Origin of the sequence: Amycolatopsis sp. (assembly GCF_036008905.1) — a bacterium.
Taxonomy (GTDB): domain Bacteria; phylum Actinomycetota; class Actinomycetes; order Mycobacteriales; family Pseudonocardiaceae; genus Amycolatopsis.
In genome coordinates this window covers 1-111,447 of the sequence record NZ_DASYMU010000045.1, presented here as the reverse complement: position 1 = coordinate 111,447, position 111,447 = coordinate 1, and the positions used below count along the sequence as shown (strand labels likewise).

The 111,447-nt window shown below is 67.9% G+C and carries 112 protein-coding genes and 3 pseudogenes (1 of these 115 only partly in view); 49 read left to right on the top strand and 66 right to left on the bottom strand.

The genetic code is table 11. The features are described from left to right. The 3 genes in view from VGP60_RS09265 to VGP60_RS09255 are tightly spaced (each overlapping or abutting the next) and all read left to right on the top strand, a layout consistent with a single transcriptional unit that may run on beyond the window. Nucleotides 1-346 carry the 3' portion of a YciI family protein gene (locus VGP60_RS09265; RefSeq protein WP_327547492.1) on the top strand. It extends 71 nt beyond the left edge of the window, so 346 of the gene's 417 nt are visible here — the last part of the coding sequence; its start codon lies off the left edge, out of view; the stop codon is at nucleotides 344-346. Further along, nucleotides 346-1,563, top strand: coding sequence for an RNA polymerase sigma factor (locus VGP60_RS09260; RefSeq protein ID WP_327547491.1), 1,218 nt, complete (start codon nucleotides 346-348; stop codon nucleotides 1,561-1,563). The genes VGP60_RS09265 and VGP60_RS09260 overlap by 1 nt, the downstream gene beginning before the upstream one ends. Beyond that, the gene (locus VGP60_RS09255; RefSeq protein WP_327547532.1) at nucleotides 1,496-1,996 is read left to right on the top strand and encodes a transposase; all 501 of its coding nucleotides are present in this window, start codon (nucleotides 1,496-1,498) and stop codon (nucleotides 1,994-1,996) included. Before VGP60_RS09260 ends, VGP60_RS09255 begins: the two co-directional genes overlap by 68 nt. Before the next feature lie 22 nt (nucleotides 1,997-2,018). On the opposite strand, the gene VGP60_RS09250 is transcribed toward VGP60_RS09255, so the two are convergent. Then, entirely contained in the window at nucleotides 2,019-3,092 is a 1,074-nt protein-coding gene (locus VGP60_RS09250) for an MBL fold metallo-hydrolase (RefSeq protein WP_327547490.1), read from the bottom strand. A 64-nt stretch (nucleotides 3,093-3,156) separates the two neighbouring features. Here VGP60_RS09250 and VGP60_RS09245 point away from each other — a divergent pair, with 64 nt between their 5' ends. Then, nucleotides 3,157-3,768 (top strand): TetR family transcriptional regulator, encoded by a 612-nt coding sequence (locus VGP60_RS09245; RefSeq protein WP_327547489.1) that lies wholly within the window; start codon nucleotides 3,157-3,159, stop codon nucleotides 3,766-3,768. A gap of 110 nt (nucleotides 3,769-3,878) precedes the next feature. Here the strand turns inward: VGP60_RS09245 and VGP60_RS09240 are convergent, their stop codons facing one another. Together VGP60_RS09240 and VGP60_RS09235 are read right to left on the bottom strand one after the other, a co-directional pair. Beyond that, complete coding sequence (locus VGP60_RS09240) at nucleotides 3,879-5,585, bottom strand: hypothetical protein (protein ID WP_327547488.1); 1,707 nt, start codon at nucleotides 5,583-5,585, stop codon at nucleotides 3,879-3,881. Continuing rightward, the gene (locus VGP60_RS09235) at nucleotides 5,582-6,562 is read right to left on the bottom strand and encodes a hypothetical protein (RefSeq protein ID WP_327547487.1); all 981 of its coding nucleotides are present in this window, start codon (nucleotides 6,560-6,562) and stop codon (nucleotides 5,582-5,584) included. Before VGP60_RS09235 ends, VGP60_RS09240 begins: the two co-directional genes overlap by 4 nt. A gap of 123 nt (nucleotides 6,563-6,685) precedes the next feature. Between VGP60_RS09235 and VGP60_RS09230 the strand changes: the two genes are divergently transcribed. The 4 genes from VGP60_RS09230 (at nucleotide 6,686) to VGP60_RS09215 (ending at nucleotide 10,533) form a co-directional block, all read left to right on the top strand. Further along, nucleotides 6,686-7,681 (top strand): XRE family transcriptional regulator, encoded by a 996-nt coding sequence (locus tag VGP60_RS09230; protein WP_327547486.1) that lies wholly within the window; start codon nucleotides 6,686-6,688, stop codon nucleotides 7,679-7,681. Nucleotides 7,682-7,888: 207 nt separating this feature from the next. After that, on the top strand, nucleotides 7,889-8,794 hold the full coding sequence (locus VGP60_RS09225; protein ID WP_327547485.1) for an ADP-ribosylglycohydrolase family protein: 906 nt from the start codon (nucleotides 7,889-7,891) through the stop codon (nucleotides 8,792-8,794). A gap of 216 nt (nucleotides 8,795-9,010) precedes the next feature. Further along, nucleotides 9,011-9,385 (top strand): hypothetical protein, encoded by a 375-nt coding sequence (locus VGP60_RS09220; protein WP_327547484.1) that lies wholly within the window; start codon nucleotides 9,011-9,013, stop codon nucleotides 9,383-9,385. Nucleotides 9,386-9,759: 374 nt separating this feature from the next. Further along, nucleotides 9,760-10,533 carry a hypothetical protein gene (locus VGP60_RS09215; RefSeq protein ID WP_327547483.1) on the top strand — a complete coding sequence of 258 codons (774 nt, stop codon included), beginning with the start codon at nucleotides 9,760-9,762 and terminating at the stop codon, nucleotides 10,531-10,533. Here VGP60_RS09215 and VGP60_RS09210 read toward each other — a convergent pair. Then, on the bottom strand, nucleotides 10,524-11,354 hold the full coding sequence (locus VGP60_RS09210; RefSeq protein WP_327547482.1) for a FadR/GntR family transcriptional regulator: 831 nt from the start codon (nucleotides 11,352-11,354) through the stop codon (nucleotides 10,524-10,526). The two genes, VGP60_RS09215 and VGP60_RS09210, sit on opposite strands and share 10 nt — an antisense overlap. A gap of 178 nt (nucleotides 11,355-11,532) precedes the next feature. On the opposite strand from VGP60_RS09210, the gene VGP60_RS09205 reads away from it, so the two are divergent. Further along, a complete protein-coding gene (locus VGP60_RS09205) occupies nucleotides 11,533-12,408 on the top strand; it encodes a hypothetical protein (RefSeq protein WP_327547481.1) in 876 nt (291 codons plus the stop codon). A 174-nt stretch (nucleotides 12,409-12,582) separates the two neighbouring features. Continuing rightward, entirely contained in the window at nucleotides 12,583-12,756 is a 174-nt protein-coding gene (locus tag VGP60_RS09200) for a heme-binding protein (RefSeq protein WP_327547480.1), read from the top strand. Here VGP60_RS09200 and VGP60_RS09195 read toward each other — a convergent pair. The 4 genes from VGP60_RS09195 to VGP60_RS09180 form a co-directional block, all read right to left on the bottom strand. Continuing rightward, a complete protein-coding gene (locus VGP60_RS09195) occupies nucleotides 12,727-14,220 on the bottom strand; it encodes a CocE/NonD family hydrolase (RefSeq protein ID WP_327547479.1) in 1,494 nt (497 codons plus the stop codon). The two genes, VGP60_RS09200 and VGP60_RS09195, sit on opposite strands and share 30 nt — an antisense overlap. After that, complete coding sequence (locus tag VGP60_RS41895; protein WP_422653001.1) at nucleotides 14,108-14,560, bottom strand: AtuA-related protein; 453 nt, start codon at nucleotides 14,558-14,560, stop codon at nucleotides 14,108-14,110. Before VGP60_RS41895 ends, VGP60_RS09195 begins: the two co-directional genes overlap by 113 nt. A gap of 160 nt (nucleotides 14,561-14,720) precedes the next feature. Next, entirely contained in the window at nucleotides 14,721-15,116 is a 396-nt protein-coding gene (locus VGP60_RS09185; RefSeq protein WP_327547477.1) for a tautomerase family protein, read from the bottom strand. A 154-nt stretch (nucleotides 15,117-15,270) separates the two neighbouring features. Beyond that, the gene (locus tag VGP60_RS09180; RefSeq protein WP_327547476.1) at nucleotides 15,271-16,188 is read right to left on the bottom strand and encodes a LysR family transcriptional regulator; all 918 of its coding nucleotides are present in this window, start codon (nucleotides 16,186-16,188) and stop codon (nucleotides 15,271-15,273) included. Between the two features lie 143 nt (nucleotides 16,189-16,331). Between VGP60_RS09180 and VGP60_RS09175 the strand changes: the two genes are divergently transcribed. Beyond that, on the top strand, nucleotides 16,332-17,237 hold the full coding sequence (locus VGP60_RS09175; RefSeq protein WP_327547475.1) for an SDR family oxidoreductase: 906 nt from the start codon (nucleotides 16,332-16,334) through the stop codon (nucleotides 17,235-17,237). Nucleotides 17,238-17,378: 141 nt separating this feature from the next. Here the strand turns inward: VGP60_RS09175 and VGP60_RS09170 are convergent, their stop codons facing one another. The 16 genes and pseudogenes from VGP60_RS09170 to VGP60_RS09100 form a co-directional block, all read right to left on the bottom strand. Next, a complete protein-coding gene (locus VGP60_RS09170) occupies nucleotides 17,379-18,311 on the bottom strand; it encodes an alpha/beta hydrolase (RefSeq protein WP_327547474.1) in 933 nt (310 codons plus the stop codon). 55 nt (nucleotides 18,312-18,366) lie between these two features. Then, a pseudogene (locus VGP60_RS41890) lies at nucleotides 18,367-18,543 on the bottom strand (IS1380 family transposase); the annotation flags it as partial. Between the two features lie 6 nt (nucleotides 18,544-18,549). After that, nucleotides 18,550-19,305, bottom strand: coding sequence for an SDR family NAD(P)-dependent oxidoreductase (locus VGP60_RS09165; protein WP_327547473.1), 756 nt, complete (start codon nucleotides 19,303-19,305; stop codon nucleotides 18,550-18,552). Next, nucleotides 19,302-20,063: an SDR family oxidoreductase gene (locus tag VGP60_RS09160; protein WP_327547472.1), complete on the bottom strand. Its 762-nt coding sequence runs from the start codon at nucleotides 20,061-20,063 to the stop codon at nucleotides 19,302-19,304. The genes VGP60_RS09165 and VGP60_RS09160 overlap by 4 nt, the downstream gene beginning before the upstream one ends. 21 nt (nucleotides 20,064-20,084) lie before the next feature. Then, nucleotides 20,085-21,470, bottom strand: coding sequence for an amidohydrolase family protein (locus VGP60_RS09155; protein WP_327547471.1), 1,386 nt, complete (start codon nucleotides 21,468-21,470; stop codon nucleotides 20,085-20,087). Continuing rightward, nucleotides 21,467-22,447, bottom strand: coding sequence for a dipeptide ABC transporter ATP-binding protein (locus tag VGP60_RS09150; protein WP_327547470.1), 981 nt, complete (start codon nucleotides 22,445-22,447; stop codon nucleotides 21,467-21,469). The genes VGP60_RS09155 and VGP60_RS09150 overlap by 4 nt, the downstream gene beginning before the upstream one ends. Nucleotides 22,448-22,475: 28 nt before the next feature. Further along, nucleotides 22,476-23,477: an ABC transporter ATP-binding protein gene (locus VGP60_RS09145; RefSeq protein WP_327547469.1), complete on the bottom strand. Its 1,002-nt coding sequence runs from the start codon at nucleotides 23,475-23,477 to the stop codon at nucleotides 22,476-22,478. Further along, nucleotides 23,474-24,532: a 2-dehydropantoate 2-reductase gene (locus VGP60_RS09140; RefSeq protein WP_327547468.1), complete on the bottom strand. Its 1,059-nt coding sequence runs from the start codon at nucleotides 24,530-24,532 to the stop codon at nucleotides 23,474-23,476. Before VGP60_RS09140 ends, VGP60_RS09145 begins: the two co-directional genes overlap by 4 nt. Beyond that, nucleotides 24,529-25,767 carry an amidohydrolase family protein gene (locus VGP60_RS09135; RefSeq protein ID WP_327547467.1) on the bottom strand — a complete coding sequence of 413 codons (1,239 nt, stop codon included), beginning with the start codon at nucleotides 25,765-25,767 and terminating at the stop codon, nucleotides 24,529-24,531. Before VGP60_RS09135 ends, VGP60_RS09140 begins: the two co-directional genes overlap by 4 nt. 49 nt (nucleotides 25,768-25,816) lie before the next feature. Beyond that, nucleotides 25,817-27,427 (bottom strand): ABC transporter substrate-binding protein, encoded by a 1,611-nt coding sequence (locus VGP60_RS09130; protein WP_327547466.1) that lies wholly within the window; start codon nucleotides 27,425-27,427, stop codon nucleotides 25,817-25,819. 52 nt (nucleotides 27,428-27,479) lie between these two features. Continuing rightward, nucleotides 27,480-28,400, bottom strand: coding sequence for an ABC transporter permease (locus VGP60_RS09125; protein ID WP_327547465.1), 921 nt, complete (start codon nucleotides 28,398-28,400; stop codon nucleotides 27,480-27,482). A gap of 15 nt (nucleotides 28,401-28,415) precedes the next feature. Further along, nucleotides 28,416-29,339, bottom strand: a complete 924-nt coding sequence (locus VGP60_RS09120; RefSeq protein WP_327547464.1) for an ABC transporter permease — start codon at nucleotides 29,337-29,339, stop codon at nucleotides 28,416-28,418. Continuing rightward, a complete protein-coding gene (locus VGP60_RS09115; RefSeq protein WP_327547463.1) occupies nucleotides 29,336-30,769 on the bottom strand; it encodes an amidase in 1,434 nt (477 codons plus the stop codon). Before VGP60_RS09115 ends, VGP60_RS09120 begins: the two co-directional genes overlap by 4 nt. Further along, complete coding sequence (locus tag VGP60_RS09110) at nucleotides 30,766-31,020, bottom strand: hypothetical protein (RefSeq protein WP_327547462.1); 255 nt, start codon at nucleotides 31,018-31,020, stop codon at nucleotides 30,766-30,768. Before VGP60_RS09110 ends, VGP60_RS09115 begins: the two co-directional genes overlap by 4 nt. A gap of 315 nt (nucleotides 31,021-31,335) precedes the next feature. Continuing rightward, a complete protein-coding gene (locus tag VGP60_RS09105) occupies nucleotides 31,336-32,409 on the bottom strand; it encodes a LacI family DNA-binding transcriptional regulator (RefSeq protein WP_327547531.1) in 1,074 nt (357 codons plus the stop codon). Between the two features lie 152 nt (nucleotides 32,410-32,561). Continuing rightward, nucleotides 32,562-34,700, bottom strand: a complete 2,139-nt coding sequence (locus VGP60_RS09100; RefSeq protein ID WP_327547461.1) for an amidase family protein — start codon at nucleotides 34,698-34,700, stop codon at nucleotides 32,562-32,564. A gap of 251 nt (nucleotides 34,701-34,951) precedes the next feature. Between VGP60_RS09100 and VGP60_RS09095 the strand changes: the two genes are divergently transcribed. From VGP60_RS09095 to VGP60_RS09060, 8 genes are read left to right on the top strand one after another with little or no spacing between them, the layout of a single operon-like run. After that, the gene (locus tag VGP60_RS09095) at nucleotides 34,952-36,571 is read left to right on the top strand and encodes an ABC transporter substrate-binding protein (RefSeq protein ID WP_327547460.1); all 1,620 of its coding nucleotides are present in this window, start codon (nucleotides 34,952-34,954) and stop codon (nucleotides 36,569-36,571) included. A 34-nt stretch (nucleotides 36,572-36,605) separates the two neighbouring features. Further along, on the top strand, nucleotides 36,606-37,547 hold the full coding sequence (locus VGP60_RS09090) for an ABC transporter permease (protein ID WP_327547459.1): 942 nt from the start codon (nucleotides 36,606-36,608) through the stop codon (nucleotides 37,545-37,547). Beyond that, complete coding sequence (locus VGP60_RS09085) at nucleotides 37,544-38,407, top strand: ABC transporter permease (protein WP_327547458.1); 864 nt, start codon at nucleotides 37,544-37,546, stop codon at nucleotides 38,405-38,407. Before VGP60_RS09090 ends, VGP60_RS09085 begins: the two co-directional genes overlap by 4 nt. Further along, on the top strand, nucleotides 38,404-39,417 hold the full coding sequence (locus VGP60_RS09080; protein WP_327547457.1) for an ABC transporter ATP-binding protein: 1,014 nt from the start codon (nucleotides 38,404-38,406) through the stop codon (nucleotides 39,415-39,417). The genes VGP60_RS09085 and VGP60_RS09080 overlap by 4 nt, the downstream gene beginning before the upstream one ends. Continuing rightward, nucleotides 39,417-40,451 (top strand): oligopeptide/dipeptide ABC transporter ATP-binding protein, encoded by a 1,035-nt coding sequence (locus VGP60_RS09075; RefSeq protein WP_327547456.1) that lies wholly within the window; start codon nucleotides 39,417-39,419, stop codon nucleotides 40,449-40,451. Before VGP60_RS09080 ends, VGP60_RS09075 begins: the two co-directional genes overlap by 1 nt. Further along, nucleotides 40,448-41,395, top strand: a complete 948-nt coding sequence (locus VGP60_RS09070; protein WP_327547455.1) for a N(4)-(beta-N-acetylglucosaminyl)-L-asparaginase — start codon at nucleotides 40,448-40,450, stop codon at nucleotides 41,393-41,395. Before VGP60_RS09075 ends, VGP60_RS09070 begins: the two co-directional genes overlap by 4 nt. Next, entirely contained in the window at nucleotides 41,392-42,216 is an 825-nt protein-coding gene (locus VGP60_RS09065) for a M55 family metallopeptidase (RefSeq protein WP_327547454.1), read from the top strand. The genes VGP60_RS09070 and VGP60_RS09065 overlap by 4 nt, the downstream gene beginning before the upstream one ends. Further along, a complete protein-coding gene (locus VGP60_RS09060) occupies nucleotides 42,213-43,457 on the top strand; it encodes a methylaspartate ammonia-lyase (RefSeq protein ID WP_327547453.1) in 1,245 nt (414 codons plus the stop codon). Before VGP60_RS09065 ends, VGP60_RS09060 begins: the two co-directional genes overlap by 4 nt. A 5-nt stretch (nucleotides 43,458-43,462) precedes the next feature. Here the strand turns inward: VGP60_RS09060 and VGP60_RS09055 are convergent, their stop codons facing one another. Next, on the bottom strand, nucleotides 43,463-44,050 hold the full coding sequence (locus VGP60_RS09055) for an Lrp/AsnC family transcriptional regulator (RefSeq protein WP_327547452.1): 588 nt from the start codon (nucleotides 44,048-44,050) through the stop codon (nucleotides 43,463-43,465). Between the two features lie 84 nt (nucleotides 44,051-44,134). Here VGP60_RS09055 and VGP60_RS09050 point away from each other — a divergent pair, with 84 nt between their 5' ends. Genes VGP60_RS09050 through VGP60_RS09035 form a run of 4 tightly spaced genes read left to right on the top strand, consistent with a single transcriptional unit; the run spans nucleotide 44,135 to nucleotide 48,054 of the window. Continuing rightward, on the top strand, nucleotides 44,135-44,848 hold the full coding sequence (locus tag VGP60_RS09050) for a creatininase family protein (RefSeq protein WP_327547451.1): 714 nt from the start codon (nucleotides 44,135-44,137) through the stop codon (nucleotides 44,846-44,848). Then, nucleotides 44,845-45,537, top strand: a complete 693-nt coding sequence (locus VGP60_RS09045) for an SDR family NAD(P)-dependent oxidoreductase (protein WP_327547450.1) — start codon at nucleotides 44,845-44,847, stop codon at nucleotides 45,535-45,537. The genes VGP60_RS09050 and VGP60_RS09045 overlap by 4 nt, the downstream gene beginning before the upstream one ends. Then, nucleotides 45,524-46,879, top strand: coding sequence for a dipeptidase (locus tag VGP60_RS09040; protein WP_327547449.1), 1,356 nt, complete (start codon nucleotides 45,524-45,526; stop codon nucleotides 46,877-46,879). The genes VGP60_RS09045 and VGP60_RS09040 overlap by 14 nt, the downstream gene beginning before the upstream one ends. Then, nucleotides 46,876-48,054 (top strand): dipeptidase, encoded by a 1,179-nt coding sequence (locus VGP60_RS09035; protein ID WP_327547448.1) that lies wholly within the window; start codon nucleotides 46,876-46,878, stop codon nucleotides 48,052-48,054. The genes VGP60_RS09040 and VGP60_RS09035 overlap by 4 nt, the downstream gene beginning before the upstream one ends. A gap of 354 nt (nucleotides 48,055-48,408) precedes the next feature. Here VGP60_RS09035 and VGP60_RS09030 read toward each other — a convergent pair whose 3' ends face one another. The 5 genes from VGP60_RS09030 to VGP60_RS09010 form a co-directional block, all read right to left on the bottom strand. Continuing rightward, a complete protein-coding gene (locus tag VGP60_RS09030; RefSeq protein ID WP_327547447.1) occupies nucleotides 48,409-48,732 on the bottom strand; it encodes a DUF4387 domain-containing protein in 324 nt (107 codons plus the stop codon). Continuing rightward, nucleotides 48,732-50,090, bottom strand: a complete 1,359-nt coding sequence (locus VGP60_RS09025) for an acyclic terpene utilization AtuA family protein (protein ID WP_327547446.1) — start codon at nucleotides 50,088-50,090, stop codon at nucleotides 48,732-48,734. The genes VGP60_RS09030 and VGP60_RS09025 overlap by 1 nt, the downstream gene beginning before the upstream one ends. Further along, nucleotides 50,090-51,379, bottom strand: a complete 1,290-nt coding sequence (locus VGP60_RS09020; RefSeq protein WP_327547445.1) for an MFS transporter — start codon at nucleotides 51,377-51,379, stop codon at nucleotides 50,090-50,092. Before VGP60_RS09020 ends, VGP60_RS09025 begins: the two co-directional genes overlap by 1 nt. Before the next feature lie 71 nt (nucleotides 51,380-51,450). Continuing rightward, entirely contained in the window at nucleotides 51,451-52,140 is a 690-nt protein-coding gene (locus VGP60_RS09015; RefSeq protein ID WP_327547444.1) for a GntR family transcriptional regulator, read from the bottom strand. A gap of 60 nt (nucleotides 52,141-52,200) precedes the next feature. Continuing rightward, nucleotides 52,201-52,779: a TetR/AcrR family transcriptional regulator gene (locus tag VGP60_RS09010; protein WP_327547443.1), complete on the bottom strand. Its 579-nt coding sequence runs from the start codon at nucleotides 52,777-52,779 to the stop codon at nucleotides 52,201-52,203. A 93-nt stretch (nucleotides 52,780-52,872) separates the two neighbouring features. Between VGP60_RS09010 and VGP60_RS09005 the strand changes: the two genes are divergently transcribed. Next, complete coding sequence (locus VGP60_RS09005) at nucleotides 52,873-54,303, top strand: cytochrome P450 (RefSeq protein ID WP_327547442.1); 1,431 nt, start codon at nucleotides 52,873-52,875, stop codon at nucleotides 54,301-54,303. Nucleotides 54,304-54,406: 103 nt separating this feature from the next. On the opposite strand, the gene VGP60_RS09000 is transcribed toward VGP60_RS09005, so the two are convergent. Next, nucleotides 54,407-55,177, bottom strand: a complete 771-nt coding sequence (locus VGP60_RS09000) for a hypothetical protein (RefSeq protein WP_327547441.1) — start codon at nucleotides 55,175-55,177, stop codon at nucleotides 54,407-54,409. A 118-nt stretch (nucleotides 55,178-55,295) separates the two neighbouring features. On the opposite strand from VGP60_RS09000, the gene VGP60_RS08995 reads away from it, so the two are divergent. Both VGP60_RS08995 and VGP60_RS08990 read left to right on the top strand, forming a co-directional pair. Then, entirely contained in the window at nucleotides 55,296-55,610 is a 315-nt protein-coding gene (locus tag VGP60_RS08995) for a helix-turn-helix domain-containing protein (protein ID WP_327547440.1), read from the top strand. A gap of 363 nt (nucleotides 55,611-55,973) precedes the next feature. Continuing rightward, complete coding sequence (locus tag VGP60_RS08990) at nucleotides 55,974-56,471, top strand: hypothetical protein (protein ID WP_327547439.1); 498 nt, start codon at nucleotides 55,974-55,976, stop codon at nucleotides 56,469-56,471. A gap of 271 nt (nucleotides 56,472-56,742) precedes the next feature. Here VGP60_RS08990 and VGP60_RS08985 read toward each other — a convergent pair whose 3' ends face one another. The 3 genes from VGP60_RS08985 to VGP60_RS08975 are packed head-to-tail and all read right to left on the bottom strand — an operon-like array spanning nucleotide 56,743 to nucleotide 59,681. After that, nucleotides 56,743-57,672, bottom strand: coding sequence for an alpha/beta hydrolase (locus VGP60_RS08985; RefSeq protein ID WP_327547438.1), 930 nt, complete (start codon nucleotides 57,670-57,672; stop codon nucleotides 56,743-56,745). A gap of 11 nt (nucleotides 57,673-57,683) precedes the next feature. After that, nucleotides 57,684-58,394 (bottom strand): helix-turn-helix domain-containing protein, encoded by a 711-nt coding sequence (locus VGP60_RS08980; protein ID WP_327547437.1) that lies wholly within the window; start codon nucleotides 58,392-58,394, stop codon nucleotides 57,684-57,686. A 54-nt stretch (nucleotides 58,395-58,448) separates the two neighbouring features. Continuing rightward, complete coding sequence (locus VGP60_RS08975; protein WP_327547436.1) at nucleotides 58,449-59,681, bottom strand: FAD-dependent monooxygenase; 1,233 nt, start codon at nucleotides 59,679-59,681, stop codon at nucleotides 58,449-58,451. 202 nt (nucleotides 59,682-59,883) lie between these two features. Here VGP60_RS08975 and VGP60_RS08970 point away from each other — a divergent pair, with 202 nt between their 5' ends. Further along, nucleotides 59,884-60,156 (top strand): MarR family winged helix-turn-helix transcriptional regulator, encoded by a 273-nt coding sequence (locus tag VGP60_RS08970; protein ID WP_327547435.1) that lies wholly within the window; start codon nucleotides 59,884-59,886, stop codon nucleotides 60,154-60,156. A gap of 147 nt (nucleotides 60,157-60,303) precedes the next feature. On the opposite strand, the gene VGP60_RS08965 is transcribed toward VGP60_RS08970, so the two are convergent. Then, entirely contained in the window at nucleotides 60,304-60,750 is a 447-nt protein-coding gene (locus VGP60_RS08965) for a DUF1772 domain-containing protein (RefSeq protein ID WP_327547434.1), read from the bottom strand. A 93-nt stretch (nucleotides 60,751-60,843) separates the two neighbouring features. On the opposite strand from VGP60_RS08965, the gene VGP60_RS08960 reads away from it, so the two are divergent. Then, a complete protein-coding gene (locus VGP60_RS08960) occupies nucleotides 60,844-61,428 on the top strand; it encodes a TetR/AcrR family transcriptional regulator (protein ID WP_327547433.1) in 585 nt (194 codons plus the stop codon). 55 nt (nucleotides 61,429-61,483) lie between these two features. On the opposite strand, the gene VGP60_RS08955 is transcribed toward VGP60_RS08960, so the two are convergent. After that, nucleotides 61,484-61,912 carry a PPOX class F420-dependent oxidoreductase gene (locus VGP60_RS08955; RefSeq protein WP_414640312.1) on the bottom strand — a complete coding sequence of 143 codons (429 nt, stop codon included), beginning with the start codon at nucleotides 61,910-61,912 and terminating at the stop codon, nucleotides 61,484-61,486. Between the two features lie 95 nt (nucleotides 61,913-62,007). Then, nucleotides 62,008-62,361: a hypothetical protein gene (locus VGP60_RS08950; protein WP_327547431.1), complete on the bottom strand. Its 354-nt coding sequence runs from the start codon at nucleotides 62,359-62,361 to the stop codon at nucleotides 62,008-62,010. Between the two features lie 219 nt (nucleotides 62,362-62,580). Between VGP60_RS08950 and VGP60_RS08945 the strand changes: the two genes are divergently transcribed. Beyond that, a complete protein-coding gene (locus VGP60_RS08945; RefSeq protein WP_327547430.1) occupies nucleotides 62,581-64,047 on the top strand; it encodes a glycoside hydrolase family 76 protein in 1,467 nt (488 codons plus the stop codon). Between the two features lie 196 nt (nucleotides 64,048-64,243). After that, nucleotides 64,244-64,633: a hypothetical protein gene (locus tag VGP60_RS08940; protein ID WP_327547429.1), complete on the top strand. Its 390-nt coding sequence runs from the start codon at nucleotides 64,244-64,246 to the stop codon at nucleotides 64,631-64,633. A gap of 34 nt (nucleotides 64,634-64,667) precedes the next feature. On the opposite strand, the gene VGP60_RS08935 is transcribed toward VGP60_RS08940, so the two are convergent. Beyond that, nucleotides 64,668-65,207 carry an SRPBCC family protein gene (locus tag VGP60_RS08935; protein WP_327547428.1) on the bottom strand — a complete coding sequence of 180 codons (540 nt, stop codon included), beginning with the start codon at nucleotides 65,205-65,207 and terminating at the stop codon, nucleotides 64,668-64,670. Nucleotides 65,208-65,417: 210 nt separating this feature from the next. On the opposite strand from VGP60_RS08935, the gene VGP60_RS08930 reads away from it, so the two are divergent. Together VGP60_RS08930 and VGP60_RS08925 are read left to right on the top strand one after the other, a co-directional pair. After that, nucleotides 65,418-66,377: a hypothetical protein gene (locus tag VGP60_RS08930; RefSeq protein ID WP_327547427.1), complete on the top strand. Its 960-nt coding sequence runs from the start codon at nucleotides 65,418-65,420 to the stop codon at nucleotides 66,375-66,377. A 236-nt stretch (nucleotides 66,378-66,613) separates the two neighbouring features. Continuing rightward, nucleotides 66,614-67,522 carry a helix-turn-helix transcriptional regulator gene (locus tag VGP60_RS08925; protein ID WP_327547426.1) on the top strand — a complete coding sequence of 303 codons (909 nt, stop codon included), beginning with the start codon at nucleotides 66,614-66,616 and terminating at the stop codon, nucleotides 67,520-67,522. Between the two features lie 55 nt (nucleotides 67,523-67,577). Here the strand turns inward: VGP60_RS08925 and VGP60_RS08920 are convergent, their stop codons facing one another. Further along, nucleotides 67,578-68,432 (bottom strand): SAM-dependent methyltransferase, encoded by an 855-nt coding sequence (locus tag VGP60_RS08920; protein WP_327547425.1) that lies wholly within the window; start codon nucleotides 68,430-68,432, stop codon nucleotides 67,578-67,580. A gap of 115 nt (nucleotides 68,433-68,547) precedes the next feature. Continuing rightward, nucleotides 68,548-69,774 carry an amidohydrolase family protein gene (locus VGP60_RS08915; RefSeq protein WP_327547424.1) on the bottom strand — a complete coding sequence of 409 codons (1,227 nt, stop codon included), beginning with the start codon at nucleotides 69,772-69,774 and terminating at the stop codon, nucleotides 68,548-68,550. Nucleotides 69,775-69,892: 118 nt separating this feature from the next. Between VGP60_RS08915 and VGP60_RS08910 the strand changes: the two genes are divergently transcribed. Then, nucleotides 69,893-70,369: a MarR family winged helix-turn-helix transcriptional regulator gene (locus VGP60_RS08910; protein WP_327547423.1), complete on the top strand. Its 477-nt coding sequence runs from the start codon at nucleotides 69,893-69,895 to the stop codon at nucleotides 70,367-70,369. A 39-nt stretch (nucleotides 70,370-70,408) separates the two neighbouring features. Here the strand turns inward: VGP60_RS08910 and VGP60_RS08905 are convergent, their stop codons facing one another. From VGP60_RS08905 to VGP60_RS08870, 8 genes are all read right to left on the bottom strand, one after another. Then, a complete protein-coding gene (locus VGP60_RS08905) occupies nucleotides 70,409-70,588 on the bottom strand; it encodes a hypothetical protein (RefSeq protein WP_327547422.1) in 180 nt (59 codons plus the stop codon). A 101-nt stretch (nucleotides 70,589-70,689) separates the two neighbouring features. After that, nucleotides 70,690-71,595, bottom strand: a complete 906-nt coding sequence (locus tag VGP60_RS08900) for a carbohydrate ABC transporter permease (protein WP_327547421.1) — start codon at nucleotides 71,593-71,595, stop codon at nucleotides 70,690-70,692. Next, nucleotides 71,592-72,521, bottom strand: a complete 930-nt coding sequence (locus tag VGP60_RS08895; protein WP_327547420.1) for a sugar ABC transporter permease — start codon at nucleotides 72,519-72,521, stop codon at nucleotides 71,592-71,594. The genes VGP60_RS08900 and VGP60_RS08895 overlap by 4 nt, the downstream gene beginning before the upstream one ends. Further along, nucleotides 72,518-73,867: an ABC transporter substrate-binding protein gene (locus VGP60_RS08890; protein ID WP_327547419.1), complete on the bottom strand. Its 1,350-nt coding sequence runs from the start codon at nucleotides 73,865-73,867 to the stop codon at nucleotides 72,518-72,520. Before VGP60_RS08890 ends, VGP60_RS08895 begins: the two co-directional genes overlap by 4 nt. 35 nt (nucleotides 73,868-73,902) lie before the next feature. Then, nucleotides 73,903-75,000: an enolase C-terminal domain-like protein gene (locus VGP60_RS08885; protein ID WP_327547418.1), complete on the bottom strand. Its 1,098-nt coding sequence runs from the start codon at nucleotides 74,998-75,000 to the stop codon at nucleotides 73,903-73,905. Beyond that, nucleotides 75,001-77,193 (bottom strand): discoidin domain-containing protein, encoded by a 2,193-nt coding sequence (locus VGP60_RS08880; protein ID WP_414640313.1) that lies wholly within the window; start codon nucleotides 77,191-77,193, stop codon nucleotides 75,001-75,003. It abuts the gene before it with no gap. A gap of 20 nt (nucleotides 77,194-77,213) precedes the next feature. Further along, nucleotides 77,214-78,143, bottom strand: coding sequence for a hypothetical protein (locus tag VGP60_RS08875; protein WP_327547417.1), 930 nt, complete (start codon nucleotides 78,141-78,143; stop codon nucleotides 77,214-77,216). A 37-nt stretch (nucleotides 78,144-78,180) separates the two neighbouring features. Beyond that, entirely contained in the window at nucleotides 78,181-78,987 is an 807-nt protein-coding gene (locus tag VGP60_RS08870; RefSeq protein ID WP_327547416.1) for a FadR/GntR family transcriptional regulator, read from the bottom strand. Nucleotides 78,988-79,381: 394 nt separating this feature from the next. On the opposite strand from VGP60_RS08870, the gene VGP60_RS08865 reads away from it, so the two are divergent. The 3 genes from VGP60_RS08865 to VGP60_RS08855 all read left to right on the top strand — a co-directional run bounded on the left by VGP60_RS08865 (nucleotide 79,382) and on the right by VGP60_RS08855 (nucleotide 82,035). After that, nucleotides 79,382-80,056 (top strand): helix-turn-helix domain-containing protein, encoded by a 675-nt coding sequence (locus tag VGP60_RS08865; protein WP_327547415.1) that lies wholly within the window; start codon nucleotides 79,382-79,384, stop codon nucleotides 80,054-80,056. A gap of 2 nt (nucleotides 80,057-80,058) precedes the next feature. Beyond that, complete coding sequence (locus VGP60_RS08860; protein ID WP_327547414.1) at nucleotides 80,059-80,721, top strand: enoyl-CoA hydratase/isomerase family protein; 663 nt, start codon at nucleotides 80,059-80,061, stop codon at nucleotides 80,719-80,721. Nucleotides 80,722-80,901: 180 nt separating this feature from the next. Further along, nucleotides 80,902-82,035: a sugar phosphate isomerase/epimerase gene (locus tag VGP60_RS08855; protein ID WP_327547413.1), complete on the top strand. Its 1,134-nt coding sequence runs from the start codon at nucleotides 80,902-80,904 to the stop codon at nucleotides 82,033-82,035. 148 nt (nucleotides 82,036-82,183) lie between these two features. Here VGP60_RS08855 and VGP60_RS08850 read toward each other — a convergent pair whose 3' ends face one another. From VGP60_RS08850 to VGP60_RS08815, 8 genes are all read right to left on the bottom strand, one after another. After that, the gene (locus VGP60_RS08850) at nucleotides 82,184-82,963 is read right to left on the bottom strand and encodes a sugar phosphate isomerase/epimerase family protein (RefSeq protein ID WP_327547412.1); all 780 of its coding nucleotides are present in this window, start codon (nucleotides 82,961-82,963) and stop codon (nucleotides 82,184-82,186) included. A 9-nt stretch (nucleotides 82,964-82,972) separates the two neighbouring features. Beyond that, entirely contained in the window at nucleotides 82,973-83,911 is a 939-nt protein-coding gene (locus VGP60_RS08845) for a glycoside hydrolase family 6 protein (protein ID WP_327547411.1), read from the bottom strand. Between the two features lie 151 nt (nucleotides 83,912-84,062). Then, complete coding sequence (locus VGP60_RS08840) at nucleotides 84,063-85,931, bottom strand: DUF2264 domain-containing protein (protein WP_327547410.1); 1,869 nt, start codon at nucleotides 85,929-85,931, stop codon at nucleotides 84,063-84,065. Then, nucleotides 85,928-86,938, bottom strand: a complete 1,011-nt coding sequence (locus VGP60_RS08835; protein WP_327547409.1) for a hydroxyacid dehydrogenase — start codon at nucleotides 86,936-86,938, stop codon at nucleotides 85,928-85,930. The genes VGP60_RS08840 and VGP60_RS08835 overlap by 4 nt, the downstream gene beginning before the upstream one ends. Beyond that, complete coding sequence (locus VGP60_RS08830) at nucleotides 86,935-87,795, bottom strand: carbohydrate ABC transporter permease (RefSeq protein WP_327547408.1); 861 nt, start codon at nucleotides 87,793-87,795, stop codon at nucleotides 86,935-86,937. The genes VGP60_RS08835 and VGP60_RS08830 overlap by 4 nt, the downstream gene beginning before the upstream one ends. Beyond that, nucleotides 87,792-88,760, bottom strand: coding sequence for a sugar ABC transporter permease (locus tag VGP60_RS08825; protein ID WP_327547407.1), 969 nt, complete (start codon nucleotides 88,758-88,760; stop codon nucleotides 87,792-87,794). The genes VGP60_RS08830 and VGP60_RS08825 overlap by 4 nt, the downstream gene beginning before the upstream one ends. Before the next feature lie 41 nt (nucleotides 88,761-88,801). Next, nucleotides 88,802-90,106: an ABC transporter substrate-binding protein gene (locus VGP60_RS08820; protein ID WP_327547406.1), complete on the bottom strand. Its 1,305-nt coding sequence runs from the start codon at nucleotides 90,104-90,106 to the stop codon at nucleotides 88,802-88,804. Between the two features lie 123 nt (nucleotides 90,107-90,229). Next, the gene (locus tag VGP60_RS08815; RefSeq protein WP_327547405.1) at nucleotides 90,230-91,336 is read right to left on the bottom strand and encodes a substrate-binding domain-containing protein; all 1,107 of its coding nucleotides are present in this window, start codon (nucleotides 91,334-91,336) and stop codon (nucleotides 90,230-90,232) included. 169 nt (nucleotides 91,337-91,505) lie between these two features. Here VGP60_RS08815 and VGP60_RS08810 point away from each other — a divergent pair, with 169 nt between their 5' ends. The 5 genes from VGP60_RS08810 to VGP60_RS08790 all read left to right on the top strand — a co-directional run bounded on the left by VGP60_RS08810 (nucleotide 91,506) and on the right by VGP60_RS08790 (nucleotide 96,393). Further along, complete coding sequence (locus VGP60_RS08810) at nucleotides 91,506-92,078, top strand: helix-turn-helix domain-containing protein (protein ID WP_327547404.1); 573 nt, start codon at nucleotides 91,506-91,508, stop codon at nucleotides 92,076-92,078. A 183-nt stretch (nucleotides 92,079-92,261) separates the two neighbouring features. Then, nucleotides 92,262-92,813: a 2Fe-2S iron-sulfur cluster-binding protein gene (locus tag VGP60_RS08805; protein WP_327547403.1), complete on the top strand. Its 552-nt coding sequence runs from the start codon at nucleotides 92,262-92,264 to the stop codon at nucleotides 92,811-92,813. After that, a complete protein-coding gene (locus tag VGP60_RS08800) occupies nucleotides 92,810-93,802 on the top strand; it encodes a xanthine dehydrogenase family protein subunit M (RefSeq protein WP_327547402.1) in 993 nt (330 codons plus the stop codon). Before VGP60_RS08805 ends, VGP60_RS08800 begins: the two co-directional genes overlap by 4 nt. Next, entirely contained in the window at nucleotides 93,799-95,916 is a 2,118-nt protein-coding gene (locus VGP60_RS08795) for a xanthine dehydrogenase family protein molybdopterin-binding subunit (protein WP_327547401.1), read from the top strand. The genes VGP60_RS08800 and VGP60_RS08795 overlap by 4 nt, the downstream gene beginning before the upstream one ends. A 93-nt stretch (nucleotides 95,917-96,009) precedes the next feature. Continuing rightward, nucleotides 96,010-96,393, top strand: coding sequence for a VOC family protein (locus VGP60_RS08790; RefSeq protein WP_327547400.1), 384 nt, complete (start codon nucleotides 96,010-96,012; stop codon nucleotides 96,391-96,393). A gap of 42 nt (nucleotides 96,394-96,435) precedes the next feature. Here VGP60_RS08790 and VGP60_RS08785 read toward each other — a convergent pair whose 3' ends face one another. Next, complete coding sequence (locus VGP60_RS08785; protein WP_327547399.1) at nucleotides 96,436-97,134, bottom strand: YafY family protein; 699 nt, start codon at nucleotides 97,132-97,134, stop codon at nucleotides 96,436-96,438. Between the two features lie 46 nt (nucleotides 97,135-97,180). Further along, nucleotides 97,181-97,792, bottom strand: coding sequence for a carboxymuconolactone decarboxylase family protein (locus VGP60_RS08780; protein ID WP_327547398.1), 612 nt, complete (start codon nucleotides 97,790-97,792; stop codon nucleotides 97,181-97,183). A gap of 250 nt (nucleotides 97,793-98,042) precedes the next feature. On the opposite strand from VGP60_RS08780, the gene VGP60_RS08775 reads away from it, so the two are divergent. Then, nucleotides 98,043-98,825 carry an alpha/beta hydrolase gene (locus VGP60_RS08775; protein WP_327547397.1) on the top strand — a complete coding sequence of 261 codons (783 nt, stop codon included), beginning with the start codon at nucleotides 98,043-98,045 and terminating at the stop codon, nucleotides 98,823-98,825. On the opposite strand, the gene VGP60_RS08770 is transcribed toward VGP60_RS08775, so the two are convergent. Next, nucleotides 98,803-99,483 carry a class I SAM-dependent methyltransferase gene (locus tag VGP60_RS08770; RefSeq protein ID WP_327547396.1) on the bottom strand — a complete coding sequence of 227 codons (681 nt, stop codon included), beginning with the start codon at nucleotides 99,481-99,483 and terminating at the stop codon, nucleotides 98,803-98,805. The two genes, VGP60_RS08775 and VGP60_RS08770, sit on opposite strands and share 23 nt — an antisense overlap. A gap of 299 nt (nucleotides 99,484-99,782) precedes the next feature. Between VGP60_RS08770 and VGP60_RS08765 the strand changes: the two genes are divergently transcribed. Then, a complete protein-coding gene (locus VGP60_RS08765; RefSeq protein ID WP_327547395.1) occupies nucleotides 99,783-100,193 on the top strand; it encodes a hypothetical protein in 411 nt (136 codons plus the stop codon). Nucleotides 100,194-100,206: 13 nt separating this feature from the next. Here VGP60_RS08765 and VGP60_RS08760 read toward each other — a convergent pair whose 3' ends face one another. From VGP60_RS08760 to VGP60_RS08750, 3 genes are all read right to left on the bottom strand, one after another. Beyond that, complete coding sequence (locus tag VGP60_RS08760; RefSeq protein WP_414640311.1) at nucleotides 100,207-100,857, bottom strand: GTP pyrophosphokinase; 651 nt, start codon at nucleotides 100,855-100,857, stop codon at nucleotides 100,207-100,209. A 143-nt stretch (nucleotides 100,858-101,000) separates the two neighbouring features. After that, nucleotides 101,001-101,171, bottom strand: coding sequence for a hypothetical protein (locus VGP60_RS08755; protein WP_327547394.1), 171 nt, complete (start codon nucleotides 101,169-101,171; stop codon nucleotides 101,001-101,003). Between the two features lie 261 nt (nucleotides 101,172-101,432). Continuing rightward, nucleotides 101,433-101,945, bottom strand: a complete 513-nt coding sequence (locus VGP60_RS08750; protein WP_327547393.1) for an FtsX-like permease family protein — start codon at nucleotides 101,943-101,945, stop codon at nucleotides 101,433-101,435. 61 nt (nucleotides 101,946-102,006) lie between these two features. Between VGP60_RS08750 and VGP60_RS08745 the strand changes: the two are divergent. The 4 genes and pseudogenes from VGP60_RS08745 to VGP60_RS08730 form a co-directional block, all read left to right on the top strand. Beyond that, nucleotides 102,007-102,204 (top strand): annotated as a pseudogene (locus tag VGP60_RS08745) (hypothetical protein); the annotation flags it as partial. 274 nt (nucleotides 102,205-102,478) lie between these two features. Continuing rightward, nucleotides 102,479-103,144 (top strand): annotated as a pseudogene (locus VGP60_RS08740) (response regulator). Between the two features lie 64 nt (nucleotides 103,145-103,208). Then, entirely contained in the window at nucleotides 103,209-103,862 is a 654-nt protein-coding gene (locus VGP60_RS08735; RefSeq protein ID WP_327547391.1) for a maleylpyruvate isomerase family mycothiol-dependent enzyme, read from the top strand. A 143-nt stretch (nucleotides 103,863-104,005) separates the two neighbouring features. Next, nucleotides 104,006-105,460: a recombinase family protein gene (locus VGP60_RS08730; protein ID WP_327547390.1), complete on the top strand. Its 1,455-nt coding sequence runs from the start codon at nucleotides 104,006-104,008 to the stop codon at nucleotides 105,458-105,460. A gap of 64 nt (nucleotides 105,461-105,524) precedes the next feature. On the opposite strand, the gene VGP60_RS08725 is transcribed toward VGP60_RS08730, so the two are convergent. The 3 genes from VGP60_RS08725 to VGP60_RS08715 all read right to left on the bottom strand — a co-directional run bounded on the left by VGP60_RS08725 (nucleotide 105,525) and on the right by VGP60_RS08715 (nucleotide 108,778). After that, on the bottom strand, nucleotides 105,525-105,743 hold the full coding sequence (locus VGP60_RS08725; RefSeq protein ID WP_327547389.1) for a hypothetical protein: 219 nt from the start codon (nucleotides 105,741-105,743) through the stop codon (nucleotides 105,525-105,527). A gap of 297 nt (nucleotides 105,744-106,040) precedes the next feature. Continuing rightward, nucleotides 106,041-107,987, bottom strand: a complete 1,947-nt coding sequence (locus VGP60_RS08720; protein ID WP_327547388.1) for an ATP-binding protein — start codon at nucleotides 107,985-107,987, stop codon at nucleotides 106,041-106,043. A gap of 398 nt (nucleotides 107,988-108,385) precedes the next feature. Next, on the bottom strand, nucleotides 108,386-108,778 hold the full coding sequence (locus tag VGP60_RS08715; RefSeq protein ID WP_327547387.1) for a hypothetical protein: 393 nt from the start codon (nucleotides 108,776-108,778) through the stop codon (nucleotides 108,386-108,388). Between the two features lie 271 nt (nucleotides 108,779-109,049). On the opposite strand from VGP60_RS08715, the gene VGP60_RS08710 reads away from it, so the two are divergent. Together VGP60_RS08710 and VGP60_RS08705 are read left to right on the top strand one after the other, a co-directional pair. Continuing rightward, nucleotides 109,050-109,814 (top strand): GntR family transcriptional regulator, encoded by a 765-nt coding sequence (locus VGP60_RS08710; protein WP_327547386.1) that lies wholly within the window; start codon nucleotides 109,050-109,052, stop codon nucleotides 109,812-109,814. A 66-nt stretch (nucleotides 109,815-109,880) separates the two neighbouring features. After that, a complete protein-coding gene (locus VGP60_RS08705; protein ID WP_327547385.1) occupies nucleotides 109,881-110,534 on the top strand; it encodes a phosphate signaling complex PhoU family protein in 654 nt (217 codons plus the stop codon). Nucleotides 110,535-110,667: 133 nt separating this feature from the next. Here VGP60_RS08705 and VGP60_RS08700 read toward each other — a convergent pair whose 3' ends face one another. Continuing rightward, a complete protein-coding gene (locus VGP60_RS08700) occupies nucleotides 110,668-110,991 on the bottom strand; it encodes a hypothetical protein (RefSeq protein ID WP_327547384.1) in 324 nt (107 codons plus the stop codon). Nucleotides 110,992-111,447 lie beyond the last annotated feature (456 nt).

Sequence of the window (111,447 nt, the reverse complement as noted above, 5' to 3'; positions counted from 1 at the left end):
GATGATGGCCACGACCCGCCGGTTCATCGAGGAGACGGTCAAGGCCGGCGTTTTCCTCGCGGCTGAAGGGCTGGACGATCCGGGCAAGGGCGTCGTGGTCGACTTCAGCGGCGAGACCCCGGTGGTCACCGACGGGCCGTACGGGGAGACCAAGGAACTGTTCGGGGGCTTCTTCCTGCTCGATGTCGCCTCGAAAGAGGAAGCGGTCGAGTGGGCCAAGCGGGTTCCGGTGGCCCGCGGGTCCAAGATCGAGGTTCGGCGGGTGCCCGGGGATGACGAGGTCCCGCAGGACAACGGGACGTTCGTCAAGGAAGGGGCCTTGCGCGAGAGCAGCGGCCGGATCTGATGGGTACGGCCGATGTCGAGGCCGTCTGGCGGATCGAGTCGGCGCGGATCGTCGCGGTGTTGACCCGGTTCACCGGCGATTTCGCGCTGGCCGAGGACGCGGCCCAGGAGGCGGTGGCCGAGGCGCTGGTGTCGTGGCCGCTTGTCTCTCCGGCCGATCCGGTCGGCTGGCTGATGGCCACGGCCCGGCGGCGGGCGATCGACGCGATCCGCCGCCGGACCGCCCTGCAGGACCGATACGCCCTGCTGGCGGCCGACAAAGAAATCGGCCCCGAGGAAATCGACCCCGACAGGATCGACGACGACGTGCTGGCGCTGATGTTCGTCAGCTGCCACCCGGTGCTCTCCCGCGAGGCCCGGGTGGCGCTGACCCTGCGCGTGGTCGGCGGCCTGTCCAGCGAGGAGATCGCCCGCGCGTTCCTCGTGCCTGTGCCGACCGTGCAGGCCCGCATCACCCGGGCCAAGAAGACGATCGCGGCGGCCGGGGTGCCGTTCGAGCTGCCGCCGGCCGGCGAGCGCCGGGAGCGGCTGGGCGGCGTGCTCAGTGTCCTCTACGTGATCTTCACCGAGGGGTCGACAGCCACGTCGGGCGACCGGCTGCTGCGCCCCGACGTCGCGTACGAGGCGATCCGGCTGGCCCGCACGCTGGCCGCGCTGCAGCCGGACGAGCCGGAGGTGCACGGCTTGCTCGCGTTGTGCGAACTGACGGCCGCGCGCTTCCCGGCCCGGACCGGCCCGGACGGTTCGCCGGTCCTGCTGGAGGACCAGGACCGGCGGCGGTGGGACTTCTCGGCGATCCGCCGTGGGCTGGCCGCGCTGGCCAAGGCGTCGACTCGCGGCCTCGGCCCCTACGGCCTGCAAGCCGCGATCGCCGCCACCCACGCGTCGGCGCCCTCGGTCGAGGCGACCGACTGGGACCGGATCGTGGTGCTCTACGAGGCACTGGGCCGGGTCGCGCCCTCGCCGGTGGTCGAGCTCAACCGGGCCGTCGCCGTGGCCATGGCCTCGGGTCCGGAGCAAGCCCTGGCCATCGTGGACGAGCTGATCGCCTCGGACCGGCTCCCAGGTTCGCATCTGGTTCCGACCGTACGCGGTGAGCTGCTGGCCCGGCTCGGACGGCACCCGGAGGCGCGCGCCGAGCTGGAGCTGGCTGCCCGGCTATGCGCCAACCAGCGCGAACGCTCAGTGCTGCTGCGCAAGGCGGCCGCACTGGGCTGACTTCCCCAGCACGAGTTCGGCGCCGCCGAGAAAACGCACCCACGACTACGTCCGGCATGGCACGACGAACCTGTTCGCGGCATTGAACGTCGGCACCGGCGAGATATTCGGCGAGTGCAAACCGACCCGCAACGGGGCGGATTTCCTGGCGTTTCCGAAGCGAGCCGTCGCACCACACGCGGGCCAGCAGATTCATGTGGTGCTGGACAATCTGTCCACGCACACCACACCGGACATCCTTGCCTGGCTGGAGAAACACCGGCATGTGCAGTTTCACTCCACCCCTGCCGGATCGTCGTGGATCAACCAGATCAAGGCCTGCAACAACGACCCGAAACCCTTCGCCTGGACCGCCGCCGCCGAGGAAATCCTCGCCAAAGTCCACCTCGTCCAGGTCAACATCAAGGAACTTGTCGACAACAACGCCAAGTAACGACACCAGAATCACGGAACATCTAGACGGGGATTGTCATCAGGTCGTGCCCGACGATCACGCGTCCGTCGTAGCCACGGCCTGCCTTGGCGAACCAGCTCGCGTCAGGCAGTAACACGGTGCCTGGCGCGAGATGGCTGAGCACGAGCGTCTTCACCCCGGCTTCCTGCGCGATCGACCCGACCAAGGTGGCGTCGGTGTGGCTGATCCGGTGGTGCTCCAGCTGTTCCGGAGTCAGTCCGGCCATCTCCACCACCTGCATGTCGATGGCTTCGTGCACGAGGATGTCCGCGCCGCGGGCCAGGGTCACGGTGTGCTGGCACACCGTGGTGTCACCGCTGAACACCACCGATCCGTGCCGGGTGTCGAACCTGAACGCGTAGGAGGGAAATACCGGCGGATGCTGCACGAGGATCGCGCTCACCCGGACGTGGTCGTCTTCCATCACGGTGAACGGCTCCATCGCCGGAGCCATCTCGCCCCGGGGGCCCGCGCCGACGTCGGGCAGTGGGATGTCGTGCGGGGTGAACATCTCGCGGATATCGGGCCACGCCTCGCCTCGCATGCGGACGTTGATGTCGTAGGCGCTCCCGGCGATCATCGAGTCGATGAAATCGGTGAAGCCCGGCGTCGGGTTCTCCGGATTCACCGTGGGGACTACGCGGCCGGGCGGGTACGGGTCGGGCAGCGCACCGGCGCGGCCGGGCCCATAGATGTCGACGGGGCGGGTGAACGGGTTGACGCCACCGAAACGCAGCCACAGCAAGGAATACAGGTCGGCGATGTGGTCGGAGTGCAGGTGGGTGACATAGATCCCGGCAAGCTGGTCGATCTTCAGTCCGGCCTTTTCGATCTGGTCGAACGCACCGTGCCCGAGGTCGATCAGGTAGACGCGGCCGTCGACGACCAGCGCGGACGCGATGCCCGTACGCCCGGCCATGGGAACCGGGCCGGCCGCGGTACCGAGCAACACCAGATGCGTTCCGCTGCCGAGGGACGCAATAGCCGCCGACGTCCGATGCCGTCGGCGGATGGCGGGTTCTGGCTCATGAGTCTCCTTGGTGCTCAACGGGGTCGGCGACACGCCAACCGACACTTCCGGCGACTATAGTGAAAAGTGTCAGGACTGACACTTTGTCCCGTGATGGGATACTGTGGCCGTGACCACTCCGGGACGACGGGAACTGAACAAGGCGGCAACGCGCCAGGCGCTGCAGAGCGCTGCCCTGCGAATGTTCGACGAGCAGGGGTACGCGGATACGACGGTGCGGGACATCGCCTCGGCCGCCGACGTCACGGAGCGGACGTTCTTCCGCTACTTCCCCTCCAAGGAAGACCTGGTATTGGGCGAGGTACTCGATTTGATCCCCGTGCTCGGAGCGCGGGTACGGGCGCGTCCCGCCGACGAGCCGCCTTATCCGGCGGTGCTCAATGCGCTGCTCGACGTCGCCGCTGAGCGCGAAGCAGGCATGGGCATCCTCTTCAGCGGCCCGCCCGCGCAGTTCCTTTCCCCGCGCACAAGGGCAGGCGCGCCGGTGTTGTTCGAGTTCGAGGCAGGCCTCGCCGAGGCCATCGTGAGCCGCTTACGGCATACCTCGAACGGAGAAGGCGAGACGGCGCTCGCCCTGCGAGCTTCGGTACTGGCCCGCGCGTCCGTGGCGGCAATGCGCAGCACCCTCATCGCCTATTCCGCCCTCCCCGAGCGGGAAAAGACGCCCCCGGAATTGCTGCGCCTGATCCGCGAAACCTTCGCTGTCCTTTTGAATCCGTAGGTTGCGGGTTCGAGTCCCACACGACCCACCACGCCCACCTCGTTCAAGCTGAACCGACGTGGGTGGCCGTGCCGCCCGCTGCACGGCACGGCCACCCGCACCCCCCTTCCTCAGAGAGCCGACGGGACGTTCTTGCCTCCCTTTCCAGTCGGCTTCTTCGACGTCGTTGTCTTCTTGGTCGCGGGAGTCTTGCTGACGCCGCGTTGGAGGTCGGCGCGGTCGATCTGTTCCTGCTTGCGGACCGATACCTCACGCGAGCTGGGCACACGGACTTTCTTGGCCTGTTTGGTCTCCGGAGTCTTGCTGACGCCGCGCAGCACGTCGGCGCGGTCGATCTGTTCCTGCTTGCGGATGGAGTCCTTGCGCGAGTAGACCGGCTTCTTGATGGAGCCGCGCTGCGCCTGCTCACGGTCGATCTGCTCTTGCTTGCGGACCGCCGATTCCCTCGGTGTGACGGGTTTCTTGATCGGGCCGCCACGCCGTGCGTCCTCGCGGTCGATCTGCTCCTGCTTCCGGATGGCCAGTTCCCGAGGGGTCGGCACGTTCACCGGGAACGCCCTGGCGATGTGCTCCTCCCACTCCGTCCGAATCGGGTTGACCGCCTTGACGTAGTTGCCCTTGCCGTCCGGCACGATCTGAGGCCGGTAGGTACTGCGCAGCGCTTCGAGGAAGGTCTTGCGCTTGTGTGCATCGGGCAGCACGTGCCGCAGGATCGAGTCCTCGATGGACTGCCTGTCCTTTTCCGTGGGCGCGTCCTGCAGGGCTTGGGCGAACGCGTATGCCGTCGGCAGGTACCGATTGTCGTGGATTTCCTTGTAGGAGTACGGCGGCGCCACGCCCTGGAGGGGACCGAGGCCCGCCCGCACCTGACCGGCGCCGCGGAACGCCTTCTCGAGGGCGTAGCTGGACGGAGGCACGCGGACCGTCGTCGGCTGCTTGGTGACGGGCGGTGTCGTGGTGGTCTTCTTGGCGCCTGTCGTTGACGGATTCTTCGGCGGTTGCTTGGGGTCACTCCGCTTCGCCGGGGTGCCGCCTTCATCCCCGTCGTCGCCCTTGCGGTCCTCGATCGCCATCCCCAAGTCCTTGCGGGCCTGCTCGAGGCGATTCTTGATCTTCGCCTTCGTCTCCTTGCCGAGCTTGCTGTTGATCTGCTGCTCAAGCCCCCAGATCGCACGCTCGAGGGTCTTGATGTAGGCGTCCCGGTTGAACGGCTTGGCGTGGTGCTCGGCGCCCTTGAGGAGTTTGTTCAGCTCCTTGCGGCTGTTCGTCGCCTGCGCCAGCTTCGCGTTGGCCCTCTCCCGGTCTTCCTTGGTCTTCGCGTCGGTCACTTGCTGCCGCAGAGCCGCGATCTGCTTGTCCACCTTGGACATGCGGTCATGCAGGCCCGTGACCGTCTGCTTGGACCGGCGGTGGATCTCGAAGGCGTCCGTCAGCAAGCCCTGGACGTCACTCCAGGAGACGCTCGTGCTGCCGCCGCCCAGCTTGGTGATGACCCGGTTGGCCAGCACCTGCTGGTACAGTTTCTGCTTGTACTTCGGGTCCGCCGGATCCAGCGGAGCGGCCAGGTCGAGCATCTTGGCCAGGATCGCGGCCTTCAGCCTCTCGCTGGCCTTCGCCGGCCGGCCCTTCTCACTGTCACCGGAGTCAGCACTCGCCGAGGTTGGGTCGTCGGCGAAGGCGACCTGCTGAACTCCCGTCTCCACCGCGGATTCGAGGGTGTTCGACAACCCGGACGCCAGCACCGTGGCGGTCAGCAGGCCCGCGACGGCGAGCGTGCCCGTTCCGATGATCCGTTGGGGTTTGATCAGGGGGTTCATCCGGCCACACTTTCGGCCTCGACGAGGGTGGCGACCTCGCAGGGCTCCATCTCGGCGTGCGCTTCGGCGGTGACGGTGTCTTCGACGAGACGGCCTTTCTTCGCGTCCGCGTGGTCGGACACGGTCGCCCGGACCGTCTTCTTCTCCTTCTTCGGCTTGGCAGGCTCCGGCTCCGCCGCTACGACGATGGCGTCGCCCGTGCTCACCTCGGTGACCGAGGGCCCGGTGATCTCCGGTTCGGGAGCGGGGGCCGCCGCTTCCATAGCCGCGAAGGTGACCGACTCGGCGCCTGCGTGGATCAGCTCCGGCCGGGTGTCTTTCTCGGTCCGCACGGGGACAGGTGCGGGTTCGGTGTCCATGAGCAGCGTGGCCGGATCTGGCTCAGTGTCCGTATCGTGGGCGGCCGGGATCGGCGCTACGAGCGCTCGCAGTTCGGCCGGGACCGTGTCGCCGGCGGCCTGCAACGCGGCCGGTGCGGCGTCCGCGACGGCGCCGAGATCGAGTGGTTCCGCGGGAACCGGCAGTGGCGAAAGCGGTGCAGGCAGGGCGAGCGGCTGCGGGATGAACTCGGCCGGCCAGAGGCTCGACCCGCCACGGGTCGAGACGGGCGCCACCGGCACCGGCGCAGCGGGCGCGGGTGCCGGAGCCGGGACGGGGACGTCGACAGGGACGTCGTCAGGAGCCGGTTGTGGCGAGCCGGGCGCCGGGACCGGTTCGCCGCCCGCGTCTTCGGCGGGCTGGTAGCCCTCTTCGGCGAGGTACTCGGCGAAGAGGTTCTTGAGTGCTTCCGGCAACTCGCCCGAGGCGAGCTGGGTCGTCTGCGGTGGTGGCTGCTCGTCGCCCCCGGTGATCAGCGTCGCGGCTATCGCACCCATGGTGATCCCTCCGGCGAACCCGGCCCAGGCCAACGGTCCGGGGTTGCGGCGTCGGCGAACAGGGCGGAATTGGCGTCGTGGCACGGCGTCGTCCTTTCTCATGATTTCGTGAACGCTCCCGAATGAAGCCGTCCGCCCCCAGCTCGGGCAAGGTTTCCGGCCGCTTCCGGCCGCTTCCGGACACCCGTAGGATCGGCGGGTCCACTATCTGGGGAGGAGCCATACGTGGCCGAAGACTGGCCTGACCCACGCGAAGCCGTCGATGCCGCGCAGTTCGTCGCGGCGATGCGCACCCTTCGAGCCCGCACCGATCTGAGCTACCGCGTCCTCGAACGCCGTGCCGCGAAAGCGGCCACGCCGCTGCCGAGTTCGACGATCAGCGGGGCACTCTCACGCGACACCTTGCCGAGAGCCGATCTGCTCGCGGCGTTCATCCGGGCCTGCGGTGCCGACGACGTCACGGTCGAGCAGTGGCTGTCGGCGAGGGCCGATCTCGCCGCGGCCGGACAGACGTCGGAACCGGAAGCTGTGGAGGAAACCCCTGTCGCGGAGGAGATGCAGAACCGAGAGGCGCCACGAAAGCGGTCGAGGTTGTTGTGGCCAGCGGCCGGGATAGCCGCCGTCGCGGTCCTGGTGATGGGCCGGCTGATCGTGTTCAACGATTCGCCGCCGGACCAGCCAGTGGCGACACCGAGTTCGTCCTCTTCCGCACCGGCGTCGTCCACCTCCGCCGTCGTCCCGCGCGCCGCGAACGCGGGTCTGGACACGCCGCCGACCGGGCGCGCGCGGGTGCGGCTCGCGCACACCGGGCTGTGCGTCGGCGAAGGACCGGAGAAGTTCGTTCCGGAGGAGCGGATCGTGCTCGGTCAGCAGGACTGCGCAACGACGTCGCCGCCGATGTCGGTCGAGGCGGTCGATAGTGGGTACCGGCTGCTGCTTCATTCCGCGGAACACGGCGAAGGCTGCGTCACCGTCGACTACGGTGGTACGGCCATTGAGGTCCTGCTGGCCGGCGACCACTGCGAGCCGGGACGTCCTGATCAGCAGTTCACCTTCGAGCCGGTGACCGCGCCGGTGAGAGGGTATCTGTTGCGGTCGGCCGCGGGCGCCAAGTGGTGTATCGGTGTGTTCAAGGGCAGCACCGAGGCCGGTGTCCAGCTCATCCAGGATCCGTGTGACGGCGGCGCCGCTCAGGTGTTCCTGGTCGATTCGGTGGTCTAGCGAGGTCTCACTCCGCAGGCGCAGCCGCCGTGCCTGGGATCGCATCGCGATACGCCCAGTGGGAATCCGCCGCCTCCCGCTGGGCGTTGCGCGGGTCAACGGCCACGACGGTGATTTCGTGTTCGGCGTCGGCCATCGCCTCCGGTTGGCCCAACTCCGAGCTGCGGCGTGTTCCCGAACGTCAGCACGTCTGCGAGGATGGCCGTAATGACCATCGACCGGCGAACACGCGCTCTGAACTCTCTGTATGGACTTGCCCTCGGCGACGCGTTGGGTTCCCAGTTCTTCGTCCCCGCCAACCGCGATGCCCTCGAACAACGACAACTGCCGCCCAGTCCATGGCAATGGACCGACGATGCCGAGATGGCGTGCTCCGTTTTCGCTGTCCTGCACCAAGTCGGCCACGTCGACCAAGATCTGCTTGCGGCGAGTTTCGCCACACACCACGACTTCGACCGCGGCTACGGGCCGTCCACCAACCGGCTGCTGCGTCTGGTTCGCGAGGGCGGGCCGTGGCGTGAATTGGTCGCGGACCTGTTCGATGGCCAAGGTTCCTGGGGCAACGGCGCCGCCATGCGCGTCGCGCCGCTCGGGGCTTGGTTCGCCGACGACCTCGCCGAAGCCGCGCGCCAAGCCGCGCAGTCAGCCGAAGTGACCCACACCCATCCCGACGCCGTGGCCGGCGCGATCGCGGTCGCCGTCGCCACCGCGCTAGCCACGAGTCCCAATCCGCCGCCGCCCAGGGACTTCCTCGATCAGGTCCTGCAACTGGTGCCGCCCGGCCGGGTGCACCACGGCATCTGGGCCGCCAGGGGCCTCGCACACGTACCGTCTCCCGAGATCGCCGTCCACGAACTCGGCAACGGCCGTCACACCAGCGCCCACGACACCGTGCCGTTCGCGCTGTGGGCCGCCGCCCGCAACCTCGGCGACTACGAGCAAGCCATCTGGACGACCGCGAGCGTCGGCGGCGACGTCGACACCACCTGCGCCATCGTCGGAGGCATCGTGGCCGCCCATGTCGGCGCCGAAGGGCTGCCGGCACTCTGGCGAGCGGCGTGTGAACCGCTCCCCGCCTGGGCCGGCGCAATCGACGTCACACAACCCACCTGAGCCCCGCGCCACGCGACACTTACCCGACCCGCCGTTTCTCCAGGTCGCCGCGCAGAGAGTCGTGATTGCCACCGCAGACCTCGTCGCCGGCGCAGGCACGCCACCGTCGAGCGCACGCAAGATCATGCGCGAGGCCAACTCGGGTTTAGCTTGGCGAGGCGAAGTTGAGTAGTTCCACGGATTCGGCGCAGCCTTCGTCACCGGCAGACTCGCCAGATGTTCATCGACCCCCGTTCCTCAGACCCGCTCGGTGCCGACGGTGGTGGCCCGGGTCGCCGGCGCCAAGCGGTGACCGGCGCGCTGCACGCGCTGATCGCTTGGCCGGTGATGCTGGGGGTGCTGATGCTGATCGGGGTGCTCGGGCTGTCGGGCCACGACGACCTCGACGGTGCCGGTGTGTTCTTCCTGATGCTGCTGATGGCACCGCTGGGCTACGGCCTTTACGCCTGGCCGGTCGTGGTTGCCGTGGCCGCCATGGTGGCTGCGTGGGGACCCGCCCGGCGAGCTCGCCGGCGGGGGTGGTTCGTCGCCGCCGTCACCGCCACGGTGTTCCCGGTCGGGCTGATCGGCATGTTGTCCATCTGGTCCTGAGCCACCACGACGGCCCCACTGGATCGGCCGCGTAGTCGGCGTGGGCACGGTGACCAGCCACGGGCCGGGGTGCTGGCCGCGGTCAACCACCTGCTCGACGAATGGGGCGGTCACGAGAAGCTGACGATGCGGGCGGTGGCGAACGAGGTCGGTGTCGCGTCGACGACGGTGAGGACGTCTTGCCGGCCGGGAGGACGACACGGTTGAGGACTTCGGACGACTGCACGTCCGGACGGTCCTCCACCGCGGCTGCGGCCGTACAGGTCCGCCACAGGCCGTCCACAAGAACCTCACATGAACGGCCAGCACTCTGTAAGTGGCGCCTACTTGGTAGGTAGGCAACCAAGTATCCTACTGAGAAGAGGGACACCGTCATGAACGACTACGAACCGACAAGCCACTCGCCTGCCGGGGCATCCCCGACGACCATGACCGATCGAGAACGCGGGTTGCGCGCGCGACGGTTGCCGTCCAGGAAGAAGGGCGGATGGATCGTGGCCGCCGGACTGACGGTTGCGATGGTCGGACTCGCTGGTGCCGGCACAGCCTCCGCGGCAGATCTCTCGCCGTCCCTTTCGGCCGCGGCCACGCCCGTCGGGGGCGGGCCCGTGGCTGCGCCGGCGGACGGGGGTGCGACCGGCATCGTCGACTCCGAGTCCGCGTCGAGCTTCACCTTCGCGACGGCAACGGGCGTGGAGGTGACCGTCGACGAGAATTCCGCGACGACGTACAAAGTGGGAATCCTCCCCGCCCCGGCGGGCGTCGTGAAGAAGGGTGAAAGCGTCCTTGTCCTGGGGCTCGTCAACACCTCGACCATCACCGCGTCACAGGTCACCGTGCAGCCCTTTGGCGATGGTGGAGCTGCGGCTGCCCAGGCGGCCGGCGTGATCCCCTTCCAGCAGGGGGTGCCTTCACCGACACAGTCGGTCGGTCAGGTCCCGTCGGACTACACCGAAGGAGACGGCACGATCGTCACCGGGACGACAGCGGACAAGGCGACGGCGGCCGCGCAGGCCGTTGTGCCCGGCGGCGTCGTCGACCGGGTGGTGCTGCTGAGTGACGGCGAGTACGAGGTCCACAACATCAGCATCAACTGGCCGCACCACGTCTTCGTCAGCAAGGACTTCAAGGTCCTCGGCTACGAATGACCGACCGGGTTGCTTCGCCGGTCCGGACTGCTGCCCAGTCCGACGTTCGCGCCCAGCCATGAAGACAACGCAGTGGCGAGCCCTGGATCGGTCTCCCGGCGGCGCTTTGCTCCTGCGGAGGATTGGACCCGTTTGACCGCCTTGTCGTGGTACTCGCGGATGAGCTGGACGGCGGCGGGGCCGTCCCGCCGGGCGAGGGCGTCCACAATGTCCATCCGCGCCTTGTTCAGCGATCGCGGGACGCGCCCCCACTCCTCACCGGATTCCTTCGACAGCTCGAGTGCCAGACCGATCTGCACCTGGGTGATGAATCGGCAGAGCGCGGCGAGCAACGGGTTGTGTGAGATTGCCGAGAGGGTCACGAAGAAATGCAGCAGCGCCGCGGCGGAGGACTCCGCGTCGGCGATCTTCGCGGCCTGCTCGGCCGCGGCGCGCAGGCCGGCGATGTCCTCGTCGGACGCCCGTTCGACGGCCTGCTCGACGGCGTAGGCGTTGAGCGCTCCCAGCAGGCCGAACACGTCGGGAGCGGTCACCTTCTCGAACTGGACGACCGAGGCGATGGACATCGCGAGCAGCGTGTCGCCGCTCGCGGTGACGGTTGTCCGGCTGCCGTTGCGGGTACTGAGCAGGCCCATCGCGGTCAGCACCCGGACCGCCTCGCGGACGGTCGGCGCGCTGACGTCGTACTGGGCGGCCAACTCCCGCTCGGAGGGCAGCCGTGCGCCGTCCGGCAGCGCGCCGCTGAGAATCTGGCCGCGCAGGTCATCCACGATCTGGTCGGCGACCCGGCCACGGTACAGGCGTGCTGACGGCTGTGACATGTGCTCTCCTCGGCAGTTTCCTGTGCCAACTCTACCTACTTGGTACCCAGTGTCTAACTGCACTGGCGCAGGCCGGAATCCACAGCGGTTTCACAGCTGCTCCCGCTGGCCATCACCTTGACGCTAACCTACCAAGTAGGTAGCGTTTTTGGTATGCCAAACACAAAGGAGAACCAAGATGAAGATCGCACCTTATGACGAAGACAGCTATCACCTGGACCACCCGAGGGGCACGGTGTCCTTCAACTATCTGCTGATGGGGGGCGAACCGGAGAAGCCGGAGAATTTCCGCTACATCCTGGGGCGCCAGGAAGGCGACTTCCGCATGCCACGGCACCGCCACACTTTCGAACAGATCCGACTGCCGCTGGTCGGTGACATGAACCTGGGCGAGCAGGGAATCCTGCACGAAGGCGAGATCGGGTACTTCCCGGAGGGACAGACCTACGGTCCGCAGGACGACCCGCTGGGCAACCCCAAACAGGTGCAGTTGGTGTTGCAGTTCGGCGGCGCCGCCGGTCTGGGTATGGCCGCCGCGCGCGGCCGTGGGCCGGACGCGCAGCGGGACGGAGAGGCGCCGCGGCGTGAGCGTCGCGAGATCAAGTTCCCGCGACCGCGCTACCAGAGCGTGCTCATCATGAACCCGGCCCACTTCAACTGGCTGCCCGTGGCCGGGGCGCCGGGCGTGGAGCGCAAGTTCTTCGGCTCGTTCACCGAGCGCGCGTTCTGGATCGAGTACGTCAAGGTCGGTTCCGGCGCGCGGTGGTCCTCCACCACCGGCGAAGGGCGGCGGCTGGTTGTCGCACTGTCCGGCACGGCCACTGTGGACGGAACGACGATCGGTTCGTTGGCTGCGCTTCAGATCGAGGCTGACGAGACGCTAACGGTCGACGCCGCCGAGGAGCTGGTGCTCTTCGTCGTGGGTCTCCCACCCGTGCAGGTGCCAACCGTCTCCTCGGACCAGTTCGACATCGTGTCCAGCGACGGCGGGATCGAGTTCGAGAACCCCCGCAAGCGGACAGCTCGGGAGGCGGCCGACAAGACCACTGTCTGACACCGGCATCCGCAGATAATGCTCGGCCTGCCGTCCGCCCGGACGATGCGGCCAACACCATTCCCCCAGCCACGCACGAAAAAGGAAGGAAATCAGGAGAATGCTGTCCTTGGACCAAGCCTCGGAGATCGTCGACCTGGCACTGAGCAGTGCGCGTGAACTCGCCTGCGCCCCTTGACCATCACCGTGCTCGACCCCGGCGGCCACCCGGTCGTGGTCAAGCGGGAGGACGGCGCCGGCATCCTGCGCCCGCAGATCGCGCACGCGAAGGCCTGGGGCTGCCTCGGCACCGCCTCGTGGTCCATGAGGCGCCCTGCGTCACGGCATCACCCGGCAGTCGAACCGTGACGTGCCGAGTTCGACGAAAACCTTACCGGCCAACGCTTCGGTCTCGATCAACGGGGAGTCGTCGCTCGACACGGTCAGTCGCAGCCGGTGCCCGGCGACGATCCGGTAGTGGTTCGGCCAGACCTGCACCGTCAGCGAGTGGAAGGTTCCCGGCGTCACTGGCGCCAGCTGCTCATGACCGTCACGGTGGCTCGCCTTGAGCCAGCCGTTGGTGATCCGCGTGCCCACGCCGTCCTCGTCGATGTCCTCGAGCACGATGGCGATGTTGCCGTCCTCCGCTGTGAAGGCGACTCGCAGCGACGCCTCGTTGCCGCCGACGACCACGAGGTCGTGCTCGAGCGGCGACGTGTCGAACGACAGGCGCCCGACGTTCGCCTCGAACGTGGCTGTCGTCGGCTCCTGCGCGGTCGTCCCCAGGACACCACCGGCCGACAGCAACCATGACAGCCGCTTGGACTCGACCGGCGGCCACGTGGAGAACTGCCGCCAGCCGCGCCCCACCCCGGGGCACGGCATCTCGTACGACGTTACCTTCGCCTTGGGCAGCGGGGCGGGCATGTCTGCCAGCCAATGGTCCCACCACGCGAGATAGCCGGCCGAGGCGATGTCCTCGGGCTGGCCGGGAATCATGCCGTGCTCCCACGGCCCGGCCACCATCCACACGTTCTCCTGGCGCGCGACGAAGTTCTGGACCATGGCGTCCCGGTACGGGTCCAGCCAGCCACCGACGTCGAGCACCGGAATGGTCAACTTGTCCCAGCGGACCTTGACGCTGCGCTCGCGCCAGAAGTCGTCGTACAGCGGGTGCCGCGGATAGCTGTCGAGCGTCTCCGGCGCGGTCGCCGCCTGCCACTCGTGGATCTTCTCGTTCGGGATCCCGCCGCGGTAGATGGTGTTCTCGTACCAGTCGCTGATCGCCTGCACCGGGATGATCGCCGTCAGATGCGGCGGCTGGTTCACGGCCGCAAGCATCGTGTTGTGTCCGCCGTAGCTGATGCCCGTCTGACCGACCTTGCCGGTCGAGAACAGCTGTACGGCAAGCCATTCGATCAGGTCGTAGCTGTCCTGCTGCTCTTGCCGGCCGAACGGGTCCAGTCGCCCCGGCGATCCGCCGGTGCCGCGAACCGAGGCCACCACAGCAACGTACCCACGCGTGACGAAGAAGTCGGCGGCGCCACCGAAGACCTGCCGATAGTTGTAGGCGTTGAAGTCGTAGACGATGCCGGGGAACGTCCCCGGCGCTGGCCGGCCGTCGGGTCCTGCCGGTCGGTGCAGGTCGGCGATCAGGTGGCTACCGTCGCGCATCGGAACCTGGATCGTCTCGACGTGCACGCCGTAGGTCGCCTGCCGGTCATAGCCGAAGAACGGATCGAGCTGACCGAGAGAGGCCGATGGCCTGCCGGGTGTGAGGCCACCCGCCGCCGCGAACTGGGCGATCATCTCCGGCCGCGTCGATTGTGTCATCGTGGGTTCTCCAGTCCATTGAGGATGTTCGGGCAGCATGCCGTGGCGGCTCCGGCTGCGCCATTTCGAGCAGCGACGAGGCAAGGCTCTTGCCGTGCACGTCGAGTTCGGGCGTGCGGGTGACGCCGCTGAGAGCGTTGCGCAGCAAGACCTTCAACGCCGACAGCTGCGGCAGCTCGTGACGTTCGACCTCGCCGCGGACGATGTCGGCGACGTGCTGACGAGATAGTCGAGATCGCCGTGCTCGGCCGGCTCCACGGACGGCTCGAGGCGATCGTCGGCGAAGCCGGCGCCCGAGCCGATCCTGAGTGTCCGCATGGGTCCATCCTGGACACGACACTCTTGTCCGGCAAGTATCAATATTGCATTTGGCTATGCACTGAGGCTATGGATTCGCCGGCTGCAGATCTCCAGTGCGGTCGCCTGTACCCGGTCGTTCACTCGGGCCGCCTCGGACCTCGTATTCGGCCAACCGGTGATCAGCAGGACGACCGCCCGATTCAGGGCCGCAGGTCGACAGGCAGGGCGGGACGGCCACCACCAAAGGAACTGCTGGCACGGTCGATCTCACCGAAGAAGACCATGACGTCGTTGGGGTCCGTTCCGGCCGCCTGCAGGCGAGTTACGATCGCGGAAAGAAGCAACCGCTTCCTCTCTTCCTGAGTACCTGATGAGAGCAGGGCCTCGATCATCAGGACATGCTCACTGCGAGGTTTCTGCAGGTCGGGATACAGCGGGCTGACACGAAGGTCAACTTCTTCCAAAGAGATGAACCTTTGGAAGTAATCATCCGCAGGATACCCGGCACTGACGCTCGCGTCATGAATGGCAGCGGATATCACATCCTTTTCCTCTGCCGTTCTTCCAGAGCGCATTGTGACGGTAAACAGTGGCATGGATTCACCTTGAATTGCATAGAGCCTTCTATTGATTCCTCCAGCATAGACCGCTTCCAACTAACGCGAAACCGGTGCTGATCGGATTGTGATGGCCACGATCCGAACAGCCGGATCGACGGCGCGGGCTTGCACCGGACCTTCAATGCGCTGGTCAAAACGCATTCATGTTGTCGGAATCGCGGCCGGTGAGATGTGACCGGGCCGATTCGCGGAAGGCCGTGACCAAGCGGCTTCGTTCGCGCGCGCGGGTAACGAACACGACTTTGCAGGGCTCGATCCCCTCGACAGGAATGGCTGTGAGGTCACGCCTGAGAGTGCTGTTGCCACCGGCGGCGGGCGCCAGGGCGACAGCCAGGCCACCGGCGACGGATTCGAGTTTGTCTTGGGCCACCTCGGCGAGCGGGCCGTCTGGTGCCGGGCGTCCGTCCGGGCGTGGGTCGATGCGCCAGAACGCGTCATAGGCCGGGTCCGCATACCGAACGAGTGATTCGTCGGCGAAGTCGTCGAGAGTGACTGACTCCTTGCCCGCAAAGCGATGTGCCTTGGACACTAAGAGCACCCGGGGTTCCTCATACAGGACCGTCACCCGCAGTTGGCCGCTCGGGAACGGCTCTCGGGCGATGACCGCGTCCACGCGGTGATCCAGCAGCGCTGGGTGCACCTCGCTCCAGTGCAGATGCAGGGTGCGCACCTCGGCATCAGGAAAGTGGCCGCGGAGCTCGCGCACAGCGCTGGTAACGATGAGACCCCCGGCGTACCCGATCGTGATCGCGGTGGGTATAGCGGCGGCGCGCGCTTGAGTCGCGGCCAGCTCAGCGGAGCGCAGGAGCGCCTCCGCTTGGGGCAGGAAGACCTGTCCAGCCTCAGTAAGGCAGCTACCCTGGGGGGTGCGATCGAGCAAGCGGACGCCCAACCGCTCTTCGAGGCGCTGGATCTGCCGGCTCAGCGAGGGCTGCGCGATGTGTAACGCGGCCGCCGCACGGTGGAAGTTGCCGTACTCTGCCACCACCGTGAAATACCGCACCAGCCGAAGATCGAAGTCCGCCGGTGACGCTGGAATGCTGGGCATTCCAGCATCGTACTCGTGATACACATTTCGCATCGCGTGGTGCGAAATGAGTCTTGGACGGGGTGCGCCCGCGTTCCTAGTCTTGAGGTACGAGCCCGCAGCCTTCTGGTATCGGGCCACCTCAATGCAGCCAAGGAATCACCATGCGCATATTCGTCGCAGGAGCAACGGGATACGTCGGATCGGCCATCGTCCGTGAGTTGATCGACGCGGGGCACAAAGTCGTGGGTCTCGCCCGCTCCGACACCTCCGCCGCGGCTTTGTCGAGTGTTGGCGTCGACGTGCACCGTGGTGACCTCGACGACCTCGACAGCTTGCGTGCCGTGGCCGCGATCGTGGACGGCGTGATCTTCGCCGCGAACAAGCACATCTCCGAAACCACCGACTCGGCCAAGCGTGCGCGAACCGAGCTCGACGCGGTTGAAGCCCTTGGCGGGGGGCTGGAGGGAACTGGCAAACCGTTCGTGGTCACGTCTGGGGTCATCGGTCGCACGCCGGGAAGCCTGCTCACCGAAGAGACCCCTGACGTTCCCAACGCCATGCCCGCCCCGCGACTTCCGGTGGAGAGGTCAGTACTCGCCATGGCTGAGCGCGGGGTACGTTCCTCTTCACTACGGTTGGCGCCGACGGTGCACGGCGAGGGTGACGCACGTGGCTTCGTCTCGACTCTGATCGGCATAGCTCGCAAGACCGGCGTATCCGCCTTCGTCGGCGACGGGTCGAACCAATGGCCGTCGGTGCACCGGCTGGACGCGGCGACGCTATTCCGGCTTGCGGTGGAACGCGCCCCAGCCGGTACACGACTGCACGCGGTCGCTGAGGAGGGGGTGCCGTTTCGGGACATCGCAGGAGCCATCGGTCGCCAGTTGGCGCTTCCTGTCGTGAGCATTTCCGAGGAAGAGGCCGGCCGGCACTTCAGTTTCCTCGCCCCGTTGGTTTCCCTCGACAACCCGACGTCGAGCGAGCTGACCCGGGAACGCTTCGGCTGGCGGCCAACGCACCCCGCGCTGATCGCGGACATCGAAGAAGGCCACTACTTCGAACAGTGAGTGCGTCGTGGTGGGATAGGGGAAATGCGGCATCGCCCTATCCCCACCACCTCGTATTGCCACCGCCGAATCCGCAAGTCAGGTAGAGGTGTGTTGTCCACAGACTGCGAGACAGCGTGCCATCCATTATGGATTTCTGATTCAACCCAGCTTCTTCGCCATGTCGTTGACTGCCTTGGCTACCACATCCGGGCGGTCCACCGGGATCTCGTGCGAGCTGTTCTCAGCGACGACCAGGCGTCGGTTCGGGGCGGCGCCCGCGAACTGCGCCTGAGCGTCTCGCCACAACTGCGCCTCGCCGGGAGTGTCGAATGGAGTCTTCGCCGACACGATGACGGTCGCTGGAACTTCGGCCGGCCAGGTGACGTTGTGGTAGGCGCGGTGCATCGGGCCGTAGTTGCTCACGAGAGCCAGAAGTTGGCGAGTCTCCTTCGTGGATGGCTGTTTCCCGAGCTCGGCCGCCTGCGCCTGGTTCGCGGCGTCGAGTGCGCTCACCACGTCGTCGGTGTAGAGATTGGGCAGGCTTGCGTCGACGAGTACCGCACCAGTGATCCAGTGTGGATTCTTGTTCACGAAGTACGTGGCCACCTCACCGGCGAGGGAATGCGAAACCAGCACGACGTCCTTGGTGGCGCCCAATTCTTTGAGGCCGGTCTCCAAATCCGATACTGCTTCTTCGACTTTCCACGGTCCTGGCATCTCGTCGCTGGCGCCCATACCCGCGCGATCGTAAGTAATGATCTCCGATCCGGTCTCGCGGGCGATCACCGGAACCAGGTTCTTCCAATAGGAAGAATCCGCGCCACCGCCGGCATCCAACACGATCGCGGGGAGGTTGCCGGGCGTGACGTGGAACGCCAGTTTGTGGTTTCCGTTCGAGATCATGCGCAGCAGCGGATCCGCGACGGCCGCGTGTGGTGCGGGCGCCGACGTTGGGGTACTGGGCGGGAGCGTCGAGGCCGCGGGCGCTTCAGTGGCCCCGCACGCGGTGAGCGCGCCGACAAGAAGTGTTCCGGCGGCGAAAGCCGGTACGGTGCGCCAAAAGCGAGAACGGTGATTCGTTGTTTCATGCACGGAAGCAACGCTATGGTCAAGTTCGGGGAAGATCGATCCGGCTGACCGGTCACTCCGAAGTAGGGCGTCCCCTACCTCGATCCCCGGTGAAGCAGAGCGCTTGGGTCCGGGTGAGCAGGTCGGCGGCGGTCAGGGCCAGTTCCAGTCAGACTTTGTTCTCGGCGTAGCCACGGCAGGGCAAGTTGCGCAGGCAGGTGGCTTTGCCGCAGCGGATCCGGTCCTCGTCCCGGCTTTGGTACTAGGTCGGCCAGGCGACGGTCAGGCCACCGTCGACGACCACGCTCTGGCCGGTGATGTAGCGGGCCTCGGACGAGAGCAGGAAGGAGATGACGGCGGCGACGTCATCGGGCTCCCCGACCCGGCCGAGCGGGATGCTCGCCGCCGAGCGGGCGAGGCCCTCCTCACCGGCGGAGTTCATCGCATCACGAGACTGCGGCGACGCGATCACCCCCGGCAGCACCGCGTTGACCCGGATTCCTCGCGGCGCGAGTTCGAGCGCGCTGCTGCGGACGAAGCCCAGCACACCCGCCTTCGACGCCGCGTAAGGCGTGTGGCCCGCCGAGCCGAACACGCCGCCGGAAATGCTGGACACACACACGACCGCGCCGCCGTCGCCCATGACGGCGGCGCCCGCCCGGACGGTACGCATGACCCCGGTGAGATCGATGTCGAGCAGGCGATGCCATAGCTCGTCCGGGAGCTCGGCGAGCGGCCGCCGCTGCAGCACTCCGGCGTTGGCCACGACTCGGTTCAGGCCACCGAACCTCTCCGCCGCCGCGGCGCTCGCCCGCGCGAGCTCGTCGCTGTCGCGTACGTCCGCCGGCACGACAAAGCCTTTCCCGCCAACGGCTTCCACTGCGCGCAGTGTCTCTTGTGGATCGTGTGGGTCGCCGTCGAAGGTGCCGATCGCCACCGCGGTTCCCGTGCGGGCGAGGGCAATCGCCACCGCGCGCCCGATCCCGCTCGCGGCACCCGTGATCAGTGCGCCGGTCATGGCATCACGTCCCCGCTGTTGGGGCCGAGAGTCTGGCCCGTGTAGAGGTTGCCGCCCGGCTCGCTCGCCAGCAGCACCGCGCTGGGTGCCACTTCCGCGGGAACTCCGATTCGCTGCAACGGAAGGCTCAGCCGGGTCCGCTCAACCTGGTCGGCCGGCAGGTCGCCGGAGAGGGGCGTGTCGATCGGGCCCGGTGCGATGCAGTTGACCGTGATCCCTTCAGTGGCCACCTCTCGCGCCAGCGACTTGGTGAAGCCGATGACACCGGCCTTCGCGGCACTGTAGTGCGCCAGGCCTGGGCCACCCTTCAGTGCCAACTGCGAGGCGATGTTGATGATCCGGCCGTGGCCTGCGGTCCGCATGGTCGGCAATACCGCCCGGCAGCAAAGGAAAACACTGCGCAGGTCCACCGCCAGCGTCTCGTCCCACAGCTCGGCCGACATGTCGGCCACCGGGCAGTTGGTCAGGATCGCGGCGTTGTTGACGAGGATGTCGAGGCCGTCGAATTCCGCCACCGCATGGGCGATCGCCGCCGTGACATCGGCTTCCACCGAAACGTCGGCGCGGACGGTGGTCACCTCCACACCCAGTGCCGCGCATTCCTTGGCCACCGATTCGAGCGCGTCGCCCGCCGCACGATCCACCAGGCAGAGGCGGGCGCCTTCGTGGGCGAAGGCGAGGGCGATCGCGGCGCCGATGCCTCTCGCCGCACCGGTCACTACCGCCGATTTGCCTCGCAGTAAACCGGTTTCAGTCATGACAGCTCTCCTCGATATCCGCTACAGATCACGGGTCGGGCCCCTGTGAACGAGCTGCCCGTGCCCGGTTTCGCCCAGCACTGCGCCGTCGGCGTACACCACTTCGCCGCGGCTGATGGTCTGCGCCGGAGCACCCACGACGTCCCAGCCCTCGTAGAGGCTGTACCCGGCCCGGCTCATCCCCTCGGCGCCGACGATCGGGCGTCGCGCCTGCGGGTCCCACACCACGAGGTCGGCGTCGCTGCCCACGGCGATCGTGCCCTTCTGCGGGAAGAGACCGAACAGCTTCGCCGCGTTGGTAGAGGTGACTTCCACGAATCGCTGCAACGTAAGCCTTCCCTTGCGGACGCCTTCCGAGTACAGCACCGGCATCAGTGTTTCCAGCTCCGACATCCCCGGACGTGCTGTGGAGACCGTCAGCTCCGGATCGAGCTTGTCCGCCAAGGTCCACGCGGCGTGGTCGGTGCAGCAGGTGTCGACGTGACCTGCCGCCAGGCCCGCCCACAGTGCGTCCCGGTCCCGCGCCCCGCGCAACGGCGGATTGCCCACGAACAAGGCACCGTCATCGCCGGCGAACCGTTCATCGGTGAAGTACAGGTAGATCGGCCGTGTCTCGACATGCACGCGCTGCCCGCGTCCTCTGGCCGCACGCGCCTCGGCCAACGCGCCTTCGCTGCCCAGATGGACGATGTAGATCGGGGCGCCGGTCACCTCGGCGAAGGCGATCATGCGTTTGACCGCCACCTGCTCCGACAGGGCGGGCCGGCTCTCCCCGTAATGGCGAAGCCCGCTGTCACCTTTGTCGTCTAGCTCGGAGGTGGCGTGCTCGATGACGCACACGTCCTCGCAGTGCACCATGGTCAGCAGGCCGTGCCGCCCCGCCACGTCCAGCGCCTTCACGAAAGCGTCCGCCTTCGCGTCGAAGTCCCCGATGCTCATGAAGATTTTCACGCTGGTGTGGCCGAGTTCGGCCAGCCGTGCGAGGTCGGCTTCGGTCCGGTCGTCGGGTTCCGACAGCACGGGGTGGATCACGAAGTCGACCAGGCTGTCCCTGGCCGCTTCGGCCGCGATCCGCTCGACCAGGTCGGGAAGCCGTTCCTGCTGCTGGGGAAAGCCGATGTTGCCGATGGTGGTCACCCCGCCGGCGGCCGCGGCGCGGGATCCACTGACGAAGTCGTCCGCCCACGGCTGCGACGTCCCGCCCATTTCCACCGGCGAAAGGTGTACGTGCATGTCCACGCCGCCGGGAAGCACCAGCTTGCCGGTCGCGTCGATCTCCCGCGCACCGGACATCGGCCCGCCGATTTGGACGATGCGCCCGTCGACGACGCCGATGTCCGCCACGGACTCGCCGGCCGCGGTGACCATCAGGCCGCCGCGCACCACGAGATCCAGGTCCTCATTCATGACGCCTCCGCAAAGTGACATGCCGCCCAGTGGTCCGGGACGACTTCTCGCAGCACCGGAACTTCTTCGGCGCAAAGGGACTCCGCTTTCCAGCACCGGGTACGGAACCGGCAACCCGACGGCGGATCCAGCGGGCTCGGAACCTCACCGCTGAGCACGATCCGTTCGCGGCGCCCGGGGGCCTGATGTCCCGGAATGGCGGAGAGCAATGCCTGGGTGTAAGGCATTCGCGGGTCCGCGTACAGCTCCTCGGCCTTGGCGACCTCGACCAGCTTGCCGAGATACATGACGCCGACCCGGTCACTGATGTATTCCACCACCGACAGATCGTGCGCGATGAACAGGTAGGTGAGCCCGAAATCCTCCTGCAGCTCGCTGAGCAGATTGAGCACCTGCGACTGGACCGACATGTCCAGCGCGGACACCGGTTCGTCGGCCAGCACGAATTTGGGCCGCAGGGCCAATGCCCTGGCTATCCCGATCCGCTGCCGCTGTCCCCCGCTGAACTCGTGTGCGTGGCGGTCCAGATGCTCCTCACGCAGCCCGACCAGCGACGCCAGGTCATGTACCCGCTGCGCGCGTTCGTCCCGGCTCGCGGTGCCTTGCCACACCAGCCCCTCGGCGATGATGTCGCGCACCTTCATCCGGGGATCGAGGCTGCCATAGGGGTCCTGGAAGATGACCTGGAGATCCTGGCGTAACCGTTTGAGGTCGCGTCCCTTCTTGGCCAGCACATCCTGACCTTCGAAGAGCACCTGGCCGGATTGCGCCTTCTCCAAGCGCACGACCGAACGGCCCAACGTCGATTTGCCGCAACCGGACTCACCGACCAGGCCGAAGGTCTCACCGCGGCGGATCGTGAACGACACGTCGTCGACGGCACGCACCCAGGCCTGCTGCCGGCCCAGCAACCCCGAGCGACTGGGATAGTACGTCTTGAGATTGCGGACATCGAGCAGAACGTCGTCCTCGACCACGTCGACACTCCTTATCGTTTCGGTTACCTCAGGCCAGCCAGCAGGCGAGCCGGCGCCCATCGCCGGCGTCGGACAGTTCCGGCTTGGTCGAGCAGATGTCCATCGCCTTCGGGCAGCGGGGCTGGAACGGGCAGCCGGGCGGCATCCGCAACGGGTTCGGCACGGTTCCGCCGATCGTGCTCAGCTTGCGCCCCTTCATCTCCGGGCTGGGGATCGAGTTGAGCAGGCCGATCGTGTAGGGATGCCGCGGGTTCTTCGTGACCTGCTCGACGGAGCCGCGTTCCATCACCCGGCCGCCGTACATGACGACGACCTCCTCGCAGATCTCGGCCACCACACCGATGTCGTGGCTGATCAGCAGCACCGCGGTGTTGACCCGACTGCGCAGATCCCTGATGAGATCGAGGATCTGCGCCTGGATGGTGGCGTCCAGCGCCGTCGTGGGTTCGTCGAGGATGAGCAGGCTCGGCTCGTTCGCCAACGCCATCGCGATCGTGACGCGCTGACGCATCCCGCCGCTGAGCTTGTGCGGGTACTCGTGGACGCGACGCTCGGGGACTGGGATGCCGACCATCGAGAACAGCTCCACCGCGCGTTCCAGAGCCGCTCCACGAGTCAGTTTCTGGTGTGCCCGCAGCGCCTCGGCCACCTGCTTCCCGACGGGGTAAACGGGATTGAGCGCGCTCATCGGATCCTGGAACACCAGTGCGAGGTCGCGGCCCCGGATCGGGCGGAACTCCCGTTCGGACAGACTCGCGATATCGCGGCCCTGGAACAGGATCTGCCCACCGGCGATGAAGCCGGGCGAGGAGATCAGCCGCATGATCGACAGCGAGGTGACGCTCTTGCCGGAACCGGATTCGCCGACAATACCGACACTGGCGCCCGCCGGGACGTCGAAACTGACTCCGTCGACCGCACGGACCACCCCTGCGGGCGTCTTGAAATGCGTCTGCAGGTCCCTGACCTCGAGGAGCACGTCGCCGCTCCGCGCCACTGTTCCGGGTTCGGCGCTTACCTCGGCGGTCATGACGATCCGATCCGGTTCGGCGCCACTTCCGTGGTGGTCATGGTGTGCCGTAACCGTTCCAGTTCGCCGAGGTTGGCCAAGCCACGCTCCCGCGTGTTCTCCTCGATCTCGTGAATCATCCGCACCACCTCTCTGGTCAGCGTCATCGGCAGACCGTGCCCGACGCCGATTTCGGCGACGGCGCCGATCTGGTGGTCCACCTCGGTCTTGCGACGGCGGACCGCGAGATCCCGCCAGATACCGCTGTGCGTCTTCTGATCCGCCCGCCGCCGCGCGACGAGCCGGTCGAGCGATGCGTTGATGGCGGCCCAGTCACGTGTTTTCCGAGGCACGTAAAGCGACGGCTCGACATCGTCGAACGCGACGGGCTCGACGTGTTCGAGCGCGGCGACCTCGTAGACCTCGGCGGCGAGGTCCACCACGAGCTCACGGTGGGAGTCGATGACGTCGGCCATCGTCTCGTCGGTGAGCGCCGAGCCGAACAACACGTTGGCGTAGCCCAGTTTTCCCCAGACGTAGCCCCAGATGTTGTCGGTCACCTCCACGGTCCCGAACGGCTGCAGCAGTTCTCGCAGCCGCTCCAGCCGCGGCGCGGGCTTGCCGTCGAGCTCCCCGAGACGGACCGTCCCGGGGCCGCCGTAGGTGATCACGCCGGGGCTCACGTAATCGGCCGAGAAGTTGATCAGGCAGCCGACGGTGCGCTCCGGCCCGATGATGCCGGCGATCGTGCGCTCGCAAAGGCCGTTTTGCAGTGAGACGACGACCGAGTTCTCATCGAGGACCGGCAGCAGCGCACGGACCGTGCTTTCGGTGTCCTGGGCCTTGACCGCGAGCAGCACGGTGCCCAGCGGACCGGTGAGGTCCTCCGGCACGACGGCGTCCACCGCGACGGTGAACGTCTCGCCGAATCCCTCGATCCGGAGCCCCTTGGTGCGCATCGCGGCGACGTGCTCGGTGACCTTGTCGACGAGTTGCACGCCGACGCCGGCCCGGGTGAGGTAGGCCCCGATCGTCCCGCCGATCGCTCCCGCGCCGACGATCGTGATCGGGCTCATGCCGCCGACCCGGCGCGAACCTTGCCGCCCTGCAACACCAGGCGGACGTCCCGCAGCGCGGACAGGTTCTCCAGTGGATCACCGCCGACGACGAGAACGTCGGCGGCCAGGCCCGGCGCGAGAGTGCCGAACTTGTCCTCGACGCCGAGCGTCGCGGCCGCGTTGCCGGTGGCCGCCACCAGTGCCTGCATGCTCGACAGGCCCGCACGTTCCAGCAGTTCGATCTCCACAGCCAGCCCGTCGATCGGAGTGAACCGCCAGCCCGCGTCGGTGCCCGCGACGATCCGGACACCGGCCTCGTGCAACTGGGTGAACGTGTTCAGGTTGTCCTCGATCATCATGCTCCAGTGGTCGAGGAATTCCTGCTCGGCCTTGGTGAGCTCGGGCTTGGCCCGCATGGCTTCGACGGCGTACTCGCCGACGGCCAGCGTGCTGGTGACCGCGACGCCGGCGTTGGCGATCTTCTCCGCGACCGCCGGGTCGAACTTCTGGTTGGCTGCCTCGTCGATGAGGAATCCGGCGTGCTCCAGTTGGTCCACACCGGCCTCGACGGCGATTTCGATGGCCCGGGCGTTGAGGCAGTGCGCCGTGACCTTGCGCCCCATCCGGTGCGCCTCGTCGACGATGGCGTTCATCTCGGCCGGGCTGAACGACGGCAGGTGGGAGGTGGTGTTGCGGGTTCCACCGCCGCTGGCCATCACCTTGATCGCGTCGGCGCCGAGCTTCGCCATCGACCGGACCTTCTTGCGCAGCCCGTCCTCGCCGTCGGCCTCACCGCCCAGGTACCAGGTGTGCCCGCCGGTGATGGTGATCGGTTGCCCGCAGGCGAGGATCCGGGGGCCGATCCCGTGACCCAGCTCCAGCGCTCGCCGAAGCTCGAACACCGTGCCGTGCACGCAGCCGGTGTCCCGGACCGTGGTGACCCCGGCGGCGAGCGCCTTGGCGGCCGCGAACGTCGCTGTCGCCACCAGTACGCCCTCGGGCTCGGTCATGATCTCCTCGAGCAACACGCCGTTGCCAGGGAAGTTCATGTGCACATGCGAGTCGATCAGGCCGGGCAGAATGGTGCACCCGGGTAGATCCAGCACTTCGGCATCGGCGGGGACGAGACCTTCCGGCGCCTCGCCGGCGAAGGTCCCGACGATCTTTCCCTGGTCGACAACGAGTACCGCGTCCTGCACCGGGGCGGCCCCGGTACCGTCGATGAGCCGGGCCGCGCGAATGACGGTGGTCAAGATCGAGCTCCGTTCTTGGGATCTGTTCGGGCGATATCAGGGCGAGGAACTACTTCGTCATCGAGGCCGCGCCGAAGTATTCGAACCCGCCGCCGGAATACTGGATGCCGGTCAGTTTCTTCGAAGTCATCACCAGATCGACGTTTTCGTGGATCGGCATCATGACGGCCTGGTCCATGATGATCTTCTGAGCCTGGGCGTAGATGGACTGCCGCTTGGCCGGATCCGCTTCCTGCTGGCCCTGGTCGATCAGGGCGGTCAGGGCGGGATCGGTGAAGTGGCTCCAGTTGAAGTACTGGCCGGGCTGGAACCACAGGTGCAACGCGTCGGGGTCGACCGCGATGTACTGCAGCGGAGTCAAGGACATGTTGCCCCCGATGTTCGCCGCCAGCCAGGCCGGTGTCGCGAGCTGGGTGACCTGGGTGTCCATGCCGACGGCGTGCAGGTAGCCCTGGATCGCCTGGGCGATCAGTGGATACTCGGGCACGCTGGAGATCGCGGTGATGTTGATGTTCAGCGGCTTGCCGTCCTTCTGGTAGATCCCGTTGACCTTCGTCCAGCCACCGGCCTGCAGCGTCGCCTCGGCCTTGGCGGGGTCGTAGGTGTAGGAGTTCTCCAGCTCGGCGTCGTAGCCGGTCATGCCCTTCTGCAACGGGGTGTTGGCCGGGGCGAACACCCCGTCGTCGGCGACCTTGATGGCACCGGCCTTGTCGACGGCGTACATGATCGCCTTGCGGACGGCCGGGTCACTGGTGGGCCAGCTGCCGGCGTTGATCGGGGCGAAGATGCCCATCCCGCTGATCGGGAACTTGATCGCGTTGTAACGGCCGGTCTTCTGCAACGTGTTCCAGAAGATCCCCGGTGTCTCCTGCATGAAGTCGGACTGTCCACTTTGGAACTGGTTGACCCGCGCCTGGGAGCTCGGCACGATCTGGAAAGTCAGCTCGGCGATATCCGGCGGGCCGGTGTGGTTCGTCGCGGCCGGCCCCCACTGATAGTCCTCGTTGCGCTTGAGAACCACGCTCTGGTTGGGGGTGTAGCTCACGAAGGCGAACGGCCCGGTGCCGACCGGGTGCAGTCCCAGGTCCTTGCCGAACTGCTTGATCGCGGCCGGGGATTGCATGCCCAGGTAGGGCTCGCCGAGCTGGGCGAGCAGCGGGGCGTACGGCTTGGCGCAGGAGATCGTGACCGTGTATTGGGCGGTCGCCGCCGCGTTGGTGCACGGTCCCAGCAGGCCCAGCGCGATATTGGACTGCGTGGACTTGTCGGTGATGTAGTTGATGTTGGCGACCACGGCGTTCGCGTCGAAAGCGGTGCCATCATGGAACTTCACGCCCTCGCGCAGCGTGAACGTGTAGGTCTTGTTGTCCGGCGAGACCGCCCATTTGGTGGCCAGGTCGGGCGTCACCTTGAAGTCCGGCGTCAGCCAGATCAGCGTGTCGAAGATGTTCGAGTTGATCGGGCCGACATCGCGGTTACCGGTTGTCGCGGGGTTGAGGGTGTCGACCGGCTCGGCCCAGCCCAAGGTGAGCTTGGCCGCCCGGTCGACGGGACCGGTGGCGGCGGTCGAGGACGTACTGGAACTTCCGCAGGCGGCCAGTGCCACCGCTGACAGCAACGTCAGCGTGGTCGCCAGCACGGACTTACGAGCAAACCTCACGGGCGTAGCTCCTTCACTTTGGCGGGGACGTCTTCCGGGGTGCGCGCGGCGGCTATCCGCGGCCGGGATTTCGGGACAGGGTCGGGTCGAGTTCGTCGCGCAGGCCGTCACCGAGCAGGTTCACGCCGACTACGAACAAAGCGAGGAAAACGCCGGGGAAGACGGTGATCCACCACGCCACGGTGATGTAGTTGGCGCCGTCGTTGAGGATCGCGCCCCACTCCGCGGTCGGCGGCTGCACACCGAGGCCGATGAACCCCAATGCGGCGATCCAGAGCGCGGCGATGCCCAGCCACGACGTGGTCAGCACGATGATCCCGGACGCGACGTTGGGCAGGATGTGCCTGCGGATGATCTGCCAGGGACCGGCGCCCAGCGTGACCGCCGCGTCCACATAGGGCAGATGCAGTACCTCCACGGTCGCACCCTCCACGAGCCGGGCGTACACCGGCACGAGGATCACCGCGACCGCGATGACACCGTTGGACAGTCCGGGACCGAGCACCGCGGCCACCGCGAGGGCGAGCAGGATGCCGGGGAAGGCGAGCAGCAGGTCGACCAGGCGCATGATGACAAACCCGATCGCACCACCGAAATAGCCGGCCACGACACCGAGCGCGGCACCGGCCAGCCCTCCGAGCAGTACCACGTACAGGCTCGCGAGCATCGTCGTCCGGCCGCCGTAGAGCACACGCGCGAGCAGGTCACGGCCGAACGAGTCGGCACCCATCAGGTGCGCGCCCGACGGCTGGGCGAAGGCGGAGAACGGGTCCTGCAGGTTCGGGTCCGCCGAGGTGAACAACGGGGCCGCCAGTACCACGACCACGAGGACGAAGCAGATCACCGTGCCTGCCAAGAGACTTCGGTGGCTGAACGCTTGCAACACGCGGTGACGCAAGGAAGGCGCGGGCGATATCACCTCGGCCACAGGAGCGTCTCCGCCGGCGGCGAGCGGTGCGATGTCGGGCTGCATAGGTTTCTCCTTTCGCTACCGGCTGGCGACGCGGGGATCGAGGACGGGGTAGAGCAGATCGACGGCGAAGTTCGTCAGGGCATACAGAACCGCGATGATCAGCACGACCGCCTGCACCGTCAGGTAGTCCTTGGACAGGATCGCCTGAACCAGCAGCCGCCCGATCCCTGGCCGTGAGAAGACTGTTTCGACGATCACGACCCCCGAGATCAACTGCCCGACCTGCAAGCCGACGATGGTGAGGATCGGCAGCAGCGCGTTGCGCAGAACATGGCGGCGGAACACCTGCACGCCGGTGATTCCCTTGGCGCGCGCGGTGATGACGTGGTTCAGCTGCTGGGCGTTGATCACGCTCGATCGGACGAACCGCGCGTTGAACCCGATGCTGCCCAGTGCCAGTGTCACCGCGGGCAGGACGAGACCCTTCAACGAGGTTCCCCCGACGACGTCGAAGATCGGCAGCTCCACGGCGAACAGCAGGATCAGCAGCAAACCGAGCCAGAAGCTCGGAATCGACATACAGGTCAGGGCGAAGCCCATGGCGACGGTGTCGGTCGCGCGGTTGCGGCGCAACGCGGCGACGACACCGAGGACGCTGCCGACCAAAAGCGATAAGGTCAGGCCGGCCACCGTGAGCTGGATGGTGGCGGGGAAGTTCGCCGCCAGCAACGAGGTCACCGATTGCTGGTTGCCATATGAATAGCCGAAGTCGCCGCTCAGCAGGTTGCCGATCCAGCGCGCGTACTGCACCGGCATCGAGTCGTCCAGCCCGAGTTGCGCGTGCAGCCGCGCGACCAGCGAGGGGTCACCGGCGTTGGTGCCGAGCAACGCCAAGGCGGGATCACCGGGGATCAGCCGGATGATCAGGAAGACGAGAACGCTGATACCAAAGGCAAGACCGATGATGGACGCGAGTCTGCGCAGGATGTAGGTGGTCATACGGGCCGGCCGTTGACGCTTGCGGCTGCGACGCCGTAGGGACCGTCGGGCCGCAGCGCGGTGGTCCCGGTACGCGTTTCCAGCGCGACCGCGGCGTCGAGGATGGCGTTCTCGGTCAACCGCGCACCGGCGAACTGGATCCCGGTGGGCAGTCCGTCCCGGCCGAGACCGTTGAGCACCGAGACGGTCGGGGTTCCCGAGAGTACGCCCGCGAAGTTCAACGGGCGGCCGAAAGCTCCTGGCAACATGTATTCGAAGTCCTCCTTACGACCCGACGCCACTACGCCGAGAGAGGGCGCGAGAAGCGCGTCGTATCGGGATGCGAGTTCACCGAACTCAGCGGCGATTACGCGCCGGATTCGTTGCGCGCGGATGTAGTCGTGGGCCGGCAGCACGGCACCGGCGAGCCGGTGCCCCCGCGCTTTCGCCGCGGTCAGTCCGGCGGTTCCGCCGGCGGCGATGAATTCGTCGAAGGCCGCGTACGCCTCGGCTCCCATCACGACCTCGGCCACGTCGTCGTACGGAAGGTCCGGCAGCTCGACCTCCTCCAGCGTGCCGATTTCCGCCAGCGCCGCCAGCGAAGTCCGAAAGTTCGCGCTCACCTCCGGCTCCGCGCCGTCGCAGGATCCGGCGATGACGCCGAACCGGAATCCCTCGCGACGAGGCCGTGGCCGCCGGTAGGAATAGGAATCGGTGAGACTCGCCGGGTCCCGGGGGTCGGCCCCGGCGATCGCCTCCAGCACCAGGCCGCAGTCGTCGGCGCTGCGGCACATCGGTCCCAGCCGGTCCAGGGTCCAGCACAGTGTCATCGCGCCGGCGCGGCTCACCCTGCCGTAGGTCGCCCGCAGGCCGGCCGTGCCGGTGAAGGCGGCCGGGAGCAGGATCGACCCGCCGGTGTCGCTGCCGATGGCGAAGGGCACCGCACCCGCACCGACTACAGCGGACGGACCGCTCGACGAGCCGTTTGTCCATTTCCCGGTGTGCCAAGGGTTTCCCGGTGCGCCGCTGATCGAGGCGTTGGGGTTGTCGTAACCCATGCCGCCGGCGAGCTCGATCGTGGCCACCTTGGCGACCAGGATCGCACCGGCGTCGCGGAGCTTGCGCGTCACGGTGGCTTCGGTGTCGAAACGCTGGTCTGGGAACGCTCCCCAGGTCGTGGGCAGTCCGGCGGCGCTGATGATGTCCTTGAGCCCATAAGGAATTCCGTGCAGTGGGCCGCGATCCAGGCCCGCCCGAAGCTCCGCCCCGGCCAGTACCGCCTCGCGGCGCGCCACGTCTTCGGTCATGGTGACGACCGCGTTCAGGCTGCGGCCGACGTCGTCGAGGCGCCGCAGGCAGACCTCGGTGAGCTCCGTCGGGGAGATCTCGCCGGAGCGGAGCAGGGTACCGAGTTCCCTGATACCGAGAAAGGCAAGCTCTTCCTCGTTCATGCCACCACACCGCTGCGCCCGGTAACCGTGAACGCAGGCTCTTGATCGTTGGCCAGCGGGAACCGGTGCAGGCGCTCCGTCGCCGCGAGCTGCGCCGCGACACACACGCGCACCGCCTCGAGCTGATCGGCCGACAGGGTCTCGCCGTGGTGCAGCGAGACGATCTCGATCAGGCGCCGGGCTACGGCCGCAGATGATTCAGCGGACAACCGCGGGTAGTTCGACCCGATGGCGGTAGGTGCCTCGGTCATCGGCTACTCCGTGAAAGCTCGACGGCCAGGCGCGTGGTGGCGTTTCCGATCGATCGCATGCCAAGAACCTAAGGCAAAGGTTTGCCTACGGCGTTACCTCTTAAGTAAATCGTTTGTTTCGTACGTTACGCGGACGCTAACTAGCAGTTCGGGAGGCTCAGCGTCACCTGAGAAGCCCGAGACGCCTGGGCGTTCGCGCAGGAGATTTCTTGCGTTTGTGGTGGTGGGCGCCGTGCAGCCGCGATCGCGTGGCTTCGGCGGCAAGCGGATCCCGGCGAGCGTTTTCCGCAGGTCGTTCGGTTCTCGGAGGCCCGGTCAGTGACGCAGGCGGCGAGACAGCCGGGGTGGGGCGATGGACTCGCGTTCGACAAGGGCCATCGGTTCGGACAGCAATACGTCCTTTCCGGACAGTCCGTCGACACGGTCGATCAGGGCGCGGACCGCGGCCCCGCCGAGCTCTTCCAGCGGCATGCTCACGCTGGTGACAGCGACTTCAAGAAAACCGAGGCAGTCGTCCTCATCGAAGCTGACCAGCGACATATCCGCCGGAACGGAGGCGCCGGCCTCGCGCAATGCCTTCATGACCCCGAAAACCTGACTCAGGTTGCCAACCCCCAGCGCGGTCGGCACGTCACGCCGCGACAGCAGCCGCAACGTCGCCTCGTATCCCCCCGCCTCGGTGTCCTCGGCGTGTTCAAAGGCCACGGACATGCCGTGTGCGGAGCAAAGACCACGCACGGCGGCGACCCTGCGGTGCACCGTGTCGATGACCTTGAATCCTTCGACGACGCCCAGCCGCCGATGTCCGAGTTCGGACAGGCGCTCGACGAACAGCTGCATCGCCTTTTCCTCGTCCATCACCACGTTGTGGCCCGGCCGGGGACCGCGCCGGTTGAGGTAGACATGTGGAACCGCGGGGGTGCGCGGCCGCTCGCCGCCGACGCGCCGCGCTGTCGCGATCAGCAGCCCGTCAGCCCGGCTCTCCTCGACCAGGTACTGGTAATCGGTCGGCTGGCGAACGTCGTCCTGCGGCTCGTCAAGGATCATCACGACCTGGCCGCCCTCGACCGCGGCCTGCAACGCGCCGCGCTGAATGCTGGCCCAGACCGGGTTGCGCAGCAACGGGACGACCATCGCCAACGCACCGGTCCTGGCGTGTTTGAGCCCTCTGGCCATGGCATTGGGGCGATAGCCCTGACTCCGTGCCGTCGCCAGGATGCGGTCGCGTGTCTCCGGCCGGATGGACAGGCTCGTGTCGCCGTTGAGCACTCGCGAAATCGTCGAAACATGCAAGCCCACCGCCGCCGCGACATCGGCAAGGCGGGGGCGCCGATTCCCTGAGGAACCCGTGCCCACACTGCTAATGACTGGAATCTCCCCACGTGTCATTGGTCCGCGGCGGCGGGAACGCTGCCGACCGGCCGCGTGCACAGCCGCATCGGTTGTGGCACATCACGAAGGTGACTGTACACACCAGGGCAAGCCATGATCATCACTGACGGCGCAGGCCTGTCCAATCAGTACACGAGGCCACGCCACGGTCAGCTGACAGCAGAAAACCGGATTTCGGTGCCCAGCGTCGATTCCACCGAGTGGGCGGCGGCGAGCAGAGCCATGTCGGTACCGGCCGGGGACGACAACTGGAGCCCGATCGGCAGGCCGTCACCGCTCCAGCCACACGGCAAGGCCAGCGCCGGTGCGCCGGTGAGGTTGTAGACCCCGGTGAACAGGCCTTCCGCGGCGCCCTGTGGGGTGTCGACCGGCGGCGTGGTGACCGGCGCGACGAACGGGGCGACCGGAGTCAGCAGCACGTCGATTCCCGCATAAACCTCGGCCGCGGCGGGCAGCAGCCGTGCCCTGCGGGCAAGGGCGATCTCGTAGTCGTCCCTGCTCACCGCGGCCGCGGATCGCAGCAGCCGCAGCGTTTCCGGGCCGTAGTGGCCGGGATCGCCACTGACCCGCGCACCGTGCGCCTGCCACGCTTCGAACAGCAGAATGGCCGAGAAGGTCTCGTCCAGCTCGGCGAAGGCGGATCCATCCACGTCGACGACGGCGCAGCCGGCCTCCAGGAGGCGGCCGATCGCCGCGCGGACCGCCGCGGCCACGTCAGGTTCGACCTCGGCGTGCCCGAGTTGCCGGGGAAGGACACCGATCCGAAGCGCGCCGGGCGAAGGTGCGGGCACGTGGCCGGTCAGCGCCGAGAAGACGTGGATCGTCGTCGTGACGTCGCGTGCGAGCAGGCCGACATGATCGAGGGTCGGTGCGAGTGCCTCGATTCCATCGAGCGGTAACGCACCATAGCTCGGCTTGAACCCGACAATGCCGCAGTAGTGGGCGGGGAGCCGGATCGAGCCTCCGGTGTCCGTGCCCAATGCCACCGCGCAGGCACCGGCACCGACCAGAGCGGCCGAGCCTCCGCTCGATCCTCCCGCGGTTCGCCTGCGGTTGAACGGGTTCATCGCTTCGGGCAGGCCGGGGTGGACCGCGCCGGCGGCGTACTCGAGCAAGGACGTGGCCGCGAAGACATCCGCACCGGCCGCGCGCAGCCTGGAGATGATCTCGGCGTCCGCGGCGGCGGGTGCGGTGGCCATCGAGCGGGGATTGCCGTTGCCGCGCGGGTGCCCGGCCACGTCGATCATGTCTTTGACGGCGATCTGCAGTCCGTGCAGCGGACCCTCCGCCGCCCGCGTGGGTGCGTGGAACAACTCGACCACGGCGTTCAGTGGACGGCCGAGCCGTTCGGCCCGTTCATAGGCGGCGAGCAGCTCCAGGTTCGCGACCTCGCAGGTGCGCTCCCCCCGCTCGATCGCCTTGACGAGCTCACCGGTGAAGGTCGTCAACGGGCCGGCAAGATCGCGGAGCAGGTCGTCGACCTCGGTCTTTCGCCTGCGCACCATCAGGTCCCGGTAGATGCCGCTGTGCGACTTGGCGCTGGCCCGGTTGAACGCGACCAGACGGTCGAGCGAACCCTCCAGGTCCTGTGGGTCGAAACCATCGAAGGCCTCGGGTTTCACGGGCGCCTGCGCGAGGACCTCCCTGGCGACGGCGAGCATGAGCGGCCGCCACCGTGGCGCCTCCAGACTGTCCACAATGGACAGGTCGGAAACCGCGCCGGCGCAGAGCATCGCGCCGTAGGCTTCCTTGCCCCACAGGAATCCCAAAATGTTGTCCGTGGCCTCGGCGTAGGGCAGCGCATCGGCGAGTTCGCGCAGGCGCGGGCTGATCTCGCCGGTCAGCTCCCCGACCCGGAAGGTGCCGATGTTGCCCTGCTGGATCCGGCCCGGCCCGAGCACATCCGCGCCGAAGTTGACGAACCCCACCATGAGTCGTTCGGTGCCCACCGCGTCGGAAAGCGTCTTCGCCGTCAAACCGTTCTGAAAACTGACCACATAGCCATCCGGAGCCAACCGGTCGCGTACCAGGTCCGCGGCGTGTCCCGTGTGGTGACTCTTCACCGCGACGGCGACGTGATCCAGGCGATCGGGCAGGTTTCCGGGGGTGACCGCGTGAGCTGCGACGGTGAAGTTCTCGACCGGGCCTTCGATGGACAACCCATCGGAGTTGATCGCCTCGACGTGCGCCGGGTCCGCGTCGCAGAACAGCACCTCGTGCCCGGACCGGATGAGGTGGGCGCCGATGGTGCCGCCGATCGCGCCGGCGCCGATGATCGTCAATCGCATGAGTGGCCCGCCTTTGGTGATTCGTCGGGCGCCCGAGGGCGTGTTGGCGACCGACACTACCCAAACCGAGTGGAGTGATCTAGCCTTCGATCTCATTGCGGATGAGGCCTCGTCTCCCACTTGACTTTACGGATGACAGAAACTGGCTCCGTAATCTCGCTGAAACGTACTGCTGCTTGAGTACCGGACAGCGTGTCGCGCCGAATACCGGCAGCGCATCCGCGGAACCGCGACCTCGTTAAGGAGCTGGCATGTCCGAACAGAGTGCCGATGTGCCGAATCTGCCGCCTTCACCGATTCCCGCTGGGCTCCGGGTTCCATCGATCAGCCGGCGACGGCTGCTCCAACTCGGTGGTCTGGGTATCGGCGCGTTCGCGGCCGGGCCGCTGCTGGCCGCGTGCGGTTCGTCCTCGCCGGGCGGTTCGGGCGGCAAGGGCGGCGATCTGGTGATCGTCCGTGCCCAGGATTCGGTGGACATGGACAAAACGATCGTGTTCAGCAACGCCTCGTTGTGGGTCTACCAGCAGATGTACGAGTGCCTGGTGACGATGACCGATGACGGCCAGAGCGTCAAACCGTGGCTGGCCGAAAGCTACCAAATGTCGCCGGACAACCTTTCGTGCACGCTGAAACTCCGGCCTGGCTTGAAGTTCCACAATGGAGCACCGCTGACCTCCGCCGACGTGAAGTTCTCGATCGACGAGTCGAGCAAGACCAGTGGCGGGTGGGAGTTCATCAACTCCGCCATCAAGGAGGTCACCACTCCCGACGACCTCACCGTCGTGGTGACCACCAAGTACCCCTGGGCCCCGCTGCTCGCCGATCTGAGCTGTCCCAACAACGGCGTCATCCCCAAGGACTACGGCGGTAAGAGCAAGGCCGACTTCTACGCCGCGCCCATTGCGACCGGACCGTTCATGTGGGACACCTGGCAGAAGGGGAACTTCATCAAGCTGAAGAAGAACCCGGCCTACTGGCAGCCCGGCAAGCCCGCGGTCGACACGGTCACCTGGAAGGTCGTGCCGGACGACAACGCCAGGGCGATCCAGTTGCAGGGCGGGCAGGCGCAGATCAACGAGGCGCCGCCGTTCTCCAGCCTCGCCCAGCTCAAGGCCACACCCGACGTCAAGGTCGATCTGTTCCCGTCGACCCGGACCGACTACGTTCTGATGAACCAGACGCGCGGCCCTTACGCAGACGTCCACGTCCGGCGTGCCATCTCGTACGCGCTCGACCGCGAAGCGATGGTCAAGAACATCTTGTTCGGCAACGGGCAGCCCGCCAACTCGCTCATGATGCCCGCGGCGCCCTACTACGACAAGAACTGCCGGGGAATCACCTACGACATGAACAAGGCTCGCCAGGAGCTGGCGATGTCCAGTGTTCCCCACGGCTTCACCACCACCTACCTCGCGATGTCGGGTGACTCGGTCGACTCCGCGATCGCGCAGATCTTGCAGGCGTCGCTGAAGGAACTCGGGATCACGATGAACATCCAGAACGTCGATGCGAGCACCCAGCACGATATGACGGTCAAAATGGACTACGAGATAGCGCATTCGTACTGGACCATGGACCTGGCCGACCCCGACGAGCTGGTGCAGTTCGCGCTCGACCCGAATTCGGGCGGGCACTCGTTCTACAGCGGCTACAACAACCCGCAGCTGATCGACCTGGTCCACCAAGCGCAGCGGGAGTTCGACAAGACCAAGCGCCAGGCGCTGTACAACCAGATTCAGCAGCAGGCCGCCGACGCCGCCGTCCTCGGGTTCCTGTTCTACTCGCCCTTCCCGTACTCCCAGAGCAGCAGCCTTCAGGGCCTCAAGGTATTGCCCACCGGCTACTACCACCTCGAAGACGTCACGCTCTGATGCGAGGGCCGGAATACGCGGAGCAACAAAGCCCATGAAGTACCTGATCTACATTCTCCGGCGGCTGGTGTCGCTGATCCCGGTGCTGCTCGGGATCAGCTTCATCGTGTTCTTCCTGATCCGCCTGATTCCCGGTGATCCGGCGGCGACACTGCTCGGCTCCCATGCCACTCCCCAGGCCGTCGCGGCCCTGCGCGGCCAACTCGGTCTGGACCAGCCATTGTGGAGCCAGTACCTGACCTTCATGGGGCACCTGCTGCAAGGCAACCTCGGTTATTCCTTTGTGTACGACGGCTCGGTCGGCAGTCTGATCTCCACCAGCCTTCCGGTGACGATCTGGCTACTGGTGTCGGGAACCGTCTTCACCTTGTTGATCGCCGTACCGCTGGCCGTGCTGGCGGCGGCGCGGCGCGGCGGGACGGCCGACAACATCATCCGGGCCGTCCCGGTCGTCGGGCTGGGCCTGCCGTCGTTCTGGCTCGGCATCATGGCGATCCTGGTGTTCGGCCTGAAACTGGGCTGGTTCCCGGTCGGCGGGTTCGGCAACGATCTGGCCGGCCATCTGCGAAGTATCGTGCTGCCCGGCATCACGGTCGCGCTGACGCTGTCCCCGATCCTGATCCGGAGCCTGCGAGCCAGCATGATCGACGTACTCGGCAGTGACTACATCGTGACCGCGCAAGCCAAGGGGATCAGCACGCCGCGAGTGGTGTTCGGCCACGCATTGCGCAACGCGGCCGTTTCCTCCGTCACCGTCCTTGGCGTGAACATCGCCTATCTCACCGGCTCCACGCTGGTCATCGAACGGGTCTTTTCGTTGCCCGGTATCGGACAACAGATGATCAACTCCATCCTCGGAAGGGACTTCCCCACCGTGCAGGGAATCACTTTGGTCTTCGCGATCATGGTCGTCGTCGTGAACCTGCTCACCGACGTGACGCATGCCGTTCTCGATCCCCGGGTGAAGCTGGCATGAGCACCGCGACGATCCTCGAACCCGCCCTCCCCGCGGCCGCTCCCCCGCGCCGCAGCCGGGGCCGGTGGAACGCGCCGCTGGTGTCGGGCCTGATCCTGTTCGCCCTCATCGTGTTGTGCGCGATCTGTGCTCCCTTGCTGACCAGCCACGACCCGATCCAGCAGAATCTCAACGCCGCGTTTCTCGCGCCCGGGTCACCGGGGCATCTCTTCGGCACCGACTCGCTCGGCCGCGATGTGTTGTCCCGCTTGCTTTACGGGGCTCGTGTGGACCTGCAGGTCGGGGTGCTGGCGGTCATCTCGCCGTTCGTGCTCGGCAGCCTGATCGGGCTGATCGCGGGCTGGTCCGGCGGCTGGCTCGACGCGGTCATCGGACGCGTCGTCGACATCGTGATCGCGTTTCCGTTCCTGGTACTGGTTATCGCGCTCGTCTTCGCGATGGGGCAGGGAACCTCGAGCATCTACATCGCGATCACCCTCGTCGGCTGGGTGGCCTACTGCCGCATCGTGCGCGGCCAGGTGCTGATCGCCAAGGAACAGGAATACGCCATGGCGGCCAGAGCCAGCGGCCTGCCGACCTGGCGCATCCTCGTCCGGCATCTGCTGCCGAACGTGATCCTGCAGGCGTTCGTCTTCTCGATGAGCGACATCGTGCTCACCCTGCTGGCGATCGTGACACTCGGTTTCCTCGGCCTCGGTGTACCCCCGCCGACCCCGGACTGGGGAACGATGATCCAGGAAGGACAGCAGTTCATCTTGACGAAGTGGTACATGTCCACGATTCCGGGCCTGGCCGTAGTGGTCACCGGCCTGGCGCTGGCGCTGATCGCGGACGGCATCGTGGACAAGGCGAACCGATGACCGCGCCGCTGCTCGAGGTCCGCGACCTGAACGTGGAGATTCCGGTGCCACACGGGCGGTTGCACGCCGTCCGCGGGGTGTCGTTGTCGGTCGGCACCGGCGAGTCGGTCGGCCTGGTCGGCGAATCCGGCTCCGGCAAGAGCCTCACGCTGCGCGCTCTGCTGGGTCTGCTGCCGCGCCCGGCGAAGATCACGTCGGGAACCGTGCTGATCGACGGCGAAGACGTCACCGGGCTCCCGGCGAAACGGCTGCGCCGCCGGTTGACCGACGCCATGAGCATGGTCTTCCAGGATTCGCTGACCGCGCTGAATCCCGTACTGCGAGTGGGCGACCAGATCGCCGAGGCTCCCCGGCACAAGCTCGGCAAATCGCGCGGCGAGGCCAAGACGATCGCCGTCGACCTGATGGCCGAGGTCGGCATAGCCGAGCCCGAGCGTCGCTACGAGCTGTACCCGCACGAGCTCTCCGGCGGAATGCGGCAGCGGATCTGCATCGCGATCGCGTTGTCCACCAAGCCACGGCTGATCCTCGCCGACGAGCCGACCACCGCGCTCGACGTGACGATCCAGGCCCAGGTCCTCGGTCTGCTGCGGCAACTCCAGCACGAAGAGCACGTCGGGCTCCTGCTGGTCAGCCATGATCTCGCGGTGGTGAGCCAGACTTGCTCACGGCTCTACGTCATGTACGCGGGAAAGATCGTGGAATCCGGCGCACTGCCGGACCTTGTCACGGCCCCCCGGCACCCGTATACGTTCTCGCTGCTGCGATCGGTGCCCGACCCGGACCGCCGGGTCGTCCGGCTGCTCACCATCGCCGGGCAGCCACCGGACCTCACCGAAGACGTCATCGGATGCTCGTTCGCCCCCCGGTGCCCGTTCGTCCTTGACAGCTGCCACCACGAGGAGCCGTCCCCCGTGGCGACCGCGAGCGGGCAGAGCGCGTGCCGGCGGGTCGACACCGCGGGGAGCTGGCCCGCGATGATCACCGAGGAACGGGTGGGTCGGCGATAATGGCGGGAAACGAGATTCTTTCGGTCGAAGGCCTGGCCCGGCATTTCATCACGCCGGTCTCGGTCACCGACCGGCTCTTCGGCAAGAAACCCGCGGCGAACCGTGCCGTCGACGGGGTGGACCTGATCCTCCACAAAGGAGAGACGCTCGGCCTGGTTGGCGAGTCCGGCTGTGGAAAGTCCACCCTGGCACGATCCCTGGTGGGTCTCCACCCGTTGACGGCGGGCGTGATCCGGTACGAGGGCGCGGAGCTGCCGGCTCGCCGTACCCGGGTCCAGCAACGCGCCCTGCAGATGGTGTTCCAGGACCCCTACAGTTCCCTGAACCCCCGGATGACGGTCGGGCAGACGCTGTCGGAACTCCTTCGGTTCCACAAGCTGGTCCCACGCGACAAGGTCGCCGAGCGCTGCCGCGAACTGATGCGGCTGGTCGGGCTGTCCGAGCGGGCACTGGGGCAGCGGCCGCGGCAGTTCTCCGGCGGACAGCGGCAGCGAGTGGGCATCGCCCGCGCCTTGGCACTCGAGCCCAAGGTGCTGATCGCCGACGAACCGGTGTCCGCACTCGATGTTTCCGTGCAGGCCAACATCATCAACCTCCTCACCGACCTGAAGGAAAAACTCGACCTGTCGGTCATCTTCGTGTCGCACAACATGGCGGTCGTCCGGCAGATCAGCGACCGGACCGCTGTGATGTACCGCGGTCGCATCGTCGAGACCGGGGGCACCGACACCCTGTTCGACGATCCCGTTCACCCGTACACCAAATTGCTCATCAGTTCGGTCCCCCGCCTCGTCACCACCGATGAGGCCGCCGGGACCGGCAGCGGCCCGGTGGCCGCCGGGAGCACTATCAGAAAAGAGGTGACTATGTCCGCGGCGACCGCAGGCACCAGCCCCTGCCGTTATCTCGACCGCTGCCCGTCCGTGGTGGCCGGGTGCGCGTCCGAACCGGGCCTGCTCGACGATCCACGTGATCCCGGCCGCTCGGCAGCCTGCGTCCATGTACCGGCACGCGACACCGGGGTCGTCGCATGAGCGGCCCCATCGTGATCGGCAGTGAGCGCAGCGAAGCCGGGCTTCCCGCCGCGATGGAAATCCTTGCCCGCGGTGGTTCCGCGCTCGACGCGGTCGAAGCCGGGCTCCGCCGGTGTGAGGACAATGTGGACGATCACTATGTCGGGACCGGCGGCCTGCCGAACGCCCAGGGCGTGGTGGAACTGGACGCGTCCCTGATGATCGGTTCGACCAGGGCCTTCGGTGCGGTCGGTGCGGTGAAAGGGTTTCCCAACCCGATCTCGATCGCGCGCGCGGTGCTGGAACGGCTGCCGCAGCACAGCCTGCTCGTCGGCGCCGGAGCCGAACTGTTCGCCGAGGAGAACGGTTTCGAGCGCGCGGAACTGCTCACCGACGAGTCCAAGAAGTTGTTCCACTCGGCACTGGCACCATCGATCGAATCCGTCGAAGGCGAACGGACCGGTGCACAGAAGGGCGACGCGCTTTACCGCCGGACCGCGTTGGAACTGGTCAACCATTTCGCCCCGCACGACGGGCCTTGGGGCACCATCAACATTCTGGCGCTGGACTCCTCGGGCGAGCTGGTCGTGGGTGTGTCCACCAGCGGCTATCCCTGGAAGTACCCCGGGCGCGTAGGCGATTCCGCGTTGCCCGGCACGGGAAACTACGCCGACGTGCGCCACGGAGGCGCTGCCTGTACCGGCCGCGGTGAGCTGAGCATGCGCGCGGTCGGCGCGCGCGCCATCGTCGCCGATCTCGCGCGCGGGCTGGAGCCCACCGAAGCATGCCTGGCGATGCTCGCCGACGCGGCGACCCTGCCCGACGAGTTCCGGGCGGAATTGCGCTGCCTCGCGCTCACCCCGGACGGGCGCCACGGCGCCGCGGCCGGCCAGCCCGGTTCGGTTTACGCGGTCATGACGGAAACCTCGACCCAACCCGAGTTTCGGCCAAGGAGCGTCCTGTGAAGATCTTCATCTCTTCGGACATGGAGGGCACGGCAGGAGTCGTGGACTGGGACCAATGCGTCATCGGCGGATCCCAGTACCCGTACTACACCGGTCTGCTGACCGGCGAGATCAACGCGGCCATCGAGGGTGCGATGGCCGCGGGCGCCACCGAATTCCTGGTCAACGACGCGCACTCGAAGATGGCGAACCTGAAGCCGGACGCCCTCGCCGGACGTGCGAGCTACCTGTCCGGCCGGTACAAGCCGATGTACATGATGCAAGGTCTCGACGCGAGCTTCGACGCGATATTCCTGGTGTCCTATCACGGTTCGATGGGCAGCAAGGGTTCGGTCCTGTCGCACACCTATTTTCCGGCGGCCTTCGCGGAGGTCCGCATCAACGGCGCCATCGCCGGCGAGGCCGGCCTCAACTCACTGGTGGCCAGCGCCTACCGGGTGCCGATCGTGCTAGTCACGGGCGACGCCACGACGGCGGAGGAGACCGCGCGGTTCTGCCCGGGGATCAAGACCGCGGTGGTCAAACGGTCCATCACCCGGTTCTCCGCGGAAGCGCTGCATCCGGACGCGGCGAAGGACCTGATCCGCGAGCGGGCACAGTCCGCGTTGGTGGAACTCGCCGATGCGAAGCAGGTGGACATCAGCCTGCCCGCGACGGTGGAAATCTCTTTCCGCACCAGCGATTACTGCGAGCTGGCCAGCCGTATCGCCGGTGTGGAGCGCACCGGCGACCTGTCGGCACACATTACCGGCGACGATCCACTGTGGATCTACCAGACGTTCGTGACCGCCGTGCTGCTGTGTCGCGGGCTCGTCGAATGAGGATTGTCGACATTCTCACCGAGCCGGTCCGCGCCGGGTTCTTCGCCGACGACCAGGCTGCCGTCAGGGCCGGTGCGCCGCACGACGGGTTCGGCTACGAAGGTAGTCCTCTCACCCCCGGCTTCACGGCGATCCGGCAGGCCGGGGAAGCGCTATCAGTGCTGTTGCTGCTCGACGACGGTTCGGTCGCGCACGGCGACTGCGCCGCGGTGCAGTACAGCGGCGCCGGCGGCCGGGATCCGGTGTTCAGCGCGGAGTCCGCCCGCCGGGACATCGCGCAACACCTCACGCCGCTGCTGGCGGGCGCCGAGCTCACGTCGTTCCGTGACCTCGCCGGCCTCGTGGACTCCCACCCGCTGCACAGCGCGATCCGTTACGGTGTAACGCAAGCCGTGCTCGACGCGGTCGCCAAGAGCCGGCGGCTGACCATGGCCGAAGTCGTCCGGGACGAGTACGCGACCGGGGTCGACCTCCGGCCGGTACCGGTCTTCACCCAGTGCGGCGAAGACCGGTACACCGGCGTGGACAAGATGATCCTCAAGCGAGTGGACGTGCTGCCGCACGGCCTGATCAACCACCTCGGCACGCTGGTGGGCCAACGTGGCGAACTGTTCGAGGACTACGTGCGCTGGCTGGTCGGCCGGATCGCCGAGCTCACTATCGGCAGCGGATACCTGCCACGGTTGTATTTCGACACCTACGGCACCATCGGCCAGGCCTTCGACGGTGATGTGGACGCGGTGGCCGGCTACCTCGCCGGCCTCGCGAAGATCGCCGCGCCGCACGAACTGGTCATCGAGCATCCGATCGACGCCGGAAGCCGGGACGCCCAGATCGACACCTACATCCGGCTCCGGGCCGCGCTGAAACGGCTCGGTTCACCGGTGAAGATCGCCGTCGACGAATGGTGCAACACGCTCGAAGACATCAAGCTGTTCGTCGACAACGAGGCCGCCGACGTGATCCATGTCAAAACCCCCGATCTCGGCGGGATCACCAACACCATCGAGGCGCTGCTGCTCGTTCGCGACCGGGGGCTCTTCGCCTACTGCGGCGGGACGTGCAACGAAACCGACCGGTCGGCCCAGGTCACGGCGCACCTCGCGATGGCATGCGCGGCAGGCCAGGTCCTGGCCAAGCCAGGCATGGGAGTCGACGAAGGCCTGATGATCGTCGGCAACGAGATGACCCGGGTGGCAGCCATCACCGCCGCCCGGCCGTCCATTGTGGTCTCGCCATGAACGGCTCAGGCCGGCTCGCCCACCGCTTTCGAGAGCAGTTCGGCCACCACGTTCTTCGGTGGGAGCCCGACCAGGCTCAGCAAGGTCTCGGTCCGCTGCACGCCTTCGATCTCCCAGATCTGCCTGAGCAGCTGCCGCAGGTGGGCGTGGTCACGGACCCGGAGTCGCGCGAGCATGTCGATCGCCCCGGTGACGACGTCGAGGGCCTCCAGCTCGGGAACGCCGGCGATCTGCTCGACGATGGTCGCCTGCTGATAGCCCTGCGCGGCGGTGATCGTCAGGTACACCGTCATCGGATAGCCCACCGCGCTCCAGTCCACGCGCACGCCGTAGCCCTGGATGACGCCGAGGCGCTCGAGCCGCGAGAGCCGGTCCCCGACCGCCGGGGCGGACATGCCGAGCTCGCGGGCCAGAGCCCGCTGGGAGCGCCGGGAATCCTGGCTGACCAGAACGAGGATCTGACGGTCCACATCGTCCAGTGGCACGGCCGGGGACTGTTCCGGCGCGACGTCCATCAAGCTGCCCAGCGGCGAGGACAAGTTGCCAAGGGGCGAGGGCGAGGCGGTGGACCGAGCGCGACGGCGTGGCGGCATGGCGGACAGGCTACCCGGTCGCCGGGCGATACAAATCGCGCATTCAGCGCGAAACGCTTCACGAGAACAGGGATGTGAGGATCGATGCGGGTTTTCGACAGCAATTGGATGGCCATCGCGTCCTACCTCGAACACGACGATCGGGTCGTGCTTCCGGTGGGTTCTACCGAACAGCACGGATATCTCTCGCTCGGTACGGACGCGCTACTGGCCGAGCGGGTGTCGGCGGAGGCGGCCGAACCGCTGGGAATCCCGGTGCTCCCGGTCCTGCCGTTCGGGATGGCGCCCTACTTCACGCAGTACCCGGGCAGCATGAGCCTGCGGATGTCCACCTATCTCGAAGTGCTGCGTGACCTGCTGGATTGCTTGGCAGGACAGGGTTTCCGGCGGATCGCGGTGGTCAACGGCCACGGCGGCAACGCGCCGGTGACCGGCTTCATCCGGGAGTGGATCTGCCAGCCACGCGACGAGCCGGTGCAGGTCCTGTTCCACAGCTGGTACAACGCGCCGCAGACCGCCGCGGCCGCCAGCCGGTTCGATGAAGACCAGTACCACGGTTCGTGGCTGGAGAACTTCCCGTGGACCAGGGTCGCCGGAGCCGAGATTCCCACCGGCAGCGCACCGGTGCTTTCCCGGGCGCTGATGAACACGCTGACTCCACGGGAAATGAAGGAACTCGCGCCCGACGGCAGCCTCGGCGGGGCTTACCAGCGCAGTGACGAGGACATGCAGGTCGTGTGGGACGCGGGCGTCGCCGAGGTCCGCGAACTGCTGGAGAAGGGCTGGCGGCAATCGTGACCGCGGACAGGCTGGCCGTCGTGACCGGGACGGCCCAAGGGATCGGAGCGGCCATCGCGGCCGCCCTCGAGGCCGACGGGCTCCAGGTGCGCGGGATCGACAAGGACACTGTGGACGTCACCGATTCCGCCGCGGTAGCGGATTTCTTCGCCGGGATCGGCGAGGTCGACATCCTGGTCAACAACGCGGGCGGGGTCGTCGGCCAGGTACATCACCCGATCGACGAGATCACCGACGAGCAGTGGTCGGCCGTGGTCGCGGCGAATCTCACCAGTACCTTCCTTTGCACCAGGGCGGTCGCACCCGGAATGAAGAAGCGGGGCTGGGGCCGCATCGTCAACATCGCCTCCGGCGCGGGACGCAGCGTCAGCCTGACCGGAATCCAGGCCTACGCGAGCGCGAAAGCCGGGCAGATCGGCTTCACCCGCCAGATGGCGCACGAACTCGGGCGCTTCGGGATCACGGTCAACTGCATCGCACCCGGTTTCGTGCTGTCCAATCCCACGACGATCGAGCAGTGGGACAGCTACGGCGAGCATGGCCAGGCGGCACTGTTGGAGCGCATCGCGGTGCGCCGGCTCGGCGCACCGGAGGACATCGCCCACGGCGTCCGTTTCTTCGTCTCGGAGGCCTCATCCTGGATCTCCGGCCAGACTATTTCGATTGATGGTGGACATGCTCTCTTTTGATACGACCGACGCCGAATACCTCGACGAGCTCGCCGGCTACGTCGCGATCCCGAGCGTGAGCCGGGACGCGACCGGAGAAACCATGCTGGCCGCCGCCGGATGGCTCGCGGCGCAGCTGTCGTTCGCCGGCGGCCGGGTCGTGCCCACGACCGGTCATCCCGTGGTCCGGGCCGACTGGCTGCAGGCGCCCGGAGCGCCGACGGTCCTGGTCTACGGTCACTACGACGTGCAGCCGACCGGTGACCTCGCCGAGTGGCGGACTCCGCCGTTCGAGCTCACCGTCGACGGGGACGTGATCCGCGGACGGGGCGTCACCGACGACAAGGGCCCGGTGTTCATCGTGCTCAAGGTGGCCCAGGCCTTCCTCGAGCAGGAGGGCGCGCTGCCGTTGAACATCAAGTTCCTCTTCGAGGGTGAGGAGGAGATCGGCAGCCCGCACCTACCGGAATACCTGCGCGAGCACGCCGAGGAGCTCGCCGCCGATCTGGTGATCTCCGCCGACGGCGCCATGTGGCGGCCGACCGAGCCGTCCCTGTCGATCGCGTCCAAGGGCCTGCTGACGATGACCATCGAGGTCACCGGCGCGAACGGCGACCTGCACTCCGGGCGGTTCGGCGGGACAGTGGCCAATCCCGTCCACGCGTTGAGCGAGATACTGGCCTCGCTGCATTCGGCCGACGGCAGGGTGGCGGCCGACGGCTTCTACGACGGCATTCCGGCACTGAGCTCCGAGCGCCGCGCCGAAATCGCGGCCGTGCCCTTCGACGAAGACACCTACCGGGCAGGCCTCGGTCTGGACCAGGTCTTCGGCGAAGCCGGCTACAGCACGCTGGAACGGCTGTGGGAGCGGCCGACGCTGGAGATCAACGGGATCACGGCCGGCGGTAAGTACACCGTCATCCCGCACGTCGCGACCGGGCACGTGTCCTGCCGGCTGGTTCCGGGACAGCGCCCGGAGCGGGTGCTGGAGGCGATCACCGAACACGTGCTCGCCCAGAAGCTCACCGGCGTCCGGATCGCCGTCCACCCGGACGAGGGCGCGGTGCCGGCATACACGATTCCCGCCGGCCACCCGGCGATCCGGGCGGCGGCCGCGGCGTTGGAGGAGGTCTACCCGGACCAGGACGTCCTGCTCGCGGTCATCGCCGGGACGCTGCCCGCGACGGCGTTGTTCGAGGAGGTGCTGGGGGCGAAGACGCTCTTCTTCTCCTTCTCCACCGCCGACGAGAACCTGCACGCCCCCAACGAGTTCATGCGGATCCCCCGCCTGCGGGAGGGAATGCGGGCATGGGAACAGCTGTGGCGCCTGCTCGCCGACGGTCCGCACCGGTTGGCCCCATGAGCGAGTACCGGTCCTATGGTTACCTCACACCGGGTGCCGACCTGCCCGTTTTCGACCTGGCCCCGGAGTTCGGCCGGGTTCCCCCGTATTCCGGCGAACTGACCGAAGCCGAGGCGACGCGCGCCTCCCGGCTGTTGCGCGACAACATCGTGATCAGCTTGCACGATCATCCGGTCCGGTTCCCCAGCGATATGCGGCATACCCCCGAGTACAACCGCACGGGGCGCCAGCACACGGCGTTCGCCGGGCTGATGGCCTCGGAGATGACCGTGGTGTTCGACAACATGATGGACGGCACCGCGTGCGTGACCGGCAACGCGCCGTGGCGGTGGCTGGACATCATCACGGATCTGGGCATGCGGCAGGCGGACATCGCGCACCAGGACGACGTCATCGTTATCAGGACGATGGCCGACATCGACCACGCGCACCGTTCCGGCAAGGTGGGTTTGCTGTTCGGCCTGGAGGCGGCGACCCCGATCGAAAACGAGATCGACCGGCTCGACGTCCTTTATGGACTCGGGCTGCGCCAGATCGGGATCGCCTATTCCGACGCGAACACGCTGGGCAGTGGCCTGAACGAGACGACCGACGGCGGCCTGACCGGCTTCGGCCGGCGAGCCGTCACCCGGATGAACAAGCTGGGCCTGGCGATCGACATCTCGCATTCCTCGGATCGGACCGGCCTGGACGTCTGCGCCGCCAGTGAACGTCCGGTGTTCATGACGCACGCCGGGGCGCGCGCGATATGGGACACACCACGGATGAAGCCCGACGACGTGCTGCGGGCCGTGGCGGGAACCGGGGGCGTGATCGGGATGTCCGCCGCGCCGCACACGACCTTGTCGCATGATCATCCGCGACACGACATCCTGTCGGTGATGGACCATTTCCGGTACTGCGTGGACCTGGTCGGCATCGAGCACGTCGCGTTCGGCCCGGACACCCTCTACGGCGACCACGTCGGCCTGCACACCGTCTTCGGGCATCTGCTCAAGCGGCCGGGCGGCGGGCCGTCCTACGAGAAAGTGGAGTATGTGGACGGGCTGGAGAACCCGACCGAGAACTTCGGCAACATCTGTGGCCGGCTGGTGCGGGAAGGCTTGTCCGACAAGGAAATCGCCGCCGTGCTTGGCGGCAACATCCGCCATGCCCTCGACGGGATCTGGGCATGACCGCGCCCAGCGAGGAACTCGCCAGGCTCAGTGTGGAGTACTTCCAGGCGAAGCACACGGCCGACCCGTTCAACGCCACCATGCTGGGTGTCCCCGGTTTCGACGATCTCGTGCCAGACCCCGGCCGCACCGGTTCCGGCGCGCACGCGGCGACGCTCGTCGATCTCGAACAGCGGTTGCGGCGCATCGAGCCTGAGGGGCTGAACCCTGCCGATCGGATCAACCACGCGGTACTCGGACGCTTCGTCCGCGCCGACCGGTCGGATCTGGAACACGGTCTCTGGGAAACGGGCGCGGGGGTATCACGTCATGTCGACATCTCGTGGCTGGCGGGCCCCGAGTACCAGTGGCTGCTCATGAACGTTCTCGGTCCAACGCGTCGAGGACGAGGGCGTATTGCTGGCCGCCGTAGCAGTCGGCGTCGTCGAGGGCGCCTTGGACGGTCGGGCGCGGGATCGTCACCTTGATCGCGAGTGCGGTGTCGTGGGCGTGGAAACCGACCTTGTCTTCGTTCAGCGCGAACAGGTTCGCGAACAGTTCCGGGGTCAGCAGTCCGCTGTCGCGGAGTTCGCGGTAGCCGGCCTCGTCGTGGCAGACGAAGTCGAAGGTCAGCTCGAACGGGCCCGCGTTCTTGGAGCGGACCAGCGAGCACAGGTCGAGGAGCCGGGCGCTGCTCATCAGACGTTCTCCAGGTAGGTGCGGAACGGCTCGGTCGGGGTTGCCGGGGCGATGGTGTGGTTGAGGGTGAACCGGTACGCCGGGCCGCGGTCGGTCTCCGGGGGCGAGTGTGGATAAGCGATCGTGCTGACCAGTCCGTCGTAGCGCGGGATCGGCAGGTGCGCGGCGGCGTGGGCAACGAACGTGGCGATGTCGTGCGCGAGGTGTTGGGCCGGGGCGGTCACGGTGATGAGCACGCCGACCTCGGGCGGCGGCGCGAGGCCGGGCAGCTCATGGACGCCGAGCACCGCGCCGGTGCCGTAGGTGCGGAACGAGATGTCGACCACCGCCGGGTCGAGGGCGGGGAACAGGTCGGCGATCCGGGCGGCGAAGTACTTGTCCGCCAACGGGATCAGCTCGGGCAGCGCCTCGATGACGACCCGGTCGCGGATACCGCCGACGGCGATCGTCTGGTAGCCGGCGAGCGCGGCGCCCTCGAGTTTCACGGTGTAGCCGGTCGGCCGGAACCGGGCGCCGCTGACCCGGACACTGGTGTCGGAAACGGCCTCGTAGCGGGCGTCGCGGGTGTCCAGCACTCCCCCGGGTTCGGTGACCAGGAAGGGATCGGCGTTCTCGTACAAGGTGTGCGCGGCGACCGAGCGCGGCGTCAGCCGCCGCTCGCCGGTGGTGGTCGACACGGTGAAGTGGTCGTCACGCAGGTGCACGAACAGGCCGTCCGCGCCCGGCGGGATCGCGCAGGCGGCGCCGCACTCGATCGTCTTCGCGGCGTGCCAGGTGAGGCCGGGATCGGCGCCGAGCGCGTGCGGCACCGCGGCGAACAGCGCGGTGTCGCTGGCCCGCCCAGCGAGCACGACCTGCGCGCCGTCGGCGAGCGCGGCCTGGATCGGCTCGACACCCATCATGGCGACGATGTGACTGTCCAGGATGTCCTCTTCGGACACCGCGGGCGCGGCGGCCAACGGGCGCAGGCCACCGGCGCGGTGCAGCGCGGCGATGCGCGCTGAGTCCTGGTCGGAATGGATGCGGGCCAGCCGGAACCGCAGGCCATGCGCGGCGGCGATCTCGCGGGCGAGGCCGGCGACCCGGTCGACGCCGTCGTCGCGGCCGGCGGTGCCGCACGAGCCGATGATCAGCGGCACGTCGAGGTGGTCACGGGCCAGCAGCAGCGCCTCGAGGTCGCGGCGCACCGCGGCGTCGGACAGCTTCGGTGTGCCGGAGCCGAGCGCGGCCGGCCCGCTGTCGGTCGAACCGGCGTCGCACGCGATGACGTGCGGCGCCAGCTCGACGGCCGCGGCCAGTCCGGCGCGGGAGAAGCCGGCGCCGAGCGCGCCGGTCGGGGCCAGGATGCGGATCTCCATCAGTGCCTTCCTTCGGGGATGTCGTTGGTGCGCCGCCGGTTGCGGGCGGCCAGACCGGCGAACACGGCGAACGTGATCGCGGCGAGCGCGGCGGCGTCGAGCAACATGAACGGCCAGCCGGTGAAGTCGATCGCGAACCCGAGCAAGGCAGGGCCCGCCGCGGAGCCGGTCGACTGGGCAACGGTGTACAGCCCGGTGTAGACACCCAGCACCCGCCCGGACGGCGCGAGGTTCCACAGTGCGACGGCCGCGTTGATGCTGAAGGTGGCGTAGCCGATGGAGCAGATCGCGACGGTGATGGTGGTGGCGAGCGGGGTGCGGACGGCGAACCCGACGAGCAGCCCGACGATGAACACCGTGATACCGAAGGTGATCATGCGAACCTGCCCGATTCGGTCGGACAGATACGCGATCGGCAGTGCGGCGAGGACGAACGCGACCGAGCCGGGCAAGGCGATGCCGCCGGCGGCGCCGCGGCTCATGCCGAGTACCTCGGTGCCGTAAGGGGTGAGCATGACCCGCATCGCCGACCAGGTGCCGGCGAAGCAGAAGATGCCGAGCATCAGCACCAGCCGGCTGCGATCGCGATCGCGGACCAGCTCCAGGAGGATCTGGCGCAGGGTGCGCTCCGGCGCGGGGTTGGCGCCCGGGGCCGCCGGCGTGCGGCGGCGGTGAAGAAGCACGCCGGCGGTGAAGAAGGCCACGAGCATGAGCGCGGCGGGGATCGCGAACGCGAGCTTCAGGCTCCGGTCGACCACCAGCAGGCTGATCACCGCGGAGACGGCGATCGTGAGGCTGACGGCGATCTTGATGAAACCGTTGGCGCGGCTGCGGATTACAGCCGGGACGTGGTCGGGCAGGAGGGTTTCGGTGATGCCCTTGAACGAGTTCGCCAGCAGGGCGAAGGAGATTACGCAGACAAGCAGGCCCGGCAGGCTGGTCGTCCACGGGATCAGCACGAACGGCACGGCCGCGAGTGGCGCGCCGACGAGGATGAACGGGATGCGGCTGCCGTGCCGTTGGCGGTACCGGTCGGCGAGATGACCCATCCAGGGCTGCAGCACGACACCGAAGATGTTGTCCAGCCCCATGATCAGCCCGATTACCCCGGCGGAGGAGATGTAGGGCGCGAGCGAGGCCGGCACCTGAGCGTCGTAGAAGTTCCAGACCGATTCCTGCGCGAAGATCGCGATCGCCACCAGGAACACGGCGCGCCGGTCAAGGCGAGGTCTCACCACGGTCTCCGGGCTCGGCGGAGTGTCGGCCGGTGCGGCTGCCGGATGGTTCATCGGACCTCGCTTCGTTGCGATATGCTATAGCAAGTGGGTCGTACCGAGCACCGGTCGCGGTGCGGGTTGATTTACGACTGCCCGAGGTGGCGCAGTGCGCTCAGGTGATGCCGGACCGCCAGGTTCTCGGCCCCGTCTTCGTCACCCGCGGCGATGAGACCAAGGAGTTCGCGGTGCTGCCGGTACCGCGCGGCGAACCTCTCCCCGGAGGCGTGGATCCGGTCGAGCGTCCGGTCGTAGCGCTCCTCGTCGCCGAACACTCGTGACTGCGCGAGGAGTGCGTCCATCACCGGGTTGCCCGCCGCGGCCTCGATCCGCCGGTGGAACCGGCGCAGTGTCGTGAGTACCCCGGCGAGGTCGGCGTCGGTCCCCTCGCCGGACTCGAGCCGGGCGACGAGAGGGTCGGAAGCGGCGAGATCCCCGGTGAGCTCGGCGACCAGGACATCGGTCCGTTTACGGGCGGCGAAGCGCGCTGTGAGCCCGATGAGCCGGGCCTCGGTCTCGGCGATCTCGTCCATCGTCGCCAGGTCGAAGTCGGCGATCCGCAGCGCGCGGGTCCCGGCCCGTTCGACCACCCGCTCATGGATGAGCTGGCGCAGCGCCTCCCGCACCGGAGTCGGGCTGACCTGCAACCGCGACGCCAGGCCTCGCTCGGTGATCTTCTCACCGGGCCGCAGGCTGCCGTCCTGTACCGCCACGCGCAGCCGTCGGTAGACCTGGTCGGCCAGCGTCGAGCTGGAGAGCGGTTCGAGCGAGTTCATGCCATTGACCATATGCTATAGCACTTGAGGGCGCAACAACCGGCGCCACGGCATGGGTGTTCAGCCGGGCGGCGTGATTCCCACCGCGGCGAAGAGGGTACGAACACACAGATCGCGGAGATCCTCGCGGGCGATCACGGGGTTGTCCAACCAGTCCAGGATGACAGCGGTCACGAAGGTGAACCAGGCGCGGACGGCGAGCTTCGTCATCTCGTCGATCGTGGTCAGTTCGGCGAGCCCGGCCAAGACGCGTTCGCGGTTCGCGGCTTGTCCGGCGTCGCGGATCTCCCGGATCTCGGTGTCGCCTGCCGCCGCCGCACGATGGATCACGCGGTAACCGTCCGCGTGGTGCTGCGCGTAGTCGAGGTACACGTCGAGACCGGCGGTCAACTGGCCCAGTCGCGACACTCCTTCGTCCGGTTCGCTCATCCGGAGCAGCCTGGCGCATTCGGCACGAACGATTTCGGCGAAGAAGTCCCGTTTCGTCGGGAAATAGTGGTACAGCAGGCCTCGCGAAACGCCGGCAATCTCGGCGACCTCCTCGATCCACACCTCGTCGTACGGCCGCTTCGCGAACAATCCGGCCCCGATGGTCAGCAACTGCTCACGCCGCTGCTCGGTGCTGAGCCTGGTCCGCATCCGCGAAGTCTACTTGACATCGGTTCAGTAGCTCGCCACGCTCTTATTGGAACCGGGTTCAGTAGTGGTTCCTTGACGAGATCCGGAGGCCCCATGGACACCACTGGCATTCCCCACCCGCCGCGCCGCGTGCCGTTTCTCGGCGACGTACTCGGAGTGAACCCGCGGACACCGGTGCGGGACACGGTCCGGCTGGGCCGCGAGCTCGGGCCGATCTTCACCAGGAAGGTCATGGGCACCGAGATCGTCTTCGTCTCCGACGCCGCCATGGTCGCCCAGTTGAACGACGAAACGAAGTTCACCAAGCACGTGGGGCTCGGCGTGGCGAACCTCCGCGCCATCGCCGGCGACGGTCTGTTCACCGCACACACCTCCGAGCCGAACTGGCGGCTCGCACACGACATCCTGCAGCCCGCCTTCACCCTGGAGGCAATGCGCGGCTACCACCCGATCATGGCCGAGGTGGCCGCGGACCTGGTGAAATCCTGGGATGCCAAGGCGAACGGAGACGACACCGTCGACGTCGCCGCCGACATGACGAAGCTGACGCTCGAGACCATCGGCCGCACCGGGTTCGGCTACCGGTTCAGCTCCTTCGAACGCGAACGGCCGCATCCCTTCGTGGTCGCGATGACCCGCGCGCTGCGGTACGCCCAGCTGCAGTCCGTACGGCTGCCGTTCGTGCGGCGGGCGATCGCCGGCACCGCTGCGCAGAACCAGGCCGACATCCGGTCGATGAACGACCTCGTCGACGAAGTGATCGCTGCCCGGCGGCCCGGCGAGGGCGAGGACCTGCTGGCACTGATGCTGGCGAGTCCGCATCCGGTCACCGGGGAAAGGCTGGACCCGGTGAACATCCGCAACCAGGTGATCACCTTCATCGTCGCCGGCCACGAAACGACGTCCGGCGCCCTGTCGTTCGCGCTCTACTACCTCACGCGCAATCCGCGAGCGCTAGCCGCAGCGCGGGAGGAGGTCGACGCGATGTGGGGCGATCAGCTCGATCCGGAACCGACGTTCACCGAAGTCACGAAGCTGCGGTACGTCCGCCGTGTGCTCGACGAGTCCATGCGGTTGTGGCCGACAGCCCCCGGCTATCTCCGGGGCGCCCGCGAGGACGTCGTACTCGGCGGGCGCTATCCGATGCGCAAGGGCGACCACGCTCTGGTGATGCTCCCCCTGCTGCACCGTGATCCCGCAGTGTGGGGCCCCGATCCCGAAGCCTTCGATCCGGATCGTTTCGCACCTGGCGAAGCGAGGAAACGCCCCGCGCACGCGTACAAGCCGTTCGGCACCGGCGAGCGCGCCTGCATCGGCCGGCAGTTCGCCATCCACGAAGCAGTACTGGCACTGGGCCTCGTCCTGCACCGCTACGAGTTCGTCCCCGATCCCGCCTACGAGCTGCGTATCGCCGAATCGCTCACGCTGAAGACCGACGGCTTCCGGCTCGCCCTGCGCCTGCGCGCCAAACCGGCCCCCGAACCTGCGGCGAACTCATCTTCCCAGCGGCGCAAGGACTACTAGACCCGTGTCCTGTAGGTCTCGCTCGCGCATCACCGGAGTTCCGGCGGTCACGATTCTCGTGTTGCGCAACCGCGGGGCGACCGGTATGGGTTCTCCGCAGAGGTCACGGCCGGGTGACCACGCCCTCGACGAGGGTGGTTTGGCCGGTTGCGTACTCGCTCCATACCCCGGCGGACAGTTCGGTGCCCGGTCGGGCGAAGCTCTGCACGAAGCTGTGTCCTTTGTGGACGGCACCGAAGGTCACGAAGAACGCTTTGGTGCTGGGCCGATCCTGTGGCGGAGTGTCGTTCACCGGCAGGATCTCGTTGAGCCCCCAGCCGTAGGCGTCGCGGTATTCGCCGACCACCCGCTCCAGAGTGTTCTCCAGGATGGCGCCGGCGGCCGGGATGTGGATCAGGACACCGCGCCTGCCGTGGTCGAAGACGGTGTTGAAGACCAGTACTTCGCCCTCACCGCCACGGTAGAACACCGCCAGGCCCGACCCGACCCGCGAGCCGTCCGGGCAGGCCGCCGCGCCCCGCTCCTCTATGACCGAACGGTCACACGTCGGGAACAGGTAGGGATTGAAGTGCACCGAGCGGTCGAACAGGAACACGAACTCCCGGGCCGCGGCCGGCTCCACGCCGGTGGTGGTCGAGCGCAGGCCGTTGAAGGAGATGTTCACGCCGAAGCGGGAGCCGCCGTCCTCGGCGTAGGTCACCGACCCCAGGTCGATGTTTTCCGGGCCCGCGACGTCGGGCTCGTACGACCGCTGCGGGCCGAAGGGGGTCGGGTGTGCATATGACTCGCCACGGGGTGCGGCCGATGCCACCGCGGGGGCGACAGTGAGCGCGACAGCGACAGCGGTGAGTCCGATCAGACGGTGGGCTCGCATGGGTGGTACCTCCCAGTTTGGCCTGTTTTCGATATGTATCGAATAGTCCGGATCGGAAGTAGAGTCTTCGTGAGGTCTCGAAAAGAACTGAGAACATTGTCAGGGAGAGGACAGGCTCGTGCCCCTCGGCCGCTGGGCCAGCGTCTCGCACCCCGAGCTCGACGAGGTCACCGTCGACGACGTGCTGCACGCTCTCGCCGACCCCACCCGCCGCGCGATCATCCGACTGCTCGAGGCGGAGGGGGACCGTGCCTGCGGCACGTTCGGACTGCCGGTCGCCGCCTCGACGCTGAGCCATCACTTCCGGGCCCTGCGCAAGGGCGGCATCATCCGTCAGTACGACGAGGGCAGAAAGCGGATGAACACCTTGCGCATCGCCGAACTGGACACAAAGTTCCCCGGCCTCGTGGCCGCCGTACTTGCCTCCGCATGACTGACCGGCCCCGGTCCCGCCAGCCACAGTCGATGTTTAGTGATCCAGGAACCTCAGCTGCCCTCGCTGCCTACTTGAGCACTGCCGCGCGTCTGGCTCCTCGGCGTCGGTCGCGATCCACCTCGGCCCACTCCCCCGCGGCCGGGGAATCCGTGCGGTGGCCCAGCCGCGACGAAGGTGCCGCTCGTCCAAGGTCGGCCTCCGTCAGGAACGTAGACGGCCGTTGACTTTGCCGCCCTCCCAACCCGGCTCAGTGACCGGCGATGGCTTTCCCAGCCGCGGATCGGGCCGGAACTGCCGACCAGCCGTGAAGGCCCCGCGGCCCAGCCCCGGCTCTGCAAAGATCACCGCGGGGTGATCGACTTGTGCATTGTCGCGGGTTTGCTCATCGCGCTTCCGGCGGCCGCCGGACTGGCAGGGTCGTACCTGCTCATCGCGGCCGGAACCGCCGCGGTGCTGGCGTTGTGCGCCATTGCGACGCCCGAACCGAGCTACTTTTTCGGTTGGGAGAAGCCGGTGCGGGCGGTGGCGATGCTGTCGATGGTCGCCGTGTTCGCCTGCACGTTCGGCGCCTACGTCCTGCCGGAGTATCCGGCCTTCGCCGCCGCCGGGCTGGTTGTCGTCGTGGCGGTGATCGACACCTATTGGTCTATTTCCCGGTTGTCGGTATGGGTGGTGTCGATCAGCGTCCTGGCGGTAGCGGCCTGGCACCACCAGACGACGGCGTCGCTGAGCCTGACACAGGGCGGGCCCGCGTCGTGGTGGCGGATCGCGTTGGCGGTGCTGGTGGTGTTTCCGGTGCTGATACCGGTTCCGGAAGATGCCGATCCCGATCGGCGGGCGCTGGGCAAGTCGCCCTGAAGTCGTTCGAGCAGGCCGATCTTTTCGGACGGTACAAGGTGTTCGGTGTGGTCGCAGCGGCCGCGCTGGCGTTCGCTGGTCCGCTGGTAGTCATGATCGTCGCGGGTGTCACCTTGCTGGCCTATGCCGTCGTGCGGTTCGGCGTCGATTAGCCGAGGCGTACGGCCCGGCCGGAGCTGATGGTGCAGGGGCGCGGCCGACGCCGTCCGGCTCGACTACATTTCTCAGACTTGCGTCACGTGCGCGCCGAGACCGCACCCGGTAGAGCGCGCTACAGGGTCCGGACGAAGTCGAGCAGGGCGTTGTTGACCTCGGCCGGGCGTTCCTGCTGGGTCCAGTGACCGCAGCCGGGCACGTCGACGACGGCGCGCAGGTTGGGCACGATCATCTTGGCGTGATCGTCCAGTGCGTAGAAGGACCGGACGATGTCGAGTTCGCCGCTGATGTAGAGCGCCGGTGGGGCTATCGGAGCGTCCTGCCAGGCAGCGGTCAGTTCCCAGTTGCGGTCGAGATTGCGGTACCAGTTGAGGCCACCGGTGAAGCCGCTGGCGGTGAACTGGTCGACGAAGGTGGCGAGATCGGATTCGGTAAGCCAGCCGGGCAGGGTGTCCGGCTCGGCCGACCGGTCGAGGAATCCCGGTTCGCCATCACCCGTGGGCGGTTGGGAGGCCGGGACTCTCGCGAAGGTCTTGCGGAAGGTCGAGGCGACGTCCTTGGACAGTTCGGCGTCGGCGACGCCGGGCAGCTGGAAGTAATTCTGGTAGAAGTCCGCGCCGAAGCGCTCACGGGTGTCGACCAGGGGCGGGACGGGGCCGCGCGGCAGGGGCGGAACGCTCACGCCCACAACGCCACGGACGACATCGGGGCGTAGTAGTGCGGTGTTCCAGGCGACCATGGCGCCCCAGTCGTGGCCGACCACCACGGCGTGGTTCTCGCCGAGGGCGTGGATGAGGCCGACGACGTCGCCGACGAGGTGCAGGATCGTGTACTGGTCGACTTCCGCCGGGCGGTCCGTCTCGCCGTAACCCCGCATATCCGGTGCCACCACGCGGTAGCCCGCGTCCGCGAGGGGCTGGAACTGGTGGCGCCACGAGTACCAGCTCTCCGGAAATCCGTGGAGCAGCACAATCAAGGGGCCCTCGCCTTGTTCGGCGACGTGCATGGTGATGCCGTTGACGGATATCCGGTGGTGATGGAGCAAGACTGTTCTCCTTATTCCTGATTTTTGGCGATGGAGGCGAGCACGATCTGCCGTTGCTCATGAAGCAGCCGCAGACCTTCGTCGGCGGCCGCGCGGATCTCGGCCGGGCTCGCCTGTTCAGGGCCCAGCAGCGTGGTCACCGCGGCGGCGATGACCACCTCGGGCGCGTCGACGGCAACGCTGGGCAGAGCGTGCGAGTGGTTGGCCGCCGCGAAGAAGCCGGCCATGAGCGCTTGCATCACGTAGGCCTGTTGGTCCAGCGGCCAGTCGGTTCGGGCGAGCCCATGCCGGCGCCACACCGGCAGCACCAGGTACATCAGTGCGGCCAGGCCCAGCCTGTCGAGTAGTTCAGTGGTGCGCGGGTGCTGGGTGAGTACGCCCAGCAGATCGGCGTCGCCGCCCTGCAACGCGCGCATGAACGGGTGCTCGAGACCGGTGCGGACAAGCCGGGGGCACAGCCGGTGCGGGCGGGCGAGGTCCGGGTCGGTGGTCAGTGCGTCTATGTAGCCGTCCATGGCGGCCAGGAAGTCTCTGGCGAACAACCCGACCAGCAGGTCCTCCTTGGTGGCCCAGTACAGATAGACGGTGCCCTTGGCGACATGTGCCTTCTCCGCGATCTCGGCGATGGTCACGCCCTTGACCCCGCGCTTGAGCACCAACTCCCTGGCGATGGCGAGAATCCGGGCGGCTTTGCCGGAATCCTGTTCAGCCAGTACGACCATGATCGACTTCCCGTCTGTTCACCGTGGACACCCGCGACCGCGGGCCCGGGCCCGTTATACCCGGGCGATGTCCTTGTCCTTCAGCTTGCCGTCCTTACTGTTCTCCTGCAGGCGGCGCAGCAGCGGCGCGGTCACCGGCGTGTCCATCCCGAACTTCAGGACTTTGCGCATCGCTATCTGGAAGCGGTTGGCCGGGACGAAGAACGTGCGCTGCTTCATCCCCAAGCGCTGGAACGCCGCCAGGTGGGGCCGCAGCGTGCGCTCCCATTCGACCAGGGCGCGCTCGATGCTCTCGGGATGGCGTGCCAGCAGGCTGCCCAGCAGGTCCGCCCCGGCCAGCCCGGTCGAGACACCCATTCCGGCGAACAGTGTCACGCACCACGCCGAGTCGCCGACGAGCACGACCCGGCCGCGGTGCCAACTGTCCATGTGCACCTGTTCGACCGAGTCGAACAGGAGGTCCTCCGCAGACTCCAGCGCATCCAGCGTCTCGCCGAGCGCTCGGCCAGTGGGCCCCGAGCCGAACGCCGCGCGGACCCGCTTGGCAGGCGACTCGGTGAACTCGGCGTCCACATCGTCGGTCCGGTAGCCCAACAACACCGTCGGCGGGCTGTCGGCGAACGGGAAGATCCACATCGTCCGGTTGGGTTCCATCAGAATGGCGCCATCCTCCTGGGCGACGTCGCTGAGCGGACGGGGCAGCTGGAAGGCGGCCACGACGTAGTCCAACCGGCGCAGATACCGCTCGTGCGGTCCGAACACCAGTGATCGCACGGTGGAGCGAAGTCCGTCCGCGCCGACGACCAGATCGAACCGGTCGGTGACCGACGTGCCGTCCGCGGTGTTGGCCAGCGTGACATCCACGCCGTCGGCGTCCTGCTCGATGTGGGTCGGCACGGTCGAGTAGCGGATCTCGACGTCCTCGGGCAGTGCGGCGAAGGCGGCCTGTTCGACGTCGCCGCGCAGCATCAGCCAGGGCTTGCCGGGGATGTCGCGGAAGCTCAGTCCGCGCTGCCGGTTCCCGAGCCGGTCGACGTCGAAGTTGGCGCCGTCGTAAGGGGTGCGGTCGCGCAGGCCGTCCAGCATGCCCAGCCGTCGGGCGGCCTCCCTGCCCGAGCCGAACAGGCCGATGAAGTACCCGCCGGTGCGCCGCGCCGGGGCCTTCTCGATGACCACGGGGGTCCAGCCGATCTGCCGCAACCGCACCGCGGTCGCGATCCCGCTGATGCCGAGCCCGACCACGAGGGCCCGCCTACTACTGCGATCTTGGTCGCTCTTCGTGTCCATACATCCAGACTAGCCGAACTGACCAAATTCGTCATTTCGTTCAGTCTGTGACGCGGGCCACTGGGTTCGTGGATGTCCACGACTTTGTCAGGCACGCCCTAGCCGGACCAGACGGTCGCGGCGCAGCATCGTGAGGGCGACGGCCACCCCCGCCACGGTGACGACCGCGGCCGCCGGGTAGAGGGCGCGGGGGCCACTCACGGTGATGAGCTGCCCGCCGAGCCATCCGCCGATCGCAGCGGCGAACTGGAAGCCAGAGAATCAGGGCCTGGTACAGCGCCGGCCGCATCTCTCCGACCGGCGCGCCAAGGAGATCGTGCTGACGGCCGCCGGGCACAAGTCACGGGCCGGCGTGCTGGACCGCCTCAACCGGGCCTCGCCGCTGATCTCACTGAGCCAGGACCAGCAGGAGTCCCTGGCCGGGTTGCTGCGTGTGCTGCTCGAGCCTCAGGGGCGGCAACGCCCTTCGGGCTGATGCCGCCCGGTATTCCGGTCAGGCGCGTGGGGTCGTGAGTGTTTAAGAGTGTTAGAACACTTGTTGCCACTCACGACCCCCACCGTGGCGGGATCCAAAATGCCGCTGTCAGCCCGGCTTAGTTCTGCGCCACTGTTGCAGCAGGTCCTAAACCAGGGCGACCGCAAACAGCGCGAAGGCGAGCACGATGACGCCCACGCGGACATAGTGGAACCGGTCCCATCGCCCCACCTGCTGCCGCCAGTCCGCGGGCACGCCGTCCCGCGACCAGGTCGCGACACGCGAGTTGATCGGCACGAGCAAGAGGATCGACATCACCACGCTCAGCACGAGCAGCGCCGTCGCCGCGACGACGAGCGACGCTCCCGCGCCGCCCCAAGCGAAAATGGCCCACACAGCACCCAGGATGACCGAGCCGATGTACCAGAACGGCATGATCCGGCCGAGCACGCGCGCCCCGTCGCTGCGAGCGTCGAGTCCGTGATCGTTCGGAAGCCGGTCGAGGATCGGATTGACGAACACCGCCACCGCGAACTCCACGCCCACCATCAGCCCGACCACGACGACCGTGACAACAGCCAGTACGTCCCGCATGTCCCCTCCAAGAGCATGATCTAGCGACGCTAGATTGTAGGGTGATGCTAGACATAGCATCGACCTGATGTCTAGTGCTGCTAGAATCGAGTCATGTCGGTACACGAACGCAAGGAACGCGAGCGAGTCGATCGCCACAGGCTGATCGTCTCCACCGCTCGCGAACTCGCCGAGACCGACGGCTGGGATGCCGTCACCACGCGTCGGCTCGCCGAGCGGATCGAATACAGCCAGCCCGTGCTCTACAGCCACTTCCGAGGCAAGAACGAAATCGTGGGAGCGGTCGCGCTGGAGGGATTCGCCGAATTGGCGGCCACGCTGCGCGCCGCCGTGCCCGAGGTGCCCCGCGGCCGGGACACGGTCGCCGCGCTGGCCCGCACCTACACCGACTTCGCGGCCGGCAACCCCGCCCTGTACGACGCGATGTTCAGCCTCGACAACGGTCTCCCCTTCGCCGACGAGGCCACGCCCGCTCCCCTACGTGAGGCGTTCGATCTCCTGCTGGACGTACTCGGCGAGCACGCGCACCCTGACGAACCGGGCTTGTTCGTCGAGACGTTCTGGGCCGCGCTGCACGGACTGGTCACCCTCACCCGCGCCGGACGCCTTCCCGCCGACCGAGTCCACGACCGCCTTACCCTCCTGACCGACCGCTTCGTCCCCCGCCAGGATCCGTGAGCAACTCGCGCGTACACCCTCCGTCCTTTGTGTCCCTCAGCGAGCGTAAGACGAGTCAGTCGGCGATACCGCTGTACGCGACCACCTTCGTGATCCTGGCGCGGACCAACGCCTCTTCCGGGACGGAGTTGCGCCTGCCGTAGTCCTCGGACTTGTCCTCGCCCATGTACCGGCCGCCGATGGCGGTGGCCCACCGCAGCGTCTCCACCTGGTCGAAGTGCAGGGTGGCTTCGGCGGTGAACTGGACGTAGGAGAACGGCGGCCGGTCGTCGTCGACGCACAAGGAGAACCGCGGGTTCCGGCCGAACGCCTTCGCCTTGAGCGAGTTCCCCATCGTGGTGAAGACCAGGTCGTCACCGCTGGCGGTCTCATCGAGCATGAACCAGATCGGCGTGACGTGGGGAGTACCGTCGGCCCGCACCACGGCCAGCTTCCCGGTCCGGGTCCCGGCGCTCGCGAACGCCCACCACTCCCGCTTGGTCATCGTCTGCACGCTGAAAGCCTTTCGTCCCTGGATGATGTCGGTTTCGGCTAGCTTCGCACGAGCGAGGTGACGAGACTCGCCGCGATATCCTCCAGCTACCCGGGCTCGAGACCCGCCCGCTCCATCACCGCGAGACCGCGGGTCGTGGTGACCACCAGACGCGCCGCGGCCGGCAGGGCGACCGCCAGCTCCGTGCCGTCGTCGATCGCGCCGAGCCCGTCTTGCACCACCCGTTCAAGGGCATCGAGGAACTCACGGACCGCGGCTTCGACCCGCGGCGAGTCCACACTCGCGTCGACCGCCGTCCCGGTGAACGAGACCGGCTGCCGATCGGCCGCGGTCCCCAGGATCCGGTTGTTCTTGCCGTGCACACGCCACCGCGACGCGACCCGGCTGCCGTCGTGGTTCTGGAAGGCCTCCACGACCTCGACCGAACTCGCATACGTCATCAGATCCTCACTCGCGGCTGTCGCGACATCTTGTCTGGACCAATCGTGGCCAACCTGTTGACAGGCGCCCCGACAGGGCCTCAATCTGAAATCAGCTCACCGCGGACCCCGCGTTTCCAGCGGCCAGGACACCATCGCGCGCAACTCGGTCTGACTCCACGATCTCGGCAACGATATTTCGGCCCACTCAGCTGACTGATATCCCGGGGAAAGACGGCAATGATGAAATTGACGCTCGCCGCTGGGGCATTGACCGTCGGACTACTGGCCCCGATGTCCGTGACCGCAACGCCGCCGGCCACGGTCGAATCGTCGTCGACCGCACTCGCGAACATCTGCAACAAGTACTGTGACGCGGCCGATCCGTCGATCTCCCCCGCGGATCGCAAACCGGTTTCCACGACGCTGTTCTCGCGGTCGATCGCGTTGCACTTCGACGACAACGACGCCATGGGCTGGGCTTCCCTCGACAATGGCGGCCCCGGTGACGGGGTATGGCTCGACCGGTCCTTCGACGGTGGCCGGTCCTGGGCTTCGGGCAGCAGACTCGGCGACACCACGGTTCCGGCAGGCAATCGCGGCTGGCGCACGTTGATGTACAACGTGGACGACTGGAACAACTTCGGCGTGGGAGCGTTGAGGGCGTGCGGGAAAGCCGTCGACCGGGCGGACGTCGCCTGTACGCCGTGGGCCCGCACCACCTGGAACGCCGGTGATCGCCGGACGGCCGCCGCCACCGCGCAGATGATGTACTACAACTACGCCACCGGCTTGTTCGACACCACCGGCTGGTGGAACTCGGCCAACGCGCTGACCGCCGTGATCAGGAGCGCCGCGGTCACCGGCATGGGAAGTTACCGGTATGCCATCGCCCGCACCTACAACCTCAGCATCAATGCCGCGCTGGGACAGTTCCGCAACGACTACATCGACGACACCGGCTGGTGGGGGCTGGCCTGGGTGGCGGCGTACGACTTGACCGGGGACAGCCGCTACCTGAACACCGCCCGTGCGGACGCCGACCACATGGCGGCCTATTGGGACACGACATGCGGCGGCGGCGTCTGGTGGAGTACCGCGCGCACGTACAAGAACGCGATCGCGAACTCGCTCTACATCCAGCTCAACGCCGCCCTGCACAACCGGATCGCGGGTGACGGTGTCTATCTCGACCGCGCCAGGAAAGGCTGGACGTGGTTCCAAGGCACCGGCATGGTGAACGGCTCGTCCTTGGTCAACGACGGCATCAACCTGGGCACTTGCCGCAACAACGGCGACACCGTCTGGACTTACAACCAAGGCGTGCTGATCAACGCCCTGACCGAGCTCAACCGGGCGACCGCGGACGCCGGGTTGCTCACGGTGGCGCGACGGCTGGGCGACGCCAACGTGACCTCGTCCTCGCTCAACACCGGTGACGGAATCCTGCGCGATCCTTGCGAGAGCGGGGATTGCGGCGGCGACGGGCCGTCCTTCAAGGGCGCCGACGTCCGTGGCCTTGGCACGCTCAACGCCGCATTGGCCGACCGTCCGTACACCGCCTACCTCCGGCGCCAGGCGGACCGGGCGTACTCCGCGGACCGCAACACACTCGACCAGTACGGGCTCCGCTGGTACGGCGGACTGGACAAGACCGATGCCGCCCGGCAGCACAGCGCCCTCGACCTCCTCAACGCCACGCCCTGAGTATCCGCACGCCGCATCCCGCTCGGCGCCGCATAGATGGCGGAATGAATCTAAGAGGGGTGTCGTGAGCCGCGCTTCACAGGCCAGGCCCAGGAGAACCGCAGGGGCGTGCCGAATCTGCGGGTCACCGACCTGATGAAGTCGGTGGGCATGACCCCATGGCGGCTTCTACAGCCAGTTCGAGTCGAAGGACGCGTTGCTCGCCGAAGCCGACGCGCACGCCTTCGCCAACCTTCTCGACCAGCTTGACGGGTTCGACAAGGCGGCGGATGAGCACAGTGCCGCCCAGCGCGCGTTGATCGAGTACTACCTGTCGCCGGAGCACCGGGACGATCCCGGCGAAGGATGCCCCACCGCCGGGTTCGCCGGAGACTTCGCGCGCGAAGAGACCGGGCCGGAGACTCATCGGGCCTACGAAGACGGCGTACCGGACTTCGCCGGCTGGTTGTCCGCAGAGGACGGCGACGGCCTGTCGCGACCGCGGGATCCCCGCTCTCGGAGAAGATCCTGGACACCGCACGCGCCGGCGTCCTCGACACCACGGACTGACCCGAGCCCGAATACGAGGCAGGCAGGCAAAAACTGATCCCGAACCTGTCGCTGTCCGCCCCGGCCCCGCGCTACACCGCTTGAGAGGTCGTCCGCTGGAACCACCGGCTCCCCGGGGTTTCGGCGAGCCAGCGGGCAAGGGCGACAAGGGTCGACTCGACGCTGTCCGCCATGTAGTCGCGCAGGGCCGTGAGGTCGGCACGGGTGCTGCCCAGGACGGGGTCGAACCGCAGCAATTTCCAAGCCTGGGTGACGACGGTTCCGCGTCCGTGAGCGCGCAGGGTCCACTGCCAGTGCACGATGCCGCCCTCCGCACCGCCGACGACGAAACCGAAGCCACGTCCCGGCTCGGCCTCGACCACCTGGGAACGCGTGGTCCACTCCTTGTCCGCCTTGCTGTTGCGGCCGCTGAACCACGCACCGGCACGAGGTCCCGCCCCGTCGTCGTAGGCGACCTCGCTGGCGTTGGGGCTCCAGCGGCCGACCGTCGAGACGTCGCTGACGAGGTCGTAGACCGTCTCGGGCGCGGCGTCGACCCACACCCGCCGGGTGAAGGCGAACTCGGCCGGGTCGAGCAGGTCGATGGTGTCGTGTTCGCTGCTGGTCGTCATCGTGTTCTCCGGGATCTTGGTGCGCGCGCGGGGCAATCGACGCGGTGGCCGGGGAAGGCCACACTTCGACTTTCCCCGGCGCCCGGCCGCGCAGCCACACCCGCTGATACCTGACCACAGCAGGGTCAGGCTAAGCCAGGTCCGGTTCCGCATACTCGGAAGCAGGAACGGGGAATTCCCGTTGTGTCCCAAGGAAAAGGAACCAGGTTCGTGAAACTGCACAAAGGAATCGTGACCGCCGCGGCGTTGCTGGCGGCAGCCGCGATCATCAGTCCCGCGACCGCGGAGGCCACCACGGCTTCAGGGGTGTCCGCGCCTCGGATCGCCGTGCACTTCGACCTCGCCGCGGGCCAGCAACCCGAGAACATCGACCTGGCGCCCAACGGCACCGCCGAAGTCACCTTCGCCAACGCGAGGCAGGTCGCCGAAGTCACCCCCGGTGGCAGGATCCGCGTCCTGGCGACACTGCCCGCCCCCGCGGACGGTGGCGTCAACACCCCCGCGCTGCACTTCCCGCTGACCACCGGCATCGTGCGTGATCACGATGGGACGCTGTACTTCCTGTACGCCACCGGGACCGCGGACCTCACCGGCGTGTGGCGGTTGCGCCCGGGCGGCACACCGCGGCGGATCGCGGCGCTGCCCGCGGACGGGCTGCCCAACGGGATGGCGCTGGAGCCGCACACCCGCACCCTCTACATCGCGGACTCCGCCCTCGGCAAGATCTGGCAGGTGCCCACCACCGGCGGCACGCCGAAGACGTGGTCCGCCGCCCCCGAACTGGCCGTCAACGGCTTCCTCGGCGCGAACGGCTTGAAGATCCACAACGGCGCGGTGTGGGCCACGAACCTCGACCAGGGCACCGTTCTCCGCATTCCCTTCGGCCACCAGGGCGAAGCCGGAAAGGTCGAAACCAAGGCGACCGGTCTCGCCGGCATCGACGACTTCGCCTTCGCCGGCCGTGGTGACACCATCCTCGCGGCCCTCGACCCGTCCAGCACCGTCGCGCTGATCCGGCCGGACGGCACGCACTCCACCGTCCTCAGCGCCGCCGACGGCCTGCGGAACCCGACCTCCATCGCGGTCCGGGGCAACACCGTCTACGTCCTCAGCGCCGCCTACCTGACCGCCGAGGATCCCAACCTGCTCCTGGCCCACCTGGATCGTTGATCCGCAAGACACGCCTAGGTCGTGTCTGGTGAATCTGTTCGATGGGCTTCGTGATCCAGGTGGTTCCTGACGGTGCGGGGGATTTACCCTCGTACCGGGTCGTACTCGGGTGAATCCCCCGTGCCGTCAGGGGCCGCCTGGGCGCGGAGACCGCGAACTTGATTTGCCAGACACGGCCTAAGCCTGACCCAGCCAGGGTCAGGCTGAAGCGCGCGGGGCCGCGCATACTCGTCCTCATGAACGGACAGGAGCGGCTCGGCGACTTCCTCCAGGCACGCCGGGCGCAACTGCGTCCCGACGACGCCGGGCTGGCGACCTACGGGGACCGGCGGCGGGTACCGGGGCTGCGGCGAGAGGAACTGGCGCTGCTCGCCGGCGTCAGCGCGCCCTATTACACGCGGCTGGAACAAGGCCAGTCCCACAAGGCGTCACCGGAGGTACTGGACGCGATCGCCGGGGCGCTGCGGCTCGACGACGCCGAGCGTGCCCATCTGCACGCCTTGGCGAACACCACGAAAAGCCGCCGTCCGGTCCGCCCGCCCGCCGAGCGGGTCACCGCGGCGACCCGCGAGTTGCTGGCCGCCCTCGGCGACGCACCGGCCGTCGTGCTGGGCCGCCGCTCCGAGGTCCTGGCGTGGAACCACGCGGGGCACGCCCTGTTCGCGGGTCACCTCGACCCGGCGGGGCCCGAGCACCCCGGCCGGCGCCCCAGCATGGCCCGGCTGGTGTTCCTCGACTCCCACACCCGTGAGCTCTACGCCGACTGGCGCGCCAAGGCGAAGGCCGTGGTGGGCAACCTGCGCCTGACCGTCGGCCGGTATCCCGACGACCCGCTGCTGACCACTCTGATCGGCGAACTGTCCATGCACAGTCCCGAATTCGCCGCGCTGTGGGCGGATCATCGCGTGCAGGCCTGCGACGTCGCCGACTACGAAATGCGCCACCCCTTGGTGGGTTCGCTCACCGTGACCCAGCAAACCCTCCACCTGGCCCGTGAGCAGGGACAGCTGATCGTGATCGCCACGGCGAAGCCCGGCTCGGCCTCCCAGCTCGCGCTGACGCTGCTCGCCCAGGCCACCGCGCCGGGCAACGAAGAAACAACCTCCGTATCTGACACCCGGCGAGACCCCTCTTTCCGCCTGTAGTCACCAGACGAAACGACGAACATCTCGGTGGCGGTGTCGGCCGTCCGGCGAGCACCTACAGTTTCTTGCCCACCCAGCCACCGACGCACTGGGCGGCCATGCTGAGTTCGGAGATGCGGGGGCCGTCCGGCCACCACTCGTCACAGACCGACAGGCCACCGGTCTTCGTCTGCTGGTTCGGCGGCAGGAAATCGAGCCCCGGTCCCATCGCCTCGATCTCGGCACGGGTACGGAACCGTCCGGCCCCCATCGACCCGTTCACGAGGACGTCTTCGATCCGCTTCGCCACCGGGGTGAGCTCCGGGGTCTCGGGGTCCAGGAAATGGGACAGAACAACGTAAGAACCCGGTGCCAGCGCGTCGATGTACTGCCTCATGAGGTCAGGGGCGTCCCCCTCGAGGTGGTGCATCGTCGCGACCTGCAGCAGCACGACCGGCTCGGAGAAGTCGATGTGGCGCTGTACCTCGGGGTTCTCCAGCACCGCGGCGGCGGAGAAGATGTCCGCCTCGACCATCTGCACCAGGTAGTTGTCCTCGAGCAGCGCCCGCCCGTGGGCGAGGACCACCGGATCGTTGTCCACGTAGACGACACGGGCTTCGGGGTTCGCCCGCTGCACGACTTCGTGGGTGTTCTCGGCTGTCGGCAGCCCGGAGCCGCAGTCGAGGTACTGGGTGATGCCGGTCTGGCTCGACAGCAGGCGGCACGCCCGGTTGAGGAAACGGCGGTTGCCTTTGGCGATGTCGATCGCCTCCGGCACCGCTGCCGAAACCTTGTCCATAACGGCCCGGTCGACCGCGTAGTTCGTCTTGCCACCCAAGAAACCGTCGTAAATCCGCGCGATGCTCGGCCTGGTCGCGTCGACCCCGACCGGAATCTGGCTCGGCGACGTGGCGGACGATCCACTGGACATAGCACCCTCGCAGACGTGTTCGGGAAACGACCCACCCAGAGTAGTGGCCCGCGTTCGTCACGTGAACACGGCCACTGCGACTGCGCTCGTCGGCCGCGTTTCAGCGCCCTTTCCCTTACCCGGCAAGGGTGCTGCGGGTACCGCGGCGCCAGACCTCGCGCAGGTTGAGGGTGTCGGAGATCGTGGTCGTGGGGTCGCCGTCCACCAGCAGGAGGTCGGCTCGCAGGCCTTCGGCGATGCGTCCGCGGTCGTCCAGTCCGAAACGGCGTGCCGGGGTGAGGGTCGCCGCGCGCAGCGCCTGGACCGGGGTGAGGCCGGCGCGCACCAGGTACTGCAGTTCCTGGTGGACACTCGCGCCGTGGGCCACGCCGCCGAAGGACGGCAGCGCGATGGACGCGTCGGTGCCGACGAGGAGGTCGACCCCAGCGTCGTGCAGTGCCTTGACCGAGGCGAGCACGTCCTCGAGTTTTCCCTGGGGATAACGGTTGTAGCTGCTGTGCAGGGTTTCCGTCCACGCGGCGTCCAGGCGCGAGCCGACCCGCAGGTCCTCGGCGAGGGCCGAGCCGGTGATCCCCATCATGGACGCGTTCAGCACGACACACGGGACGACGAACATGCCCGACGCGGCGACGAGGCCGATGATCTCGTCGGTGTGCGGCCGGTCCATGAACAGGTGCGCAAGACCGTCGACGCCGGCCTCGATCGCCATCTCGGTCGCCTCGATGGTCAGCGCGTGGGCGATGGTCAGCATCCCGTGGCGGTGTGCTTCAGCGACGCCGGCGCTCAGGGTCGCCTGGTCGAGCATGGGCAGACCGGGATGGCCTTCGACGCTGCCGTCGTCGACCATGAACTTGATGTAGTCCGAGCCCGTCGCCACGAGTTGCGGAATGAACCCGACGGCCTCGGCGGGCGTGGTGGAGAACGGCATCAGCGGCATGGCACGCGTGTCGGCCCCGGCGGGACCGCCGGGGTTGAACCCCTTCGGCATGAGTTCGCTGGGATGCCCACCGGGCGGGGTGACCCCGAACCCCGCCGAGCGGACGTCGGCGACGGCGTCGTTCTCGGTGAGGTGCGCGCGCTTGTCCCTGGTGTTCGTGCCCTGCATCTCGAGCTCGGTGGTGACGCCGAACCGCAGCGCCACGGCGAGCGCCTCCTCCGCGGTGTGGACGTGGGCGTCGATCAGGCCGGGCAGCAGCGTCGCTCCCCTGGCGTCGACGACGTCCGCGCCGGCGGGCGGCTCTCCTCCGACCGCGACGATCCGCGTGCCGTCGATGACGACGGTGCTCTCCCCCAGTACCCGCTCGCCGTCGAACACCCGGGCGTTGGTGATGGCTGTGCTCATGACTCTCCCTGCTTCGTGGCCGCTTGGGCCGCTACAACGAGCACGCTACTGCAAAACACAACTCCGTGCACATTTACACATATCTGCCGGACGCACATGTATGCGATACGCTGCCGGAGTGACGAGCTCCCCTCGGGAACAGGAACTGCTGGGCGGCGTCGGCGCGGCTTTCGCCCGGCTGCGGCGGCGCACCATGCAGGTGCCGGTCGACCCGCCGAGCGGGCGCAAGGACCTCAAGCGCAACCTGGTGCTCAACGTCGTCGACGAGGCGGACGCGGCGGGCCGGGAGATGACCGTCGGCGGGCTCGCCGACCAGCTCATGGTCGACTCGTCAGCGGCCAGCCGCATGGTGACCGACTGCATTTCCCACGGCTACCTGGTCCGCGCGGCCTCGCAGCGGGACGGGAGGCGGACCGTGCTGCGACTGACCGAAGACGGCGTCGCCCTGCTCGAGCACTTCCGCCACCAGCAGCGCCAGGCGTTCGAACACATCACCCGCGAGTGGCCCGCGGCCGAGCGCCTCGAATTCGCGCGCCTGCTGATCAAGTACGCCGACACCACCGCCCACCTACCCCCCGCACCCCCCGCAGACTGACACCACCGCGACACACACCTACACAGACGTGCAACACGCCTACCGCAACGGGAAACACTCCTCCCGGCCGTGTTTCCCGCCCACGTAGCCGTGTTCCCCGGTTGTGTAGCTGAGTTTCCCGTTCGTGTAGGCGTGTTCCCCGGTTGCGGAGTCGACACCGTCGAGCACCTCGTCGGCGGTGGAAGCGAAGCCGAACCCGGTCTGGAGCAGTTCCGACATTTCCGAATTCCCTTCGAACCCGAGACTCTCTGTCGGAACCGATCCTGCGCGCCCTGCCAGTCCCGGCCGACACTGGTATCGACAGGGACAGGCTGAGCGGGTCACTCCTTTGTGGACCCCGCGAGCATGCCGGAAACCAAGGCCTTCTGCGAGAACAGGAACAGGACCAGCACAGGCAGGATGGCGACGATGATCGCCAGCGCCAGCTCCGGGCTGGTGATGTTCAGCCCCGCGCCCGCCACCGGGTTGAACGACGGCGTGGACGACAGCAACTGGTTCAGGCCGACCTGGATCGGGAACTGGTCCGAGTTCGGCAGCACCAGATACGGCAGGAAGAAGTTGTTCCAGTTCCCCACGAAACTGAAGAACGCCACGAGCCCGGCGACCGGTTTCGCCAGTGGCAAAGCGATCCTGGTGAACAGCTGCCATTCCGAACAGCCGTCGATCCGCGCCGCGGACAGGATGTCGCGCGGCAGGCTGGTGGCGAAATAGATGTACACCAGGTACACCCCGAACGGGTAGAACGAGAACGGCAGGATGACCGACCAGGCCGTGCCGATCAGCCCGAACTTGTTCAGCTCCAGGAAGATCGGCAGGACCAGGGTCGCCGACGGCATGATCATCACCAGCAGGGTGATCACGAGCAGCGTTTTGCGACCGCGGAACTTGGTCAACGCCAACGCGTACCCCGCAGGAAGCGAAGTAGCGAGCGTGAGCACGAGAGACCCAGCCGAGTAGACCGCGGAATTGCGCAGCCACACCAGAAGCGCGCCGTCCTGGAAGCCGATCAGGTGCTGCCAGGCCGCGCCGAGGTTCGCCAGTGAACCGAACGACAGCGGACCGTCGTTCACCAGTTCGTTGGCCGTCTTGGTCGGCGCCAGCAGCAACCAGACGACCGGCAGCACGAAGAAGACGAGCAACGCCACGAACAACACGACGATGACGAGGTTCGACGCCAGGTGCGACTCACGGCGGCGGACCGCCGGTGCCGTGGAAAGGTCCGTCATGATTCGTCCACCTTGAACAGATCGGAGCGGGTCACCAGCAGCCCGGCGCACAGCAGCCCGAGCGCGAGCAGGAAGATCGAGATCGCGGCCGCGCCGTTGAAGTCGCCGTGCTGGAAGGCGTAGACGTACGCCAGCTGGTTCGGTGACCATGTCGGGCTCACCCGGCCGAGGCTCGCCGTCTGGAGCAACTGCGGCTCGACGAAGAGCTGCGTGCCGGCGGCGAAGGCGAGGATGGTCATGTACGCGATCCACTTGCGGATCATCGGGATCTGGATGTACCACGCCGATTTCCACGGCCCGGCACCGTCCATCCTGGCCGCTTCGAGCACCTCGTCGGAGATGTTGTTGAGCGCGCCGTACATCACCACGATCCAGCCGCCCGCGCCGGTCCAGAACGCGATCAGCACGAAGATCACCGGCAGGTCACCCGGCGAGAGCACCGCCGCGAAGCTGTCGAAACCCAGTGACCGCAACAACCACGACACCGGGCTGACCGACGGGTCGAGCATGAACAGCCACACCAGCACACTGGCGACCCCGGCGAGCGCGCCCGGCAGGTAGTACAGGAACCGGACGATCGCCGAGAGTCCCGGCCGGATGCGGCTGCGCAGCACCACCGCGACGACCACCGTCAGCACCACCAGCGAGACCAGCCACATCACCAGGTACACCAGGATGTTGAGGAACGCGGGCACGAACCGGTAGTCCTGCGCCACCTTGACGAACTGGTTGAGTCCGGCGAACTGGCCACGGTCGTTCGTCAGCGCCAGATAGAACGCGTACACCGTCGGGAAGACACCGAAGGCCAGCAACAGGATCGTGTAGCCCGCGACGAAGAAGTAGCCGGCCAGGCCGGTCCGCCGCCGCTTGACGGCGCGGCGGCGGACCGGGGTGACAGAAGGAGCCAACGTCTGGACCGCGGTCATTTCGCGGCAATCGTGTATCCGACGGACTTCGCCTCGTCGACGATCGCGGTCTGCCACAGGGGAAGCGTCTCGGTGAGCGTCTTGCCCGCGGTCAACGCCGGGAGCACGAGGTTCGACCAGGCGGTGGCGTCGCTGAAGCGCGTGTTGGACCAGCCTGTCCAGACCTGGTCGACGGCCTTCTGGAAGACGTCGGTGACATCGGTCGCGAAGTACTGCTTGTTCACCGGGTTCGCCAGCCACGCCTTCGCCGCCGGGACGTAGGTCGGCGCGTTCGCCTGGAACTCGTCGGACGTGGTGAGCCAGGTGGTCAGCTCCGTGGCCGCCTTCAGGTTCTTGCTGTGCGACGACACCATCCAGACCCCGCCGCCCACGTTGCCGGTGACCGGAGTCGTCTCGCCCGCCCAAGTCAGCGGACCCGCCGCGGAGACCTGCCCGGCTGGCACAGCGAAGGCCTTGTTGAACAGGTACTGCCCGTACCATGACGGCCCGTTGGCCATCAGCACCTTGGCGCCGTTGTCCTTCGCAAAGCCCTGGCTGAAGAAACCCGTAGTGCTGACCGTTTTGTTGGCGATCAGCTTGTCGAGCAGGGTCGCCATGCGGGTGCAGTTCTTGTCGGCCAGGTCGACCTTCAGCGTGTCCGGTCTGGTCAGGTTGAAGGCCGGGCACTGGCTGGACCAGAAGTACGACTCCTGCGAGTTCGTGTCGCCGATCGAGCCGACCAGGTAACCGGGGTGTTCAGTGGCGACCCGCTCCCCCAGCGCCTGGTACTGCTCCCAGGTGGTCGGGACCTGGTAGCCGAACTGGTCCATCAGCGCCTTGTTGTACCAGAGCACGACCTGCGCGATGTCGTTGCGCAGGCAGTAGGTGTGCCCGTTCGCCTGGCACGGTTCGAGCGAGCCCTTCGCGAAACCGTCGAGGGTCTGCTTCGGCACGAGGTCCTGGTCCAGCGGCGCCGCGAACGCCGTGGCCGACGGACCTGTCGGGCGCGAAGCCCAGGTGACGTCGGTCGGGCTGCCGAACACGACGTCCGGCCAGCCGCTCCCGGTGCGGTCGAACAACTGCACCTTGGTCTGCAGATACGTCGAGCCGTTCGCGCTGCCGTCATAGGTGACGACGTTCAGTTTCGCCTGGGGGTGCGACTTCTGGTACTGCTCGACGGCCGGGAGCCGGGTCGAGTCAGCCCACACCGTGATCTCCGAGCCGTCGGCCTGCGCCGCGGGCTGGAAGGCGGCGGATTCACCGGCGGGACCGGCCGACTGCTCGGCGCTCGCGCAGCCGGCCAGCACGACAGCGGCGGACACCAGGGCGAACGCGGCACGCGTCGCGCGGAACTTCGTTGTTCTCATGGGATTGCCTTTCGGGGTCTACAAGTCAAGGGGGTTCAGGCGACCTGTTCGGCGAACTGCCGAAGCTCGGGGCCGTAGTCGAGGTCGGCGGGCAGGGCGATGCCCGGTCCCCGCGGGGCGTGCACCATCCCCGCGGCGTCGACGTGCCGCTCCCGCACCACCGTGCGGGAGGTCACGAGCGATTCGTAGTACGTGGTGTTCGAGATCGCCATGCAGAGGTGGTGGTTCGGGATGTCCGAGCCGTGCACCTCCGCGCGCAGCCGGTACGCGTCCGCCAGGTGGGCCGTCCGCATCGCGCCGGTGATCCCGCCGCGCAGCGTCGTGCCCGCGCGGACCCCGAAGGTCGCCGCGCCCGCCTTGATGAAGTCGGCGGAGTTCATGTGCACGCCGTCGGAGGTTTCGGCCACCAGCAACGGAATCCGCACCGAATCGGCGAGCAGCTGGTACGCGCTGATGCTGAACTCGCGCATCGGCTCCTCGTACCAGAGGTAGTCCGCCTCGCCGAGCGCACGGCCCAGCCGGATGGCGTCCGGCAGGTCGAACCCGGCCGAGCCGTCGTACATCAGCGGCACGTCCGGGCCGACGTGCTCACGCAGTGCCACACACAGCGCCGCGTCCCGGGCGGCGTCGCCCCAGGCATGCAGTTTGATGCCGTGGTAGCCGAGTTCCAGGCACTGGTCGGCGACGTCGAGGAACTCCTCGGTGGTGGCGAAGGTCGACGTCGAGGCGTAGGCCGGGATCTCCGTGCGGAACCCGCCGAGCACCTGCCACACCGGCTGGTTGCTCACGCGGCCTGCCAGGTCCCACAGCGCGATGTCGATCAGGCCGAGGGTGGGCAGCGGGAGCTCCTGGATCCGGTCGAGCTCCCACACCCGGTGCCACAACCATTCGCGCTGGAACGGGTCCTGCCCGATCAGTTCCTCGCGGAACACGCGCTCGACGATGTCCTCGAGCATCACCGCCGCGCCGGGACGGGCGAACAGCGCGACGCCTTCGGCACCGTCGTCGGTACCGATGCGCAGGACCGCGCCGTCACCGGCCGGGGCGCTGCCGCCCAGCCCGTGCCGCCAGCGGAACGGGGGATCCGCCGCCGGGACGTGGATCCGATGGACTTCGACATGGGTGATCTTCACTCAGAAACCGCCGTAGATCTGGATTTCGTAGATGCTGCCGCCGTTGAAGTTCGAGCCGGTGACGGTCAGCCGGACATAGCGCACCTGAACGGGCGCCGGGGAAAACGCGGAGTTGACCCGGTCCGTGGTGGCCACCGCGGTGTGGTCATCGAAGGCCGACCACGAAGTACCGTCCACAGAGGACTCGAGCCGGTACCTGTAGCCGCTGGTCAGCTCGAAAGTGGTGACAATGGACTTCACCGAGGTGACCGAGCCGAGGTCGACCTGGATCCACGAGGGATCGGGCAGGCCCAGTCCCTGCGCCCAGCGGGTGCCGAGATCGCCGTCCACGGCCAGCGACGGGAGGTTCGGCTCCGAATAGGACGACACCGTCACGGGCTTCTTGAGCGCGAGATCGTTGTCGGCCGGGGTGGTCAGCGTGAGCGAGATCGGCGCCGACGCGTTTCCGGCGGGATCTGTCGCGGTGACGGCGAAGGTGTACGCCGTGGCGGGAGTCAAGCCGGAGACGCGCAGTATCCGTTGGGCGGTCAGCGCGATCTCCTTCCCGTCCTGCGTGACCGTGTACCCCGCGATACCGCCGCTGTCCGTGGCAGCGGGCCAGCTCAGGTCGAGCGTGCCCGGCAGCAGGACGTTCGCCGACGGGCTTCCTGGGAGGACTGGTGCCTGGGTGTCCGGGCCGGTGGGCAGCGCGGAACCGTAGACCTGGAGCTCATAAACACTGCCACCGCTGAAGTTCGAGCCGGTGACGGTCAGCCGGACATAGCGCCCGGCGACCGGTTGTGCCAGCGACGAATAGTTCGCGGCAGCGTCGGTGTCCTTGGACCTGTGATCGTCGACGCTCACCCAGCGGTTCCGGTCGGCCGAGACCTCGAGCCGGTACTTGTACCCGTTCTGCTTCTCGAAGGTGGTGATGATGCCGCTGATGTTGTACTGCGCGCCGAGGTCGACCTGGATCCAGGACGGGTCGGGCAGGCCGATGCCCTGCGCCCACCGAGTCGAAAGGTCACCGTCGACGGCGAGTTCCGGCACGTTCGGTGTGGAGAACGACGACACGGTGACCGGCTTCTTCAGCGCCAGATCGGTCCCCGCGGGCATCGTCACGGCGAGTGCCTTACCAGCCCGCGATTCGTTGCCCGCCGCGTCCCGGGCGGTCACGGTGAAGGAGTACTTCTGGCCCGTGGTCAGCCCCGCGATCCGCACCTGCGGGTTCTTCGACGCGCTGACCAGCTTGCCGTCACGGAAGATCGAGTAACCGGTGACGCCGGTGTCGTCCTGCGACGCGGGCCAGCTCAGCTCGGCGACGGTCGGGAACGCCGTCACCGCGGAAGCCTTGCCCGGCACCGAAGGCGCGGTGCGGTCGGTGGAGGACTGGTCGGGATCCAAGTGGCGGTAGGCGGGTTCGAGACCGGCGTTGTCCACAATGGACGCGGGCAGCTGCTCGCAGCCGTCGACGGTGGTGTTGTTCGCGACCGTGGTGTTGAGTGTGTTGCCCTGGGTCGTGTACTTCGGCTGGGTGGTGAAGTTGTTCTGCGCGTCGACGTCCATCCCGCGGTTCATCAGGAGCCACTGGTAGGCCACGTCACAGAAGGCGTTGCCGGTCGTGCGGAAGTACCGGCTGGCCTCGTCGTGGTAGATCGCGCCGTAGGCCGGGGTCGGGACGCCCGAGATGTAGTTGCCCGACACCACGCTGCCCGGGTTGGCGCTCAGCGTGTAGACGGCGCCGCCGTCGGCCTGCTTCTTCATGATGTCGTAGACGCGGTTGTCGGTGACGACGTTGTTCTTGGCGATCGTCGGCACGTTCCAGACCGGCACGCCGTTGTTGCCGGGGACGCTCGTGTCGCCGCCCTGGTCGAGCATGCCCCAGCCCCAGCCGAGCGAAATACCGCTGTAGGGCAGGTCGTAGACCTTGTTGTGGCTGATGACGGTGTGCTCGGTGTAGCCCGCGAAGATGCCGAGCGAGCCGCCGTACTGGTCGGCCACGTTCGTCACGACGTTGTTGGTGACCGAGTTGTCCTTGGTGATCGACCGCGCGTCGGCCGGGTGCGCGTCGACGACGTCGGTCCCGCCGACCTGGATACCGGTGGCGGCGAACTGCTTGAACACGTTGCCCGAGATCGTGGTGCCCTGCGTACCGGTGTCGAGGTTCAGCCCGACCGCGCCGAGGTGGGTGAAAGTGTTGCCGGTGAAGGAGATCCCGCGGCCCTGATTGACGTTCAGAAGGTGATCCCGCCGAAGCCGACGTTGCTCACCGGGTGGCCGACATCCCCGTTGACGTCGACCAGGTTCTGCACGCGCGGCACGGTGACCGTCGCGGTGGCGAGGTTCTGGCCGGGCTTGGGCTGGTAGTAGAGGTCACCGGCGGACTTGTCGAGGTACCACTCGCCCGGGGTGTCCAGGAACTCGTAGGCGTTTTCCAGCCAGCTCGGGGTCTGGATCTCCTGACCCTCGTGCAGGTTCGCGTTGTGCCAGCACTGCTGCTGCATGGTCATCGCGTTCGCGGTGATGGCCTGGACCGGGCAGCGGAACTGCATCCAGCCCCACCGGCTGTCGACCTCGATCGCGGACTGGTTCTTCACGTTCCGCAGGCTGGTGTCGGTGATGGAGTACCCGGTCGCGGTCTTCGAAAAGCCGGGAGGATTGTCACCGGTGCGAGCGCGGGTTTCCAGCTCGCCATTGACGTACAACTGGCGGGTGTCGATGGCGCCGACATGGGCCTTGTAGATGCCGCGCGCCGGATCCGACACCGACCAGCCGGTGACCTGACTGCCTCCGCTGATCACCGGCTGGGCGCCGGGGGCGGCGCGGTAGGTGATCCAGTGCCCGTTGACGCCCGAATCGGCGCCGGTCAGGGTGAAGGTATCGGTGATCGAGTAGGTACCGTCCGCCAGCACGACGTCGATGTCGCCCGTTGCCTGCTGCGAGATCGTCCGGACGTAGTCCCTGGCGCGGGCGAGCGTTTTGAACGGCGCGGCTTTCGTGCCCGCGTTGGCGTCCTGGCCGGTCGGCGAGACGTAGACGCTGACGGAGGATTGCTTCGCGGACGCGGTGCCGGCGGGCACCAGCGCGGTGACGGCGAGCGTGAGCCCGGCGGCCACGGTGAACGTTTTTCGGGCACCACGAAGAAACGTGGGTGATTTCGGCATTGAAATCCCAATCGAGGGTGGACCAAAAGGGACCGGGTCAGGCTTGTGCCTGCCGGAGGGGGTTCGGGGCGAGCACGGTTTCTTTGCTGGGGTGCGTGAACAACCGGTCGCGGATCTTGCGTTCGAACTGATGGCGGGTCGTGTCGACGTGCTCGACCATGAGCGTCGCGGCGGTTTCCGGATCGCCGGCCGCGATGGCCGCGGCGATGCCGAGGTGTTGTGCCCCGGCGACTTCGAGCGAGCCGGGGACGTCGCCGTGGAACAGCAGGACGTCGGACTGCGCGGCGAACCGGCGGATGTTCGCCACACTGACCTGGAGGAACAGGTTCTGCGCGGCGGCGCCGACGGCGTCGTGGAAAAGGGCGTCCGCGTCGGCGAATCCGGGGATGTCGGCCTCGCCGGCGGCGATGGCGGACCGCTCGGCGTGCTCGCGGAGCGAACGCACCTGGATCGGCGTGGCGAAGGTCGCGGCGCGCCGGGCGGTTTCCGCCTCGATCAGGCCGCGGTAGTCCAGCAGCATCACGACGTGGTTCATGTCGGTGGGCTGGAAATGGACGAGTTGCTCGTCGGCGGGACCCGCCGGGCCACCCGAAGCGGCGACGAAGATCCCCGCGCCCTTGCGGACGCTCAGCCTGCCGATGGCGGCGAGGACCTTGACCGCTTCCCTGGTCACATTGCGGGTCGCGCCGAGGAGTTCGGCAAGGCCCTTTTCGGTGGGGAGCCGGTCGCCGGGCCGCAGGTCGTGCTCTGCCATGTAGGCCAGCAACTGCTCGGCGACCAGCTCGTAACCGGGGCGATAGCGCTCGCCGTCGCCGGGCTCCGCGCTGGGCGTATCTGCCGCCATGGGCCTCTCCTCGTACCGGATAGATCAGTTCTATCGCGGATGAGTATGCATCGAGTGGTACCAATAACAGAAGAAGAGTTTGGTTCTGTTAGATCTTGACTGGTGGACAACGGACAATCTGGTAGAAATCGAGCACTGCGGTGAAGGATTAACCAGATCTATTTACCGGCCTACGCCAGCGAGGTGGTCATAGGTCGGAGGTATGGGCAGGCCTGGCGTCCAGGGCTCGGCTGGGTGGGTGGCTCGTGAGTGGCTACGAGCGTTAGAACACTTGTTGCCACTCACGACCCCACCCACCCAGACCGGGCCGTAGACGACGCCGCGAGCAAGTAGCCGAGGCAGCGGCTCACTTCGGCGCGATGGTTTTGGAGCAGCTGTTCTGTTACCTTGGAGTATGCCTCGCCCCCGCGTCCACGACCTGGACCGTCTGCTCGACACCGCGGAGCGGCTTGTCGCGCAAGCAGGCACCGAAGGCGTCACCGTGCGGACACTGGCCGCGGCGGCGAACGTGCCCAACGGCACGATCTACCACGCCTTCGACTCGATCGGCGCGCTGCTCGGGCGGGTGTGGCTGAGGATGGCGAGCGACTTCCTGGTCCTCCAGACAGCCTTGATCGACCAGGCGCTCGACGGCCGCGAAAACGATCCCGACGCGGCTGTCGACGCGGTAGTCGCGGCGGCCGACGCGCCGGCGGTGTTCGCCGAACGGCGTCCGGCCGCGGCGAAGATGATGCTCACGGTCAACAAGGACAGGCTCCTCGGCCCCCACTTGCCGACAGAGCTCGCCGACACGTTGATCACCCTCGACAAGCAGCTGGTGGCCCAACTGGTCCGGCTGACCCGCCTGATGTGGGACAGGCGGGATGAGGCGGCCGTGGAAGTGCTCACCACCTGCGTGGTCGACCTGCCGACAGCGCTGTTCAAACGAGCCGTCAGCGCCCCGTCGACCGAGGGCGTGTCACCCATCAGCACCGACAGCCGGGAACGGCTCGCCGCCGCCGTCCGCGCCGTGCTCACCATTCCCCCACCGCCCCGAATCCACCGGCCGAAACCGACCACAAAGGACTGACCGTGCCCACCTTGCAGCATCAGGAACCCTTGTACGTACTGGATCTCGGCGACGACGAGAACCGGTTCTCGTCGGAGTGGCTCAAAACCGTCCACTCCATGCTCGACACCGTCGAAGCCGACCCGAACCCGGCCGCGCTGGTCACCACGGGCACCGGGAAGTTCTACTCGAACGGTCTCGATCTCGAATGGCTGATGAGCCACGGCGACCAGGCCGAGCAGTACGTCGGCGAAGTGCACGGGTTGCTCCGCCGCATCCTCACCTTCGGCGTGCCGACCGTCGCCGCGCTCAACGGCCACGCGTTCGGCGCCGGAGCCATGCTGGCCATGGCCCACGACTACCGCGTGATGCGGGCCGACCGCGGCTACTTCTGCTTCCCCGAGGCCGATCTCAACATCCCGTTCACCCCGGGGATGGCCGCGCTCATCCAGAGCAAGATCACCCCGGCCGCCGCCATCGCGTCGATGACCACCGGGCGGCGCTTCGGCGGGACCGCGGCCCTCGAAATCGGCCTGGTCGACGAAACCGCCGGCGAAACCGAGCTCGTCAAGTGTGCCGGTGAGCGGGTCAGTTCGTTGGCGGGCAAGGATCGCGGCACCATCGGCGCGATCAAGGCGACGATGTTCGCCTCCGCGGTGACGGCACTCGGAGCAGCGGGAAAGTAAGTTTGGAAATGTCCATCCACGCGGTCGGTCAGGTTTTGTCAGGAGCGGACAAATTAGGTCCGGGCCCGGTGCGGTTCTGCGAAAGTGTTCATGTGTCCGTCACGAGCACCTAACACCTCTGTCCCCTTCTGTCCTGGCCATCCGCGGCGCGAAGCCGCGTTCAGAAAGGCGCGAACCCGCATGGAAGACAACCAGCCCAGACGCGGCCGCCGCGATTCCGGAGAGTCATCCCCGGCTCGCTTCTCCCGGCGTGACGTGTTCGCGGCCTCGGCCGGGGCCGCCGCCGTACTCGGCGCGGCCGGATTGCCGGTACTGGCCACCGCCACGCCGGCGTTGGCGAGCGAAGACGGCCACGGCCACGGCCTGCGCGCCGAACCGCTGGTCCCGGCAGGCAACCGCGGGATCATCCTGTACAGCGTCCGTGACCGCACCACCGCGGCCCCGGACACCAGCGGCGTCCCCTACGGTTTCGAGCGCGTGCTCGCCCGGCTGGCCGAGATCGGCTACAAGGAGATCGAGTTCGCCGGGTACACGCAGAGCACCGAGATCCTGGGCCGCCAGATCACGCCCAAGGAGATCCGCAAGATCCTCGACGACAACGGGCTGATCGCCAACGGCACGCACACCCAGATCGACCCGGCGTCCTTCGAGCACGAGATGGACATCGCCCAGGAGCTGGGCATGAAGAACATCGGCACCGGTGGCGATCCGTCGAACAGCGCCTACCGCGCCGACTGGGACGCCGCCGCCGACACCTGGAACGAGCTGGGCCGCCGCGCGAAGGCACGTGGCCTGCGGCTGTACACCCACAACCACGACAGCGCCTACGACTTCCTGCTCGACGCCGGCCCGCTGGACGCCAACGGCAAGCCCACCCGCTCGACCGGGACGCGCCGCCTGGAGTACTTCTTCGACAAGGCCGACCCGCGCTACGTGTTCTTCGAGATGGACATCTTCTGGGCGTACGTGGCGCGCTACAAGCACCAGACCTACACCGACCGGTTCGGCAACGAGAAGACCTCGCTGTTCGACCCGATCCTGACCGTGGCGCCGCGGACCACCCGGTTCCCGCTGTTCCACGCCAAGGACGGTGACAAGAACCCGGCGGTGTCGGACGGGTACAACATGGTCCCGCTCGGGGACGGTGACCTCAACTTCCAGCAGTTCTTCCAGACCATCGGCGAACCGGCGTTCCACCACGCCAACTGGGAGCACGACGGCGCGTCCGGCGGCTCGGCGATTCCGGCGCAGTCGCTGAACTTCGCCGCGACGAGCTACACCAACATGTCGGAGCTGACCATCTACCGCCGCTGACCCCCCTCCAGCGCTATGAACGGTCCCTTCCTCCCGTTTTTCGAGAGGAAGGGACCGTTCATAGCGCTGAGCACCTCCACGAGATGTCGACATCTCGTGATCTCTTAGGAACTGAGAGATCGCCATCTGTCGACAGATGGCAGTTGCGTCAGCGGGGTTGGGTGAGCCAGGTGGCGGCGGCGCGTAGCGGGGTGTCGACCGAGCCGATGGTGGGGTACCAGGCTTTTTCCCATTCCAGCGAGACCCAGCCGGACCACGGGGTGAGCAGCTCGTGGCATTCGGCGAGGGGGACGGAGCCCTCCCCCGGCGCGAGCGGGGTCAGGTCTTGGGGGCTCGCGACGTCTTTGAGCTGGAAGTAGCCCAGGTAGTCGCCGAGCACCTTCCGCGTCCGCGCGGGGTCTTCGCCGTGCCGCCACGGGTGCAGCGCGTCCCACAGCACGGCGACCAGTCCCGGTTCGGCGAACGGCTCGACGAGACGCACCGCGGCTTCACCCGTCGGATGGGAGTCGTGGGTCTCGACGAGCAGGCGCACCCCGCTGTCGCGGAGCGCGTCCAGCACGGCGCCGATGCGTTCGCGCGCGACGACATCGGGCGTCGTGCCGTCACCACCAGGAAACACCCGGATCGACGGCGCGCCGAGGCGGTGGGCCAGATCGATGAGTGCCCGCAGTTCGGCGATCACCGGCTCGTCCGGGCCGGGCGCGCAGACCTTCGCGTACCCGGCCACGCAAGCGATCTGCAAGCCCGCATCGGCGATCTGCGCCCGCACGCGCACAGTGTCGCGTTCGGACAGTCCGATGTGGACTTCCTCATCCGGGTGGGCCCGGATTTCCAAGCCGTCGCAACCGTGTCCGGCAGCGGTCTTGATGGCTTCCGGCACCGGCACCCCGGGCATGCCCAGCGTGCTGACCGCGAACTGCCAGGTCATCGAGTCTCCTCAGGTTCCGTCGATCAGGCGGACGGCGATGTTGGGACTGAACTGCCCGGCCGGGACAGTGGGGGCGATCCCGCACAGCCCGTCCGAATTACCGGGCGTCTTGACCCACAACAACATTTCCGCACCACCGCCGACCTGCGCGGGCACGCCGAGTTTGCGCCCGGCCGGGTTGCACCACTCGCCGCTCGACCCCTTGCCGTTGCGGCTGGTGTCCACCACGAACTTGGCCGCGTAGCCCAGTGAGGCGTTCACCGAACCGGCGTAGCTCACCGACGCGCTGGTCGTGTAGTAGTTCGACACGTTGACCGAGAACCCGCGGACATTCCGCACACCAGCGGAATTCAGCCGGCTCGCCATGGTCGCCGGCGCAACCCAGCCGGCGTTTCCGCCGTCGAGGTAGGCGAAGGTGTTGGGCGCCTTCTGCTGGAACATCTGGGTGGCGTAGGTGAGCATGCCCAGCCGGTCCTGGATCGCCGTGTCGCTCATGCAGTTGAAGTCGCCCAGCGCGTCCGGTTCGATGACGACCACGGCGGGCTTGGTGCCGATACCCGCGGCGAAACTCGAGATCCACGTCCGGTAGGCGCCGACACTGCCCGCGCCGCCGCCCGAATGTCCCCCGCAGGCGTCCCGGCCGGGGAGGTTGTAGGCGGCGAGCACCGGGAGTTTGTCGTTGCCGTCCGCGGCGCCGGTGTAGGCCGCGACAGAGCCGCCGATGTCGCTTTCGTTCCCGAACCAGCGGGCGATCGGCTTCGAACCGATGCCCGACTGGACGCGCGCGGCTCTGGCGTCGCCGGGGTTGTTCCTGGCCCAGACCGCGGGCGAGGAGTTGGGGTTGACGTAGAAACCGCTGGTCAGGTCCAGCGGGCTGGTCGCGGCCGCGGGTACGGCCGTCACCAGCAGCAACAACAGGACGGCCGCGAGACGGATGGTCCACTTCATTGTGGAGCTCCTTTCTTAGCGTTTCAACGGGAATCGGCGAAGGCGGCGACCCAGATCGGCGCACAGCCGTCCCGGGTCCACTCGCGACGGACTGTTTCCACTGCTCCACCCAGGCGCCTTCACGGTGTCGACAGTCTCATGAGGAAACCCTTCACGAAGTCTGATGCTCGACGGCGAGCGGGGTGAAAGTGACGCGGGTGAGCGAATCGTCGGCCCACCGGAACTCGAGAGAGTCCGCGGTCACTGTCACCTGAATGATCACGGTGGCCAAGGAAACCGGTTCCTCGGTAAGTGCGGCCAGAGCCGCGAAGAGACCGGTGGCCTCGGCGGTGAGTCGGGGAATGCGCGCCCAGGGAACGAAAGCGGTGCCTTGCGGAGCGCGTAGCTCGTCGGCGTCCGTCCAGCCGTGCAAGGGATGGAGAGCCGACACCAAAGGTTCGTCGGGGCCGACAGCCCAGCCGGTCTGCTCGACACGGGCGCCGTCGGGCGCGCCCACCACGCGGTGCACGCGCAGTTCGTAACGGCCTCGCGCCACGGTGACGCTCTCCACCCGCAGCCCCGGTACCATCGGCGGCCCGCTCGCGAACGCCGGGCGATGCCAGGACGCGGCCCAGCCCCAGCCGTCACCGTGACCGGCGCCCAGCGGGCGGATCCGGCGGCGGACACTGCGCTCCCCCGCGACCACCACCCCGAAATGGTTGTCCGCCGGATTGGTTTCCGATGTCGGTCCGGTGCGGGTCGAGTACGCCCAGCGGCCGTAGTGCGGGTCGGCGTCCGCGGCCGACTCGGCCTCGTGCGGGCGCACGTGGTCGCTGCCGTGGTTGTGCAGGCGGACGATCCCGTCGGCCTGGGTGGTCTGCACCAGCAGGCCCGGGGCGGGCAGCGCGAGTACGCGGTCCGGGCCTTCGCTCGGCATCGGCTCCTCTCGCGCGGTCCACAGTGGATGTTCCGGCGGCGCGAGCAGGCAGACGAACGCTTTCGAGGCCCAGTAAGGCGAACCAGGACCGGAATAGAACTGCAGGGTCTCCTCGTGCGGACCGTGCCAGCCCAAGCTGAGCAACCCGTCGGACCCGGTGGCACCGCGGTCGAGGAAATAGCGCAACGACCCGCTCAGCAGCCGCCGTGAAGCGCCCGGCGTCAGCGGGGTGTGGCCGGTCACCGCGCCCAGTGCCACCGCCGAGGCCGCGGCGAACCGGTACGTCAGCGACCGTCCGAAGTGGATCGGGGCGCCGTCCGCACCGAAGAGCAGTGCGAAACTTTCCAGGTGTTCCCGCATCCGAGCGCTGTACGGAGTGGACGGTGATCCCGCCAGATGGGAGTCCAGCAAGGGATAGAGGTGCAACGCCCAGCCGTTGTAGTGGTCGAACGCGCGACCGTCACCGTCGGCGTACCAGCCCTGGCCGCGATACCACGTCTCCAGCAGTTCCAGCGCCCGTTCCCGCGCCCGGGACGTTTCCGCGTCACCACGACCCACCGATTCCAGGAAACCGGCCACGGTGAAGGGAAAGAGGTACCAGTTGTTGGGCGCGGGCACGTGCCGCAACGCGCCGCGCAGCCACTCCTCCGCCCGGTCCTGGACGTCGCCGTCCAGCTGGTCCCAAAGCCACCGCCGGGTCAGCCGCAGACCGAGTGCGACCGACGCCGACTCCACCATCGGCTGGCCCTGGACGTGGTAATCGGAGATCAGCGGCCAGGACTCCGAGTCGTCGCGGCCCGGGGTGCGGGTACCCGCGGCGATGCCCTCGGCGTACCGATCGAGCCACCCGTGCGGATCCTTGCCGCCGGCACCCGCGACCCGGAACCCGGCGGCGAGGAACGTACGGGCATACCCCTCCAGGCCGTCCGAGCGGACACCGTTGGCGGACGGGCGGCCGGGAAGATCGAGCAGGGCTCCGTTCGGAGTGGCCCATTGCCAGGCGGCGTCGAGCAATCCGTCGGCGGCGGCCTCCCAGTGTTCCCGGGTGTAGCCGGTGTACGGACTCAGGTCCCGGTCGTCCGCCGGTAATCCAAGAGAACTCATGCGAGGAACGCCAGCCTTTCGCGTCGGACCGGATGGGCGAAACCGACCCCGGCGGCCCACCGGCCGACCTCGGCGACAGCGCTGTCCGCGAGCCGTCGCAGCTCGTTGCCCTGCGACCCGGCGAGATGCGGGGTGATCAGCACGTCGTCGCAGTCCCACAGCGGATGTCCGGCCGGGAGAACCTCCGGATCGGTGACGTCGAGCACCGCGCGGACACGACCACCCGCCGCGGCCTCGGCAAGCGCGTCCTGATCGACCACCGCACCGCGGGCGGTGTTGATGAGCACCGCGCCGGGTGGCATCGAGTCGATCAACGCACCGCTGACCAGGCCGTGTGTCTCGGGCAGTAGCGGAGTGTGGACGCTGACGACGTCGCTGCGCGCGAACAGCTCACCGATCCCGACCGCCTCGACACCGAGTGCCGCGGCGTCCTCCGCGGCGAGGTAAGGATCATGGAGCAGCACGCGAAGATCGTAAGGGCGCAGGAGCTCGACCACCCGGCGGCCGATCATCGACGCCGACAGGAGGCCCACCGTGCGGCCGAAGTTGCCGACGTCCCGCGGGGAGACCAGCCAGTCGTCGCCACTCCGTGTGGCGCGGAACTCGCGGGCGCGTTCCAGCACGCGTTTTCCGGTCAGCAGGATCATCGCGACGGTGTACTCCGCGACCGGCAAGGCGTTCGCCGCCGCCGCTGAAGACACCTCGATGCCGCGGTCCCAGCACGCCTCGGTTACGTGACCGCGCACGGTCCCGGCGGCGTGGACGACCGCCCGCAGCCGGGGCGCGACGTCGAGCACGGCCGCGTCCAGCGGCGGGCAGCCCCAGCCGGTGACCAGGACCTCGACCTCGCGAAGGACAGCCCGAGCGCGTTCGGTGGTGAAGTCGTCGAGGATCGGGCCGGGAGCGAGATCGCAGACCTCGCGAAGGGCGGCGAGCACTCCGGGATCGAGCACCGCCGCGGCGGCCTCCGGCGACATGGCGAGCGCGGTCTTGGGACGGTGACTCATTTGACGGCTCCCGCGGTGAGCCCCGACCGCCAGAACCGTTGCAGCAGCACGAAGGCGATGATCAGTGGCAGGACGGCGAGCAGCGACCCCATGATCACGACCGGGTAGTACTCCGGCGAGACGGTGGCCGAACTGTTCCAGGTGTACAGCCCGAGGCTGACCGGATACAGCTTCTGGTCGGACAGCATCACCATAGGCAGGAAGAAGTTGTTCCAGATCGCGGTGAGCTGGAAAAGGAAGATCGTGACCAGGCCCGGTCCCATCATCCGCAGCGAGACCCGGACGTACGTCGTCAGCTCGCTCGCGCCGTCCATGCGCGCGGCCTCCAGCACCTCGTTGGGCACGTAGCCCTGACTGAAGATCCGTCCCAAGTAGACACCGAAGGGATTGAACAGCACCGGGATGAACACCGACCAGAACGTGTTGACCAGTCCGGTCCCCGACGCGATGAGGTACAGCGGCAACGCGAGCACCGTCTGGGGCACCATCACCGCGGCCAGCAGCAGACCGAACAGCTTTTCCTTGTGACGGAAGCGGTACTTGTCGAAGGCGTAACCGCAGCCGACGCTCACCACCGCGCTGATCGCGGCGCCCACGACGGCGTACAACAGGCTGTTGGCGTACCAGCGCCCGTAGATCCCACCGTCCATTCCGAACAGATCGCGCAGGTTCTGCCCGAACGAGAATTCGGTCAGCGAAAGGACTTCGCTACCGAACAGGGCGTCACGGTCCTTCGAAGCGGCGAGCACCAGCCACAGCACGGGCAACAAGGTGTAGAGCACCGCGACGGCGACCACGACGTTGACGGTGGTGCGGCCCAGCAGCCGCGGCCGCAGCGCGGCGGGGACGTCGGTCATCGGATCGCCTCTTCTCGGTTGCCGCCGCGGTTCGACCAGCGGGTGACGCCGTAGGACAGGGCGATCGTGCAAATCAGCAGGATCACCGACGCGGCCGCGGCCAGCCCGTAGTTGTTGCGGGTGAAGGCCGCGTCGTAGATGTACATGCTCGGCGAGAACCGTGAGCTGATCATCGGCGTGGACTGACTCAGCAGCATGGGCTCGGTGAACAACTGCAGCGCCCAGATCAGGGTGAACATCGCCACCATGACGATCGACGGGCGGACCAGCGGGGTCTTGATCCGCAGCGCGGTCCGGACCGGCCCGGCACCGTCGATGACCGCGGCCTCGAGGACTTGACGGGGCACGGCCTGCAACGCGGCGTAGAAGATCACCATGTTGTAGCCGAGGTTGCTCCACAGCGCGATGTTCACGATCGATGGCAGGACGGCGTGCACCCCGAGGAAGTCGACGGTGACGTCGGCCTTGCCGAGCAGTTCGACGACCGGGCTCAGGCCGGGGGTGTACAGGTACAGCCAGATGATCGCCGCGATGATCCCCGGCACCGCGTGCGGCAGGAACAGCACGAGCTGCGCCCAGGCCCGCAACCGCACGACCCCGGAATCGAGCAGGAGCGCCAAAACCAGCGCGCCGACCACCATCAGCGGGAGGTAGCTGAGGCAGTACAGGACGACCGTGCCGAGCCCGCCGAGGAAGGTCGGATCGCTCAGGACGGCGAGATAGCTGCGCAGGCCGACGAAAACCGAGCTCTCCGGCCCGAAGCCGAGGCCTGGCTGGTCGTCGCTGAAGAAGCTCAGCCAGACGACGGTCGCGACGGGGATCAGGAACACCGCCACGAACAGCACGAAGAACGGGCCCATCAGCATTCCGCACGCGAAACGTTCACTCCGGCGGTTCGTCACGCGCCCGGTGCGCGCGGGGGCCGCACGGGTGGTGCGGGGCGCGGGTGGCGCGGTCGTGGTCATCGCGTCTCGCCGTCTTTCTCGGGGACGTGGGGAAACACCGGTCAGCTGCTGTGTTCGGTGGTGGTCAGGCCGAGTGCCTCGAGGTCCGGGATGGTGCCGCTCTGGGCGTCGCGGACGGCGTCGATGATCAAGCCCTGGCCGGCTCCGGCGCCGGCGAAGCCGTCCTGCATGACCTTCTGGGTGGCGGTCATCCGCGGCCCCCAGCGCCAGCCGTCGCGGATCTTTCCGGTCTCGGTTTCGAAGAGGCGGTAGATGTCCTGGTCGCCGTAGTAGGTCCGGTCGAAGGCCGCGCTGCCGACCGCGGCCAGCGCGGGGACGGCCGGGTACTGGCTGCTGGTGCCGCTGGACAGCCGGGCGCGCAGGGCGTCGGGATGCGAAACCTGCCATTCGATGAACTCCATGGCGGCTTCGGGATGCACGCTGTCCTTGGTGACAGCGAAAGTCGAGCCGCCGTGGGTGCCGACGGCCGGGCGATCGGTGTCCCACTGGGGCAGCGGCGCGATGGCCCACTTGCCTTTCTGCGCTGGCCGGGCCTTCATCTGCGCGCCCGCGTCCCATGCACCGCTGAGCCGGACGAGTACCAGGCCTTGGCCGATCTGGGCGTCGCTGAACCGGCTCTCCGAGGCGTTGGCGAAGACCAGGCCGTCGTCGAGGAGTTTCTGCCAGTACGCCGCGACCGTGCGGGTCGGCGCGTCGGCCAGCGAGACGTTCCAAGCCCCGCCCGCGATGTCGAACCATCGGGCGCCCGCCTGCCACGCGTACGCGGCGAACTGCAGAGCGCCGTCGGTGGGAAAGAGGGCGAGACGTCGTCCCTCGGCTTTGTCCCGCACGGTGCGGGCCAGGTGGGCGAATTCGTCCCAGGTACGCGGCACCTGAAGCCCGTATTGCTCGAAAAGGTCCGTGCGGTAGTGCATGACCATCGGCTCGACGTCGAGCGGGACGGTGAAAACGCGGTTGTCGAACGTCGTCAGCGCGAGAGCTTGCGGCAGTAGCTGCGCGCGCAGGCTGTCACTGACGAGCGCGGTGATGTCGCGGGCGAGGCCGTCGATGGCGAAGCCGGGCACCTGCGGGTACTCGATGGTGGCGACGTCCGGCGCGTTGCCCGCGCGGGCCGCGTTGCTGAGTTTCGCGTACCCGCCTTGGTTTCCCGACGGGATCTGCCGGAAGTCGACCCGGATCCGGCGCTGCGTGCGGTTGAACGCGTCGACCACTTGCTGGCTGCCACGCAGGGCCGACCAGAAGGTGATGCGCGTCGGCCCGCTCGCGGAAACCCCACCCGCACCCGGAGAACAGGCGCCGAGCAACGGGAGTGCGAGACCGGCGGCCAACAGGGACCGGCGGCTCACTCGACCAGGACACGGCCTGGGCATCGTTGCCTCCTGCGGATCAGTACGCGACCAACGCATTCTGATCGCATGAGCGATTCGCGGTCAATAGATCGATCAAAAGAAGATTAAACGGTCAAACGATCATTTCTCGTGGGACGACAAGGCTTTGGTGGATCCCCGCACTTTCAGCTCGGGCAGCAGCTCCACCCGCCGGGGCCGATTGTCCGAGCTCGGCGGTTCGGCGAGCCGTCGCAGAAGCAGCTCCGCCGCCACGCGCCCGACTTCGTCCTTCGGCGGCGCGACCGCGGTCAGCGGCGTGCTGCCGAGCGCGGCCACGACGTCGTCGTACGCCACCACCGAGCAGTCTTCGGGCACCCGCACGCCGTCGTCGGCGAGTTGCTGCACCAGCATCAGCGCGTCAACGTCGCCGTGCAGCACCGCGGCCGTGGCCTCGCGTTCGCGCAGCAGCTCCGCGAGCCCGACCGGCGCGGCCGAGCGATCGTCCGGATCGGGACCGGCGTCCGGCGCACTCAGCACGACCGTCCAATCGTCGATCTCCGGGCAGGCCGCGGCGATCTCGCCGAACGCCTTGCGCAGGGTCCGCGCGGTCGGGCTGTCGTCGCGCGCGGCGAGCACGATCCGCCGATGCCCCAAGGAAACAAGGTGCTCCACCGCGAGATGCATGCCGTACCAGTGATCGGAGCAGACCGAGTCGACCGCGTGGAGCGCGCTGCCCGGCCGCGGGCGCCGCTCCATGATCACCGTGGGCACGCCCGCTCCCGCCAGCCAGCCGTAGTCCGCTTCCTCGGCGGCGGTGGTCCGCCAGCGCGGCGCGATCAGCAGCCCTTCGACGTCGTCGGCCACCACCCGCTCGACGATCGGCCGTTCCGCGCCCTGGACCTGGGGCGCGATATGGAGGACGACCCGCATCCCGGCCTCCTCCAACACCGCGCGCGCCCCGTGGACGGCCTCGTACAGGTAGGCGTGCCGCTCCGGGACGACGAGCGCCACCGTCCCACTCCGCTCCGCCGCTTCGGCGGGCGCGGGTTCCTCCTCCACGGGCACGATCGACCGGGCCACGCCGTGCCCGCGCCGCAGCTTGCCCGCGCGCGCCAGCTCTTCGACGTCCCGGCGCACGGTGACCACCGAAACCTCCAGCTCGGCGGCGAGATCATGCACCCGGGCAGCACCACGGGCCTGCACGACCGCCAGAATCCGCCGCCGCCTGACGTCGCTCGTCTCCCGCATCCGAAAGCTCCTCGCCGCACACCGCACGTTGTTCGTTTGATCGTTATTCTGGAGCATATCGATCAGCCGGGTGATCGTGGGGTGCCACGCCCGCCCGGCGCGTCGGTCCACCGACATAGACTCGCGTTCGGCGTGCCGGGAGCTTCCGGATTCGGCAGGAGGTGACGGGATGGGACGGGATCCGAGCCGGCCCTTGCGGGTCGACGCGCAGCGCAACCGCGACAAGATCCTGTCCACCGCCGTCCGGCTGTTCGCCGAGGAGGGGCTCGACGCGAATTTCGACCGGATCGCGAAGGCCGCCGGTGTCGGAGCCGGGACCCTGTACCGCAACTTCCCGACCCGGGAAGCGCTGGTCGTCGCCGCGTACCGCAATGAGCTCACACGCCTGTGCGACGCGGCACCGGAACTGCGGGACAGGCTCGAGCCGCACGAAGCGCTCAGGGCGTGGATGGGCCGGTTCATCGATTACGCGACGGCGAAGCTCGGCATGGCGAACGCCCTGCGCGCGGCCATCGAATCCGGCGACAACCCGTACGCGCACAGCCAGGAGATGCTGCTCGGCGCCATCGGCTCACTGCTGGAAGCCAGCGTCTCCGCGGGTACTGTCCGGGCAGACCTGGGTGCCCCCGACGTGCTTGCCAGCCTGACCGGGATCGCGCTGGCCTCGGGTAGGCCCAGCCAGCGTGACCAGGCCGAACGACTGCTGGACCTGACGATGGACGGCCTGCGCAAGCTCGCTTGAGGCCGGCGCGCCCGCTGTTCGTGTGGTTGCGAAGCGGAGACCTCGCAACTTATGCTCGACGGAAGTGGACGCGTCTCCACTTCGTTCGAGGTGTGAACGCGCCGACGAGGAATCCACCACTTCCCGCGCTGAGCACACTCTTCATCTCTGCTCGGCGTGCTGACGAATCTGAGAGAAGACACGGTGTCACCCACCCGCAGTGAAATCTCGTTGCACGTCAACGGAAAAACGCACACGCTGTCCGCCGACAACCGCACCACCCTGCTCGACGCACTGAGGGAACAGCTCGGCCTGACCGGCACGAAGAAGGGCTGCGACCATGGCCAGTGCGGTGCCTGCACCGTGCTGGTCGACGGCCGTCGCGCCGTCTCCTGCCTGCAGCTCGCCGTCGCCGCCGAGGGCACCGCCATCACCACCATCGAGGGCATCGCGGACGGCGACCAGCTCCACCCGGTGCAGGAAGCGTTCCTCGAGCTCGACGGTTACCAGTGCGGCTACTGCACGCCCGGCCAGATCTGCTCGGCCGTGGCCGTCATCCAGGAGCACGCCGAGGGCTGGCCGAGTGCCGCCACCGACGACGTCCGCCCGGGCGCGGAAACCGCGCTCGACGCCGAGGAGATCCGCGAGCGCATGAGCGGCAACCTGTGCCGCTGCGGGGCGTACACCGCCATCGTGCGCGCGGTCGCCCAAGCGGCGGGCAACCCCGTCACCGCCGAGACGAAGGTGATGGCGTGAAGGAATTCAGCTACAGCCGAGCGACCGGCGTGCGCGAGGCGGTCTCGCTGCTGGCAAGCGACTCCGGCGCCCGTTTCCTCGCCGGGGGCACCAATCTCGTCGACCTGATGAAGGCCGGGGTCGAAACGCCGGACCAGCTGATCGACGTCCGAGGCCTGCCGCTCGGCCGGATCGAACTCCGCGGCGACGGCGCCCTCGTCATCGGCGCGACGGTCACCAACAGCGACCTCGCGGCCCATCCCGAGGTCAGGCTGCGCTATCCGGCGCTCGCCCAGGCCGTGCTGGCCGGGGCGTCCGGCCAGCTGCGCAACATGGCGACCGTCGGCGGGAACCTGTTGCAGCGCACGCGATGCGGCTACTTCGCCGACATCGCGAGCCCGTGCAACAAGCGGGAGCCCGGCAGCGGTTGCTCGGCGATCACCGGGGAGAACCACAACCACGCCATCCTCGGCTGGTCGGAGCACTGCGTCGCCACCCACCCGTCCGACATGGTCGTCCCGCTGGCCGCCTTCGACGCGGTGATCTCCTACGAGACCGTCGACGGCCCCGGCGAGATGCCGCTGGCGGAGTTCTACCCGGAGGTCGGTGACACCCCGCAGCAGGAGACCACGCTGCCCGCCGGCGCGCTGATCACCTCGGTCACCCTTCCCGCCGCGCCCGTGGCCGCCCGTTCCCGGTACCGCAAGGTCCGTGAGCGCGCGTCCTACGCGTTCGCCACCGGCTCGATCGCCGCCGCACTCGGCGTCGACAACGGCGTGGTGCGGGAAGCGCGGATCGCGTTCGGCGCGGTCGCGTCACGACCGTGGCGGGCCCATGCCGCCGAGCGCGCGCTGATCGGCGCACCGGCGACAGCCGAAGCGTTCGGTGCCGCCGCCGACGCGGAACTGGCCGCGGCGAAACCGTTGGCGCACAACGGGTACAAGGTGCCTTTGCTGCACAACCTGGTGGTAGCCGTGCTGACCGAACTCGCCGAGGAGGCAGCTCGATGACCGAAAGCATCACACGCACGGTGAGCCCTGGCGCGGTGGGCACTTCGAGTGTCCGGCTGGAAGGCCGCGAGAAGGTCACCGGCGCCGCGCAGTACGCCGCCGACATCCCGTTCGAGGGCGTCGCCCACGGCTGGCTCGTACTGTCCACTGTGGCCAAGGGCCGGATCCGGTCGCTGGGTACCGACGCGGTGCTCGCCATGCCCGGGGTGGTCGGCATCCTCAGCCACGAGAACGCGATGCGCCTCAACCCCGAGGCCGGTCTGTTCGGTCCCGACGCCTCGCTGCAGCTGTTCCAGGACGATCTGGTGCCGCATGTCGGCCGCCCGGTGGCGCTGGTGGTCGCGGAAACCCCGGAGCAGGCCAGGGCCGGCGCCGACGCGCTGATCGTCACCTACGACGAGGAACCGCACGACACCGCGTTCTCCGTCGACCATCCCGGCGCCTACGCCCCGGCTCCCGAGGCGGGACACGGCGACGTCGACGCCGAGATCGCCGCGGCCCCCGCCGTGGTGGACCAGCGCTACACCACGCCCGAAGCGCACCACAGCGCCATGGAACCGCACGCCTCGATGGCGCGCTGGGAGAACGGCCGCCTCGAGATCGTCGACTCCAACCAGGGCGCGCACACGGTCTCCCTCTTGGTGGCCAAGCTTTTCGACCTCGACGCGGATGTCGTCCGCGTCCGCTCCGAACACGTCGGCGGCGGTTTCGGCTCCAAGGGGGTCGGACCGCATATCGTGTTCGCGGTGATGGCCGCGACCCTGCTCGCCAGGCCGGTCCGGGTGGTCCTCACCCGCCGCCAGGTGTTCTCGGTGACGACCATGCGGCCCGCGACCGAACAGCGGATCCGACTGGGCTCGGACTCCACCGGCCACCTGCGGGCGATCGACCACGAGTCGGCGAACTTCACGTCCACCATCCACGAGTACGTGGAGCACAGCACCGAGATCACCAACATGATGTACGCCGCGGACGCCATCCGGATGCGGACGTCCGTGGTGCGCCTCAACCTGCCGACCCCCGGCTGGATGCGGGGTCCTGGCGCCGGTCCGGGCGCGTTCGCCCTGGAGTCGGCGATGGACGAACTCGCCGAACTGACCGGCATCGACCCGGTCGAACTCCGCCTGCGCAACGAACCGGCTTCCGGGCCCGTTTCCCGGCTTCCGTTCAGCAGCCGCAATCTGGTCGGCTGTTTGCAAGAAGGCGCGCGCCGCTTCGGCTGGGCGGACCGCGACCCGAAGCCGGGCATCCGGCGAGAAGGCCGCTGGCTGCTGGGCACCGGGATGGCTGCCGGAGCCTACGGGGCCGGCTCATTGCCGTCTTCGGCGTCGATCACGGCCGAAGCGGACGGCACGTTCACCGTCGGCATCGCCGCGGCCGACATCGGCACGGGCGCCCGCACCGCGCTGTCGCTCCTCGCGGCGGACGCGCTGAGCGTGCCGACCGACCGCGTCCGCATGAAGATCGGCGACAGCGACCTCGGTCCGGCGTGGCTGGCCGGTGGGTCCCGGGGCACCTCGTCCTGGGCCTGGGCGATTTCCGAGGCGGCGGCCGACCTGGCGCCAAAACTGGCCGCCGCGGACGGCATTCCCCCGGGTGGGATCACCGGCAAGGCCGACACCACCGCGCTGATCGCCGCGCTGGGGCAGCAGGAACGGCAGTCGCACGGCGCCCAGTTCGCCGAGGTCGCGGTGGACCCGGCCACCGGCGAGGTGCGGGTCCGGCGGTTGCTCGGGATCTTCGCCGCCGGCCGGATCGTCAACCCGCTGACGACCCGCAGCCAGCTGATCGGCGGCATGACCATGGGCCTGTCGATGGCGCTGCACGAGGAAGGTCTCCGGGACGAGACGTCCGGCGGACAGGTCAACGCCGACTTCGCCGGTTACCACTTCGCCTCGCACGCCGACGTCCCCGACATCGAGGCCGGCTGGGTGGCCGACCACGACCCGAGCAACCCCGCTGGGATCAAGGGTGTCGGCGAGGTCGGCATCGTCGGGACGGCGGCGGCGATCGCCAACGCCGTGTGGCACGCGACCGGGGTACGCCACCGGAGCCTGCCGATCCGCCTCGACCGGGTGCTCGAAGGCGGCGTCTCGGCGACCAGGTCGGGCTGAGTTAGCGCGGAAACACCGACAGGGGGTTGTCGCCGCCGCCGGAGATCGTGGTGGAGCCAGGGAAACACCTGGCTCCACCACGAGAGGGATGACATGCCCGGAATCAACGGCATCAGCTGGTTCGAGATCGGCACCGACGACCCGGCGGCCGCGGAGCGGTTCTACGGCGACGTGTTCGGCTGGACGGCCACGCACGACGACTCTAAGAGCACGGATCCGGCGTACCGGATCCTCACCACGGGCGACGCGGACGGACTGCGCGGCGGACTGTTCGCGACAAAGGGCGAAATGCCCAGCTACGCGATCTTCACCGTGCTGGTCGACGACGTCGAGGCCGCGTGCCGCCGGACCGAAGCGGCGGGTGGGCAGGTCCAGCGTGCGCCGAAGGTCAACCCGGTCGGCGTGACTTTCGCGCATCTGCTCGACCCGGCCGGTAACCACTTCGCGGTGTTCACGCCGCCGTCCGCCCAGGCCTGAGCCGTTGTGCCGGGCCGGTCCTTCACGGGACCGGCCCGGCTGTCAGCTCAAGGTCAGTTGAGAGAGGACCCCGTACGGGATGTCGAGGTCCTCCCGGCGCAGCGAGCGTGGCGCGGGTACCTCGGCGGTGACCGAGACCGAGGTGATCCGGTCGATGCGGAACGCGCGCAGGGCGCCGCGTAACCGGCACCAAGCCATCAAATACCAGTGGTCCGGCTTGCCGACATAACCGAGTGGCTCGATCTCGCGCAGCGTGACGGCACCTTCGCGGTCGCCGTAGCCGATGCGCAGGACGCGGCGGGTGGACAGCGCGTCGGTCACCATCCGCGGCATCGACGGCGTGGGGCCCGCCTCGCCGAGCAGGTGGATGCGGCCGGCCAGCTCATGAGCCGCGGCGGCGTCGTCGCCCTGCATCACCGCGACCAGCTTGCGCAGCGCCGCACCCGCGGTCACCCGGAACGGCGTGCCCTCCAGCCCCCGCAGCGCCACCGCCATCGCGACGGCCTCGCCCGGCGTCAGGTTGACCGGCGGCAGGGTGCGCGCCTTGTCGAGGCAGTAGCCGCCGGTACGACCGGCCTCGGCGTAGATCGGCACCCCCGACTGCTGCAACGCGTTCATGTCCCGCTCGACCGTGCGCACGCTGACCTCGAACCGACCGGCCAGCCAGCGCGCGCTCCGCGGGCGGGGCGCGACCGCCCGCAATTCTTCGACCAGGGCATAGAGACGATCGGTACGGTTCACGCGGCCAATCTAGAGGCCGGGTACGACAAAACCGTGCTCTGCCGGGTCAGCCGGAACGTTCGGCGAACACGTCGTTCGCCGCGCTCATCGCGTTGAGCGCGGCCGGGAACCCGGCGTAGAAAGCCAAGTGCAGCAACGTTTCGACGAGTTCCCGCCGTGTGCCGCCGACGTCGAGCAGCCCGTGGAGATGCGCCTTCAACTCCGGTACCGCGGTCCCGAGCGCGGTGCAGGCCGCGATCATCACGATCTCCCGGTGCTTCGGGCTCAACTGGGGCCGTTCGCCCGGAACGTCCTCGGTGCCCGCGAAAGCCTCTTCGACCGCCGCGAGCGCGTCGGAAATTTCCGTGACCGAACCGACCTGGTTGATCGCTTCGAGGACCTGCTGCCGCGTGCATCCGGCCTTCAACGCCGCTTTCGCGTGGAATTGGAGCTGGGAAGTCGCGTAGCCGAGCGCGCTCAGCGCGCCGACCGTGGCCAATTGTCGTTCCGGCAGGGTAAGCCCGGGGCGATGGTAGACGTCGCCGTAGATGAATCCGACGCATTGTTCGCCGAATTCGGCTTCACCGAGGCTCTCAAAGAGGTCGAGCACCGCCGGGCGTTCGACACCGCCGAGGTGCTGGATGAGCCGCAGACCTTGGTCGAAAGAGTTCGTCCCCACCCCCGGACCCTACCGGGGTCCAGCTGAAAGTTCCGTGTCCCGCCTAGGGTTGTCCCGGGGAATTCACCGACGTCGGCAAGCCGGCGGCCGCCGACGACAACGGCCGATGCGGTGGGCTCGTGAGTGGCAACGAGTGTTAGAACACTTGTTGCCACTCACGAGCCACCTGGCCAGCAGAAACATGCTGACAAAATCCGTCGACGGCGACCACCGCACGACAATGTGACTTCCGCGCCGCTATTCTCGATTCATGATTACTCGACGTACCTTCTCGCACCTGGTCACCGCAGGCGGAGCGGCGGCATTGGCCGCCATCGCGGCGCCCGCCGCTTCAGCCGCGGTCGCCTCGCCCGGTGAGCGCAAGGTACGCAACGTCGTGCTGGTGCACGGCGCCTATGCGGACGGATCGTGCTGGGCCGACGTCATTCCGCAGCTGCAGGCGGCCGGGCTGACGGTCACGTCGGTGCAGAACCCACTCACCTCGCTGGCCGACGACGTCGACGCCACCAAGCGCGTGCTCGACCTTCAGAACGGCCCGACCGTCCTGGTGGGACACTCCTACGCGGGCTCCGTGATCAGCCAAGCGGGCGACCATCCGGCCGTGAGCTCACTGGTCTATCTCTCCGCACGCGCGCCCGAAGCGGGCGAGGACTACCCCGCGCTCGCGGCCCGGTTCCCGACTCCCCCGGCGAACGCCGGACTGGTGTTCCAAAACGGCTTCGGGCAGCTCACCGAGGACGCCTTCCTCAACGATTTCGCCAACGGCGTGCCCGAATCCCGCGCCCGTGTCCTGTACGCCGTCCAAGGCCGGATCGCGCAAACCCTGTTCGCCACCAAGACCTCCGTGGCGGCCTGGACGCAGAAGCCCAGCCGGTACCTCATCACCACCCAGGATCGCACCACCGTCACCGAACTCCAGCGGTTCGTCGCCAAGCGCATGAAGGCCACGACCATCGAGGTGCGGTCGGGGCACCTCTCGCTGATCACTCACCCGCGGACCGTCGGCCGGTTCATCCTCGACGCCACGAGGTAGCCCCACCGAGGAATATGTCGACGCTTTCCCCGGGCCGGTGGGCAAGCAGGCACGCTTGCGGCCACTTCTTGCCCTCCGACACCAGCGTCGCGGTGACGACGAGCCCGGCTTGCCCCAGCAGTTCGGTGATGTGGTCCGGCCGGAACAGGTACGCGTCGTAGGTCACCGGGTGGCCGTACGAACGCTCCGGGCGGAGATGCTCGTCGCCGACATGGAACCCGACCACCAGATGCCCGCCCGCGGCCAGCGTCCGGTGGAACTCGGAGAAGACGACCGGCAGCACCTCGGGCGGGGTGTGGAAGATCGACCACCAGGCGACGATGCCGCCGAGTTCCCCGTCGGCGAGGTCGAGCGCGGTCATCGAACCGACGTCGAACCGGAGATGCGGGTAGGCCCGGCGGGCGATTTCGATCATCTTCGGCGACAGGTCGACACCGAACGCGGACAGCCCTAGCGCGTCCAGGTACGCCGTGACCTGACCAGGACCGCAGCCGATATCGGCTACCGGGCGATCCGGTCCCACGAGTTCGCCGAACGCGGTCAGCATGGCGCGGCCGAGCGGGTCCTTCCGGAACAGCGTTTTCACGAGTTCGGCGTAGTCGTCGGCGACGGTGTCGTAGGACGCCCGGGTGGTGGTCAGGTACGAAGGCTCGTTCACGCCGGAACACGGTAGCGGCCGGGCCTCGTCGCGTTTCCCTTACCCCGCAACCCCTTCGCTACGGGCCGGAGAGTCGGGCCACACCACACCGGCGAGTACGTCCTCGACGATGGCCTGGGCAGCCTGAAACGCGGCAACGCGGCAACGCGGCTTCCGCCTCCCCGGTGTCCCCGCGGAGCAGGACTTCGAGCAGCAGCCGGATCAGCTGTTCTCGGCAAGCCCAAAGAGCCCCTGCCGCACCTGGGCGCGGCGCGGTTCTACCTGCCGTACGACGACTGGCGGCCGGAGTGCTGCGGCTGATGGAGCCGTCCCAGCTCAACGTGCTGCGGCTGGGGACCGGCGAAGGCCTGTGGTGGGAGGTCGAGCAGGCCCGCACCACCCCGCCCGCGAACAAACGGGTCCTGCTGGTGCCGGGCCATCGGGAGGGCCTGGCCGAACGCCTCGACGAGTACCTGCCCACGCCGTCGAAGCTGGACAAGATCTCCTCGGGTGTTCCCTGGACCTCGGCCGTGGTCACCTTCGATCCACAGTGGACCCCGCAGGTCTACGAGGTGGGACCACATCCCGGCGTCAAGACGCCGCCGGGCACACCCGCGCATCACGTGGCCCGCGCGATGCAAGCCGCACTGGCCAACGTGCGGCTGCACAAGAAGTCCATGGTGATGCGGGCCAACCTCGGCATGCTGAAGACGCGGAGTGCGCGCGCCTGATCGCCGCCCGCGTCTAGCGAAGGCGCTGGTGCAGCGACTGCATCCGGGCGTCGAGCTGGGCGGCGATGGCCGCGGTACTGGCCAGCTCGTCGGCGAAGTCGGCGGGGACCTGGTCGTCGTACTTGTAGAACAGCTTGTGCTCGAGCGTGGCCCAGAAGTCCATCGCGATCGTGCGCAGCTGCACCTCGACCTTGACGTGCTCGACCCGATCGGACAGGAACACCGGGATCCGCACGATCAGGTGCAGGCTCCGGTAGCCGTTGGGCTTGGGCTTCGCGATGTAGTCCTTGCTGTGCAGGACCGTCACGTCGTGCTGGCCCCCGAGCATTTCCGCGACCCGGTAGACGTCGGAGACGAAGGGGCAGATCACCCGGACACCGGCCACGTCGTCCAGGCCGTCGGCGATCAGGTCGACGTCGGGCTCGAGGCCCTTGCGCACCATCTTCTCCATGATCGCCTCCGGCCGTTTGACGCGGCTGGTGATGTGCTCGATCGGGTCGTGCCGATGGACGAAGTCGAACTCCTCGCTGAGGATGCGCAACTTCGTCATCAGTTCCTCGACCGCGAACTTGTACACCAGGAGGAAGCGCGAGAGCCGCCGGTAGAACTCGATGACGGGCGGTCCGATTTCACCGCCACTCACCTGGGTCACTGGCCTGCGCACCAGTGAACCGGCTCCTTGCGTGACCCGCGGGCCCTGTTCCATCAACACTTTCCCGTCACCCGCGAACACTGTCCGTCATAAGGGGAACGAGATTATCAGTGCGGTGGTTCCCGGCTCCCACGCGACTGTCCGGAATGGACCTATCACTCGTTGTGCAGCACCTCGGCGACCGTCATGCGCGCCGCGCTCCTCGACGGCAGCAACGCGCCGAGCACCGCGATGGCAATTCCGGCCAGCGCCAGCAGGACGAGCATCGGCAGGTGGTAGACGTCCACCATGAAGTCGGCGATGTCGGCCTGTCCCGCCTCGATCATGGCCGGGGCGACCAGCCGGTGCCCCTCGATACCGAGTGATGACCGCGGCCATCGACGAGCTGCCGTCGCGGGTAGGGAAGATCCGCAGTCCCGGGTCCCCGGCCTGGGTGGCCGCCGCGTAGGCCGGTGCGTCGGCGCCGGGTTTGAGCTGGACCTGGTCGGTCGTGGGCGGTTCGACCCCGTCGCGGTAGGCGACCACCGACATCGTCGACCCTGTCGCGAGCGTCACGCTCATAACCCCCAGCACGAGGGCCGACATCGTCAGCGCACTGCGCGCGGGGCGGGCGAACGGCAGGCCCGGTCCGAGCCTGAGCGAACGCGGCAGCCGGGTGCCGCCGAGCCAGCGCTGGACGCGAGGGCCACGCCCACGAGGACGCAGCCGAGGAAGGCGGGCACCGACACTATCAGCAGGTAGACCGCCATCACCTGGGCCAGGGGGAAACCGAGCGCCTTCAGCACGCCGATGTGCCGGAACCCCGCCACGACCGCGCCGCTGACGATGTTGGCGACGATCAGGACCGCGACCGCGATCCCGAGAAACCCGAAGACCATCAGGAACGGGACGTACACCCCAACCTCGGAGGTGACGCGTTCCTTGACGGCGAGATAGGACTGCGAGCCGAGCAGCGGCAGCTCCGCGGTCGCGGTCGCCTGGGCCGCGTCGACCTCGGCGGCGGTCGCGGCCTGGGTGAAGCGGTACAGCATCTGGACGGCGGTCGGCCGCAACGCCGTCATCTGCTCGGGCGTCACCCATGCTTCGGCCGATTCGCTCACGGAGTAGGCGAATCCGACGACGGTGAACGAGGGCTGTCCGGCGACGGCTATCGTGGACAGGATGGCGGCTCGTGGCGGCAGTGGCGTGCCTGGCCGCGGTCTTGTTCCCGGTGGCAGGCCGCCGGGCGTGCCGGGCTTTCACCAAGACGCTCGAAGAACGTGGCTGGCTCCTGGAGCGGGAACGGAAAGCGCCGCCCAGAGCGCGGTCGACGCCGAGCGTGCCCGGATCGCCAGGGAGCTGCACGACATCGTCAGTCACAACGTGAGCGTGATGGTCATCCAGGCCGGGGGCGGCCCGGCAGGTGCTCGCGGCGGAACCCGGGGAAGCCGAGGTGACGGTGCGCTACGCCGACCACTACCTGCGGGTGGAGGTGCTGAACAGCGGGCCCAGTGTGCTGTCCGGCAACCGGGCCGCTCCCGCCGCAGGGCACGGGCTGCGCGGCGAGGAACGGGGTCTGCTCGGGCTGCGCGAGCGTGTGGCCGACCTCGACGCGCGAAAGCGGCTCGGTGGCGGATTCCGCGCTGGCACGACCGTGACCGACAAGCCGCGCGTGGACATCGCCGACGACCAGGCACTCGTGCGCATCGGCTTCCGGATGATCCTGACCGCGGGCGGGATCGACGTGGTCGGCGAGGCCGCCGACGGCACCGAGGCGGTCACGGCGGTGCGCGACCTGAAACCGGACGTCGTGCTCATGGACATCCGCATGCCGAACATGGACGGCTTGGAGGCCACGCGCCGGATCCTCGCCAAGGCCCCGAAATTCCGCGTGCTCATGCTGACGACCTTCGACCTCGACCGCTACGTCTACACCGCGCTCGCCGCCGGTGCCAGCGGCTTCCTGCTCAAGGACGTCACCCCAGAACACCTGGTCGCGGCGGTGCGCCTGGTCGACACCGGAGACGCGCTGCTCGCGCCGTCGATCACCCGGCGGCTCGTCGAACGCTTCGCTTCGAGTGGCGTCGAACCGCCGTCCCCCGCCACACCGTTCCCTCGCCGTCCTGACACCGAGGGAACGGGAAGTATTGACGCTGATGGGCCGCGGCCGCTCCAACGCCGAACTCACGCTCAGCGAGCCGACGGTCAAACCCATGTGGCGCACATCTTCGCGAAACTCGCGCTCCGCGACCGGGCACAAGCCGTGGTGCTCGCCTACGAAACCGGACTCGTCTCGCCAGGAGACGCCGGCGAGCGATGATTTCCGGCCGCGGCGGGAGTCTCACTCACGACCGGCTCATGACCAGCGACAGGAGACCTCCCCGATGGCACAGACGAAAGCAGACCGCGTGACCGACCTCTGGCCGCTGGTCCACACCGAACGAGCGGCGCTGGCGGCCGATCTCGCGGACCTGACCGAAGAGCAGTGGGCGACGACGTCGCTGTGCACGGAACTCACCGTGCGCGAAGTGCTCGCGCATCTCTCGTCGTCGGCGAGGCTGAACCCCGTGCGGTGGATGGCCGGGGTGCTCCGCTGCCGGTTCGACTTCGACAAGCAGGTGGCGATGCGACTGGCCGAGCAACTGGGCGCGTCCGGGGCCGAAACGCACGCACGATTCCGCGAAATCGTTACGAGCACGACAAAACCGCCTCTCCCGGTACTGGCGATGCTCGGGGAGACGATCGTGCACGGCGAGGACATCCGGCGGCCACTGGGCCTGCGCCGGGACTATCCGATCCGGACACTCACCGCGGTGGCCGAGTACTACCGGGGCACCGATCTCGTGGTGCTGGCCCGAGGACGGATCGACGGCCTGCGTCTCGTCGCCACCGACGGTCCTTTCGCGACCGGCGCCGGACCACTTGTCTCCGGCGGCACGCTGGCCCTGATCATGGCGATGACCGGGCGCACGGCGTACAACGACGAACTCGAAGGCGACGGCGTGACGCCCCTCCGGGAACGCGGCGGAACACCGTGATCCGCTCACGGCGAAAGTCTCCGCTGGCCAGGTGGGGTCGTGAGTGGCGACAAGTGTTCTAGCGGACCTGTGCTTGTCGACCTACGGTGGTTGGTATGGGTATCAGTCACCAGGTTAGTGCAGGTCAGGGTGGGCGGCGGCCGGTGCTGGATTCGTACGCCCGGCTGTCGCGCAACCCGTCGGGGAAGCTAGAGAAGGTCGAGACCCAGCACGCCGACAATCACGAGGTGATCTCGCGGTTGGGTGGTGTGCTGGGTGAGGACATCGACGACCCGAAGTTGTCGGCGTGGAACCCCAAGGTGCACCGTCCGGGGTGGGACCGTGTGTTGAAGCGGATCGCCGCGCGAGCGTGTGATGGCTTGGTCATCTGGAATACCGACCGTGCGGTGCGCCTGTCGAGTGATCTTGAGGACTTGTTCAAGCTGATCGACGACAGCTTCCTGCTGGGTTCCTCCCACGGCCGGTACGACCTGTCGGACTACAACGACCGGTATCAGTTGCGGATGGAGGTCGCGCACAACCAGCGGTCGTCGGATGAGTCGTCGCAGCGGATCAAACGGCGGTTCGATGTGTTGCGGCGCAACGGTGTTCCGCATCAGCAGGGCCGGGTGTTCGGGTTCGCCGGATTGGACCGCACCGTAGCTCGGGGCACCGAGGACCGGGAGGCAGTGCCAGCGGTGTTGGTGGAGCGGGAGCGGGCGGCGTTGCGCGCGGCGACCAGCGCTGTCCTGGCCGGGACAACCCTGGTCGGTCTGACGGCGGAGTGGAACAAGTCGGGGTTGCTGACGGTGACGGGGAAGGCGTGGACGCCATCTGCGGTGCGGGCGGTGCTGTTGCGCCCACGTAATGCCGGGTTGGTGGAGCATGACGGGGACATCGTGGGGCGGATGGCGGGTGATCCGGTTGTTGATCCTGAGGAGTTCGAGCGGTTGCGGGCGTTGTTCGCGGGTCGCACCTCGGGGCGTGCCGCAGGGGAGCGCTATTTGGCGTCGGGAATTGTGGTGTGTGGGTTGTGCGGTAAGGGGTTGTCGGGGCGTCCGCATGTCGGGGAGTACCCGGACGGGGCGCGGCGGCGGCAGTACGGGTGCACCAAGTCACGGGGCGGGTGCGGGCATGTCGCGGCGGACGCGCGGTTGGTGGATCGGGAGTTGCGGGGTCTGGTGCTTGCTCGGTTGACCGACAAGAAGCAGGCGTCGGCGATCAAGGCGGCGCGGGCGTTGATCTCGGATCGGCTCGCGGCGGTGCAAACCAAGATCGACGCGAGCGAGGCGCGACAGGAGGCGATCGCGGCGAAGTGGGGTGCGGACAAGATGAGCGAGAAGGCGTTCGACAAAGCCAACGAGCCGTTGATAGCTGAGTTGACCAAGTTGTACGCGAAGCGCGACGAGTTGACCGGTGGGAACCCGGAGGGCCCTACCGAGGCGATGAGCCGTGAGGAAGCGGAGGAGAAGTGGAAGCGCGCCGATAACGGGGAGCGGCGCGCGATGCTCCGTGACGCGCTGGGCAGGGACCGGATCTTTCTGGACCCTGCGGACAAGGCGGGGTTTCGGAAGTTCACCGCGAAACGAGTCCGTGTGGACCCCTACCGGGTGTCCTAGGCTGATCGGGCCGGGCCGTCCTAACCCTCCCCTCGTTGGACGGCCCGGCCTGATCAACGTCGTGTCACTGCGGTGGTGTGTCGCCGTGGTGGCGGGCGTCGATCCGGTTGAGGATCATCGCCAGTGCCCGAATCTGTTCGTCGGGCAGTGGTGGCCAGTCGGCGACGATCACCGCCCACCGGTTAACCGCCTCGGCGTCGAGGCGGGCTTGGAGTTCGGCGTAGCTTTCCCTTTGGTCGGTCTGCCGGGTGCGGCGATCGGCCGTGCGGGGTTCCGGAATCACGGGGTGGGTGGTGCCGGACGGGTGGTGCGAAGTGTTCTCGTCGTGGGCGGACGGATGGTCGTTCAGAGTGTGGTGTCACCTCGTTGGATTGGCGGACGTGGAGCCGGGCGGGGTAGGTGTCGAGTCCGGCTGAGGCTGTGGTTTCCGGCCGGAAAACTTGGGTTCGAGCCGAAACGGGTAAGGCGTCGCGCGCAGGGGTCTACCTGCCTACTTGGCAGGTCAGCGCGGATATTTGGGCGCCTACCGGAGGCTCTACCCGCCTCTACCGGGTAGCGGCCCGGTAGAGGCGGGTACCGGTCAGGCGGGGCCTCGTCGGCGGTGGGTGTCCCACGCCTGCCGGACGGCGCGCAGGTCGTAGCCGTTGCGGTTGCGGCCCTCGCGTTTGATCTGCCCCGGACCCACCCCGAGCGGTCGGATGAGCGCGGCGAGGTCCTCGGCGTCCCACCCGCCGTACCGGGTGGCAAGGGTCGCCAGTCGCGACAGGATCTCGTCAGTCCACAACCGGTCTTCCCCATCGCACGCGGTGAGCAGATCCACCACCCCGAGACCATCCACATCGGACACCTGGACCGTTCCGGCCGACACCCCCGTTATGTCGGCGGCGGCGGTGCGCCGGGCACGCGCGGCCGTCCAGGAGTCGGCGTCGATGCAGGGCAGGCCGACCGCCGCGCGGTGGCTGCCTTGTTCGCGGGCCCGGTCGCCGTCGAGCGGCCGAAACTTCACGATCAGGGGTTCACGGGCCCCGGCGGCGTACACGTACGCCTTGCCCGCGTCCTCCACCGACTCACCGGTGGCGGGGTTGAGGCGGTCGGGTCGCCATCCTTCGGCGAGCATGTTGGACCCGAGCACCAACCGGACGTCCGCGTGCCGACACGGCATGAGGATCTTGCACGCCGCACTATCGGCGATGGCCGCGCCCAAGGTGTCCGAGGTGGCCTCGGCCGCCGCGAGCACGAGTGTCACCCGGGCCTTGCGGCCCAGCCGCAGCAACGACACCGCGAGGGTTTTCGCGCGGTCGGTGAGTTGGGGGTACTCGTCGATGAACACCACCACCCCGGGCCGTTCATGGGACACCTCCCACGCGTCGCCCATGGACAGACCGGTGAGCATCTTCGGCCGCGCCTCGGCCAGCGCGACCGCATCCGCCAAGGCGTCCTCGATCCCGGCGTGATCCCGTTCGCGCCGCGACACCCCGCCGCCGAGGGCTTCGAGACCGTTGCCAGACGGGTCGAGATCCCACACCACCCCGTCCTCGCACGCCGACACCGCATCCGCGAGGGCACGGAGCGTCTGGGACTTCCCCGACCCCGGCACCCCGATCACCACAGTGTTGGCACCCAACAGGTTCAACGCCAGATCCGACCCGTCCATCCGCCGCGCCACCACATGGGAGTCCACAAGCGACCCCGAAGCGGGCGGCCGGTTGACCGCCGCCGGGAGCGACGCGAACGGGTCGCGTTCGGCCAGCCGCAGCACCACCCGCGCCCGCCGCGCCCGGTCCGGCGCGGCCAGCAAACCCCCAGACGGGAGATCCAAGGTGGTCTCCAGTTCGCCGAGTTTCGCCACCACCGCCGCCGGGGTCCCGCGCCGCAGGATGATCGGCACTTGCCACCCCCAAGGTTGCCGAGCCGCGTCACCCGCCATCCGCAGATCGATACCCTCGGCTCGCACGGCGCGGGCCACGCAGTCGGCGGCTTCAGCGCGGGTGTGCGCGTCGGCGATCGGGAACGGCTCCCCCTCCGCCCTCTCGATTTCCTCGGGGGTGGGTTCCTCGCCCGGCCCGCGCAGCTTCCGGCCGACCAACGCCATCACGACGGTGTAGACCGCGCCGAGTCCCCAGTGGACGATGAGCCCGTATCGGTCGGCGAGGACTGACACGGTGAGGGTCGCAGCGATCAGCAGCACGGCAGTGATCCCGAGGCGGGTCCACGCGGTTTCGCGCCACTTCTTGCGCAACCGGGCTTCCTGCTTGACGCGGCCCTCTTCCTTTGCCAGGGCGACGACCCCGGCGAAGTCGGTGTATCCGGAGACGTACCGGGTGAGCTTGACGAGAAGCCACACCGTCGCCACCGACGAATTCAGGACCAGCCACCACACCACACCCGGCGTGGCCTTCACCGCCCGCCACAACAACCGGGCGAGCAACCCCGGTGCGGTGTGGACCAGCCACCCCGCCGCGTCCAGCACGCAGGGCCGCGCCCACCGCCACACCGCGCACAGCGCCCGCCGCGCGACGCGGGCCACAGCCCGTGTAACCGTTGCGGTGCAACGGATCATAGCGCGGACTGACCCACTCACGGCACGGCCAAGGTTGACCCAGGCCCGCCACGCCACTACCCGGCGCGCACCGCTCACCACAGTGCGGGCGGCGCGCCCGCAGCGGGTGAGAATGTAGGCCAGCCACGGGAAGTAGGTCACCTGACGGGCGACCCATCCCGCGACCGGCCTACCGACGCGGCTGACGCCCCACCGCGCGACGGGAGAGGCGGCACGACATACAGCGGTCACGACCGCGACGACGACGGCCGCGCACAACCGCCCGAACAATGCCCACGTCCGGGCCAACAGGGTAATAGTCCCGCGCACGAGCGGATGACCGGCGAACCCACGGTTCCGCCGGTCGTTGTTCTGGGTGGTGTTGTTCAGAGTGCATCACCGCCCTGGTGACGGGTGCGCAGATCCGCCGCGTCAGCCCCAGGGCGGGGCTCGGGAATCCGGCCCGCGACATCTTCCGCACGGGCAGCCTCGGCGGGGGTGTCCGCAGGCCGGGTCTCGTCCACGACGTGCCATGCGGCAGGCGCGGGGGTGGTGCCGTTCGGGCCGGACAGTCCGGCCCGCTCACACTCGGCGACGTATTCGGCGGCGATGGCCGCGACCGCGCGGGCTTCGCGGATGATCTGCCGGAACAACCACGCCCCGGTCGGCGCGTCCTCTCCGGCGGTGTTGCGGGAGACGAACTCCGGTAGTTCCTCGCCCAGCCACCCCAGGTGGTAGAGGCGAGCTTGTAGGTTTTCCCAGGTCACGAGCGTATTCATGAGTGATGGTTGCTTTCCGTTGGCGGATGATTCAACTAGTTAACGCAAAGCCTATCGAATAGGTTGCCGACGTAGAGTACATTCACTCGAACGCGTGCGCAACACCTCACCCACATCCAATCGCCGACATATGGACAACCTGTGCGATAGGTGCAACACTGATGACAGGAAACGACACCAGACAGCACGGAACGACAACCACGGCCACAGCGCCGACAACGACACGTTCCCGCAGGTGAGAAGACACAGGAGTGGAGGCGCGAGTTGCGTCATGGCGAAGACAGCCACCGCGAAAGACAAGACCAACGCCGCAGCGCAAGCCTTGCGCGAGCAGATCGGCAACGGCGCCCTCGGCCCCGGCGACTGGCTGCCCAGTGAAACGCAGCTGATCACCCAGTTCGGGGTGTCGCGCTACGCCGCCCGCCAAGCCATCACCCGGCTCGTCGCCGAGGGTTTAGTGACCTCGGTCGACGGCAAGGGCACCTACGTCCGGCCCCGCCGTGAACGGGCCCGCCACGCCGACACCCGCACCCTCACCCGCGCCGCCACTCCGGACGGCCCCCGGTTCGCCGACGCCGATACCGACGGGTGGGAACCGGTCGAGGGTGCCGCCACCTACCGGACCAACGCCACCGAAGATCTCGCGCTGGCCCTCGGCGTGCCCGAGCACACCCCTGTGTTCGCCGTCGACCGGCTGTTGTCGTCTGGTGATCGGCGGATGCTGCACCGCCTCTACGTTCCGATGGCGACCGCCGCGCAGGTCCCCGCGCTGGAAACCGACCCGTTCCGCACCCCGGCCGAGGTCTACGCACTGCTTGCCGACGCGGAGATCACGGTCACCTGGACCGAGAGCGTGCAAGCCACCATCCCGTCACCGGACGACGCGGCCAGCCTGCACAGCACCCCCGGCGCAGCGATCCTCATCACCCGCCGCGTCGCCACCGACCCCACCGGCCGACCACTGGCGATGGAAGAAACCCGCCGCAGCGCCGACAGCATCCAGCTCGTGTACCGGATCGTCCCGGCCGACGCCTGACTCGGCGCCGGAAGGGTTTCGTCAATGGGGTCGGTGCCCCCGCAGGCAAGGCGCTAACCTCCCGGGATGCGGGAGACATTTCACGGCGACCTGGCCCGGCTCGGCGAGCAACTGGCCGACATGTGCGGGATGGCCGCCAAGTCGATGCGGCAGGCGAGCCGGGCGTTGCTGACCGCTGATCTGCCGCTAGCGGAGCGGGTGCTGACCTCTGACGTGGAGCTGGACGGGGCGCGCAGGGCGTGCGAAGACCACGCACACTCGCTGCTGGCGTTGCAAGCGCCGGTCGCGAGGGATCTGCGCACGATTCTCGGTGCGGTGTACTGCGCGGAGAAGATCGAGCGGATGGGTGATCTCGCCGCGCACATCGCCAATGCGGCCCGCTTCACCCATCCGGTGCACACGGTCCCCGCTGAATTCGAGGATGTCTTCACGGAGTTGGGTGAGATCTCGGCGAGCATGGCCGATCGGGTCGGCGAGCTCATCAAGGGCGGAGCTGCGGGCGCGTTCGCTGAGCTGGACATGACCGATCACGCCGTCGACACCTTGCACGCCCGGGTACTGACGACGATCACAGGCAAGGGATGGCCACACGGAGTGCAGTCGGCCACCAACCTCGCCTTGGTCGCCCGCTTCTACGAACGGTTCGCCGACCAAGCCGTCTCGGTTGCCAAACGACTTGAGTTCGCCGAAACCGGGCAAACACCGACCAGCGGTGCGTGAACTCCGCCGGGAAACCGCCGGCGGCAGCGAACAACGGCGCCGCCGGCGGCGGGACTACTTCGGGAGCTGGACTGATTGCCGGTCGGGGCTGATGGTCCCCACTCCCAGGCGTTGACGGGCGGGCCGCCTTGTCTCATGCCGCGTCGGCCCATCCCGGGGGTGGATGCCCCACGGCGATCAGGTGATCAATCTGCCGTAGTGCCGAACCGGTGAGCACTAGCCGCACGACCGGTTCCCCGGAGTCGGTCAACGACGCCACCACTGTCACCGCCACGTCTGCCAGCCCCGCCCGCACCATCGCCGACCGCAGCGTCTCCGCCATCGTCACCGCGCGCCGGTAGGTCGCCACCACGCCGCGTGCCTGCGCGGGTGTGACTGCCACGAAGCCGCATTCGCCACCGAACCCGATCCCGTCGGTGTCCTCGGTGTGCCCGTTGTTGTCGTTGTGTGTGTCCATGCCGTTGTGCCCTTCTGTGAGGTCCCCTCCACAAGGGCGGCCCACACCACGCGGTGATCTTGTTCCGCGCAGCACGACGCACCCCGATACCCTGGTATCGGGGTCACAGTGGTGGCACCCAGCCGGACCACCCGCATCACTTCGCGGTTATTCGGGTGGTCCGGCCTGCACAGTCAGTTCGCGGTGGCGCCCTCCGTCCTGCCGACAGCCGACAGAGGGCCGCTCGCCTGTTCTTCTCTGGCCTGAGCACGTGAGCGGTAGACCATGGCCGAATGTCGGTCACGGGCAGCCCACCGGGGCGATTTGGCGCGTTCGTACATGTCCGCGCTCGTCTCGTAGAACCGTGCCCACATGTCATCCGAGGCGTTTTTCGTGGGCATCAACGCGTACCGTGCGTCATGTACGGCCCACGCGCCTTTAAGGCCGTTCACAGGAGTTCCCCTTTCATGGCAACGG

Bases quoted from the DNA above. Each gene is read 5' to 3' on its own strand.
- VGP60_RS08915 (WP_327547424.1), bottom strand. From the start codon at position 69,774: ATGAGCACAGCCATCACCAACGCCCGGGTGTTCGACGGCGAGCGGGTA.
- VGP60_RS09165 (WP_327547473.1), bottom strand. From the start codon at position 19,305: ATGACCGGCGCACTGATCACGGGTGCCGCGAGCGGGATCGGGCGCGCG.
- VGP60_RS08975 (WP_327547436.1), bottom strand. From the start codon at position 59,681: ATGGACACGAAGAGCGACCAAGATCGCAGTAGTAGGCGGGCCCTCGTG.
- VGP60_RS09010 (WP_327547443.1), bottom strand. From the start codon at position 52,779: ATGCGGACCAGGCTCAGCACCGAGCAGCGGCGTGAGCAGTTGCTGACC.
- VGP60_RS09175 (WP_327547475.1), top strand. From the start codon at position 16,332: ATGCGCATATTCGTCGCAGGAGCAACGGGATACGTCGGATCGGCCATC.
- VGP60_RS08935 (WP_327547428.1), bottom strand. From the start codon at position 65,207: ATGACGACCAGCAGCGAACACGACACCATCGACCTGCTCGACCCGGCC.
- VGP60_RS09075 (WP_327547456.1), top strand. From the start codon at position 39,417: ATGGCGGGAAACGAGATTCTTTCGGTCGAAGGCCTGGCCCGGCATTTC.
- VGP60_RS09110 (WP_327547462.1), bottom strand. From the start codon at position 31,020: ATGACCGAGGCACCTACCGCCATCGGGTCGAACTACCCGCGGTTGTCC.
- VGP60_RS09020 (WP_327547445.1), bottom strand. From the start codon at position 51,379: ATGAACCATCCGGCAGCCGCACCGGCCGACACTCCGCCGAGCCCGGAG.
- VGP60_RS09240 (WP_327547488.1), bottom strand. From the start codon at position 5,585: ATGAACCCCCTGATCAAACCCCAACGGATCATCGGAACGGGCACGCTC.
- VGP60_RS09050 (WP_327547451.1), top strand. From the start codon at position 44,135: ATGCGGGTTTTCGACAGCAATTGGATGGCCATCGCGTCCTACCTCGAA.
- VGP60_RS09015 (WP_327547444.1), bottom strand. From the start codon at position 52,140: ATGAACTCGCTCGAACCGCTCTCCAGCTCGACGCTGGCCGACCAGGTC.
- VGP60_RS08710 (WP_327547386.1), top strand. From the start codon at position 109,050: ATGGCGAAGACAGCCACCGCGAAAGACAAGACCAACGCCGCAGCGCAA.
- VGP60_RS09030 (WP_327547447.1), bottom strand. From the start codon at position 48,732: ATGAGCAGCGCCCGGCTCCTCGACCTGTGCTCGCTGGTCCGCTCCAAG.
- VGP60_RS08875 (WP_327547417.1), bottom strand. From the start codon at position 78,143: ATGCCGAAATCACCCACGTTTCTTCGTGGTGCCCGAAAAACGTTCACC.
- VGP60_RS08850 (WP_327547412.1), bottom strand. From the start codon at position 82,963: ATGACCTGGCAGTTCGCGGTCAGCACGCTGGGCATGCCCGGGGTGCCG.
- VGP60_RS09000 (WP_327547441.1), bottom strand. From the start codon at position 55,177: ATGCGAGCCCACCGTCTGATCGGACTCACCGCTGTCGCTGTCGCGCTC.
- VGP60_RS09235 (WP_327547487.1), bottom strand. From the start codon at position 6,562: ATGAGAAAGGACGACGCCGTGCCACGACGCCAATTCCGCCCTGTTCGC.
- VGP60_RS08705 (WP_327547385.1), top strand. From the start codon at position 109,881: ATGCGGGAGACATTTCACGGCGACCTGGCCCGGCTCGGCGAGCAACTG.
- VGP60_RS08810 (WP_327547404.1), top strand. From the start codon at position 91,506: ATGGGACGGGATCCGAGCCGGCCCTTGCGGGTCGACGCGCAGCGCAAC.
- VGP60_RS08855 (WP_327547413.1), top strand. From the start codon at position 80,902: ATGGAAGACAACCAGCCCAGACGCGGCCGCCGCGATTCCGGAGAGTCA.
- VGP60_RS09115 (WP_327547463.1), bottom strand. From the start codon at position 30,769: ATGAACGAGGAAGAGCTTGCCTTTCTCGGTATCAGGGAACTCGGTACC.
- VGP60_RS09060 (WP_327547453.1), top strand. From the start codon at position 42,213: ATGAGGATTGTCGACATTCTCACCGAGCCGGTCCGCGCCGGGTTCTTC.
- VGP60_RS09220 (WP_327547484.1), top strand. From the start codon at position 9,011: ATGTTCATCGACCCCCGTTCCTCAGACCCGCTCGGTGCCGACGGTGGT.
- VGP60_RS08825 (WP_327547407.1), bottom strand. From the start codon at position 88,760: ATGACCACGACCGCGCCACCCGCGCCCCGCACCACCCGTGCGGCCCCC.
- VGP60_RS09260 (WP_327547491.1), top strand. From the start codon at position 346: ATGGGTACGGCCGATGTCGAGGCCGTCTGGCGGATCGAGTCGGCGCGG.
- VGP60_RS08870 (WP_327547416.1), bottom strand. From the start codon at position 78,987: ATGGCGGCAGATACGCCCAGCGCGGAGCCCGGCGACGGCGAGCGCTAT.
- VGP60_RS09140 (WP_327547468.1), bottom strand. From the start codon at position 24,532: ATGAGCCCGATCACGATCGTCGGCGCGGGAGCGATCGGCGGGACGATC.
- VGP60_RS08755 (WP_327547394.1), bottom strand. From the start codon at position 101,171: ATGATCGAGGCGGGACAGGCCGACATCGCCGACTTCATGGTGGACGTC.
- VGP60_RS08765 (WP_327547395.1), top strand. From the start codon at position 99,783: ATGGAGCCGTCCCAGCTCAACGTGCTGCGGCTGGGGACCGGCGAAGGC.
- VGP60_RS09155 (WP_327547471.1), bottom strand. From the start codon at position 21,470: ATGAATGAGGACCTGGATCTCGTGGTGCGCGGCGGCCTGATGGTCACC.
- VGP60_RS08895 (WP_327547420.1), bottom strand. From the start codon at position 72,521: ATGACCGCGGTCCAGACGTTGGCTCCTTCTGTCACCCCGGTCCGCCGC.
- VGP60_RS09120 (WP_327547464.1), bottom strand. From the start codon at position 29,339: ATGACCACCTACATCCTGCGCAGACTCGCGTCCATCATCGGTCTTGCC.
- VGP60_RS08700 (WP_327547384.1), bottom strand. From the start codon at position 110,991: ATGGACACACACAACGACAACAACGGGCACACCGAGGACACCGACGGG.
- VGP60_RS08835 (WP_327547409.1), bottom strand. From the start codon at position 86,938: ATGAGTCACCGTCCCAAGACCGCGCTCGCCATGTCGCCGGAGGCCGCC.
- VGP60_RS09100 (WP_327547461.1), bottom strand. From the start codon at position 34,700: ATGCGATTGACGATCATCGGCGCCGGCGCGATCGGCGGCACCATCGGC.
- VGP60_RS09040 (WP_327547449.1), top strand. From the start codon at position 45,524: ATGCTCTCTTTTGATACGACCGACGCCGAATACCTCGACGAGCTCGCC.
- VGP60_RS09195 (WP_327547479.1), bottom strand. From the start codon at position 14,220: ATGACACAATCGACGCGGCCGGAGATGATCGCCCAGTTCGCGGCGGCG.
- VGP60_RS09160 (WP_327547472.1), bottom strand. From the start codon at position 20,063: ATGACTGAAACCGGTTTACTGCGAGGCAAATCGGCGGTAGTGACCGGT.
- VGP60_RS09070 (WP_327547455.1), top strand. From the start codon at position 40,448: ATGAGCGGCCCCATCGTGATCGGCAGTGAGCGCAGCGAAGCCGGGCTT.
- VGP60_RS08890 (WP_327547419.1), bottom strand. From the start codon at position 73,867: ATGAGAACAACGAAGTTCCGCGCGACGCGTGCCGCGTTCGCCCTGGTG.
- VGP60_RS08965 (WP_327547434.1), bottom strand. From the start codon at position 60,750: ATGCGGGACGTACTGGCTGTTGTCACGGTCGTCGTGGTCGGGCTGATG.
- VGP60_RS08845 (WP_327547411.1), bottom strand. From the start codon at position 83,911: ATGAAGTGGACCATCCGTCTCGCGGCCGTCCTGTTGTTGCTGCTGGTG.
- VGP60_RS08715 (WP_327547387.1), bottom strand. From the start codon at position 108,778: ATGAATACGCTCGTGACCTGGGAAAACCTACAAGCTCGCCTCTACCAC.
- VGP60_RS08925 (WP_327547426.1), top strand. From the start codon at position 66,614: ATGAACGGACAGGAGCGGCTCGGCGACTTCCTCCAGGCACGCCGGGCG.
- VGP60_RS08840 (WP_327547410.1), bottom strand. From the start codon at position 85,931: ATGAGTTCTCTTGGATTACCGGCGGACGACCGGGACCTGAGTCCGTAC.
- VGP60_RS09105 (WP_327547531.1), bottom strand. From the start codon at position 32,409: ATGACACGTGGGGAGATTCCAGTCATTAGCAGTGTGGGCACGGGTTCC.
- VGP60_RS09215 (WP_327547483.1), top strand. From the start codon at position 9,760: ATGAACGACTACGAACCGACAAGCCACTCGCCTGCCGGGGCATCCCCG.
- VGP60_RS09085 (WP_327547458.1), top strand. From the start codon at position 37,544: ATGAGCACCGCGACGATCCTCGAACCCGCCCTCCCCGCGGCCGCTCCC.
- VGP60_RS08950 (WP_327547431.1), bottom strand. From the start codon at position 62,361: ATGACGTATGCGAGTTCGGTCGAGGTCGTGGAGGCCTTCCAGAACCAC.
- VGP60_RS09180 (WP_327547476.1), bottom strand. From the start codon at position 16,188: ATGCCCAGCATTCCAGCGTCACCGGCGGACTTCGATCTTCGGCTGGTG.
- VGP60_RS09205 (WP_327547481.1), top strand. From the start codon at position 11,533: ATGAAGATCGCACCTTATGACGAAGACAGCTATCACCTGGACCACCCG.
- VGP60_RS08955 (WP_414640312.1), bottom strand. From the start codon at position 61,912: ATGACCAAGCGGGAGTGGTGGGCGTTCGCGAGCGCCGGGACCCGGACC.
- VGP60_RS09035 (WP_327547448.1), top strand. From the start codon at position 46,876: ATGAGCGAGTACCGGTCCTATGGTTACCTCACACCGGGTGCCGACCTG.
- VGP60_RS08960 (WP_327547433.1), top strand. From the start codon at position 60,844: ATGTCGGTACACGAACGCAAGGAACGCGAGCGAGTCGATCGCCACAGG.
- VGP60_RS08920 (WP_327547425.1), bottom strand. From the start codon at position 68,432: ATGTCCAGTGGATCGTCCGCCACGTCGCCGAGCCAGATTCCGGTCGGG.
- VGP60_RS09185 (WP_327547477.1), bottom strand. From the start codon at position 15,116: ATGCCACTGTTTACCGTCACAATGCGCTCTGGAAGAACGGCAGAGGAA.
- VGP60_RS09125 (WP_327547465.1), bottom strand. From the start codon at position 28,400: ATGCAGCCCGACATCGCACCGCTCGCCGCCGGCGGAGACGCTCCTGTG.
- VGP60_RS08795 (WP_327547401.1), top strand. From the start codon at position 93,799: ATGACCGAAAGCATCACACGCACGGTGAGCCCTGGCGCGGTGGGCACT.
- VGP60_RS09005 (WP_327547442.1), top strand. From the start codon at position 52,873: ATGGACACCACTGGCATTCCCCACCCGCCGCGCCGCGTGCCGTTTCTC.
- VGP60_RS08865 (WP_327547415.1), top strand. From the start codon at position 79,382: ATGCCTCGCCCCCGCGTCCACGACCTGGACCGTCTGCTCGACACCGCG.
- VGP60_RS08900 (WP_327547421.1), bottom strand. From the start codon at position 71,595: ATGACGGACCTTTCCACGGCACCGGCGGTCCGCCGCCGTGAGTCGCAC.
- VGP60_RS08830 (WP_327547408.1), bottom strand. From the start codon at position 87,795: ATGACCGACGTCCCCGCCGCGCTGCGGCCGCGGCTGCTGGGCCGCACC.
- VGP60_RS09210 (WP_327547482.1), bottom strand. From the start codon at position 11,354: ATGTCACAGCCGTCAGCACGCCTGTACCGTGGCCGGGTCGCCGACCAG.
- VGP60_RS08945 (WP_327547430.1), top strand. From the start codon at position 62,581: ATGATGAAATTGACGCTCGCCGCTGGGGCATTGACCGTCGGACTACTG.
- VGP60_RS09095 (WP_327547460.1), top strand. From the start codon at position 34,952: ATGTCCGAACAGAGTGCCGATGTGCCGAATCTGCCGCCTTCACCGATT.
- VGP60_RS08980 (WP_327547437.1), bottom strand. From the start codon at position 58,394: ATGGTCGTACTGGCTGAACAGGATTCCGGCAAAGCCGCCCGGATTCTC.
- VGP60_RS09025 (WP_327547446.1), bottom strand. From the start codon at position 50,090: ATGGAGATCCGCATCCTGGCCCCGACCGGCGCGCTCGGCGCCGGCTTC.
- VGP60_RS08905 (WP_327547422.1), bottom strand. From the start codon at position 70,588: ATGTCGGAACTGCTCCAGACCGGGTTCGGCTTCGCTTCCACCGCCGAC.
- VGP60_RS09080 (WP_327547457.1), top strand. From the start codon at position 38,404: ATGACCGCGCCGCTGCTCGAGGTCCGCGACCTGAACGTGGAGATTCCG.
- VGP60_RS09090 (WP_327547459.1), top strand. From the start codon at position 36,606: ATGAAGTACCTGATCTACATTCTCCGGCGGCTGGTGTCGCTGATCCCG.
- VGP60_RS09225 (WP_327547485.1), top strand. From the start codon at position 7,889: ATGACCATCGACCGGCGAACACGCGCTCTGAACTCTCTGTATGGACTT.
- VGP60_RS09145 (WP_327547469.1), bottom strand. From the start codon at position 23,477: ATGACCGCCGAGGTAAGCGCCGAACCCGGAACAGTGGCGCGGAGCGGC.
- VGP60_RS08735 (WP_327547391.1), top strand. From the start codon at position 103,209: ATGGCACAGACGAAAGCAGACCGCGTGACCGACCTCTGGCCGCTGGTC.
- VGP60_RS08815 (WP_327547405.1), bottom strand. From the start codon at position 91,336: ATGCGGGAGACGAGCGACGTCAGGCGGCGGCGGATTCTGGCGGTCGTG.
- VGP60_RS09055 (WP_327547452.1), bottom strand. From the start codon at position 44,050: ATGCCGCCACGCCGTCGCGCTCGGTCCACCGCCTCGCCCTCGCCCCTT.
- VGP60_RS08775 (WP_327547397.1), top strand. From the start codon at position 98,043: ATGATTACTCGACGTACCTTCTCGCACCTGGTCACCGCAGGCGGAGCG.
- VGP60_RS08790 (WP_327547400.1), top strand. From the start codon at position 96,010: ATGCCCGGAATCAACGGCATCAGCTGGTTCGAGATCGGCACCGACGAC.